Origin of the sequence: Pseudoalteromonas sp. NEC-BIFX-2020_002, from assembly GCF_013002825.1 — a bacterium.
GTDB lineage: Bacteria > Pseudomonadota > Gammaproteobacteria > Enterobacterales > Alteromonadaceae > Pseudoalteromonas > Pseudoalteromonas neustonica.
Genome location: NZ_JABEPJ010000011.1, coordinates 57672 through 173014 on the forward strand (window position 1 = coordinate 57672; position 115343 = coordinate 173014).

The 115343-nt window shown below is 39.2% G+C and carries 88 protein-coding genes and 1 pseudogene (1 of these 89 only partly in view); 41 read left to right on the forward strand and 48 right to left on the reverse strand.

Features of this window, described 5'->3' with window-relative positions; genetic code table 11:
* Positions 1–338: 338 nt before the first annotated feature.
* Positions 339–1010, reverse strand: coding sequence for a hypothetical protein (locus tag HJP15_RS13370; RefSeq protein WP_054205126.1), 672 nt, complete (start codon positions 1008–1010; stop codon positions 339–341).
* Between the two features lie 504 nt (positions 1011–1514).
* Positions 1515–2699: a succinyl-diaminopimelate desuccinylase gene (dapE, locus tag HJP15_RS13375; RefSeq protein ID WP_170173972.1), complete on the reverse strand. Its 1185-nt coding sequence runs from the start codon at positions 2697–2699 to the stop codon at positions 1515–1517.
* 278 nt (positions 2700–2977) lie between these two features.
* On the opposite strand from dapE, the gene HJP15_RS13380 reads away from it, so the two are divergent.
* Positions 2978–3631 carry an OmpW/AlkL family protein gene (locus HJP15_RS13380; RefSeq protein ID WP_054205124.1) on the forward strand — a complete coding sequence of 218 codons (654 nt, stop codon included), beginning with the start codon at positions 2978–2980 and terminating at the stop codon, positions 3629–3631.
* A gap of 66 nt (positions 3632–3697) precedes the next feature.
* On the opposite strand, the gene HJP15_RS13385 is transcribed toward HJP15_RS13380, so the two are convergent.
* On the reverse strand, positions 3698–4234 hold the full coding sequence (locus tag HJP15_RS13385) for a thioesterase family protein (protein WP_054453304.1): 537 nt from the start codon (positions 4232–4234) through the stop codon (positions 3698–3700).
* 112 nt (positions 4235–4346) lie between these two features.
* On the opposite strand from HJP15_RS13385, the gene HJP15_RS13390 reads away from it, so the two are divergent.
* Complete coding sequence (locus HJP15_RS13390) at positions 4347–4835, forward strand: hypothetical protein (RefSeq protein WP_054205122.1); 489 nt, start codon at positions 4347–4349, stop codon at positions 4833–4835.
* 21 nt (positions 4836–4856) lie between these two features.
* On the opposite strand, the gene tyrR is transcribed toward HJP15_RS13390, so the two are convergent.
* Entirely contained in the window at positions 4857–6413 is a 1557-nt protein-coding gene (gene tyrR, locus HJP15_RS13395; protein WP_054205121.1) for a transcriptional regulator TyrR, read from the reverse strand.
* Positions 6414–6671: 258 nt separating this feature from the next.
* Here tyrR and HJP15_RS13400 point away from each other — a divergent pair, with 258 nt between their 5' ends.
* The 13 genes from HJP15_RS13400 (at position 6672) to HJP15_RS13460 (ending at position 33471) form a co-directional block, all read left to right on the forward strand.
* The gene (locus tag HJP15_RS13400; RefSeq protein ID WP_249365865.1) at positions 6672–8897 is read left to right on the forward strand and encodes a CapA family protein; all 2226 of its coding nucleotides are present in this window, start codon (positions 6672–6674) and stop codon (positions 8895–8897) included.
* 22 nt (positions 8898–8919) lie between these two features.
* On the forward strand, positions 8920–10905 hold the full coding sequence (locus HJP15_RS13405; protein ID WP_170173973.1) for a hypothetical protein: 1986 nt from the start codon (positions 8920–8922) through the stop codon (positions 10903–10905).
* Positions 10905–14021, forward strand: coding sequence for a poly-gamma-glutamate biosynthesis protein PgsC/CapC (locus HJP15_RS13410; protein ID WP_170173974.1), 3117 nt, complete (start codon positions 10905–10907; stop codon positions 14019–14021). The genes HJP15_RS13405 and HJP15_RS13410 overlap by 1 nt, the downstream gene beginning before the upstream one ends.
* Positions 14008–16281 carry a hypothetical protein gene (locus HJP15_RS13415; RefSeq protein WP_170173975.1) on the forward strand — a complete coding sequence of 758 codons (2274 nt, stop codon included), beginning with the start codon at positions 14008–14010 and terminating at the stop codon, positions 16279–16281. Before HJP15_RS13410 ends, HJP15_RS13415 begins: the two co-directional genes overlap by 14 nt.
* The gene (locus HJP15_RS13420) at positions 16265–17029 is read left to right on the forward strand and encodes a hypothetical protein (RefSeq protein ID WP_157601494.1); all 765 of its coding nucleotides are present in this window, start codon (positions 16265–16267) and stop codon (positions 17027–17029) included. The genes HJP15_RS13415 and HJP15_RS13420 overlap by 17 nt, the downstream gene beginning before the upstream one ends.
* Entirely contained in the window at positions 17014–21318 is a 4305-nt protein-coding gene (locus HJP15_RS13425; protein WP_170173976.1) for a hypothetical protein, read from the forward strand. The genes HJP15_RS13420 and HJP15_RS13425 overlap by 16 nt, the downstream gene beginning before the upstream one ends.
* A 1-nt stretch (position 21319) precedes the next feature.
* On the forward strand, positions 21320–25432 hold the full coding sequence (locus HJP15_RS13430; RefSeq protein ID WP_249365866.1) for a poly-gamma-glutamate synthase PgsB: 4113 nt from the start codon (positions 21320–21322) through the stop codon (positions 25430–25432).
* A gap of 318 nt (positions 25433–25750) precedes the next feature.
* Positions 25751–26965: a carbohydrate binding domain-containing protein gene (locus HJP15_RS13435; protein ID WP_152960586.1), complete on the forward strand. Its 1215-nt coding sequence runs from the start codon at positions 25751–25753 to the stop codon at positions 26963–26965.
* Positions 26966–27296: 331 nt separating this feature from the next.
* Positions 27297–28727: a peptide MFS transporter gene (locus tag HJP15_RS13440; protein ID WP_054453295.1), complete on the forward strand. Its 1431-nt coding sequence runs from the start codon at positions 27297–27299 to the stop codon at positions 28725–28727.
* 439 nt (positions 28728–29166) lie between these two features.
* Entirely contained in the window at positions 29167–30213 is a 1047-nt protein-coding gene (gene hppD / locus HJP15_RS13445; RefSeq protein ID WP_054205112.1) for a 4-hydroxyphenylpyruvate dioxygenase, read from the forward strand.
* 152 nt (positions 30214–30365) lie between these two features.
* Entirely contained in the window at positions 30366–31679 is a 1314-nt protein-coding gene (gene fahA / locus HJP15_RS13450; protein ID WP_170173977.1) for a fumarylacetoacetase, read from the forward strand.
* 153 nt (positions 31680–31832) lie between these two features.
* A complete protein-coding gene (locus HJP15_RS13455; protein ID WP_170173978.1) occupies positions 31833–32990 on the forward strand; it encodes a M23 family metallopeptidase in 1158 nt (385 codons plus the stop codon).
* Entirely contained in the window at positions 32980–33471 is a 492-nt protein-coding gene (locus tag HJP15_RS13460) for a bactofilin family protein (RefSeq protein WP_054205109.1), read from the forward strand. The genes HJP15_RS13455 and HJP15_RS13460 overlap by 11 nt, the downstream gene beginning before the upstream one ends.
* A gap of 17 nt (positions 33472–33488) precedes the next feature.
* Here HJP15_RS13460 and HJP15_RS13465 read toward each other — a convergent pair whose 3' ends face one another.
* Entirely contained in the window at positions 33489–33959 is a 471-nt protein-coding gene (locus tag HJP15_RS13465; protein ID WP_054205108.1) for a hotdog fold domain-containing protein, read from the reverse strand.
* 183 nt (positions 33960–34142) lie between these two features.
* Between HJP15_RS13465 and HJP15_RS13470 the strand changes: the two genes are divergently transcribed.
* From HJP15_RS13470 to HJP15_RS13480, 3 genes are read left to right on the forward strand one after another with little or no spacing between them, the layout of a single operon-like run.
* Positions 34143–35345, forward strand: a complete 1203-nt coding sequence (locus HJP15_RS13470) for a multidrug effflux MFS transporter (RefSeq protein WP_054205107.1) — start codon at positions 34143–34145, stop codon at positions 35343–35345.
* Positions 35346–35347: 2 nt separating this feature from the next.
* Complete coding sequence (locus HJP15_RS13475) at positions 35348–35980, forward strand: LysE family translocator (protein WP_054205201.1); 633 nt, start codon at positions 35348–35350, stop codon at positions 35978–35980.
* Between the two features lie 17 nt (positions 35981–35997).
* Positions 35998–36462 carry a methylglyoxal synthase gene (locus HJP15_RS13480; RefSeq protein ID WP_054205106.1) on the forward strand — a complete coding sequence of 155 codons (465 nt, stop codon included), beginning with the start codon at positions 35998–36000 and terminating at the stop codon, positions 36460–36462.
* Positions 36463–36485: 23 nt separating this feature from the next.
* Here the strand turns inward: HJP15_RS13480 and yegD are convergent, their stop codons facing one another.
* From yegD to HJP15_RS13515, 7 genes are all read right to left on the reverse strand, one after another.
* The gene (gene yegD / locus HJP15_RS13485) at positions 36486–37853 is read right to left on the reverse strand and encodes a molecular chaperone (RefSeq protein ID WP_054205105.1); all 1368 of its coding nucleotides are present in this window, start codon (positions 37851–37853) and stop codon (positions 36486–36488) included.
* Between the two features lie 64 nt (positions 37854–37917).
* The gene (locus HJP15_RS13490; protein WP_082355607.1) at positions 37918–38805 is read right to left on the reverse strand and encodes a DNA ligase; all 888 of its coding nucleotides are present in this window, start codon (positions 38803–38805) and stop codon (positions 37918–37920) included.
* A 30-nt stretch (positions 38806–38835) separates the two neighbouring features.
* Positions 38836–39492 (reverse strand): HAD family hydrolase, encoded by a 657-nt coding sequence (locus HJP15_RS13495; RefSeq protein ID WP_054205104.1) that lies wholly within the window; start codon positions 39490–39492, stop codon positions 38836–38838.
* A gap of 60 nt (positions 39493–39552) precedes the next feature.
* Positions 39553–39852: a hypothetical protein gene (locus HJP15_RS13500; protein ID WP_054205103.1), complete on the reverse strand. Its 300-nt coding sequence runs from the start codon at positions 39850–39852 to the stop codon at positions 39553–39555.
* Positions 39853–39964: 112 nt separating this feature from the next.
* Positions 39965–42256, reverse strand: a complete 2292-nt coding sequence (locus HJP15_RS13505; RefSeq protein WP_054205102.1) for a TonB-dependent receptor — start codon at positions 42254–42256, stop codon at positions 39965–39967.
* An 814-nt stretch (positions 42257–43070) separates the two neighbouring features.
* Positions 43071–44705, reverse strand: a complete 1635-nt coding sequence (locus HJP15_RS13510) for a methyl-accepting chemotaxis protein (RefSeq protein WP_170173979.1) — start codon at positions 44703–44705, stop codon at positions 43071–43073.
* A gap of 232 nt (positions 44706–44937) precedes the next feature.
* Positions 44938–45807, reverse strand: coding sequence for a mechanosensitive ion channel family protein (locus HJP15_RS13515; protein WP_054205100.1), 870 nt, complete (start codon positions 45805–45807; stop codon positions 44938–44940).
* A 176-nt stretch (positions 45808–45983) separates the two neighbouring features.
* Here HJP15_RS13515 and HJP15_RS13520 point away from each other — a divergent pair, with 176 nt between their 5' ends.
* From HJP15_RS13520 to HJP15_RS13540, 5 genes are all read left to right on the forward strand, one after another.
* Entirely contained in the window at positions 45984–46193 is a 210-nt protein-coding gene (locus HJP15_RS13520; RefSeq protein ID WP_169328004.1) for a hypothetical protein, read from the forward strand.
* A gap of 269 nt (positions 46194–46462) precedes the next feature.
* Positions 46463–48595, forward strand: coding sequence for a M3 family metallopeptidase (locus tag HJP15_RS13525; RefSeq protein WP_054453287.1), 2133 nt, complete (start codon positions 46463–46465; stop codon positions 48593–48595).
* An 85-nt stretch (positions 48596–48680) separates the two neighbouring features.
* Positions 48681–49544: a carboxylate/amino acid/amine transporter gene (locus HJP15_RS13530; RefSeq protein ID WP_170173980.1), complete on the forward strand. Its 864-nt coding sequence runs from the start codon at positions 48681–48683 to the stop codon at positions 49542–49544.
* A gap of 80 nt (positions 49545–49624) precedes the next feature.
* The gene (locus HJP15_RS13535) at positions 49625–50968 is read left to right on the forward strand and encodes a glycerophosphodiester phosphodiesterase family protein (protein ID WP_054205096.1); all 1344 of its coding nucleotides are present in this window, start codon (positions 49625–49627) and stop codon (positions 50966–50968) included.
* Between the two features lie 161 nt (positions 50969–51129).
* The gene (locus HJP15_RS13540) at positions 51130–51864 is read left to right on the forward strand and encodes a dienelactone hydrolase family protein (protein WP_170173981.1); all 735 of its coding nucleotides are present in this window, start codon (positions 51130–51132) and stop codon (positions 51862–51864) included.
* Positions 51865–51877: 13 nt separating this feature from the next.
* Here HJP15_RS13540 and HJP15_RS13545 read toward each other — a convergent pair whose 3' ends face one another.
* Positions 51878–52795: a LysR family transcriptional regulator gene (locus HJP15_RS13545; RefSeq protein ID WP_054205095.1), complete on the reverse strand. Its 918-nt coding sequence runs from the start codon at positions 52793–52795 to the stop codon at positions 51878–51880.
* A 144-nt stretch (positions 52796–52939) separates the two neighbouring features.
* On the opposite strand from HJP15_RS13545, the gene HJP15_RS13550 reads away from it, so the two are divergent.
* Together HJP15_RS13550 and HJP15_RS13555 are read left to right on the forward strand one after the other, a co-directional pair.
* Entirely contained in the window at positions 52940–53623 is a 684-nt protein-coding gene (locus tag HJP15_RS13550) for a type 1 glutamine amidotransferase domain-containing protein (RefSeq protein ID WP_054205094.1), read from the forward strand.
* A gap of 105 nt (positions 53624–53728) precedes the next feature.
* Positions 53729–54325 (forward strand): rhomboid family intramembrane serine protease, encoded by a 597-nt coding sequence (locus tag HJP15_RS13555; protein WP_054205093.1) that lies wholly within the window; start codon positions 53729–53731, stop codon positions 54323–54325.
* A 19-nt stretch (positions 54326–54344) separates the two neighbouring features.
* Here the strand turns inward: HJP15_RS13555 and HJP15_RS13560 are convergent, their stop codons facing one another.
* Complete coding sequence (locus tag HJP15_RS13560; protein WP_249365872.1) at positions 54345–55382, reverse strand: endonuclease/exonuclease/phosphatase family protein; 1038 nt, start codon at positions 55380–55382, stop codon at positions 54345–54347.
* Between the two features lie 410 nt (positions 55383–55792).
* Between HJP15_RS13560 and HJP15_RS13565 the strand changes: the two genes are divergently transcribed.
* Positions 55793–55933 carry a hypothetical protein gene (locus tag HJP15_RS13565; RefSeq protein ID WP_157601493.1) on the forward strand — a complete coding sequence of 47 codons (141 nt, stop codon included), beginning with the start codon at positions 55793–55795 and terminating at the stop codon, positions 55931–55933.
* A gap of 129 nt (positions 55934–56062) precedes the next feature.
* Here HJP15_RS13565 and HJP15_RS13570 read toward each other — a convergent pair whose 3' ends face one another.
* From HJP15_RS13570 to HJP15_RS13590, 5 genes are all read right to left on the reverse strand, one after another.
* Entirely contained in the window at positions 56063–56593 is a 531-nt protein-coding gene (locus HJP15_RS13570; protein WP_170173983.1) for a metal-dependent hydrolase, read from the reverse strand.
* 87 nt (positions 56594–56680) lie between these two features.
* A complete protein-coding gene (locus tag HJP15_RS13575; protein WP_170173984.1) occupies positions 56681–57061 on the reverse strand; it encodes a hypothetical protein in 381 nt (126 codons plus the stop codon).
* A gap of 10 nt (positions 57062–57071) precedes the next feature.
* Positions 57072–57539, reverse strand: a complete 468-nt coding sequence (locus HJP15_RS13580) for a hypothetical protein (RefSeq protein WP_170173985.1) — start codon at positions 57537–57539, stop codon at positions 57072–57074.
* Between the two features lie 169 nt (positions 57540–57708).
* The gene (locus tag HJP15_RS13585; RefSeq protein WP_170173986.1) at positions 57709–59364 is read right to left on the reverse strand and encodes a sensor histidine kinase; all 1656 of its coding nucleotides are present in this window, start codon (positions 59362–59364) and stop codon (positions 57709–57711) included.
* Between the two features lie 109 nt (positions 59365–59473).
* A complete protein-coding gene (locus tag HJP15_RS13590) occupies positions 59474–60175 on the reverse strand; it encodes a response regulator transcription factor (RefSeq protein WP_170173987.1) in 702 nt (233 codons plus the stop codon).
* A gap of 172 nt (positions 60176–60347) precedes the next feature.
* On the opposite strand from HJP15_RS13590, the gene HJP15_RS13595 reads away from it, so the two are divergent.
* Positions 60348–62492: a TonB-dependent receptor plug domain-containing protein gene (locus tag HJP15_RS13595; RefSeq protein ID WP_170173988.1), complete on the forward strand. Its 2145-nt coding sequence runs from the start codon at positions 60348–60350 to the stop codon at positions 62490–62492.
* A gap of 515 nt (positions 62493–63007) precedes the next feature.
* Here HJP15_RS13595 and HJP15_RS13600 read toward each other — a convergent pair.
* On the reverse strand, positions 63008–63535 hold the full coding sequence (locus HJP15_RS13600) for a GNAT family N-acetyltransferase (protein WP_170173989.1): 528 nt from the start codon (positions 63533–63535) through the stop codon (positions 63008–63010).
* Between the two features lie 700 nt (positions 63536–64235).
* Between HJP15_RS13600 and yghU the strand changes: the two genes are divergently transcribed.
* Complete coding sequence (yghU, locus tag HJP15_RS13605; RefSeq protein ID WP_054205084.1) at positions 64236–65075, forward strand: glutathione-dependent disulfide-bond oxidoreductase; 840 nt, start codon at positions 64236–64238, stop codon at positions 65073–65075.
* A 619-nt stretch (positions 65076–65694) separates the two neighbouring features.
* Entirely contained in the window at positions 65695–67077 is a 1383-nt protein-coding gene (locus tag HJP15_RS13610; RefSeq protein ID WP_170173990.1) for an FG-GAP repeat domain-containing protein, read from the forward strand.
* Positions 67078–67421: 344 nt separating this feature from the next.
* On the opposite strand, the gene HJP15_RS13615 is transcribed toward HJP15_RS13610, so the two are convergent.
* From HJP15_RS13615 to HJP15_RS13645, 7 genes and pseudogenes are all read right to left on the reverse strand, one after another.
* Positions 67422–70055 (reverse strand): TonB-dependent receptor plug domain-containing protein, encoded by a 2634-nt coding sequence (locus HJP15_RS13615; RefSeq protein WP_170173991.1) that lies wholly within the window; start codon positions 70053–70055, stop codon positions 67422–67424.
* Positions 70056–70198: 143 nt separating this feature from the next.
* The gene (locus HJP15_RS13620; protein ID WP_054453265.1) at positions 70199–70654 is read right to left on the reverse strand and encodes a hypothetical protein; all 456 of its coding nucleotides are present in this window, start codon (positions 70652–70654) and stop codon (positions 70199–70201) included.
* A gap of 2 nt (positions 70655–70656) precedes the next feature.
* Complete coding sequence (locus tag HJP15_RS13625; RefSeq protein WP_054453263.1) at positions 70657–70947, reverse strand: EF-hand domain-containing protein; 291 nt, start codon at positions 70945–70947, stop codon at positions 70657–70659.
* A gap of 110 nt (positions 70948–71057) precedes the next feature.
* A complete protein-coding gene (locus HJP15_RS13630; protein WP_170173992.1) occupies positions 71058–71729 on the reverse strand; it encodes a response regulator in 672 nt (223 codons plus the stop codon).
* A gap of 16 nt (positions 71730–71745) precedes the next feature.
* On the reverse strand, positions 71746–73221 hold the full coding sequence (locus tag HJP15_RS13635) for an ATP-binding protein (protein ID WP_054453259.1): 1476 nt from the start codon (positions 73219–73221) through the stop codon (positions 71746–71748).
* A gap of 243 nt (positions 73222–73464) precedes the next feature.
* A pseudogene (locus HJP15_RS13640) lies at positions 73465–73690 on the reverse strand (YHYH protein); the annotation flags it as partial.
* 353 nt (positions 73691–74043) lie between these two features.
* Positions 74044–74655 carry a flavin reductase family protein gene (locus HJP15_RS13645; protein WP_054205197.1) on the reverse strand — a complete coding sequence of 204 codons (612 nt, stop codon included), beginning with the start codon at positions 74653–74655 and terminating at the stop codon, positions 74044–74046.
* A gap of 106 nt (positions 74656–74761) precedes the next feature.
* On the opposite strand from HJP15_RS13645, the gene HJP15_RS13650 reads away from it, so the two are divergent.
* The 3 genes from HJP15_RS13650 to HJP15_RS13660 are packed head-to-tail and all read left to right on the forward strand — an operon-like array spanning position 74762 to position 77743.
* Complete coding sequence (locus tag HJP15_RS13650; protein WP_170173993.1) at positions 74762–76081, forward strand: DASH family cryptochrome; 1320 nt, start codon at positions 74762–74764, stop codon at positions 76079–76081.
* 2 nt (positions 76082–76083) lie between these two features.
* On the forward strand, positions 76084–77610 hold the full coding sequence (locus HJP15_RS13655; protein ID WP_170173994.1) for a cryptochrome/deoxyribodipyrimidine photo-lyase family protein: 1527 nt from the start codon (positions 76084–76086) through the stop codon (positions 77608–77610).
* Positions 77600–77743, forward strand: coding sequence for a DUF2256 domain-containing protein (locus HJP15_RS13660; protein WP_082355605.1), 144 nt, complete (start codon positions 77600–77602; stop codon positions 77741–77743). Before HJP15_RS13655 ends, HJP15_RS13660 begins: the two co-directional genes overlap by 11 nt.
* Before the next feature lie 10 nt (positions 77744–77753).
* On the opposite strand, the gene HJP15_RS13665 is transcribed toward HJP15_RS13660, so the two are convergent.
* Positions 77754–78326: a TetR/AcrR family transcriptional regulator gene (locus tag HJP15_RS13665; protein ID WP_349304632.1), complete on the reverse strand. Its 573-nt coding sequence runs from the start codon at positions 78324–78326 to the stop codon at positions 77754–77756.
* A gap of 89 nt (positions 78327–78415) precedes the next feature.
* On the opposite strand from HJP15_RS13665, the gene HJP15_RS13670 reads away from it, so the two are divergent.
* From HJP15_RS13670 to HJP15_RS13680, 3 genes are all read left to right on the forward strand, one after another.
* On the forward strand, positions 78416–79483 hold the full coding sequence (locus HJP15_RS13670) for a DUF418 domain-containing protein (RefSeq protein WP_249365873.1): 1068 nt from the start codon (positions 78416–78418) through the stop codon (positions 79481–79483).
* 107 nt (positions 79484–79590) lie between these two features.
* A complete protein-coding gene (locus tag HJP15_RS13675; protein ID WP_054205074.1) occupies positions 79591–80586 on the forward strand; it encodes a YHYH protein in 996 nt (331 codons plus the stop codon).
* Between the two features lie 9 nt (positions 80587–80595).
* Positions 80596–80898: a hypothetical protein gene (locus HJP15_RS13680; RefSeq protein WP_212760690.1), complete on the forward strand. Its 303-nt coding sequence runs from the start codon at positions 80596–80598 to the stop codon at positions 80896–80898.
* Positions 80899–80918: 20 nt separating this feature from the next.
* On the opposite strand, the gene HJP15_RS13685 is transcribed toward HJP15_RS13680, so the two are convergent.
* Positions 80919–81482: a helix-turn-helix domain-containing protein gene (locus tag HJP15_RS13685; RefSeq protein WP_170173996.1), complete on the reverse strand. Its 564-nt coding sequence runs from the start codon at positions 81480–81482 to the stop codon at positions 80919–80921.
* 345 nt (positions 81483–81827) lie between these two features.
* Between HJP15_RS13685 and HJP15_RS13690 the strand changes: the two genes are divergently transcribed.
* Complete coding sequence (locus HJP15_RS13690; RefSeq protein ID WP_054206760.1) at positions 81828–82382, forward strand: TFIIB-type zinc ribbon-containing protein; 555 nt, start codon at positions 81828–81830, stop codon at positions 82380–82382.
* Between the two features lie 228 nt (positions 82383–82610).
* Positions 82611–84890 carry a TonB-dependent siderophore receptor gene (locus HJP15_RS13695; protein ID WP_349304633.1) on the forward strand — a complete coding sequence of 760 codons (2280 nt, stop codon included), beginning with the start codon at positions 82611–82613 and terminating at the stop codon, positions 84888–84890.
* Positions 84891–84951: 61 nt separating this feature from the next.
* Here the strand turns inward: HJP15_RS13695 and HJP15_RS13700 are convergent, their stop codons facing one another.
* The 7 genes from HJP15_RS13700 to HJP15_RS13730 form a co-directional block, all read right to left on the reverse strand.
* The gene (locus tag HJP15_RS13700; protein WP_169327979.1) at positions 84952–85251 is read right to left on the reverse strand and encodes a type II toxin-antitoxin system RelE/ParE family toxin; all 300 of its coding nucleotides are present in this window, start codon (positions 85249–85251) and stop codon (positions 84952–84954) included.
* Positions 85239–85496: a type II toxin-antitoxin system Phd/YefM family antitoxin gene (locus tag HJP15_RS13705; RefSeq protein WP_054206756.1), complete on the reverse strand. Its 258-nt coding sequence runs from the start codon at positions 85494–85496 to the stop codon at positions 85239–85241. The genes HJP15_RS13700 and HJP15_RS13705 overlap by 13 nt, the downstream gene beginning before the upstream one ends.
* 1247 nt (positions 85497–86743) lie before the next feature.
* Positions 86744–87220: a protein-tyrosine phosphatase family protein gene (locus tag HJP15_RS13710; RefSeq protein ID WP_170173997.1), complete on the reverse strand. Its 477-nt coding sequence runs from the start codon at positions 87218–87220 to the stop codon at positions 86744–86746.
* Positions 87221–87408: 188 nt separating this feature from the next.
* A complete protein-coding gene (locus HJP15_RS13715; RefSeq protein WP_170173998.1) occupies positions 87409–87765 on the reverse strand; it encodes a biotin/lipoyl-containing protein in 357 nt (118 codons plus the stop codon).
* 71 nt (positions 87766–87836) lie between these two features.
* The gene (locus HJP15_RS13720; RefSeq protein WP_249365867.1) at positions 87837–94175 is read right to left on the reverse strand and encodes a DNA repair ATPase; all 6339 of its coding nucleotides are present in this window, start codon (positions 94173–94175) and stop codon (positions 87837–87839) included.
* Positions 94176–94257: 82 nt separating this feature from the next.
* Positions 94258–96360 (reverse strand): SPFH domain-containing protein, encoded by a 2103-nt coding sequence (locus HJP15_RS13725; RefSeq protein ID WP_054206751.1) that lies wholly within the window; start codon positions 96358–96360, stop codon positions 94258–94260.
* 60 nt (positions 96361–96420) lie between these two features.
* Complete coding sequence (locus HJP15_RS13730; protein WP_170173999.1) at positions 96421–97041, reverse strand: OB-fold-containig protein; 621 nt, start codon at positions 97039–97041, stop codon at positions 96421–96423.
* A gap of 241 nt (positions 97042–97282) precedes the next feature.
* On the opposite strand from HJP15_RS13730, the gene HJP15_RS13735 reads away from it, so the two are divergent.
* A complete protein-coding gene (locus tag HJP15_RS13735) occupies positions 97283–98068 on the forward strand; it encodes a putative porin (protein WP_170174000.1) in 786 nt (261 codons plus the stop codon).
* A 61-nt stretch (positions 98069–98129) separates the two neighbouring features.
* Here the strand turns inward: HJP15_RS13735 and HJP15_RS13740 are convergent, their stop codons facing one another.
* Positions 98130–99620, reverse strand: a complete 1491-nt coding sequence (locus tag HJP15_RS13740; protein ID WP_170174001.1) for a dipeptidase — start codon at positions 99618–99620, stop codon at positions 98130–98132.
* 231 nt (positions 99621–99851) lie between these two features.
* Between HJP15_RS13740 and HJP15_RS13745 the strand changes: the two genes are divergently transcribed.
* Positions 99852–100019 (forward strand): DUF2986 domain-containing protein, encoded by a 168-nt coding sequence (locus HJP15_RS13745; protein ID WP_170174002.1) that lies wholly within the window; start codon positions 99852–99854, stop codon positions 100017–100019.
* 210 nt (positions 100020–100229) lie between these two features.
* Here HJP15_RS13745 and HJP15_RS13750 read toward each other — a convergent pair whose 3' ends face one another.
* The gene (locus tag HJP15_RS13750) at positions 100230–100889 is read right to left on the reverse strand and encodes a hypothetical protein (protein ID WP_054206747.1); all 660 of its coding nucleotides are present in this window, start codon (positions 100887–100889) and stop codon (positions 100230–100232) included.
* 304 nt (positions 100890–101193) lie between these two features.
* A complete protein-coding gene (locus HJP15_RS13755; RefSeq protein ID WP_170174003.1) occupies positions 101194–103356 on the reverse strand; it encodes a TonB-dependent receptor in 2163 nt (720 codons plus the stop codon).
* A 430-nt stretch (positions 103357–103786) separates the two neighbouring features.
* On the opposite strand from HJP15_RS13755, the gene HJP15_RS13760 reads away from it, so the two are divergent.
* Positions 103787–105325 (forward strand): FAD-binding oxidoreductase, encoded by a 1539-nt coding sequence (locus tag HJP15_RS13760; protein WP_170174004.1) that lies wholly within the window; start codon positions 103787–103789, stop codon positions 105323–105325.
* A gap of 374 nt (positions 105326–105699) precedes the next feature.
* Here HJP15_RS13760 and HJP15_RS13765 read toward each other — a convergent pair whose 3' ends face one another.
* Positions 105700–106416, reverse strand: a complete 717-nt coding sequence (locus tag HJP15_RS13765; protein ID WP_054206744.1) for a DUF1499 domain-containing protein — start codon at positions 106414–106416, stop codon at positions 105700–105702.
* A 118-nt stretch (positions 106417–106534) separates the two neighbouring features.
* Positions 106535–107401, reverse strand: coding sequence for an MBL fold metallo-hydrolase (locus HJP15_RS13770; protein WP_170174005.1), 867 nt, complete (start codon positions 107399–107401; stop codon positions 106535–106537).
* Between the two features lie 102 nt (positions 107402–107503).
* Here HJP15_RS13770 and HJP15_RS13775 point away from each other — a divergent pair, with 102 nt between their 5' ends.
* The gene (locus tag HJP15_RS13775) at positions 107504–108391 is read left to right on the forward strand and encodes a LysR family transcriptional regulator (RefSeq protein ID WP_169328424.1); all 888 of its coding nucleotides are present in this window, start codon (positions 107504–107506) and stop codon (positions 108389–108391) included.
* Positions 108392–108397: 6 nt separating this feature from the next.
* On the opposite strand, the gene HJP15_RS13780 is transcribed toward HJP15_RS13775, so the two are convergent.
* The 7 genes from HJP15_RS13780 to HJP15_RS13810 all read right to left on the reverse strand — a co-directional run.
* The gene (locus HJP15_RS13780) at positions 108398–108595 is read right to left on the reverse strand and encodes a helix-turn-helix transcriptional regulator (protein ID WP_054206741.1); all 198 of its coding nucleotides are present in this window, start codon (positions 108593–108595) and stop codon (positions 108398–108400) included.
* Complete coding sequence (locus tag HJP15_RS13785) at positions 108592–109026, reverse strand: hypothetical protein (RefSeq protein ID WP_054206740.1); 435 nt, start codon at positions 109024–109026, stop codon at positions 108592–108594. The genes HJP15_RS13780 and HJP15_RS13785 overlap by 4 nt, the downstream gene beginning before the upstream one ends.
* Before the next feature lie 191 nt (positions 109027–109217).
* Positions 109218–110105 carry a tetratricopeptide repeat protein gene (locus HJP15_RS13790; protein ID WP_054206739.1) on the reverse strand — a complete coding sequence of 296 codons (888 nt, stop codon included), beginning with the start codon at positions 110103–110105 and terminating at the stop codon, positions 109218–109220.
* Between the two features lie 324 nt (positions 110106–110429).
* Positions 110430–110567, reverse strand: a complete 138-nt coding sequence (locus tag HJP15_RS13795; RefSeq protein ID WP_167349699.1) for a hypothetical protein — start codon at positions 110565–110567, stop codon at positions 110430–110432.
* Positions 110568–110740: 173 nt separating this feature from the next.
* Positions 110741–112093 (reverse strand): magnesium transporter, encoded by a 1353-nt coding sequence (locus tag HJP15_RS13800; RefSeq protein WP_054206738.1) that lies wholly within the window; start codon positions 112091–112093, stop codon positions 110741–110743.
* Between the two features lie 118 nt (positions 112094–112211).
* The gene (locus HJP15_RS13805; protein ID WP_054206737.1) at positions 112212–115295 is read right to left on the reverse strand and encodes an efflux RND transporter permease subunit; all 3084 of its coding nucleotides are present in this window, start codon (positions 115293–115295) and stop codon (positions 112212–112214) included.
* Positions 115292–115343: the final stretch of an efflux RND transporter periplasmic adaptor subunit gene (locus tag HJP15_RS13810; RefSeq protein WP_170174006.1), read on the reverse strand. 1250 nt of this gene lie beyond the right edge of the window; only the last 52 of its 1302 coding nucleotides appear in the window; its start codon lies beyond the right edge, outside the window; its stop codon occupies positions 115292–115294. The genes HJP15_RS13805 and HJP15_RS13810 overlap by 4 nt, the downstream gene beginning before the upstream one ends.

A 115343-nucleotide genomic window follows, 5' to 3' on the forward strand; every position in this document is an offset into this window, starting at 1 on the left:
GAGAGACTTTAACTTTGGATAATATACCCAAACCACCTCAAGATGCGAGTTTCAGTTGGAATTTAAAGCGATTTAGGCAAGGCATTGATTGCAAGTAATAGTGGTTCTATTGTTAAAATCAATAACGCAGTATAAATCGCTTTAAAACCAACCCGTTGGGCGTTTCACAGGCACTTACTATCATCGTTGTTACTTCTTAAAAGGGACTGCCATTGTTGCAAAGTAACGCCTTGATATTAAGCCCCTGTGAAACGCTGAATTCTGCATCTTGAGGTGGCTTGGGTATACATCTTTCTCAGCAACTACTTCACGCTAACCAGATAAGTTTTAATCTAAGGTTATTCTTGAGCCATTACACGTTTACCATTGCTATCGACAACGAGTAAATATGATGCACCAAAATTACCCCCACATAAATCGATAGCCTGATTGGCAACTTTTAGGCCATTAGCGCAGTTACTAACCGCTAAAAACTCTGTGACACGGCCCTTTTTTGTAATTAATACTTTTTTATCATCAATTGAAACATCATACTCACCGTAGGCAAATAAACGTACATTAAATACATCGGCAGTATTGCTTTGTTTTTTATCAATCACAGACAAAGCCCGTTCACCTGAAGATTGCCAAGCAATAACCCATAAATCATCATTATTACTCAAGGTTGTATTTATGCGTTCCTCTTTATTCGCATTGATACTGTCTTTAACCCCCAAGTTAATCATATTATTAATTACTTTATAACTGTAGTTATAGCGACTACCCACAGCATTGGCCTCCACATCGCCCGAAGCGATATTATCACTATCAAATAAACCGCTATAGCCGGTGCTAATACTCCTTTTTTTGACATGAAAGTCAGCCATATAATCCAATGAATTTATAAAAGACATATTTACTTGATGGGTTAATTTATCATCTAATTCATCCGTGCTTTCACCACATCCACTTAAAGCAGCTGTCACACCAAACAACAGTGCAATACTAAATCCTTTATTACTGGTGCTCATAATAATCTCCATAATGTTTAATTTATCAACGCTAAAAATCGCACTAAACGCTTTTATTACTTTAATAATTTTTTATTAATCAATTACTAAGCATTACATTTCGAATAGCGAAATTGACTGAAAAAATGTTAGCATATTCTTTATGAGACATCTCTCAGCGCTTGTCGGACATTGTCAGGAATTGTCTGTTCATAATGAGCTTTTAGCTTAATGATGACCTTGCGTTATATACCCAAGCCACCTCAAGATGCCGTTTCAGTTGAAGTTAAAAGCAATTTAGGCAAGGCATTGATTGCAAATAATGGTTGTTCCCTTGTTAAAATCATTCCCTTATAAAAGTAACGCAGTATAAATTGCTTTTAAACCAATCCGTTGGGCGTTTCACAGGCGCTTACTCTCATCGTTGTTACTTCTTAAAAGGGACTGCCATTGTTGCAAAGTAACGCCTTGATATTAAGCCCTGTGAAACGCTGAAGTCTGCATCTTGAGGTGGCTTGGGTATAGTCAGCTGACATGGCTAATAAATACCCGTTCTAAAAGCTGTGTGTATATTTGCTCAATTTTTAGTAAGTCATTAATAGGCACATGCTCGTTCACTTGGTGGATGGTATTATTTCTTACCCCGCATTCAATCACTTGGGTATAATCATTAGCAAAAAACCGCCCATCAGAAGTTCCGCCACTGGTACTTAATAAAGGATAACTGCCTGTCACATTAAAAATAGCTTGTTCAACTTGAGTCAATAAGCAGCGACGCGTTTGATGGCTAGTATAAAAAGGCTCACACGGACGCTCCCATTCCACACTCAGCAAAGCTTGTAGATCGCCTAACGCGAATTGAATTTCATTTTTTATATCACTGCTTTTATAACCATGGCTATAACGAATATTAAATGTCATTTCACACCGTGCTGGCACCATGTTATCAACAACATTAGCAATATTAATCCCTGTTACTTGCAAGCTCGTATGTGAACTTGGCTCGTCACGCTGCCACGTTATACCAGCCAAACGCTTGATTACTTCTGCACTTAAATGGGCTGCATTTATGGTGTTTTCTGGATAAGCAACATGCCCTGCTTTGCCGTTGATCACTAACCGCGCAGACAGTGCACCTCGACGGCCATTTTTGATTGTATCACCAACATACAAATGACTGGTTGGCTCACCGACAATGCAGCCGTCAAGTTTGATACCTTGTTGCGCTAAACGCTCTGCAATCAGTAGTGAACCATATTCCGCCTCTCCTTCTTCATCAGAGGTGATCAGCCAGTAAAAAGTACCTTCTTTTGCAGCTGCGTTAGCCAGTAACGTACGACTAGCACATAACATGGCGGCAACGCCTCCTTTCATATCAGCAGCGCCGCGGCCATAAATAGCGCCATCAATAATAGCACCTGAAAATGGTTCTGCTCGCCACTGCTCACTTGTCGCGGGTACAACATCAATGTGCCCAGAGAATGCAACTAAAGGCCCATCTCCAAACTCTATTTTTGCTATAAGATTTGTTACGCCTTTATAGGTAAATTGATCGCACGTAAATCCTAAATTCGAAAGTTGATCATTTAGCCAGTCTATGGCGCCAGCTTGATTTGGGGTCACCGATTTAAATTTAATAAGCGTGCGTAGCCAGTCAACAACTTTAGGCTGCGCGTGTATTTGTAATGATGGGGTTCGTGCTAAAAACATATCAACACACAAAATGCAGTAAAGGTAGCTTTATTACAACCGTGTTTTATGACTGGGATATGTCAGTTTATAGAAATAAACATGACTGATTTATAAAACGAATAGAACACGCCTCAAGTCAATCATTATTATGATAAAGGCATCTAAACATTAATCTAAATCAAACAATCTTTTTAGATCCAATAATCTGCTTATAAACATTGATCTAGAACAGTTTCTTATTTCGAATTTACTTGATAATAGACTCAATTCAAAAAAAGTAGTTCTCGGAGAACAGCATGAAAAAACAACTTAGCGCAGCGTTATTCACCTCTCTTTTAATCGCGTCTCCTTTTGCCAGTGCAGATTTTAGCGTAAACGTAGGTGCTATAAACGTAAATCCTGATAATAGCAGCTCAGCAATCAATGAAGACTCAACTCTTGGTCTAAAAGGTGATTCTGATACACAGCTTGGTATTACTATTGATTATGCATTTAATGATAACTGGGTTTTAGAGTTAGTTGCTGCAACACCTTTCTCTCATGATGTTGACGGTACAGGTGGTTTAGCTGGCAATAAAATTGCTAATATTAAGCATTTACCACCATCACTTATTGCTCAATATCACTTTTTAGACAGTGCATCTGCATTTCGCCCATTCGTAGGTGTTGGTGTTAACTATACGGTATTTTTCGACGAACAACCTTCAGCGGCACTTAAATCAGTACTTGGCACTGACGATGTTCAAGTGAAGTTAGATGATTCATTCGGCTTTGTAGCACAAGCAGGTGTTAACTACATGTTTAATCAAAGCTGGGGATTGCATGCAATGGTATCTGTAATGGATATTGAGACTGATGCAACTGTCTACGCAAAAGGCGCACAGGCACTTACTTCAACCGTTAAAATTGACCCGGTTGTTGCAATGTTAGGTGTTAAGTATAAGTTTTAAATTTGTAGATACTAAAAATATACTTTAAAAAGGCCTTTCGGCCTTTTTTGTTTTTTCGTATTAAAATCAGCGAGACAAGTTAGTTACTTTTTTCTGTTCAAGCATTTCCTTCCAATGCATTATTTCTGGGGGCAAAATAGGTGCTACGCCATCAAACCCTGCAACCTCTAACATCTCTTCAACGCTAACAACGCCTTTTTTACGCTTAAACACCCCTCTAACATATGCAATAGCATGAAGGCCACGATCAGAGTGAAACTTCTGTTCTATATAGAAATATTTATGGTCCCAACCAACTAGTCGCGTACTCACTGTATAACGCTGCATCGGCTTGATATCACGAATATAAGTAATCGCAGTTGCATTGACGATGGGAAACCAGCGTTTTTTTAATATCGGCCCCAATAACCCCACTCTTTCAGTCATCCATGTTCGCGCCAAATCCATCATGGCTAAGTAACGAGAGTTTGTCAGGTGCAAATTAATATCACAATCAGTCGGTAACGCTTTGTAATCAATATCAACTGTATCTAATAGCGGCTGATAAACACGATTACGTTTGATTTTAAAAAAAAGTAATAAAAGACGAAAATAGAGGTTCACAATTAAAGGTCTAACCAGTTAATAATACAACCGAGTGTAGCACAGCATCTTGCAATGGAGAATATTCTGCTCTAATCTCAAAGTCCACTATTTTTAAAAAGTACGCATCATTATGATTAAACCTGTCTTTTACTTAGGTGTTTTATTCACACTTTGTAGCAGCTATGCATGGGCTGATTTTGATTATCCAGGAGAAGGAAAGGTTAGCTACCCTACTGGTGTAGAAAAACCGTTTAAATTCGGCTTTGGTTGGCAAAAAAACAATGAGCAATTTACCATTGGAACTAAAAGTTACAATATGCAATTACCAGAATCATATTCCATTGCTATAACGCTTTCTAAAGATGAGCAGCAAATCTGGGTGCAAGAATTTAACAATGGTTTTATTGAAGGGTTTAACTGGAAAATAGGCGAGCACACTTTAGCTCTTGAAAAACGTCAGTTTAAAGATCCTGTCAAAGGAAATTATGTGATTAGTTTAGATAATAAAAATTACTTTTTTGCTCGTAACAATATCAGCATAATGATTAAATTTAGCGAAGAAGGGATTGAGACAATCGCTATTGATGGCGTCACTAAAGATATGGGCACTAAACAATAGTGCCCATAAATAATTGCAAACTTACACTTTTACTGTTTTACGGTTAATACCATAATCACGTAATTTATTCGCAACAGCTGTGTGGCTTAAACCTAACCGTTTAGCTAGTTGACGTGAACTTGGGTAAGCTGGGTAAAGTTTACGTAATAACGTTGCTTCAAAGCGCTTTACCGCTTGATCTAAAGAGCCTTCAAAATCAGACTCTAAATAGCCCAAGTCATGTGTAAATGTGGGTAACTGAAGATGCTCTACACGTAGTTCATTGTCATCTAATAATGATACCGCGCGGTAAATCGCATTTTCGAGCTGACGCACATTACCCGGCCATGGGTAATCTTGTAAGAACGCTAAGCACTCAGCCGATAGTTCAGGTATAGCGTGGCCATTTTGCTGTGCATATTTTTGAATAAAGTGCTCAGCCAATGGGCCTACATCAGCCCTACGGTCTCTCAGTGGCGCTATTTCAAGTGTCAGGACGTTAATGCGATAATATAAATCTTCTCTGAACGTTCCCTCTTGCACCATTGCTGGTAAATCTTTCTGCGTCGCGGCAATAATGCGAACATTCACTTTCACTTCGTTCTCATCGCCTACTTTTCGAAATGTACCATCTTGTAAAAAGCGTAATAGTTTGGTTTGTAATTGCGTAGACATTTCGCCCACTTCATCCAAAAATACCGTACCACCATCCGCTTGTTCAAGCACACCACGTTTTGGTGCAGCATTTTCTTCGTAACCTGCATAGCCAAATAATTCAGATTCTGCTACATCATCAGGTAATGAAGCACATGACAATGCAATGAACGGCTTGACTGAACGATTTGACGCATAATGACATGCACGCGCAAGCAGCTCTTTACCAGTACCTGTTTCACCGGTAATTAAAATAGGCGCTTCCAATTGTGCCATTTTACGTGCTTCACGCACAACTCGTCGCATTGCGGTACTAAAATTATGAATGGTTGCAAAACTCTCTTGCCCATAACGACGAAATGCGCTGACTTGCTGTCCCAACCGACTCTGTGATTTGATGTTGATTACAGCGCCCGCCAATACATCGCCTTCAGCACCTTGCGGCACTGCTATTGGTAAAATGTCAGCAATAAAATCTTCACCTGCAACTTCAACACGTGTTGTTTGGCCTAAAACTTCTTTCCCTTCCAGCCAGCGTGTAAAATTAAAGCCTTTTAATAGATTATTAATATTCGAGCCGAGAATCTCTTTTTCACTCAGCTGTAAGTCTTTACATGCGGCATCATTGCATAACCTAACCCAGCCTTTAGCATCAATAGATATAACGCCATCAGGTAACGCACGCAATAAAGTATTAAGTTCGTTATGCTCACGTTCAGAAGGTAAAAAAGCAGTAGTTCGAACATCTTTAACACCATCAATCAATCGTATTGATGGCATAATTTTTTGGAACTGTTCAAACTCAATCGGGGGGAAACTGACGTACATACGACAGTTCACTGAATCAACTTCAATACCTTTCAAATCAACTTGATAATTGACCAAAATATTAAGTATTTCTTGAGCAATACCGATGCGGTCTGCACAATGAATATCTAAACGCATTATATCCTCAAAAAAAGAGACATTTATATATCACGGATAATACGCGAACTCCTCTAGAGAGGATAGTCAATTGTAAAGATATTTGGACAAGGCTGAAATAAATAATCTAAACATGGCCGTTATTGAATAATAAATACTATAATTTAGGATTGAACAAATTAAAAAATATCAAATGTTTGGCTGGTTGCTAATACAACTATACATTCCGTATAATGAAAACGTGCTAGACAATGTAACTAGAGTGATAATGAGGTCAGTTTGAAATTAAATATATCCAAATATCTTGTGCTACTGTTAACGATCAATATCGCTGGCTGTAAAGTCGAAGATCCTTACGACGCAGGAGAAACACAAGCTCAACAAACTGAAAGTCAAAAAAGAGCCGAGCATTTAAAGCAAACATTTACAGGCTCAATGACTGTTAAGAATGAGCAAGGGCAAATTTTAAGTGATATTACAGTGAGCTTTGCTAGCCAGAATTATCAAACTGACGCTAATGGACAATTCACTTACAACGAAATTGCTTTTGGTAACCACCGACTAGTAGTAAGCGACTCAGGGTATTTCCCACTCGCTGCAACAATCACAGTTACAAAAAACGGTAACAACCAAGACATTACCTTAAGTAGCAAGAGTAGTAATACTGTTAGCTTACTGTTTGCTGGTGACACTATGTTTGGGCGTCGTTTCCTCGATCCATCACTTGCAACTATGACAGCTAACATTCCCGATATTGAGGGTGCCCTTATCCGTCCAGCGACAGCTGCTGAAAATGCACAGTCTCTAACACAGTTTGTGGGCTCTTTTTTCCAAGCTGCCGACTTTACATCTGTTAATTTAGAGTCACCAGTGACAGCATCACCTGAAACACCTCATCCAACAAAAGAATTTAGCTTCTTTTCTCTTCCTGAGACCCTTGCAGGAATAAAATCAATCGGCGTAGATTATGTCGCATTAGGGAATAACCATGTCTATGACTTTTTAGATGATGGCCTTAACGATACGCTAACTGAAGTCGCTAATGCAGGGATTGCCAACAGTGGCGCGGGTAACGATATACAAAGTGCCTATCAACCTGAGTATATGGATGTAGGCACCGTTAAACTGGGGCTTTTTTCAGCGACATCGATTACAGGTAAAGAACATGCTATTACCTACGTTACTGACGAAACCAAAGGCGGTGCAGCCGATTTAACAGAATCAGAATTGGTTGAAATGTACCTTGATGAAGCTGCTAATAATAGCGATTATGTAATAGCCCAAATGCACGGGGGCGATGAATATAGCTATGAACCAAGCAACTATATAAAAAGTCGATTTAACTTATTGTCAAAGCAAAAAACTAATTTGATTATTGCTCATCACCCGCATATCGCCCAAGGATTTTCTGTGTTCAATGGTGTCCCCGCCATTCTTGGTCTTGGTAACTTTGTCTTTGACCAAGATAGGTTAGATACCTTATTAGGTGTGGCTGTATTAGTACATGTTAACAAAGATTCATCGCCAATGACTGAGCGTGCATATGCATACCCTATTTATGTGGAGGGGTATCAACCTAAATTCATTAATGGCTTTTTAAGCGATTATTTATTACGCCGCTTAGCCGAATTTTCAGACGATAACATCACACTTATCCCAAGAGATGGCTATGCAGACGTATACTTCGCAAAAAACCAGGCCAGCAGCTCTTCACATACTCAAACAGTCACAATAGCAGCAAATCAATCAATTATTGACCTACGTGATTATGCCCCATCCAGCAAATCATTCTTAACTAAGATTGAACTTATATCTGGTGCAGCCCCTTCAAATATTAGATTTGGTCGCGATGTTATGGTTTTCGGTGATTTTGAAGATTGGGACAATGACGATGAGCAATTGGAAGTTGCACGCTGGGATCATACTGGTGATAGTGTGACACCTTGTATTAGCCAAGCAAGAAATGGCCAGCAAGGCTTGTGTTCATCACGCACTCAGTTTGACAATACACCTTCTATTATTCCTTTTCGCCAAACAATCCGTGCAATGGAGTTACCAAATCTAGAAAATGAAATGAGCGTGTTTAAGGATTTTAGTTTATTTGGTTATAGCAAAGCAGATAATGCAGGCAAGCTCGATGCTAAGTTAGTAATTACAACAGCTGAAGATGGTCTAGAGTTTTCAACACAATATATAAGCATTCAGCCAGCGGGTAGCCACACTTGGCAAGCGTTTAATTATGATTTTACACTCCCATCGGATGATTTAACATTAGGACCAGAAAAGTTACCTGCAAGAGGAATAAAAGTCACTTTTAACCACTACCCTCCTGAAAAAGATGAAGCTAATCTAGCGCTTGATGATGTTACCATGATTTCTTGGCAAACCAAGCTTGAGTTAACAGAGGGGGTTTGGCAAACTGATAGGATGCATGGTTTTGATTTTATAAACTTAAATTCAAATGCCCCACTCACTTTTAAGCTCACTTTCAGTACGCTTGACTAATTTTACTACCCTAGGATTTATAGTGGCTTTTAAACAACAATTTTTTCTATTAAAGAACCAACGAACATTCTGGCTAATTTTAAGTTTATTTATTATTGTAATAGTAGCAAATACATTATCATTGTTTCATTCAGCCAATGCTTTTTTTTACAGTAACTTAGCACAGCTAACGCACAGCCAAAAAAGTAATGTCGTTATTATAGAAAGTGAGCATTTGAGCCGTGATCATAATGTTTTAGTTGAGCAACTATTAACATATAATCCAAAAGCTGTTGTTGTACTCGCAAATGAGCAGTTAAGCTACTTTAAGTCTGAAGGACAAGGACCTGAACAAAAGGTATTTTATCCTCACCCTAATAACGCATATTGTCTGCCAGCTATTTCTGATTGGTCAGGCTATAACGTTGAATTAGTAGCTATGTCTAAAAGTTTATGCAAACCTGTGTGGCCAGCATTATTTAGTGATATTGATTTAGACAATAATTTACTAATAAATTTTTCGTTATCTCCTTCGGCTTTACCTAAGTTTACAGCAACACGCTTGATGACTATGGATATAATGGCAAGCCAGTTAGAAGAGAAGGTTGTGATTATTGGCCAAAAAAATGTGGGATTAGGGGTAACGCTTAATGCGCCAAAACTACAACACTCATCTAATTATTTATTACTAACAGCTTATATTGCAGATACGCTAAATAAGAACAATGCTGTGGTCATGCTTTCGAAACTACAAAGTACATTTTTGTTACTAGCTATTGCGTTTTTACTTTTATTTGCATTTCAAAAGCTCTCAATAAATTACAGCATATTTTTAGTTTTAACCCTTATAGCTAGTTGGTTTACTCTTGGCTATTTCACATTGATTCTACAACAACTATTTTTACCTGTTGGTCAAATGAGCATCCTTACTCTGTTTTCTCTACTGTGGGTGATTTTGGTCAGGAAACTAAACGAAGATAGTCAATTAATCAGCCTGATAGGTAATATTCAGCAAAAGATGGCTGGCCGTTATCTGCCAAAATCATTTACCTTACAAAGTAGCCCATGGGATGCCATTATCCGCTTGGTCAATCAACAACTCGCATTAAACAAATCTATATTTCTGGCCCGCAAAGAAGGTGACCATAGACTAAGCGAAATTAGAGCGGTGAACTGTCAGTTGAGCGATATTAAAGAAATGCGCCGAGACTATAAGCGAGAGCCCTACTCTGAAGCCTTAAAAGCATTTGGCGTAATCCCTATCGACAGACCTTTTTTTGAAAACATTGAAGACGGTGAAGTCCAATATATTGTGCCATTAATTTATGCTGGTGATGTACGTGGTTTTTGGGCTATGACTGTAACCCCAGATGAAAATTTTAATCAGCAAGCATTTGAAAAAAATGTAAATGCGTTCGCAGCTCAAATTGGCGAGTTACTATTTCATTATCGTATTTTTGAATCGCAAACAGATGCAAATAATAGCGTGCTTTCTCAGTTATTAACTTTGCGCCTTAAAGAACCTTTAAGCCAACAAGTAAAAGTATCAATTGCCGAGATGGAGCAAAAGCTAACGACTTTAGAACATGTTTTCAACAATATACGCTCAGCGACGGTATTGTTTAACTTGTTTGGCCAAGTAGTACAAATCAACCAATCATTAGAAAAACTAGCAACAAAACATCAGTTTTCAATATTTGAAATGACCGCTCTGGATTTATTATGTTTAGTGACAGATCTTGACCTTGAAGCTGCTAAAGGAAAACTGCGTTTTATTACATTACAAAAAGGTGACATCTATCTCGAGGCACACCTTGATAATAAAACGTATATTTTAAATGTTAGAGCAATGGATTCAGCCAATGTGCAAAGTGCATCTGGGGAACCTTTTCAAGTGTCTGGCATTTTGTTTGAATTTATCGATCTTGCCTTTTTCATAGAAAAAATGCCCAACAGTAAACAATTATGTGACTCGATAAATGAACAACAAAAGTGTTATATGCAAAGTTTAGCGGAGCAAACTAACTAGTGGGCGATTTTATTTTACAGCTCTTTCCTGCTGGTGGCGGACTTGGTCAGTCAGTAATTACCACTGTTTGGATTGGTATTACTGTTGTTTGTTTTCTAAATTTACGATTTGGCTTTCCCTTAACGGGCTTAGTAGTACCAGGTTATTTAGTTCCATTACTGATCGTCAGCCCCACCTCTGCAGCCGTAATTTTAATTGAAGCCATCGTTGTATATGGCATTATGCTATTTTTTGCTAAATACATCATGGAACGCTTTGGCTATGCTGAAATGTTCGGTCGAGATCGATTTTTTGCCATCATACTCATAAGTATTCTTGTACGTGTTGTCATGGATACGTTATTTTGGCCACTTATCGCAGGTGTATTGAGCGGCTGGGATATCACCTTTGATTACTCTTCACAGCTCTATTCCCTTGGTTTAGTTATCATTGCGCTAACAGCGAATGTAATGTGGAATGGCGGCTTTAAATATGGCATGAAGGTCACTATTGTCCAACTTGTAATTACCTTCTTATTGGTGCGTTTTGCATTAATGCCAATGACTAACTTTAGTATTGCCAACTTGGCGATTATGTATGAGGCCGTAGCGGCGTCAATTATAGCAGCGCCTAAGGCCTATATCATATTGGTCATTACAGCCTTTATCGCCTCTCGCGCCAATATTAAATATGGCTGGGAATTCAATGGTATAATGCTTCCTGCATTACTTGCATTGCAATTAATGCAGCCAACAAAATTACTCACCTCATTTGCTGAAACCGCCATTATTTTGATTATTGGCGCATCTCTATTGAATTTTACTCGCTTGCGTAATGCCAATATAGAAGGTGCTCGTTTACTGTTGTTTTTCTTCAATATTGGATTTATTTATAAACTACTTCTAAATTATTTCTTAGTTCATTATTACCCCGAAGTAAAAGTAACAGATGCGTTTGCCTTTGGTTATATGCTCTCAACCTTATTAGCGCTTAAAATATATCAAAAGAGCGCCTTAGGATTAGTGATCCGCGCAACTTTTCAAACCTCTATAATAGGGGGAGCACTTGCGATTGTGATTGGGTTCATCATCATGTTTGTCCCTTCATTATTTGTAGATACAGGTATTAAAGAACTTTCTGCAAATCAAAAGATAAGCACTTTAAACCAACAAATTAGTGAATATAAGAGCTACTTATACACAGAAAATAAGGGGCCAATCGAAATAAGTAGCTATCAAGCAAGTCAAAATAAAACCAAGTTTAAACAAGCTATTTATGAAATAAATAAAGCACCAGACTCATCTGAAAACTTAGCTAAAGTAGAGCAAATGCTCGCTAAGCTAGATTTTCAACTGCAGTTTGATGAAAAGTATATATATATCCGCGATGCCCGAAAAACATCACAAAGAGGTTTATTCGTCATCTCCCGACAGCCAAAATCTGGCTTTATTGTGACGGTCCCCTTCCCCACATCTGAAAGCTTAGCAAGTGATTCTGCTGGTCTTATTTTTTCTCATTTCAGCAGTAGCGCATTAGTCTTTGGTACAAGTTCAACACCTAGTGCTGAACTTTCACATAACAATGAGCAAAGCCCCTACTATCTTGCCTTTATTGAGGCTATGGATATAGAACAACTGTTTCAAGTGCGAGAAGTAAATGCAAGAACAAGCCGCCTGTTAGCAAAAACAACCATAGGTGCAACAAGCCAATATTGGATTTACAACCAACTGCCAAGTTCTTTAAGTCAGCGCTTAATTCAACAACTACTAGGGTACGAGGAAACATTCTTTGGACAAGCAACAAGCACTTCGTTGCCTCAAAATGGCTTTGACGGTCAATTGTTTGAAGCCTTTCTTAACAGTGATAATTACACAACATTATTGTCTAACATCTCTCGCGATAATGAGCTCGATGCAGAAAATGCAATTAACTACTCGGAGCAATCTCTCACTGACGTTGTTGATTTTAATTCACACTATATTACAGCTAAAGGTAGTGGCGACTATCTCCCTCTGTCGGTTAACCAAGCTGCACTTTGGGAGTTTGAAATTCTTCGTCCTTTGTACCGTATTAAAGTAGATTTAGCGGGTCAAAATATTGATGAGGACACCATTAACCAACTAAACCAAATTAATGCCACGACTAGGTTGCTAGGTTATGAGCTTACACTTCTTACCAATCAGCAAGGGCGTTTTTTAGTCATCGCGCCGCAGCCGAACAGCCCCGCGACTAAGCATGGTCAAGGGTTTTACATATTAAACCTAAACAATAGCGAGCAATTAAATATTGCAGTCCCGCGACCTATTTTTGAAAGTAATACACTGAAATTTGCGGCGCAATTATTTGCCAACAGTAAAGCCGAACATCTACTAATAGCCGGTGCGCACCCTTACGCTCATCCAAAAGCAAATGTTTTAGCGCCAAATAATGTTGATTCATTATTTAATGTAGTGCATCAGAGTTATTTACGATTTGCTGCTAATGACGTTATATTGAATTTACAGTTAAGAAGTCACAGCGCACCATCTTGGATAAGACCAACTGCGTTGGCCTTTCAATTTACACATTCAAATGGGACTCATCAAAATCTACTTAATACGCTTGATACTAATTTAAAAAATCTTGCTGTAAGCTATCAAGTAGTACATGGTCAAACTGTTACTCGAGGTTTAGAGCTCGGCACTTCGCCACAATCAGGGTATCAGCTATTTGCTCCAAATAGTGAGCTTGCAACCCTATGGTTAGCTTCTGACTTTAAGCAACAATTTTCTGTGAATCAACAAAGTTTAGTCCAGCGTTTATTAGCTATTTCTAACGAGCCAACAGTAAAAGTGATGAACATAACAACACTATCACCCGCTGATTGGAAAACGTTAACACCTCAGTTAAAAAATGATTTCACTCATACTATCCAGCGTTATTCCAGCTCACAAAACTTAACGGTGTTAGCACAAATGTGTGCTCAATTAACAAGCTGCCAACTTCAAACGATTGAGTTTGAAGGGCGTAAAGAATACGCATTAGCAATTAAACAACAAGGTAAGTTATTGGCCATCTTCAACCCAGTTACAAATAGATTAACTGACCAAAAACGTTTTAACACTATGATGAGTGAGGGTGCGTATGCAATATATTAAGCAACTCTTAAAATTACTTATCTTGCTTCCTCTTTTAGTTGGTATTGGGTTTTCTGGATTTAGTTTATATATTTGGTTAGGCTCAGCAGAGCCAACAAGTATTCGCTCTGAAGATGAAACTCGTTCGAATGTGCAATGGTTAAGTAGCGATAAATCGCTTGTTTTTTCTTTTTCACCATCAAGAACACATTCGATTAGAGTCTTATCAAATGCTATTTTTGCACAACAGTTAAGTCTTGATAAACCAGTAAATTACGCAATTGAATATGCGTTTATTGATCAACAAAAGCAGGTTATCAGTTCACATATTTATCATCATGCATCAAAGCTCACTCCGTTAGAAAATGAGTTTCAAGTAAAACAAATAATTGAAGATCGCCAAGCCCTTACCGTTGCATCAGGACAGTCATTTTACATTAGCCCTGAGCAGCTTAAAAATGTTGCAGCCATTTCCCTAAAGCTTATCCCTGAAGATACTCAGGTGATGGGAGTGGTTGTTCGAGTACATGCTAAAACACTTAATGACAATCAAGATAAGAACAGTACGTGGCTTAAATTACCTTTAGAACGAAGAGAGCGCGCCACAGAATATCACAGCATTGGTGCCAATGCGTTATCCATGAAAGAGATATCAAATGCCGTTACTTACTCATGGCTTAAGCTTGCCCCACAAGGGATACCTAGCATTGATTTCAAATCAGATATTTTATACGAAACATTACCGTACAATGTTGTAACTTATGATTTCTCGAGCCAGCAATTAAATTTAGGTGACTATTATACCGACGCATCTTTGTGTGCGAGTATTACCTTAGGTGAACCTGATACCCTGCATTTCACAAAAAGTGCAGCCATTACTCCTATCCTAACGTGGTACGACTTAAATCAGTATTTACCACCAAAACGAGTGGTTGTTGAACAAGGTGCTAATAAACCACTCTCTTTTACAACTGAACCACTGGCTGCTGGTCTAGTTACTATTTGTAGCCAAGAACCGCTATTAACTACTTGGTCACTTGTCTCTCAACAAGAGTTGACGACAGCACAAGATAGCTATTATTTGATAAGCGAACCAATGAGCGCACGCTACGATGTTGAACCTAACAGCGATCTAGCAATTGAATTAAGATCAGCAACACGCAACGCAGTTACAGTTTCTGTGCTTGATCAGTCGAACCAAGTTATTGATGACTTCGAAGTGTACTATGATGGTGGAATATCTGCATTCGATCGAGTAATTTTAGACAGCACACAACGCCAGCAAGTAGCACAAGCTAAAACCTTTTACTTACGTGTTGGGAAAAATGCTGCAGCTATCAAAATAAACTCAAAGCATGACGCATTAGTGAGAATAAAATCTCGTAATAGCCTGTTTAACTATCAACGTACGGTATGTCATTTGAATTGTTTTGAAGATGAGACGTTTCATAACATAGCGGCTTGGTATGAACAACAAGCAAGTAATCACTATATATTTAGTGAAAAAGAGATGCTGGTAAATATTCGTGTGTTTGCAGCTCCACCTGAAATAGAACAAAAAGACACCTTTTATCAATCTAGTGATCTTTCAAAACAACTTAGTTTATCAAATGTTGCTCTTGTATATAGTCCTGATAAATACTTTTTGGAGCCAACAGAGCCATCTCAATTTCACTTTGCAAAAATGAATAACAAACAACTAATTCAAAAATCAACCAATATAAAAAGTACAACACCGGCAAGTATTATTTATCAACTAAACAAAAATACAGCGAAAGAAATTGATTTAAAAGACACAGATTTTGAGCAATTAGCACGCGTTGAAGACAACTCAAAAACCATTTATCAAAACTGGCAAGGCGAGCGTCCTTGGATAAAACAAAGGCTATATAAATTAACTGCCAATAAAGCGGTTACTTTAAACTACCCCACATTACGCCCGAAAAGTGTTGTGGTTAAAATTTATAGTAACAAAGAAAATGACGATGTCGTTTTGAATTTATCACAGCACGCAAAATATTTTAGTGGTCTAAAAGAAGAATATAGCATTGCTAAAAAGCGCTACAGATTACTACCAAGTAGCTTAAGTGAGGCCTTTTTAATACACCCAAAAGATAGCCGTCTATATTCATACCCAGCCATTACAAATCAAATTACGGCGGATATACAAGCAATACACAGCATTCGAGTCACTACAGATAAAGATGTTTGGGTTGCTGTCTTAGAAGAATACTCTAAGGAAGAAGTAAAAGTCAGGTGGTGGAATGATGACTCTTTATAATACCCTATTCCCATTCGTCACACTTCTGGCTATGAGCTTTTCAACATACGCCAAAGAACCTGATAATTATGCTAGTTTAAAAAAACAACTTAGTACTTGGTTAGCAAGTTCGAATGTAGTTTATGCTGATTTTACTATCACTCAGCCCGTTACTATCACTACTAATGATAAACTGGCGGCAGGAGGGGAAGTAAAATTCAAAGCATCTGGCAAGCAATGTGTTGCCTATGCTCCGCACCGTTTTTATGATATCCATACTTATCGTATTGCACTGGCACTTTTTGAACACTGCCAAGTTTTTTTAGCAAATACAGTTCACAGGAACACACTTAATTTGAAAGGTCAGAAAACAGATTTGGGGAAGTATCGCTACAGTACAACAAATGCATTTATTGATGTTTATAGCCAAACAGTAGACACATTTACTATTTACCAAATTCATGGTTTTGATGCCGCCAAACGACGCACTAAAGAAGCTCTCAATGCTGATGTGATAATCAGTAGAGGAAATAAGTACCCTAACGATAAAATTAAACAAATGAGCCAATGCTTAGTACAAAAGCTGCACTTGAATAGCGTTATTTATCCTATTGAAGTGAAAGAGTTAGGGGGCACTAAAAACATATTAAATACTGTAGCGCCACGCAACAGTCATTTTTTTCATATTGAGCTAAGCAATACATTGCGCGCTCGCCTTATAAAACAGCCAACTTTAATGAGTCAATTTAACACATGCATTACGCTATAGTTGCTTTAATCTCTAGTTTGTTATTGATGGTTAGCTCATTAAGCTTAGCCAGCAATGATAATATTTTAAAATCCCCATATTGGTTGAACGTTCAGCCTAAGTTATTGCTCGCTCAACAACAGCAGAATATGTATTTCGAGGCAAAACAGAGTCATTATTTATGGCTTGAAAAAGGTCAATGGCTCGAACTTGAAAATGATACATTTAGCTCATTTATTTATAGTTCTGGCACAAGTCAAATAGCACAGCAAAGACTTAACCAACGACGCGATTTTATTTGTGAACAAGATAAATGTCAGTTACCAAGCACCTCGTATAATCGCGTAATAAAAATATCAAATCATCTTGATGACGCTGAATACCTGTCAGTCATGGTCGGTGAAAAAAATAGACATAAAGATAGCTTTCGTCGTGCAATAAAACTGCCAAGGCAAGCAACTCGTTTGCGTTACGGCCAAAATGTCGAACACTATTACCATTTTAAAGCCGGGGATACCGTAAAGCTGTTTTTTCAAAACGCAAAAAAACTAAAAATAACTGTTCGAAAAGACCTATTAAATAAAGATATTAACGGTAAAGTATATGCTTATATTAATGACCAGCCAGCTGCTATCGTCGGCGTTTTAGCTAGTCGTGCAAGTGAGTTTCACAAGCCACACATTGGGTTAGCTAACACTGAATACCTCGCAGTGGGTAAAGGTGAATATTTAACACTAAAAAGCGAAACTGACGCATATATTAAACTTGAGCAGAACCATCGCGCTATATACGACGACCTTGCTATGGATAAACAACAAGAGGCGTTATTTCAACCATACTGGGTTAATAATCTAAACAATACGCTAACACAAATTTATCAGCAGCGTGATCTATCACTTCTCGACCCGCAAGTTTATCGCCATAGTGACTTATTGGCTCAACGTCGTTATCTAGATCTACTCAAAACAATCAGTACATCTGACTACCTACTCCCACTATCAAATGAAAGTGATAGTTTCACAAGTTACTTTAAACACTTTGATAGTCTAAGCGGCGTACGCTTAGTTGACGATATTGGCTACCCAATTTTAACCGAAGAGTATGCACAAGTTCATCAACTGGCACATCAAAAACACTTTTTCTCTCTCGATGCAAAACAACGAGTGAAGCAAACTATTACTTTCCATGCAAGAAGTGAAGTTGATACTCAACTGTTAGTGAAAAGTGGTAACCAACAATGGCAGTTAAATTTATTAAAAAGTGAGAACTTTGCAACTTTTGAATTAAATATACCACTGACAGCATCTGGCATCAGTATTCAAAATTTGCAGCAGCAAAGACACCCTATTGAGTATGTGTTACAAAGTGATAGATTGTTAGATTTACCAAATAACGAACTACTGTATGCACAGCCTGGTCTGCTAACAACAAAAAGTAAGATTATAGACTCTTTAATAAAGCAGCAGCTAACACAAGCAGGAGACGAGTTTTTATCAACACTAGTCCCTTATAACCCTGTACTTGAACCTAATAGCTTTACATCATTTGATTCGATGCATTGGCAGCACCAGCTTGGAGAAGCGCAGTATTTAGCCAAAACAGATCCACTGCAAGCACTGCTAGTTACTAAAAAATTAGTCTCAGTCCCTAGCGTTGAAATTGCAATTAAAGCATGGCAATTACGCATTGCTATATTGATCAAGCAAGGCAGAACCATTTTAGCTAAAAGTTACCTTGAGGGCCTATTTAAAAGCAGTGATAAACCAGCATTAAAACACTATGCCGGTGGCGAACTCCTTAAACAATACCAAGCGTTAGGGCAAGATTATAAACTACAAGGTTTATGCGCTAATGCACTCACTGAACTACCTGCATGTCGTAACATAACCATTGATTTAGCTATCAAGCAGCAAAAGAACTTATTTGCATTATGGCTCAGCCATGACTTAACGGCCGATGATGAATTAAACAGTAGCTTTAAACGTCTTAACTGGCGTGATTACAATAACACGCAAACACAGCAACAACTTATTTATGGCGTTGAGCATAGTGGACAGCAAACATTAACGAGTTCTGCTGCTATATTCCAAGCTTTTACGGTTACCCGCACGCAAGGAATAACATTTAAAGCTGTAAATCAGCCAATGACAATTGCATTGCGAGCTCGAAGTGAAAGTGTTCAAAATGGGCAATATAAAATGAGCTGGTTATACACCAGTCAGGGTAAGCAGCAGTCTTTATTGCCTATATTTTCTGACGTTAGTTCTACCACCGCTTTAAAAAACAGCGGTGAATTATTGTCTATCGCCTCAGAAAGTTTACTCACTCTAAAGGTTGGTGAATCGATCAGGTTAACCAGTGATCACCCTACGTTTGTCACTTACAAAGTAATTCCTGCGCCGTTAGTAACTAGCTTTAACTATCAAAACATGGCAACCCCTCACTATTGGCAGACACCATTTATGTCATTGCTGTATGACTCTAGTGTGGATTTAAAGAGCCTTTTAAATAATACGTTATTCAAATTAGCTGAAAAAACATTAAGCATAAACGAGTTCACACAAGTGCTCGCCAAAGTACATGCTTTGAGTTTGCCTATCGAACTGGAGTCTTTATATTCACGTGTACAAAGCTACGGTGAGTGGGAAGCCGTACCTGAATATGAGGATTTTGCAGGTACGCAACTAATCGCTGTAGACTCATTAAGTCAAGCAAGTTATAGCGACCAGCTCGCTCGTGCAAGTAGTCAAGAAGGATTTAATAACGGCTTAGTGCTGCGTCCTTTACATAGTATGTATATAGATCTAAGCCAGACACGCTCGCAACAACTTAGACTAAACTTTAACTTTTCGTCGGCAGAGTTATCTCAAGGTAATATTGCTAACGTGGCGCTAAACTTAGGTGATTCAGAAAAAACATGGTCTGTGCAACCCGATAAAATCACTTCTTTTGGCTTTAATAAATCAGAGTTAAATGACAGTGTGATCTCATTACGCTGGCTCAACCCTTACCTTTCACAAATTATGACAGTAAATGCACAAGAGTACCGTGATAATACATGGCAGGATCTCCCGCTTGCAAACAACCTGTTGTTTTATACCGTATTGCCTGATGCACATTTGATAGCGAAATTACCTGCAGATAGGCTAGTTAAGCTTGAGCAAATGCAGTTAAACATTGGTGAGGAACAAGTTGCTCAGCGTACCGAGCGTACATTTTTCCATCCTGCTGGGAAAGTTGAAGTGAGTACTGATAAGCTCAAATACGTCCGTCTTTATACATGGCAGCTGAGTAAAAGCAATCATAAAATATCGAATTATAAAGCGCCGACAAAAGTTGAAAAACAGTCGATTGTTTATCAACTGCCTGAGTCTGAAAAATCGCTACAAACTGAAGTCGCACGTTTTTCTCCAGATGATCTTAGTTGGCAGGCTTTTATAAATTATGATCGCCGCGGTATATTTGAATCCAGTGAAGATATAGCAACGCAAAATAACATTGATGTTGGCGCGCGTTTTCGTTTAATCAGCGATGAGAATTGGTATCGTCTCGATCTAAGTTACTCAATAAGCGAAAGCGATAAAGATACAATAGCAGTTGATATGTATCACTCTTGGCAAGATCATGACAGCCCTTGGTACGTCGATAGCGCATTAAAAACGCGGTGGCAGCCATCAACACAAGGGGCTGATAGCCAATATAGTGTCAGTACCTCTGTACAGGTTGGTCAAATTTGGCGCATAGATGAAAGTCATCGTCATCAATGGCAAGTAAGCCCCTTCTATAACTATAGCAGTGCAAATATAGATGATTTATTACTTGATCCAACTCTAAGCTCTGATATTTATAGTTTCTATCGCGAAGATCACCCATACGGTTGGCGTGGCGAATATCAATACCGTTATCAGCCATGGGTTGATAGCTATTTTAACTTCTTAGCGGGTAGCACATCTAATTCTGATTGGACCAGCCTAGACAGCTTGCGCTTTGGGACATCGTGGACTCAATACTATCAAGGCCATATTTTTCAAGCAGGACTTACCAGTTATTATAAATTTGCTGATAAACACAGACCAAATAATACCTGGCAATACATCACGAGTCTTGGCTGGCGTAAACAGGTTCCACTTGGAAGCCTATCACAAGGTTGGGTTAAATTACGTTGGGATCAAGACTGGTTTAGAAATGACCATAATATCAGTTTAGAATTTTCTACGGGTAACCTTGATAGCACTGGTTTTGAGGTTTTCTCTCATGACGAAATTATTTTTGAGTCGCTGCAACTCAATCACTTTTTAGAGCAAAATTAATATGGCCACAGTTGAGAAACAGATGACCCACAGCGAACTTAAAAAGCACTTAGAACATTTATTATTTGCCGATATTGCTAACTTTTGGCTCGATCTGTATCGCCAAAAATACTTACAGTTAGTCGATGATTTAGCTGATTGGGAGTTGATCCAAAACATCCCAGAAAATGAAGATTTAGATGCATGGCTGCTGCGTCAAGCTATTGCCTTCTTGCGCCACCAAATTGAGAAAAAACAACAGAGCTTACAAAAGTTAGATGCCGGATACTCTCTCTTTATAGAACGATTAAGCCACGCTGAAATGAGTGCCGAACGCGAGTTTCATATCCTTGATTATGCAAAGCAACTCGGTGGAACACCAAAGCAATTAAGCTTAGATAAACTTGCTTTCTCACGTTGGTTTGATGAGGGAGCGGTTATTAATCGCTATCAAGATAAAGTTGCCGAAATTGAACAGACTTTAAAGTTTTTAATCGGCAAACTGGGGGATTTAAGTAATCGTTATTTAAGATCATTTTCTAACAATATTGAAAAAGCATGGCAAACATTAGATTTAGAAAGCTTCTTTTTATTGTTATTGTCAAAAACTGACAATGAACATGTAAAGAATGCACTTTATCGCGCTCTGGCTAATCAAGTTCAGCTTATCCACACCTATAACGGCGCACCAGAACTTAGCGCAAGCCTCATTGAAACTTTAGTATTGGCACTAGAGAATAGCCACACACCTCATCTAGCACGATTAGATATTTTAGAAATTTTAATCCATCAACGCCCCACTTACCTACGCGTCTATATGGAACAGTTCATTAATGATGAAACTGAGGAATCGTTAACTTACGAGATCAAGTTATTCACCTTAGCTGCATTTGCTAAAATATTAACAAGCCAAATCAAATTAACACCAACATGTGAAAGTTTGCTTTTACAACTAGCTGAACATGAGTACCCTCGTGTACGGCAAAGTGTTATTGAGCAGTCATCTAGCTACGAATTATCATTCCAAGAAGAATTATTAACTGCTCGATTAAAAGCTGAAAGCCTTGATTCAGTTCGCTTTACATTAGTAAAACAGCTTAGCCACCCTCGCTTATGCAATGATAATTTTGCATTTAATTTATGGAAGCAGTTATTAAATGCCAAAGAAAGTATAGCGATAAAACGTCTAACGCTTGAATTAACTGCACGTATTATGCTTAACCAACAACTTGAAACGGCTGAACCTGATGCGGTATTCACTGTATTCATCGAATGTTTAAACGCGCAATTAACCACAGAACCTAATATTGCAATTCGCCGTTATATAACGCGGACCAGAGAGCAACTTGTTGCCTTTCAACATCAAAATATTATGGCTGAATTAGATCAAACGTTACCGCTATCTGCAGTCTCAACACTCAAACATGAAGATATTGATGAAGAATTATTAGGGCGTTTATTAAGTCGTAAAGCCCAACAGAATGAAGCCTTTAACGTTAGTAGCCGTGGTCACTCATGGCACATTAATAATGGTTATAAATATGCGTTTCGTTTGTGGCGTTTTATGCACGAGTGGCGCAACCCAAGCTCAGATAAGCGCCAAAGCTTTAACCACAGTAAAGCACGTAAGCCATCTGCATTTATGCACATTCCAAGCTGTACCGTTGCTGAGATCAGTGCGACCGATGTACCAGGAGAACCATTATTTGATGCTGTAGAACACTCAGCTCGCCCTCACCTGCCACTTCCTGATTTTTTACTTTCGGTATTAAGCCAAGATAATTTAAAACAAGCAGCCAAAACATATACTCCAGATGGAATTTTGTGTGTCCAGCCGCCAAAGTCTTTATTTAAACGCATTAAAACTTATTTATGGTTATCTACACACTTTGATAGCTTAGATGCTCAGCGTAAAGGTAATGACATAGAGCAAGATAATTACTTAAGAGCTTTAGAAAAGCATGGCTTTGTTTTTGAATTTAAAGCATATGGTCAGCAGTTAGGCTGTCAATTTCAGGTTGAAGAAAACATAAGTAAACTCTATAAAAAGCTCAGTATATCGCCACTGCTTGTAAACATATGGCTAAACTTTAAAGAATACCTTTACTCAATTTATCAAAACAGTATTGGCCAACTCATATTCTTTGTTATCGGTTTTATGGTTTACTTTTGGGGCCGTCATATTCATGTAAGTCAGCGTATTCGATCTGATCGTAAAGCAATCCCGGTTAGTATTGGTGGCTGGGGAACCCGTGGTAAATCAGGAACTGAGCGCTTAAAAGCAGCACTTTTTAGTAGTTTAGCACTTAAAGTAATTACCAAAACAACCGGTTGTGAGGCTACATTAATTTACGCTCGTTCAAATGGAGAGCAATTTGAGGTGCCTTTATTTCGTCCATTTGATAAAGCGAGCATTTGGGAGCAAAGTGACGTCTTACATTTCGCAAAAAATGTCAAAGCTGACGTTTTTTTATGGGAATGCATGGGCTTAACACCACGCTATGTAAAAATTTTACGTCAATGGATGCAAGATAACTTTTCAACAATAACGAATGCATACCCTGATCACGAAGACATATTAGGGCCAACAGGCATTGATGTTGCAAAAGAGATGGCCAACTTTATAGCACCAAAAAGTCAGGTTTTCACAAGTGAACAAACAATGATGCCTGTATTAGAAAAAGACGCGATAAGTAAGCAAGCCAGTCTGATCCAAGTACATTGGGGTGATGGCTACCAGATAACCCCGGATATACGTGCTTTATATCCGTATGAAGAACACCCTGATAATATTGCTTTAGTATGTAAGATGGCCGAGCACATAGGTTTAGATAAAAACTTTGTGTTTAAAGAAACTGCGCAACGTATCATTCCTGATATTGGAGTTTTACAACATTTTTGCCCAGCTCCGTTTGAAAATTTTACAATGTCTTTTATCAATAGCATGTCTGCAAATGAACGCTTGGCAACATTAGAAAACTGGCGTCGCTTAGATTTATTTAGCTTAAGCCATGATCCAAGCAAACAAACCATAGCGCTAATAAATAATCGCAATGACCGTGTAGCTCGTTCAAAAGTTTTTGCACATATTCTCGCTGAAGATCTACCATTTGATAAAATGGTCGTTATAGGCACAAATGTTGATGGTTTTTATAGTTATTACCTACAAGCATTTGAAGAACGGATAATTAGAATCATCAACAATGATGATTTACAAGAATTTGAATCGTTATGTTCACAACTTCATTGTATTAAAGATGCAGAATCATTGGCGTTAGTTTTAAGCCACGCACTTAATTTTGATTGTTCTGCTTCAATGTTCATAAATATGAAACAGTTGCAGCAATTTGATGACTGGTTAACAGTTCAAGCACTAACGCTCAGCCCACAGCAGCGGTTGAATATACACGATGTATTCAATCACTATTTAAGCTATCAAAATATTTCGCCTTTATTAACCGACTTAAAAGCGAATCAAGCTGAATTACAAAAAATACTGATTACCCTTGTCAAAACTAAGTGTGTACTTGTAGATAACCCGCAAGTTACGCCTGATGAGCTAACATTTAAACTTTCATCTTTAGCTAGGCCATATTGTCACCAAGTTGTTATTGGCATGCAAAATATCAAAGGAGCTGGTTTAGGCTACGTATATAGCTGGCAACAGTGGCAACGCATTCACGATAGTATAACGACCTTGCTAAACCCTGATAGCACAGCAGAGCAATTTAAAAAGACGCTGACTCGTTTATCTTTAATCACAAAGTTTAGCCAGTTAGAGCATGCTTATCTACACGATTCATTGAGCCGTATAAAGCAAATGCATCATGCACAAAATGAATACAGCCAAGCTGAGCTACTTCATATTAGTGAACGTTTAGAAAACTACTCGCATCGAGAATATGAAAATACGGAGTCTGTACAAAAAAACCGGATTACTCGCTTTGCAACTCAAGTCGCAGAGTCATTCCTTGATGCTGGAGCCGCCGTGAAGCGTAAAAAAGTTGCCAATCAGGTTTATAAAGATATTGCATCAAAACGTATTACGCTTGAAAAAGCGATTGAGGTACTTGGTAAGCTCAACCGCAATCAAAAGCCTGGATGGCTGTCATTTTCTAATAGCAGTAAAAAATAACCGCTATTTCATCACCTCTACTCATGTACAAACCTTTTAGTACTAGGGTTTGTATATGCTATTAAACTTACTTACTAGCAATGTAACTTGCTAAAAATAAAGAATAAAAAAATATTATTTTTTTATTCTTTATTTTATTTTTCTAACTCACTGTTTCAAAATGATTGTTGTACTGTTGCCTGTTTTTAATCTCCATTAACGCAATAATATTCATGCTCAGCATTTGACCAATGCCATAAAATATAGCACAATAGTATCATATTAAGTTAAACATCCTGTTAACATAATCAGATGTAATGATCTGGTAGGAGAAGAATTATGAAAAACTCAGTCTTTAAGCTTGCAGCTTTACCTTTATTACTTGCATCTAGTTTCACAATGGCTAGCACTAACTTAGTTGCTAATGGTTCATTTGAAGACACTGCTGCATTTTCTGGTTCATGGAGCCTATTAAATGAATTACCAGGATGGCAACGTTCGGCTAATGCAAATTTTGAAATTCAAACGTCTGCACTAAATATCGTAACAGCTCAAGACGGCTCTAAATACATCGAGCTTGATTCAACAGCTAACTACAGTGCATTTCAAACTCTTGCTACCGAAGAAGATCATAACTATGAAGTGAGCTTTTATTACTCAGCCCGTGTAAATGGTAATGAAACAACAAATAAAGCCGAAGTATATTGGGACGGTGAGTTACTAGATACGCTTAATGCTACAACCAAAGGCTGGACAAAATTTACTTACACTGTAAAAGCGAGTTCTACAGCAACTGAGTTAAAATTTGTTGGCGCAGGTGCATCCGATTCTGTTGGTGGATTTATTGATGATGTACAAGTAACAACATCATGTGCTTCTGGTTTATATGGCATCAATAACTTTGGCTCTAACGAAGATGGGTTTGTTTATCACTTTGATACACAAAATAATACCTACTCTACTGTTGCCGGTTTATCAAATACAGCATCAAACATTGCATCTCACAATGGCGTGTTGTACTTCATGGAACAGTTAGATAAGTCGACTAAAGAGTCTCAGGTTTTATCACTCAATCTTGCTGATAATACTCAAGCTTTAGTTACTGCAACTAATTCATACCCAATCTATCGTTCTGCAATGAATGCTGATGGCTTATCATTGCGTGCAACAAGTAAGACATACATGTACGATTTCGATATAGCGACGGGTGATAAAACAGTACTAGGCAAATTATCTTTCCCTGGTGACTCGTTTGCTGATGGTGATATTGCTTACTCTGCTGATAACAACATTCTATACGTACTAACAGGTAAAGCACTTTATACTGTTGACCAAGGTTCGTTAGCGTTATCTTTAATCGGTGAACATGGTGTTGACCAAGCGTCAGGTATCGCAATCGCCGCTGATGGTAGTATTTATGTATCTGGTCGTGTTAAAGGTGAAAATGCTAAAATCTTTATGCTGAACCAAAATACAGCTGTAGCGACATTTGTAATGGATGGCCCTTCACACGTTAATGATTTAACATTTGTTGATAGCAACTACTGCAACTAATCGCTGAATCTACTTTAAAAGCCAGTCAATGACTGGCTTTTTTGTTTCTATAAAAATACAAGTAAATACTTGTCTATACAATTTAACTTTATACGCATGTTCTTCAACGTGTAACACTTCCCCTAGTAAACCATGGTATGTATACTGATCCGCGATTGCAGCTAGGATAAGGGTGTGACTCTTACCTCTGAGTAATAACTCAGTTAGCAAACCATTACCTTAGCTGCATTACAATAATATTCACGGCCACCCGTTCAAACAGTGCCTTAAGCACGGAACGATCAAAGCAAAAATAAGGCCGTTATAACAAACATTAAGTTAGGAATTAAATATGAGTTCATTACCTAAGGCAGGTGATTTTTTAGGGCATCCTAAGGGGTTATTCCTGTTGTTCGGCACAGAAATGTGGGAACGTTTTGGTTATTATGGCATGCGTGCCATTTTGGTTCTGTATCTAGTAGCAATTGTACAAGATGGTGGCTTTGGTTGGAGTAATGCAGACGCCTTAAGCCTATACGGTACATTTACAATGGCTGTTTATATTACGCCACTGTTTGGTGGTTGGTTAGCCGATAACGTGCTTGGACAACGTAAAGCTATCGTAATTGGTGGTTTATTGATGGCTGCAGGTCATTTTACCATGGGTATTCCTCATGATATGTTGGCAGGACAAGAAGAGAATATTTTCTATCTTGGCCTTGCCTTATTATGTTTGGGTAATGGTTTATTCAAACCAAATATCTCAACTATGGTTGGTGATTTATATCAAGAAGGCGATCAACGTCGTGATGGCGCGTTCACTATCTTCTATATGGGTATTAATATTGGTGGTGCACTTGGTCCATTAGTTGCGGGTTATGCGGCAGCGTCAATGGGTTGGCAATATGGCTTCATCGTAGCTGGTATTGGTATGCTTATCTCTGTAGCAATGCAAGTTATGCTAAGCAATAAATACTTAGGCAATATCGGTGTCGAGCCGGCAGTAAAAATTGCGCAAGCACAGTCAAACTCAAACACCAAAGAGCCTCTAACTAAAGTTGAAACTGACCGTATTAAAGTTATTTTCACTATGAGTGTATTTAGTATCATTTTCTGGATGGGTTTTGAGCAAGCCGGCGGCTTAATGAACTTATTTGCAAATGATTATACTGATCGTATGCTTTTTGATTTTGAAATTCCTGCATCATGGTTCCAATCATTAAACTCTATTTTCATTATCGTTTTTGCACCTATGGTTGCCATTATTTGGTTGAAACTTGATAAGCGTGAACCTGACTCGCCAATCAAATTCGCCATTGCTTTAATTTTCTTAGCACTTGGTTTTGTGACTATGATTTTAGCTTTATTAAGCCAAGGTGAAGGTGAACCATTACAAATCAGTATGATGTGGTTAGTGTTATTCTACTTATTCCATACGTTGGGTGAGTTATGTTTATCGCCAATTGGCTTATCAATGGTAAGTAAACTGGCACCACTGCGTTTAGCATCAATGCTAATGGGTATTTGGTTCTTATGTACCGCTGTTGCCAATAAGATTGCAGGCTTTGTTGGTTCATTCTTAGGTGAAGGCGAAGAAGCTCTCGATAATGCACTAGGTATTTTCATTGGTCTTGGCGCTACAGCGGTTATTTCAGCTGTGATCATGTACTTACTAAGCGATAAGTTAGTTAAGTGGATGCACGGTGCTGAAGGTCAACATGAACCGCATACACAAGAGCATATCTTAGCTGAAGAACTTGAAGTTGTAGCTGATAAGCAGTAATCGATACGTTATAAATTTAAAAACGGCACTTACATAAGTGCCGTTTTTACTTAAGGGCAATAAAATATGAATGATGTAAATAAATAAGTACACAACCGCATCGTTATTACCATCCCAAATAGTGTTATATCTTAAATCCACCCTGCGCGTTCATTCTCTGTGAATCATTAATAAAACCATGTAAAATAACAACTTTAATAAATAACATGGCTTTTCTATAAGCTCAACAACAAGGATTTATTACTTTTATAGATTATTGTGCTCTATACAGAATGCGTTTTAACCTACATTAACCTCCCCCGAAAAGGAACTGTATCTTTTATTTTACAATTGCTCGCAAAGCTAAATAAATAGCGGCTCTTCCCCTAATCGCATTTATGGTTAATCATCTGCTGTATTAAATACAACAAGACGCAGTGCTTATTGCGGGAGAATTAAAATGAGTGAAGTAAATAACCCTTTAGGTTTAGTTGGTATCGAGTTTACTGAATACGCAACACCTGATGCAGATTACATGGATAAAGTATTTACCGATTTTGGTTTTTCAAAATTAAAGACCTTTAAAGGTAAAGATATTGTTTATTACAACCAAAACGATATTAACTTTTTACTAAATAATGAGCGCGATGGCTTCTCAGCTGAGTTCGCTAAAAGCCATGGTCCAGCAATTTGCTCAATGGGTTGGCGTGTAGAAAATGCACAAAAAGCATTTGAAACAGCAGTAGAGCGCGGTGCAAAACCAGCGACTGATTCAACGCATAAAGATTTACCATACCCTGCTATTTACGGCATTGGCGACAGCTTAATTTACTTCATTGAACAATTTGGCGATAAAGGCTCTATTTATGAGCAAGACTTTGAAGATCTAAGTGAACAAAACATTGTTGATGACAAAGGCTTTATCCGCATCGACCATTTAACTAATAATGTTTACAAAGGCACTATGGAAACATGGGCTAACTTCTACAAAAACGTATTTGGTTTTACAGAAGTTCGCTACTTTGACATTAAAGGTCAAAAAACAGCCTTGATCTCGTATGCACTTAAATCACCATGTGGCACCTTCTCTATCCCTATTAATGAAGGTAAAGGCAGTGATAACAACCAAATTGATGAATACCTTGGTGAATACAACGGCCCAGGCGTTCAGCATTTAGCGTTTCTAACTGATGACTTAGTAAGCTCGCTTGATAAACTTGATAAATCAACAATCGCGACTTTAGATATTATCCCTGAGTACTACGACACTATTTTTGACCGTGTACCGTGGGTTGCTGAAGATAAAGAAAAAATTCGCCAGCACCAAATCCTTGTTGATAGCCAAAGTGAAAATTGTTATTTACTACAAATTTTCTCTAAGAACTTATTTGGCCCAATCTTCATTGAAATGATCCAACGTGTTGATGACGGTGGCTTTGGTGAAGGTAACTTCCAAGCGTTGTTTGAATCAATCGAGCGTGACCAAGAGCGTCGCGGCGTTTTATAAACACCGTTTTTAAAATTTAAAAAGCAGCGTATTTCGCTGCTTTTTGTCGTTTCATCTGTTTTATAAATGACAATCTGATTTTCACTGTTTAAATCGCGCTATTTGTCACCATATCCCTGTAAAGCGTGACTGACTAAACCAAAGGAAATGTAATGAGTTTAATTAACGAAACCCATGATATAAATTTAACTAGCTGGGTAGCCTCAGCAAATGTTACAAACTGTGACTTCCCTATTCAAAACTTACCGTTTGCAGAAGTACGCCGTAAAAATTCAAGCGAAGCATTTCGTGGTGCGGTTGCCATTGGCGACCAAGTTATCGACCTTGCAAAAGTAAACCAGCTAGCAATATTCAGCGGTGACGCGCAAATAGCGGTTGCAGCAGCAAGTAATGCAACGTTAAATGAATTTATGGGTTTAGGTCAGCAATACTGGTCAGCACTTCGTTTAGCACTGTCTAAAGCGCTACGTGAAGGCTCAGCAGAACAAGCTACATTAAGTGAAGCACTGATCGCACAAGCTGATATAGAATTCGCATTACCATGTCGCATTGGTGATTACACAGATTTTTATACTTCAATTTACCACGCAACTGCGGTTGGTAGCTTGTTCCGCCCTGATAACCCATTATTACCGAACTACAAATGGGTACCAATTGGTTACCATGGTCGTTCATCGTCAATCGATGTTTCAGGTCAAACTTTTCATCGCCCTAACGGCCAAACTAAAGCGCCTGATGCTGAAGTACCGTCGTTTGGCCCATGTAAACGTCTTGATTACGAGCTAGAGCTAGGTATTTACCTAGGTAAGGGCAATGACTTAGGTGATGCTATCGCGATTGAAAATGCAGAAAACCACGTATTTGGCTTCTGCGTATTTAATGATTGGTCAGCACGTGATTTACAAGCATGGGAATACCAGCCTCTTGGGCCGTTTCTTGCTAAAAACTTCGCATCAACGGTATCTCCATGGATTGTGACAACGGAAGCACTGGCGCCTTACAGAACATCATGGACACGCGATGAGAACGATCCACAGCCACTTGATTACTTAGAATCAACCCATAACCGTGAGCTTGGTGCTTTTGATATTAAAATGGATGTATTGATTGAAACGCAAAAAATGCGTGATGAAGGCCATACTCCTGCTCAAGTATCAAAATCAAGCTTTAAACACTCATACTGGACTGTGGCGCAAATGGTCACTCATCACACAGTAAATGGTTGTAACTTTATGCCTGGCGATATGCTTGGATCAGGTACACAGTCTGGTCCTACCCATGAAGAAGCTGGTTCACTGCTTGAGTTATCTCGTGGCGGCAAAGAAAAAATAACACTCAGTAATGGCGAGCAACGCAGCTTTTTAGAAGATGGCGACAATGTTGTTATGCGTGGTTGGTGTGAAGCTGATGGCTTTGCACGCATTGGTTTTGGCTCAGTAGAAGGGACTATCCTTCCTGCTAAGTAATTAAATAGCCAATATTTTTAATATCAGGTTAATATAAAAAACGCTCATTTGAGCGTTTTTTTACATTTTAATTATTATAAATTACAATTTTTTTCTGGCTTTTTCAGCTCAAATTGCTATCTTAAATCGGTTAATAGCCAGTATTTATAAGCCATGTCAGTATTTATTAAGTCTTTTTATCATCGAGTTTTCCCAGCGCGACAGCTGTTGATCCGCCAAAATGGTGAGGTCAAACATGTCATATTGGCTCCTTGGTTACAAATTTGTGTCGCCCTGTCTATTTTAATTGCTTTAACTTGGCTTGCTGCATCTACACTTCAAGTTTACTCACAAACAAATAAAATTTCTGATATCGAGCAAAATCAATTATCAAAGCAACAACAATGGCAGCAGCAGCAAAGCGCCCAACAAATACAACACACCAAACAATTAGAGCAGCTGCGTATTCTTGAGCAAAAACATGCTTTGCTGCAAAGCATGATTGAGTCACTCCCAGAATCCATCAGTAAGCAAAATGATAATGTCAGTGACTCACCAATAAAAAATAGTGAACAACAAAGTGATTTCCATGTACCTCTTATTGACGAAAGTGACGAAAAAAACACGTCAGTAAATAATTTAAACTCGTTGACTGTAGATCAACGTTTTGTAGCATTGACGAACAGCTATGAACGCAGTTTTTTGCAATTAGAGGTGCAAATAGAGCAACGGCAACAGCATATTCTTACAATGCTCAAAGGTGCAGGCTTAGATACAGCATTAGCCAAGCGCTTAAGTTATGCAACGCCTAAAGCAGCTCAAGGGGGGCCGTTGGATTTATTTGATGAGTCGAAAATTCCTATGCAGTTTTTAGCCATCGCAGATAAGTTACTTTCTCTCAATGCACTTGAGAATTTTTTAAACGAATTACCCCACGCCCTTCCCGCAGCCGACTATTATATCTCTAGTAGTTATGGGTTGCGTAAAGATCCTATGAATGGCCGACGTGCTTTTCACAAGGGTGTTGATTTAGCGGGTTGGCATAAAACTGAAATTTTCGCCCCTGCTGATGGTATTGTTTTACGTGCCGGGCGAAATGGTGGCTATGGCAATTTTATTGAGTTACAGCATAAAAATGGCTTTGTTACTCGTTTTGGTCACTTGCATAAAATTAAAGTAAAAAAAGGCCAAAGCATTACTAAAAATGATGTTATTGGTTTAATGGGTAGCACCGGTAGAAGTACGAGCACTCATTTACACTATGAAGTATTACTTAATGGCAAACATGTCAATCCTGTAAAAATCACAAAGGCGCTCTCTCGTGTTCGGTAAAAAAAAATCTCCTGTGGGTAATTCATCAAGCTCACATTTAAAAAGAACTAATAATACGCCGTCGATTATCTCTGAAGATGTACGGTTAACTGGTAGCTTAGTGAGCCAAGGTGAGGTCCAACTTGATGGTCGCATTGATGGTGATGTTCGTGTTAATCATCTTGTGATCGGTACTACGGGTACGGTTGAAGGAACTGTCACCGCTGAAAGCGTTATAGTCAAAGGTAAAATCTTTGGCTCACTTAACGCAAGTAAAGTCGTTATTGAAAGCTCTGCACAAGTTCATGGTGATGTCTACCAAGATACATTGAGCATTGATGCTGGTGCTATTATTGAAGGTAATTTAAAACAACGTCATGAAGCTGAAACGGTCGCATTAATTAATAATGATACTGAGTCAAAATCAGAACTGACCTCAGTTCTTAGCGAAGGCGATAACGACTTGTCGTTTTTTAATAAACAAGCCGCAGAAAAAGAATAAAACACGCTGTCTTTAAGTTATTTTTTCTCAGTTATGTACATTGTTATATCTGCGGTGAACACCAGTTCATTGCGGGTATTATAAAGCTTTACAGGTACTACTAAATCTTCTTTATCGTGCCATTGTCTTGGCATCGGTATTTCAGCAATCGCAGTCACATCGGTATCTACTTTCGCCAAGTATTTTACCGTCATGCCCTTTGGGATCCAACGATGTGTTTTGCTTGGGACTGTAGCATCAACCATAACACCAGCACACAATTCAGCCAAGTTACACTGCGCAATAGCGTGAATAGTCCCTATATGATTAAACACCTTACGACGTTTTTTAACAACCGCACTGCAATGCCCATCGCGTAATTCAAGTATGTAAGGTTTTATAGAACCAAAATACGGCGCTTTAAAACATACCGCTTTACTAAAAAGCCAGTTTCCGTATGGTAACTTTGTTACTCTTCGCCAGATTTTTAACACAGAACCACCACTCATAGCTCAATCTCTACCACTGTAAATAAAATCAAAACTAACACATCAGACCAGTTATTCAAGGTTTAATAAACTGTCATTCATTCGTTAGCAAAAAAATTATCTTTCACTGACTACGTATGTACCTATATCTCCGCTTTCTTTTTTTCAATTAAGTTCTTAGAATAGCAGCCATAAGGAGCATTCATGCCAACAACAGATCCGCGTCGCCATCTTCGTGTTATTTTAATACTCGCTTTACTGGTTGTATTTTGCCCATTAGCGATTGATATATACCTACCAGCCTTTCCAGACATTGCGCATGCACTGAGCATTGATGAGCAAAAAGTACAGTTAACTGTCGCGATTTTTATGTTAACGGTTGGTTTAGGCCAACTTATTGCAGGCCCACTTGCAGATAAATTTGGGCGTAAACCTATCGCACTCGCTGGCATTATTTTGTATGGTTTGTCATCTTTATTGGCGTATATGTCACCGAACTTTACTGTATTAATGTGTGCTCGTGCATTGCAAGGGTTTGGCGCATGTGCCACTTTTGTTGTAGCATTTGCGATTGTGCGTGACACGTATGGCAGTGCTAAAAGCGGTCAAATGATCACTTACCTCAACGGAATTGTGTGCTTTATCCCTGCCCTTGCTCCTATTTTAGGTGCTTGGTTAACCGTGCAGTTTGGTTGGCGGATGAACTTTTTATTTTTAGCCGGCTTTGCGTGCGTAGGTCTTCTATTGACGTTGCTATTTTTCAAAGAGACTCGCCCAAGTGACAGTCATTACCAGGGGCACATATTAGACATACGCCGATTTGTGCCAATTATTACCACACCTGTATTTTTCTTTAATAGCTTACTGTGCATGGTAGCAATGTCAGCTATTTTAGCATTTGTAACACTAGCGCCTGGCTGGATCATGACCGAACTTGGTGGCACAGTCGGTGATTTCACTTTTTGGTTTACGCTCAATGCGATTGTCAGTATTGTCGCCAGCTTTATTGCGCCGCTCTATATCAAGCGTCACAGCCAAAAAGCATTAAAGTTAGGGGTTAGCTTGCTAATTCTATCAGGCGTGCTGGTATTAGTGATGAGTGAGCTCAGAACGGCCTTTACTTTTATGTTACCAATTTTAATAGCTGCATTAGGCTTTGCGCTAAGTTTAGGGTCAGCTGCGGGTATGGCATTGTCACATTTTCCTAAGCAAGCAGGCACTGCATCAGCATTAATTGGTCTAATGCAAATGAGTGGCGCTGGGTTACTAGTGATGCTTACGCAAGTACTGCCATTTAATGCCCCTGAGTTTATTGCTTTTCATCTTCTGTTGTTACTGCCATTGTGGGTAGTATTGCTCAGTAAAAAAGCACATATTTACCACCCTACTCAAACGGCGCAACCATAATGCTGGTTAACTATGAATTTTTGTTATCTTTCTTGGCAGCCAGTTTTTTAATTGCAGTAGCGCCAGGGCCATCAAATGCATTTTTAATGGCACAAACATTCGCAAATGGCCGCGCTGCAGGCTTGCAAAGTGCATTTGGGTTTGCCTTAGGTGGTGTTGCTCATACTCTATTTGCTGTTGCAGGGTTAACTGCCATTTTAAAAGCCTCTGAAACCGCATATGCAACGGTACAATATGCTGGTGCCGCCTACCTTTGCTACCTTGGTATTATGATGCTTAAAAGCACCTTCAGTAATGCAACTGAAAACAGTGATGATAAGCCCAAAGTCAGTAATAAGGCGCAAAACGTTATGTTTCAAGCTATGATGACCGAAGTGCTAAACCCTAAAGTGGCGCTCTTTTTTATTGCGTTTATACCTCAGTTTGTTGATACGAGTTTATCAACGTCGACTACTTTTCAATTAGCATTTTTTGGTTTGCTTTACCCTCTTTTTGCTTTTCCAATCGACTGCACATATATTTATTTTGGCGATAAGATAGCAAACTACTTTCGCGATCATCCGCAAAGTCAAATTTGGATTGACCGCATAACAGGCGTCGTATTTATTGCACTGGCAATTAATCTATTAATGTAATAAAAATAAGAGTCAACATGGAACAAAAACAACAAACACTCCCAGCTCGTAAAAATATTGCGCTCGTTGCCCACGATGGAAAAAAAGCAGCGCTGCAAGCATGGTGCAGCAAACACAAGGATGACTTAAGTAGGCATACTTTGTATGGTACTGGCACCACTGGTCACTTAATTGAGCGTAATACAGGGCTTGAGGTTATCAAGCTATTAAGTGGCCCGATGGGGGGCGATCAACAGCTTGGCGCTAAAATCGCTGAACATGAAATTCATATGTTAATTTTCTTTTGGGATCCATTGGCCTCTCAGCCTCATGACCCTGATGTTAAAGCCTTGCTACGTCTAGCTGCGGTATGGAATATTCCGGTGGCGTGTAATGAAGTTAGTGCTGATATGATATTAAGCTCGTCGTTAATGCACAGCGAGCTTGAACGTACCTTGCCAGATTACGAAAAATACCTCGCAACCCGACAAGTTAATTTATAAGTTAAACTATAAATTAAGTCTGCCTACTTATAAATTATATTAGCCCACTTGGTTAAACCAGCGGTGACACTACCAAAGTGATCACCGTTCACCATTTTTATATCGCCTAAGTGTTGTTGCAAGGCCGCTTTAATTAAGGGTGATTGTGCGCTACCACCAGTCAAATAAATAACATCTGGTGGTACACCCGCATCGCTAATTGCTTGCTTTGCTAAGGTCACTATTTGGCTGATTGAATCATCAACCGCCAGCGCTAGCTCATTGGTGCTTATTAATTTAATTAACTGCGGCGATAAAAAGCCCAAATCACACTCAAATGTAGCTTGCGAAGACAATGCAATTTTAGCAGCCTCCCCTTGCTGAACAAGTTGGTGACCTTGCTTGTTCTGCTGTAGCGTAATTAAACGTTTGAATAAGTCAGGTTCACTTACATCACGCAGCTGCGTTAATAACTCGCGGGTATGTGATTGCGCATAAAACTGACTTTGCAAGTTCACATCATTAATTTTACACGCTTGCCAAAACGCCTGATTCGGTAAAGGTAAGCCTGACTTAAACGTAGTACCTAAACCTAGTAATGGCATAAGTGCGTGGTAGCTCAGTGCAATGTCTAAATCATTACCACCAACACGTTTACCTGTATGCGCTAAAAAGTCACTATCACGATCATTATTATTACGAAAGCTTGGGCCCATTTGCACAAACGAGCAATCACTGGTCCCCCCGCCAATATCAATAACCAAAACTTTTTGGTCTTCGGTTAGGTCACTTTCATAATCAATCCCAGCTGCCAGTGGTTCGTATAAAAAAGCCACGTCTTGAAAGCCTGCTCGTTTAGCTGCGCGCTCTAAAATACCAATGGCTTGCTTATTTGACTCTTCCCCGCCCACTGCTTGAAAGTTCACAGGGCGACCTATAACGGTGTGTGTTAGTTGTTTTTGTAACGACGCTTCAGCACGCTGTTTTATTTTTAAAATCATCGCAGTCGCAATGTCTTCAAAAAAGTTAATTTGCCCTTGCTTTAAACCTGTAGCCCCAAAAAATGATTTAGGAGATTTAACAAAATAACCTTCTTCTGGAAATTGTACATATTCACTAATGGCTTCACGACCGATAAATAAACTTTCATCGCCAGGGACAAGATCTAAATCTGATTTAATGCGAGGCATCGTGTTAAGCAGCGCTTGGCGCTGAATTCTAAAGTCGCTTTCGTAAGCGGTGCCAGTTAAATGTTGTGCAACAAAATCAACGACTAATGCACTATGGTGCGTATATAAGGTTGAGGGTAGGTAAAACTTACCTTGCTCTAAGGGTACTAACTCAACTGTATTTTGAGCATTCATTACACCCATTGCGCAATTAGAACTACCATAATCAAAACCAACTACCATTATTTCACCGTTACTCACATCAAAAGGCCGCGCAATTTAGCACATTTAGTGATTTTTTGAAACGTTATTCAGGTGTGCGTACTCTTAAAAAACTCGCAAAACGAGGGAGCCCGTGCTTGGTAAAACCGTGATAACGGTAAGTAATTGTTACGCCTAATGCTGGTGGTATTCGTCTTTGTGCATCGCTAAATCCAGTGCCTATTGTAAACTCTAATCCATCACTATTTTTAACCCGCAAAGCGCCTAACATGCCCTGATACTTACCCTTACCTGGTAAGTGAGCAATAACCATGGCCTCATTATCAAAATACGGTTTGAGTTTTAATAACGAAGACGATCGACCATCACGGTGTTTTGCACTGGCTAAATGAAGCATAACGCCTTCAGCACCTTGCTGTACGGTGCGCTCAAAATACGCAGTAAGGGTTTCATTTGATGTAAACTGATGTTGTTTTACTGCGACAATGTGGGGCTGATTTATATTACTGACTAGTCGCTGATAATTTTGATAACGGACATTGAAAGGATTTACTTTATCTGGCATATCAAAGACACGGTAACTGACCTTTCGCCAGTCATCATCATTTGGTTTTATAGTGCGTACAATGCCACTGAGTGAGGCAAAGTCTTGGTGTTTAGTCCAAAGTTCGCCATCTAACCACACGTTTGGTAATACATCCACAAACCAATGTGGCGCATTAATAGTGTTACCATTACGCGTTACAAATTGATTACCAGTCCAAATGGCTCTAACACCATCAAACTTTTCACTTACTAAATAGCGCGATACAGCAATATCATTATTTGCATCATATACATTAGCAAGCTGCACGTGAGGAGTGGTCGTTGATAACAACGTTTTAATCGCGTTTTTATCGTCATTTGCAGCTACGTTAACTTGGCTGAAAACAAGTACACATAACAATAACGCGTTATAAATCCTTTTATTCATCACGGTATCCTTACAGGGTTGATACCTACACTATAGCTTAATCTGTACCCATTGCCATAGTTGCTGAAGATTTTCAAACCGTGCAGTTGCTTTGCTCAAGTCATGGTTAAGCGTATGCTTATTGGGTATAGCCATAACACGAACTTGCGCATTATATGCAGCAGTAACCCCCGTGTGAGTATCTTCAATTGCAATGGCATTTTGCGCCGTAATATTAAGTGTGTTTAAAGCAAGTAAATAAGGATCAGCAGCAGGCTTAGGGTTAACAACATCATCTTTAGTTACCACACAATCAAATAATGTATAAAAGCCGTACCCTTTAAGAATAGGTAATGCCTCAGCGCGGGCACTGCCTGTTACGAGTGCCATTTTTAAACCACTTTGCTTTACAGCCAGTAAAACTTCTTTTGCATAGGGCATTAAAGGCGGTAAATGGTTTGATACAAATTCACTAAAGTAATCATATTTAGCTTTCGCCAGCGCTTTAGGAGTTATATCCAACTGATAATGCGCCACCACTTCTTTTGCGGCTTCTAATGTTGCCTTACCAGAAAAACGCTGACAAAATTCGTCTTCTTCGTAGCAAATACCATACTTGGCTAATACATCATTCCAACAATTAAAATGCACGCTTTCTGAATCAACTAGCGTGCCATCCATGTCAAATAAAACAGCCTTTAAAGTCATCCTCATTCCTTTATTTTTAATTATAAAAAAAGGCGCACATAGCACCTTTTATAATATATATTATTGCGTTAAACCCGCTGGTGGCTCTGCAAACGCTTCTGCGCCAGTCTCAACATCAACCAGCTCATAACCTCGCTCTTTTCTAATAACTTTTAATACCGGCTTTTCAAACGCTGTTTTAAGACGCGTTGCATCATCTTGCAATGCCTCTAACGTGTTACCAAATGGCGCTGCACCCGTTTCAGACCAGTTTGTTACTTTACCGTTTAGGTTGTATTCCACTTCGTGTATTTGATATTGCGCAGCATCGTCTTTTGTTGCTTCACAAAAAATAACTCGGTAATTCCAAAATCCAGCCATCACTATTCTCTTTAATTAAAAAATCTATACACATTACTTTAGCAGCAAAGCTTTTCAATATAAACGAAAAAACCCGCTAAGAAGCGGGCTTTATAATCAGATTACTAAAAGCTTAGAAAAACTTAACTTTAAATTCAGCGCCAATGTAACGCTCTTCATTAACCATACCTGTGTTGTTATTGAAGTCGACAGCACCGATTGCTTGTTGCTCATTAAACATATTACGCACGAATCCTGAAACTTCGTATTCATAATCGCCTTCTGACCAGTTATAACCAGCGCGTAGGCCCGTTTCTAACAATGCTTTACCTTCAAACTCAACTGACTCATATAAGAAAAAGTCAATTTTGCTACGGTACGAAACGTCGGCATATGCAAAGAAGTCACCATCAGCAAGTTCTTTCGTATAGCGTAACGTTATGTTAGAAATCCACTCTGGTGCATGCGGTAAGTTATTGCCATCTAAAATTGCACGATCCTCAGGACCAAATGGGCCTGGTACTTGGAAAGTAGGATCTGTAACAGTGCATTGCCCACACACAGCAACAGCTAAATCGTTATCATCAAGTTCAGTTTTATTGTAACTTAAATTGAATGTAGCATTTAACTCATCTGTTAATACCCACTCTGTATCCAGCTCAAAACCGTAACCAGTCGTTTTATCAGCATTAATCAAGCGATTAAAGTTTGCACCACCACCAACAGCAGTTAATTGTTGATCATCCATTTGGAAATAGAAGATAGTTGCGTTAACACGACCACGGCCATCTAGCACATCAGACTTAATACCTGTTTCATAAGATGTCACAGTTTCTGATTTAGCAACAGTCACTTCATTACCAAATAAGATACGACCTTGTACGCTTGGTGCACGAAAACTGTTAGCAATACGCGTATACCAGTTAACATCATCATTCACTTTATAGCTTGTTGAAATATCCCAGCTGATATGATCATCATTTAAATCTTCAGTTAAAGATAACGCACCGCCACCAATTGGGCTTACAGTACGATTTGCAGAGAATTGTTTATCGTCATCTGAATAACGAAGGCCAGCAGTAACTTTTAAGTCATCTGAGATAGTGTAGTCAACAGAACCAAACACAGCCCATGCTTTAGTGTCTTGTTGTTGTAATACATAGCCATTTAACTTGCCATTTGCAGACGTGTCAAAGCTGTAGTTTTCAATAGTCAGTGCTTCATCAAAGTAGAACACACCTACTTGGTAATTTACATCACCTGAAAAGTTACTCGATAAGCGAAGTTCTTGAGTATATTGATCATGATCAGGAATACCATCAGCACTTTCTGAGCTAAAAGGTATAAAACCAGGGCCCATTGGCGCGTCTTGACCATCAACTTTATAGCCACCGTAACCGCCATCGATGTCTGCACGAGAGAAAATCTCTGCACTTTCCCATGCTGAGATAGACGTAATAGTATGATTAGCAAGATCCCACTCAAGCTTTAAGCTTGCACCTTGAGATTCTACATGCTGAACAGCACGTGATACTGCATCTTGATAAATCACATCATGTTCGTAATTATCAACAAGCTCATTTGAGCCTTTTTCAATAACATTGGCGCGAAAAGCAATTGGTGAACCAATCATGTCGCGTACATGGTAGTTAAATAAACCAGTAAAGTCGTCGCCTTCATATAAAAACTGAATACGCGCTGCTTTATCAGTGTAACCGCCAAGGACATCTTTTTGTTCAAAACCAGGTGCACGATTATCGATATAATCGTCTTTATTTTGCCAAAGTACTGAAACTCGTGTTGATAAGCGATCTGTTAATGACCCACCTACTGCACCTTCAAAATCAACAGCACCTAGACTACCGTAAGAAACTGAGCCATAGCCATCAAATTCTTGACCTGGTTTTACTGTGTCGAACTTAACAAGGCCTGCCGGTGTATTACGACCAAACAAAGTACCTTGAGGACCACGTAAAACTTCTACGCGCGCCACATCAAAAACAGGAAAGCCTTTTAAAATAGCATTTTCTTGCACAACTTCATCAACAACTAACGAAACAGGTTGTGAAGCATTTAAATCAAAATCGGTATTACCTAAGCCACGAACATAAAAGCGTGGGAATGAACGACCAAATGAAGACTCAATTGATAAGCTTGGAATTTTCGCATTCATAAAACGAATATCCATACCTGCAGAGCTGTAGGCATCTAAGCTGTCACCTTGTAACGCAGAAACAGCAACAGGGACTTCCTGTGCATTTTCTACACGCTTACGCGCGGTGATTTGAATAACTTCTAATTGGTTGTTTTTCTCAGCAGCTGGCGTTTGCTCAGCAGCAAGAGTTGAAAATGAAGTACCTGCTACAGCAGAGAACAACGTTGCATTAATTAGGGTTGCTAACGTAGATCTTTTCATTGCTTTCATGTCGGGGTTTAACCTTTTGTATGCACTCTTGTTCAACGGTTGGGGTGTTGCGCCAAATTCACTCGGCGGGCTCGGCCAATTTTTCGCGCCTTGCAGTAAGCTGCGCGGACCTCTTTGTCGAGAGTGCAAAACGAAGTAAAGAGGCTGAACGAACGCTGAAGATTATAACACTGTATGACAGTTTTGCTGCATAAATATGTACAATAAGATAAAGTTTTTACAACAAATACCGACAAGTTAAGCGAACTTAGGACACTTTATGCAATTATTTTTATTTTATGCGGACATATGTCCTATCAACTATCGGGTTAAAATTGTAGGGAATCCCGCAGATCTATTTAATAACTATTTGCATTGTAAATTTAGGTACGCATTATTTACGCTGAATACGATTTGATTTATCCTTACTTCCTCTATACCAATAATTGAAGTGTGCATATTTTAAGTTATAGATTAATGAGGACTTTAGTTTCGATATACCCAAGCCTCCTCAAGATACGAGCGTCGTTGGAATTAAAAGGATTTAGGCAAGGAATTGATTGCAAATAATGGCTGTTCCCTTTTAAAATCAATCCCTTATAAAAGTAACGCAGTATAAATCCCTTTTAAACCAACCCGCTAGGCGTTTCACAGGCACTTACTCTCATCGTTGTTACTTCTTAAAAGGGGCTGCCATTGTTGCAAAGTAACGCCTTGATATTAAGCCCCTGTGAAACGCTGAATTATGCATCTTGAGGTGGCTTGGGTATAAAATGCGATAAAAACACTTTTCAGGTTGGCTGAATTAATGCCAACCTGAAAAGGGATATATTATTTATAATTTAAACTCGCCAACTAACCCGTTGAGTTTTTGCGACATCTCACTTAACTGCTCACTTGATTGATGTGTATGCTTTGCACCTAACTCAGTTTGCTCTGCAATCGCTGATATCTCTGTAATATTGCTACCTATGCTGGTCATTGCTTTTTGTTGATCATTCGTTGCTAATGCAATGTCTTCGCTTATTGTAAATAAAACATGCACAGCTTCGTCTATTTGCTGTAATGTTTGTGTACACTCGTGACTCACAGATAACCCATATTGAGTTGCAGAATGGGCTTGTTGCATTTGCTCAACGGTTAACCCCACTCTTGCTTGAAGTTGCTCAATCATTAGTTGAATACTCCCTGTCGACTCTTGAGTACGTTTAGCGAGCGTTCTTACTTCATCAGCAACAACCGCAAAACCACGACCTTGATCACCCGCTCTCGCGGCTTCAATTGCTGCATTTAATGCTAATAAGTTAGTTTGTTCTGCCACCTGTCTAATGACATTTAAAATATCACCAATTTGCTCTGATGCTGTTTGCAACTCTAATACAGCCAATTGTGCTTGCTCAACATTGCCTGCAACTTGTGTAATGGAGTTAAAATTATCCTCAACATGTTTCAAGCCCTGTTTGCTGAGCAACTCAACATCTTTTGTCGTTTGTAAACTCAACGCTGTTTGTTGGGTGATTGAATGAGCTTGTGTGCTTAGTGATGCTATATTATTTGCAACCTGAACGGTTTGTTCTTTTTGTTCTGCAATACCCACTTGTATTTGACTCGTCACACATGCTAATTCTTCAGCCTGTGAGGCAAGTGTACTGGTGTTGCCATTAATCACACTTAACACATCTTTGAAGTCATTATTCATATTGTTAAAGGCGCACGCCATGATTGAGAGCTCATCTTTACCATCGCTTTTTAAACTAATTGTGAGATCTTTATTTGCAGCAATTTCACTCATTGAATAAGTTAGCTTAGCAAGCGGTTTAGTAATATTTCGGGCTATGTATAAACCTAATAAAACCAGAACCACTATAGAGCCAAATGTACTTATTAAACTTATTTTGAGCTGTTCATTAAACTCCTCTTCAATATCATCTAAGTAAATACCTGTAGCAATAGCCCATTGCCCACTACCTAAACGTTTTACAAATGAAGTTTTTTGTTCAAGTTCTACAGATCCTGGTTTTGGCCATTGATAATAGACAAAGCCCTGGTTATACAGGCGAGCCATTTTTACAAATTGCGTAAATGCAGACGCGATAAAAGGCTTTTCATGTGTAGTCATCGATAAATCATTTAATTGTGGTTTTATGGGATGCATAACCATCTTACCGCTAAGATCAAACAAGAAAAAATAACCACTTTGCCCGTAACTTGCTTGTTTAACTAAACGCTTAATTTCATCATTACGTGCTTGTTCAGTAAGCTCAAAATTACTCTCAAGAGCTTTAAATTGACTTTCTATACTATCAACTAATAATTGAGCACTATTCTTACGCTCAATGAGCATACGGTCTTTTAAATCATAGGCATTGTGTATTTGTAAAATCAAAATAATTAAGCTGGCAAAAATAATTATGAGACGAAGTTTAGAGGATACTTTTAAGTTATTTAAACAGTTGGTTAGCAGTTTCATGGGTATTCCGGATTAATGACGACACAGAGTAAAAACTCTCATTAAGCACGCAATTGTACCCTTTTATAGAACATTTAATATAGACGCATAGCCTTTTAGCAACCTTAAAATATAAACAGCGGCTTAACGTATTGATAATAATTATCTTTTACAGTGGCGTTAATTGTAAAGAAATGTAACTGAAAGAGGAACATTTGCGAATTCCTCTTTTTGTTAATAAGATGAATTAGGTTTATAAAGAGCGCTTACGCATTAGTGCGATTTCCCCATCAATATGAATATCACGTTGTGGAAATGAAATGGTTACTTCATGCTCTGCAAATATTTTATAAATACTAAAACGAATATCACTTCGTACTTGACGCAGCATACTCTCAGATTCAGCACAAACCCAAAAAATAGCATTAAAAACAAGTGAACTATCAGCAAAGTCATCAAGTAAAACTGATGAACTTGGGGCAGGTAATATCGCTGAATGTTCTTTTAAAACTTGTTTTATTAGCCGTTCAACGAGTAATACATCCGAACCGTACGCAACACCAACACTGACTGAAGAGCGCGCGTTGCGATCAATTAACGTCCAATTGGTTACCGTATTTTCCAAAAGCTGGCTGTTAGGGATCAGCATATGCACACCATCGTTACGGCGAATTCGCGTAGAGCGGGTATTTATGGTTTCAACAACGCCTTTTGCATCTCCGACTTCTAAAAAATCACCTATACGAATTGGGCGTTCCCACATTAATATCCAGCCGCTAATAAAGTTATTAATAATGTTTTGTGCACCAAAACCCACACCAATGGCAATGGCACCAGAGACAAAAGCAAATGCGGTAAGCGGGATATTGAGAACCTCGAGCGAGGTAAAAATTAAAATCGCGATACTTAGCACTAAATAAATACGCGTAAATAAAAGCACCGCATCGGGGCTCATTTTTCGCGCTAACAAGGTTTTTTTAATAAGTCGTCCGATGCGTGTTACCAAAAACCACATTGCAAAAATAATCAGTGGCACTTGAATAACTTTCGCCACTGTAATATTGACCTCTCCGTAGCTAAAAAGCACAAAAGATAAGTAATGATAAATTTGTTCTAAGGTCATACGGCTTCCGCAAAAAATAATAAATGTGTTCAGTGTTCGCTAAGTTTAGCACGTCATAATGAGTTTTAAGGAGAAGTTAAATGCGCACAACGCACTTTATGAACAAATTATTAACATTCACTCACAGTCAGTGCTATATAAATAATAATAGCTTTAATGAGTATCAGGAGAGATTAATGTCACAATTAACCTTAAATCAAAAATTAGCCACTTTGCAGCCACTCGTTGATATGAACTTGTTTGAATCGAGCCTTGAGTACCGCAATAAAATTTTATGTTTATTGGCCGAACAAGAAAATACGCTAAATTTAATTAATAAAGAATTTGGCCACGAACAACCACCCAGCTTTAGTAGCGAAAAAAAGTTTGTATTAGGTTACAACTAATTTTGCCACACACAGTGTCTTTTCCATCCAGTCCAGCCTAATTGCCGCTTTATTGTTACATCGATAATAAAGTGGTTCTTTTATTTTGACTTTTTTATCTACAAAACGTGCTTTTTGCGCTCAATCCCCCCGTTAAATCGATAAACTTGATTGTATATACATGAAAATTTGTTAACTTATGGAAGTTAAATACCCAAGTCACCTTAAAATTCAGAATTTAGGTGATTTTGGTATACCCACGCTATCTATTTTCATTTAACGGAGTTCTCATGCGTAAGACCTTAATAGCAACAACGATTGCTAGTGCAGTACTATTATCTGCTTGTGGTTCACAAGAAACAAAACAAACCACAGAACAAGCGAGCGAAGTGCAAACCGTCGCCGTTGATAACGTATTGATGAAGCCAAGCCCATTACAATATATGGCGCCAGAATTTGATAAATTTGGCACTAAAGATTACGAACCCGTTTTTGACGCGGGTATTGCGCAACAAACAGCACAAATTGCGACAATTGCAAATAATCCAGAACCTGCAACCTTTGCTAATACACTTGTTGAGTTAGAGCTATCAGGTGAACTACTTGATCGTGTATCAACTGCTTTTTATAACTTATCAGGTTTGATCTCTGATGATGAGTACCAACGCATTGCAGCAAAAATGGCACCTGTGCTATCTGCACATTCTGATGATATTTATTTAAATAAAGCATTATTTGCACGTGTTGAAAAAATCAATAACAACAAAGCTAGTTTAAACGCAGAAGATCAACGTCTTGTTGAATTTTACTACACTAAATTTGTTAATGCTGGTGCAAAATTAGATGAAGCGCAAAAAACTAAAATGCGTGAGATCAATGCTGAGCTTGCAAAACTATCAACTGCTTTTTCACAAAACGTATTAAAATCGTTTAAAGAAGACGTTGTACTTGTTACTGATAAAAGTGAATTAGCGGGCCTTTCTGATGGTCACATCGAAAGCTTAGCGGCTGCGGCTAAAAAAGCAGGTAAAGAGGGTTACATGATCACCCTTGTAAATACCACGCAACAACCTATTTTGAGCAGCCTAGAAAACCGTAAACTACGTGAACGCGTATTTAAAGCGTCATCTACACGTGCACAAGATACAAATGGCCCTATCATCATCAAAGAAACCAACTTACGCGCACAAAAAGCGGCGCTGCTTGGTTACAAAGATTGGGCATCTTATGTAATGACTACGCGTATGGCTAAAACCACTGAGAACGTGTACGGCATTTTAGATGACTTAGCACCAAAAGCTGTAGACAAAGCAAAGGCTGAAGCAGCTGAAATTCAAAAAGTGATCAAAGCATCAGGCGAAAAATTTGAGCTACAACCGTGGGATTGGGCTTACTACTCTGAAAAAGTTCGCCAAGCGAAATACGACCTAGATCCAGCGCTTGTTAAACCTTACTTTGAAATGCAATCAGTGATCCATAACGGTATGTTCTTCGCAATGGAAAAACTATACGGTATCACTTTCAAAGAGCGTAATGATTTACCGGTATATCATGAAGATGTAATGGTATTTGAAGTATTTAACGAAGATGGCAGTGCAATTGGTTTATTCTACATGGACCCATATGCACGTGAAGGTAAACGTGGCGGTGCTTGGATGAGCGCATACGTTGGTCAAAGTGGCTTAAAAGGCACTAAACCTGTTATTTATAATGCGCAAAACATACCAAAACCTGCAGAAGGTCAACCAACATTAATGACGTTCTCTGAAGTAACCACTATGTTTCATGAGTTTGGTCATGCGGCGCACGGTTTATTCTCAGACGTTAAGTACCCAAGCCTAGCGGGTACTGCAACAGCACGTGACTTTGTTGAGTTTCCTTCACAAGCACATGAAGATTGGAATATTGAACCAACAGTACTTGCTAACTACGCTAAGCATTACAAAACGGGTGAGCCAATTCCAAAAGAATTATTGGATAAAGTACTTGAGTCACAAAACTTCAACCAAGGTTTTGGTACAACTGAGTATTTAGCGGCGGCATTACTTGATATGGAATGGCATTCATTCGGTGCTGATAAAGTTGTAACTGACGTACAAAAGTTTGAGCATGATGCACTTGAAAAGCATGGTATTGCTTACTACCCGGTACCGCCACGCTATAAGTCTTGCTACTTTAGCCACACATTTGCTGGTGGTTACTCTGCAGGTTACTACGCTTACCTTTGGACTGAAGTATTTGCAGCTGATGCATTTGCACACATGACAGAGCAAGGTGGTCTAACCCGTAAAAACGGCGATAACTTCCGTAAAGAGATCCTTTCAAAAGGTAACAGCCGCGATTTAATGCAAAGTTACATTGAATTCCGTGGTCAAAAACCAACAACTGACGCGTTATTAAAGCGCCGTGGTTTAGTTGAGTAATAAAGCACACGTAAACCAAAAGCCCGCATACTGATGCGGGCTTTTTTGTTATAGTGGCTTTTTTCCACAATACCTAAAAATCATAATGAGCTACCTTTTTGCAGTCACCCTACTTTGGGCCTTTTCGTTTAGTTTAATTGGTGTGTACCTTGCCGGCCAAGTTGATGCCTGGTTTAGCGTATTAATGCGTGTAGCCTTAGCAACAATTGTATTTTTACCCTTTTTGAAGTTTAAACAAATTCCCAGCCAGTTGATCGTAAAGCTAATGCTCATTGGCGCTGTGCAGCTTGGAATTATGTACAGCTTTTATTATCATTCATTTTTATACTTAAGCGTGCCAGAAGTATTACTATTTACAGTAATGACCCCGCTTTACATCACCTTGTTAAATGACGCGATTGAGCGGCATTTTAATCCACAATTTTTTGCTGTCGCACTGCTTGCAATTGCAGGTGCTATTGCCATTCGTTATCAAGGTATCAATGAAGACTTTATACTTGGCCTATTGTTAGTCCAAGGCGCAAATCTATGCTTTGCCACCGGGCAAGTGACCTATAAACGCTTAATGCGCGATAGTAACATTGCACACCAAACCGTATTTGGCTGGTTCTTTATAGGCGCGCTTATTGTCGCTAGTATCTGCTTTGCCTTATTTGGTAACACTGAAAAACTTCCCACCACTACAACTCAATGGGGTGTATTAATTTATCTGGGTATTGTTGCTTCTGGGGTAGGTTATTTTGCATGGAATAAAGGCGCAACACTTGTCAATGTTGGGGCGCTTGCCGTAATGAATAACGTACTTATTCCCGCTGGTATTTTAGTTAATGTTGTAATTTGGAATCGCGACGCCGATATTATAAAACTCAGCCTAGGTGGTGCGATCATTTTATTGGCACTCGTGCTTAATCAGTATCTAGATAAAAAATCGGCAACACCTAAGTACTGACCTAAAACTGTCACTAAAAGTAATTACTCTAGGTAGATATCGACACCCCAATCGTTTTTAATTAATTAGTGGAATAAAAAATGAAGCATGCAGCCCCTTTTATTGGCTTGGCATTATTTAGCGCGGTATTAATTGCATTGTCAGGTTGTGATGATGATATTAAAATCGTCGACAAAGAAATCGTTGTCGAAAACACCCAGCTTAAGATTGTTGAAGTCCCTACGCCTATTATTGTCAAAGTACCTGAAGGTGCAGCGCCAGATATTCAACTGGGCACACGCCCTTATTTTCTTATTAATGATATGCAACAAAGTCCGCTAAAAGAACAACTGGCCAGTTGCAGCGAAGGGCCATTTTACCGCACTGATTTTTCAATAGGTCACCGCGGTGCACCAATGCAATACCCTGAGCACACTAAAGAATCTTATATTGCAGCTGCTCGTATGGGAGCTGGTATTGTGGAGTGTGATGTTACATTCACCAACGATAAAGAACTGGTTTGTCGTCATTCTCAATGTGATTTACACACCACCACAAACATTTTAGCTATTCCTGAACTTGCCGCTAAGTGCAATGTGCCTTTCACACCTGCCGATCCTGTAAACGATATCGCAGCCTCTGCAAAGTGTTGTACCAGTGATATTTCATTAGCTGAGTTTTTAACCCTTGAAGGTAAAATGGATGGCGCGAATAGCAAGGCCACAACAGTTGCACAATATCTGCAAGGCACACCGAGTTGGCGCACGGATTTATACAGCGCACACGGTACATTATTAACGCATAAACAAAGTATTGAACTGTTTAAAGAGTTAGGCGTTAAAATGACACCAGAACTTAAAGCCCCTCAGGTAAGTATGCCATTTAATGGTTTTACCCAAATGCAATACGCGCAAAAAATGCTGGATGAATACACGCAACTTAATGTTGAACCTAGCCGTGTTTACCCGCAGTCATTCAACCTTGAAGATGTTAAATATTGGATTAATACAAACCCTGAATTTGCAGACAGAAGTGTTTACCTCGATGGACGAGATAGCAATGCGGGCTTTGACCCTAATAATGCAGATACTTGGCAACCTAGCATGGCTGAGCTTGTGAATCAGGGCGTTAAAATTATTGCACCGCCAATATGGATGCTACTGAGCATTAATAGTGACCAAAAAATCGTTCCCTCCAAATATGCAGTTAATGCCAAAGCAGCGGGGTTAAATATAATTACTTGGAGTTTGGAGCGCTCGGGGCCACTTGAAAATGGCGGTGGTTATTATTATCAATCCATTACGGATGTGATCAATAACGATGGCGATATGATGAATGTTGTTGACGTGCTTGCACAAGATGTAGGTGTTATTGGTATATTTTCAGATTGGCCAGCAACAGTCAGCTACTACGCAAGCTGTAAAAAAATGCCTGCGAGTATTTAACTTTAGCCCAAGTTAAGGTTATTCAAATTATCACCGAGTCCAACATTATGTTGGGCTCGCATATTTTTCAAGGCCACACACTCGTCCACTGACTCACTGTGCGTTATTATAAGCAAAATTTAAGTTTACCAATTGTATTAAATTGGCATAAAAGGCACATTATGATCATTCAACATCACAGCCATGATATCGCAACAGACACAGGTATTATGCGCACCAGCGTGTACCGTCCACAGGACGGTGGCCAGTTTCCCGCCATTATTTTTTACTCTGAAATATTTCAACAAACCGCACCAATTGCACGCAGTGCCGCACTTTTAGCAGGTCATGGTTTTGTTGTGTTAGTGCCTGAGGTATTCCATGAGTTGAATCCGCTTGGTACTGTCCTTGCTTATGACGATGCAGGTAAAGATAAAGGGAACGCCGATAAATGGGCTAAGCCATTAGAGTCACACGACAGCGATACTCACGCGATGATAAACTTTGTACAAACTCAAAATTACTGCACCGGTGCTGTCGGCGCGATGGGTGTATGCATTGGTGGCCATTTAGCCTACAGAGCTGCGCTTAATCCTGCCATTAAAGCCGCTTTTTGCTTATACGCTACTGACATTCATAGCGACACATTACCTGCAAAAGCAGGCAATAACTCGTTTGAACGCATGAAGGATATCCAAGGTGAGATTCACTTTATTTGGGGCAAGCAAGACCCACATGTGCCAAAAGAAGGACGTGCTAAAATTTATCAACACGCTGTAACTAGCGGTATTAATTACCAGTGGCAAGAAGTAAACGCCCAGCATGCCTTTATGCGTGATGAAGGCGAGCGTTATGACCCAGCCCTTGCTATTGCCATGTATCAGCAAGCTGTTGCGTTATTTAGCCGCACTTTGTAAGGTTAAAACACTTTTAAAATTGCATACCCAATGCGGTATGCTTTTTTACAAAGTAATCTTTTAAATAATCGATAAACAATCGTAGCTTTTTAGAACCCGCGCCGCCTGGCGGAAACACACCATAAAGCTCAATGTCTTTACTTTTATATTCATCCAGTACAATTTCTAATAGCCCAGCTTGTACTTTAGGCCATGCATCATAAAGTGGGATCCGCCCAATGCCGTGGCCGGCTTCAACAAAGGCAGTACGCGCAGCGGCATTATTTGTACTTAAACCGCCTTGCATTGTGAGACTGTGTTTTTTACCGTCTTTTTTAAGGGTTAAGGTTTTACTGCCAAGCTGATACACCACCCATTGATGCTCGCTTAATTGCTCTGGCGTTTTAGGCTTACCAAAGTGGGCAAAATAATCTGGCGAACCACAAATACATGTACTCATTGTCGTGAGCTTAGTTGCCTGTAAATTTGAGTCGCTCAGCGACACACCTCTTACAGCAAAATCAAAACCATTTTTAATAATATCAATCACATCATCTGTTAGCTGTAGATCTATATTGATTTTAGGGTATTGACGTTTAAAGGCATTAATTGCTGGCACAATAAGTTGCATGCCAACATTTACTGGACAGCTTATTTTTAATAACCCTTGAGGTTCATTTTTAATGTTTTCAATTTGTAGATTTGCCGCATTGGCTTGCTCGGTGATGATTCGACAACGTTCATAATAAGCAATGCCAGCCTCGGTTAATGCCATCGTGCGTGTTGAGCGATTTAATAAGGTTACTTCAAGCTGAGTTTCTAATTTTTTTAAGTGATAACTAGCCACAGTACGGGTTAACCCTAATTGCTTTGCAGCTGCGGTTAAGCTGCCCTGCTCCACTATTTGTGCAAATACCACCATACTTTTTAACTGCTCAAACGATACCTTCATAACATCTCCTAAATTCAACTTTACAATTGTATCAATTATTAAATCAATAAAGTTAAATTTACCATCGTTGTTTAAATATATCTCAGGGCATATAGTTATCTACAAGCTAAGTTAATAATTCAATTCATCAGAAGGAATATCGTTATGGCTAAAAAAATACTTATGGTACTTACCTCACACGCAGAGCTAGGTAATACAGGCGAAAAAACAGGGTTTTGGGTAGAAGAATTTGCAGCCCCTTATTACGCATTTATTGATGCTGGCGCAAAAGTGACCTTAGCATCACCACAAGGCGGCCAACCACCGATTGACCCTACAAGTACGTTATCTGACTTTCAAACTGATGCAACTAAACGTTACGACAACGACAGTGCAGCACAAACGTTAATGGCAAACACACATGTCCTTAGCGAAGTAAATGCCAGCGATTATGACGCCGTATTTTACCCGGGTGGCCACGGCCCATTATGGGATTTAGTGGATAACACTGATTCGATTACGTTAATTGAAGATTTTATTAAAGCACAAAAGCCTGTTGCTGCAGTATGCCACGCCAGCGCTGCATTTCTAAATATTAAAGGTGCTGATGGTAATGCATTGGTTGCGGGTAAAAAAGTAACAGGCTTTAGTAATACCGAAGAAGCAGCAGTCCAACTGACTGATATAGTGCCTTTTTTAGTCGAGGATGAGTTAATCAAAAAAGGCGGCGATTATCAAAAAACAGATGATTGGGGCGTATTAGCATTAGAAGACGGCCTTGTTATCACGGGTCAAAATCCTGCCAGCTCTGAACTTGCAGCTAAAAAGTTATTAACTAAGTTAGGTTAAACTCAATTTAGCTTACATCAAAGCCTTGCCCACTGGGTAGGGCTTTTCATTTAGGCATCAAGATGGGTATACTCTGGCAAATCCATTTTCAATTTAAGCTTATGTATGCCAACTAAAAAAAGCTCTTTGAGCATTCCTCCTTTAGCCAGTAAACGTTTTGCCATTGTAGGCATTATTTTATTATGCACGTTGCTGCAAATCGCCAATAGCGTACCCGGTATTAACTTAAATGGTTTAGGGATCTATCCTCGTAATTTAACTGGGCTAACAGGCATATTTTTTGCCCCCTTTCTACATGGTGGTTGGGTGCATCTATTAAGTAATATGGTCCCTTTTGCGGTGTTAGGTTGGCTAGTATGCCAGTACAGTGTAAAGCGCTTTTGGGCTGTATTTGTTTTTACTGCACTTACTGGTGGTTTACTGGTTTGGCTATTTGGTCGAGCAAATATACACGTAGGTTTAAGCGGGGTACTTTACGGTTTATGGGGCTTTTTAATTAGCTACGGCATTATGCACCGTTCATTTAAAGCCATTTTGATTAGTGTATGCGTTGTGTTTTTATATAGTGGTTTTATTTGGGGTGTATTGCCACAAAGACCGCATATATCGTTTGAAAGCCACCTATTTGGCGCCATTGCCGGAATATTTATTGGCTATTATTTTGCAAAACAAGATAAAAAAAGTAACAGCCGTAAGCTGTGAATAGGCAGGCTATGCTAAATCAAGCACGCAACGTTAGTGTAGCCATCACTACAGCGTGATCGGTGCTTTGGTCATCACGCTCAAAGTCAGGGTTTATCAAGTGACGGTCATAGGTGTGGTAATTACTTACTTCATAAAAACTGTCATGGAAACTCGCATAAAACTCACAAGACAGTAAAATATAATCAAGTACTGAGCTGCTGGCCCCATAGTAATGTGTTGGCACACGATGTGGCTTTTTTGGGGGGTGAGGTTCAGGTTCTATGTTGTCACTCACCTCTTTTGCAACCCCCGTATTTACAAGTGACCTTACATACAAATCCCATGCATCACTTAAACAATATTTTGCAAGGTAGGCACGACAATCAAACGCAGGGGCAAATCGTAATGAGTCAGTAAGCAAATGACTTAATACACCATCGGCTAGGTTATTGTTAAAGTCGCCCATTAATAGCATCGGGTTTTGCGTGGCCTCACGCCGCGCTATCATTTCAACCATCAGTAATGTAGCTTCTGTTCCGCGTTGTATTGTTGAGCCCCAGCCACCAGCAAGTGTTGCTTTTAAATGCTCTATAATATTTTGCTCAGGCGCTAATTGGTTTGGTTCTTCAACCTCAATCATCGAACGTTTAGATTTAAAGTGCACCACATAACAATCAGTGTTACCAATGTGCGGTAAATCAACCGTGGCTCTGAGTACTTTGCGACTAAACGAAAAGTCAGCTGCTAAACCAAGCGTTTGCGCAAGTTCATTGTCATGTCGAACAACACCGACCTCTGTAATTGGAAAGCGCGAGGCTATAGCGACCACTGGCCGTTTATAAATAAAATCATCAATTACTTCTGGCTCATCTATCACTGCAAAATATGCATAACCTTGCTTATGCATAAGCGCTTTTAACGGATCAATACTAAACACTTCTTGAAAGCCTATAACATCAGGTTGCTGCTGATTTAAATAATCACTAATCCAGCGCTGTTTTTTAGCCCACTGCTGTGCGGTATAAATGCGTTCAAATTCATAAAACGCATTAGGCGGCTCAAGGTAATTAAACAGGTTAAACGTCGCAACTTTCAACTCTGTATTATTTAGCACCACCGTATCTTTGCTAGCTAAAAGTACTGAGTTATTACTTGTTTGTAATTCACTGTTGTTGATAACGTTCACCCGCCTAAAAGTTAGAAAACAATTATATACCCAAACCACCTCAAGATGCATACTTCAGCGTTTCACAGGGGCTTAATATCGAGGCGTTACTTTGCAATAATGGCAATCCCTTTTAAGAAGTAACAACGATGAAAGTAAGCGCCTGTGAAACGCCCAACGGGTTGGTTTAAAAGCGATTTATACTGCGTTATTAATTTTAACAAGGGAGCAACCATTATTTGCAATCAATGCCTTGCCTGAATCACTTTTAATTCCAACTGAAACTGTATCTTGAGATGGCTTGGGTATAACATAAACACATGCTTGAGCTGGAAATACAAGATAATGATGAAGGTATTACCCAAGAGCAAGAAAGCAAAATTTTTGAGTTATCCTATCGTGGCGGTAACAAATTAACCCGCACCACGCAAGGCACTGGCATTGCGTTGGATTCGCGCTAGTAAGCGAGCTCATTGTTGCACAACATGGTCAAATTAAAGCAACCAGAAGAAAACCCAGTCTTGCCATGCGGCTTTCATTTCAGTCTAAATGTTGAATGATTGGAGTTTACTCAGAAAAGCTTTCTACTGTTATTTAAATCTGTCAAAAATACGAAAAAATGCATCATCAGCTTTTTTAGACATAATCTCAAATGGTGATCTTTTTTTGTATTTTATACACCTAAACATCACCAAGTATAAGACCAAAGCTATGGCAATGTTCGGCCATGCGTTAAGTTCCCACTGATACTTCCAAGATAAAGTTACAACCTCTGAAAAAGGTGATAAGTAAGAAAGTGGCCATTGATATCCATCAGGACCTTTAGATCCGATTAAGTCGCAAACTAGATGTAAATGAAATAACAAAAATGCCATACAAGCTACTTTAAGCTTATTGATGCTAGCAGTTATATACGCAATGCACGTAACGAATAAGCAAAATCCTAAATTATGTAGCGAATGATGCCATTCACCCCACAAATTTGAGCTGTGCCCAGCCATCCTCAAAATTGGATCAATCAACAACCCAACACCGTCTATATCTGGAGCTATACCAGAAATCGTAATTATACGTCGCTCTCTCACCCTTCCCTTTATCAGGTTTGATGAAAGCCAACTCATTATAAAGTGACTGCTAGGGCTGATATCTATACTCCATTAATTTAGCGTACTAATAAAAAATCATTCGAATTTAATTACTTACCTAGCTCATTTATTAATATACATGGTGTAAGTAAATGTCACTTTATTATCCTTTGTATTATATGCAGATTCAGACACTTCAGCCTTAAGCAACGCTTTTTTTATACATCGAGCATGCATGCTTTTTTCTTCAAAATTCAGGAATTTAAGGCCATCTATCACTCCGTCTTTTGTAACATTAAACTCTAGTTCAGCGAATGTGTTAGTAACGCTGCATGCAGCAGGCATAGGGCAACGTAAATGTAAGAAATCGTGATTAAAAATAGCCGTTTTACTATTAACATAAATCACTTCAACTAAAGGAGCATTAAGCTTTACAATTGTGTCATCACTACATGATTTAATAACACAGTAATGAATAGGCAAAGCTAAAAAAAGACTCAACATGAAAACACCTTTATTCACCAAGCCAATTATATTTGACATCTTTCACTATTTTATTAAATTCGGACAGGGTTATTTTCCCACTGGCTAAATCGTCCTCAGCAGGCCATACAATTTTTATGTATTTAGTTTCTATATCAGCAAGAATATAGCCTAATTTCCTTTCTGTTATTTTGTCATTATGAAAGTGCTGCATTGCTAATTTTTTATTCCACCGTTGACCTTCAGGCGGATCTGGTAATGTAAAATCGAGGGTGAGCAATCTTTTATCCGAGATTATATATCCTTTTGCAACAGCATCTTCTGCACATTCATACAAAACATAATCAATCGAATCGTGTAGGCCATAAAAATGCCAATCAAAACCTGCTGTACATCCGCCGACTATATTGCCTTTATCGTCACTTATATCGATAGTTCTTTGCGCACATCCCGAAATAAACAATAAACTAACGATGATCGTGAACAAGCTTTTGTACATATAAGCCTCTTACAAGAAAATATAACAGTCAATAATTTCAATAGATTAACAGCCAATAATTTGCATCTCAACTGCATTTCATATTTAGTGTTTTAAACTCAAAAAAAACCAAAGGGGTAAGGCGCTGTTTCACTCAGGTATTTATTTTTGCTTTTATACACTTAAAAAATCACTGCCTCTTACTTTTAAACCGTATTTTTATTGATAGGCCTGGCGACATGCGTTGTGCCTCAATGGTGCCTTGCTGCGCTAGAACGAGTTCATTAACCAGTGCGAGCCCGATCCCAGTTCCTTGTGTTGAGCGTGTTAGTTCTGAACCTCCTCGATAAAATAATTCAAAAATTTTACGTTCTTGTTCAGCACTAACCCCATCACCATAATCACGAAATTCTATCACGATGAAATCTTTATTTTTAGGATCCGGTTTAAAATGAATATCTATTTTCTTACGTGTGTAATCTTGTATTTTATCGCTATCAAAGAACTTAATGGCATTATCGGTTATGTTAATAACCACTTGCGAAAATGCATCTAGATCAACTAAGAGTAATGCTCTTTCAGGTTGTTCAAACTCACTCGAAATGTTTATTTTAAAGTCGCTTTTAATTAATAAAGACGACACTTTTGATTCAATCATGTCGATTAAAATACTGAGTTTGGTGTAGTGCGCTTCAACACTATGTTGTGGTTGATTAAGCTTTGAAAGTTGCAATATATTATCGATTAAACGAGAGAGCCGTTCACTCTCGCTGTGTATAAAGTCGTAATAATCTAACTTATACTGTTCTGATGGCACCATGCCTGACTTTAGCATTTCTGAATACATGCGGATTGATGTTAAAGGTGTCTTAAGCTCATGACTCACTGAGGAAACAAAGTTTAGCTGCTGCTCTGCAAGCTTTAGTTGTTTGACCCCTAAACGGTAAAAGCCATAACAGCCAATGACAATGCCAAGCATCAGCAGCATCATTAAACCCAGATTATAAGTGGCAGCTGTGGGTAAAATAAATTTTGAGGTTGAATAAGTAAGCTGATGGTCTTTAAAAGGCCACCTTAATTCATGGCTGTTTATGGCCCGTTGACTATACACAGATGATAATTGCATTGGCTGGGTTATAGTTGCCTGAGTGATAGTTGCTTGGCTTTGCGCGTTCCCCTGATAAATAAAGTAGGCTTCACCTGAGCCCGTTAACGTAGACTTTAATGTAATGGCTATCGTGTTGTTAAACTGCACTGTCGTTAGCATTCTTTTAACTTGATTGTTTAAGTATGCGCTTACATCGATGACATAACCTTGTAACTTTTGAATGTTATTTACATGAACAACGCGATAAAAAACAAGGTGTCCGGGTACATCCGATAATAAAAGAAACTTCTCATTATTTACAGATAGTCTATTGTTAATGAGTGCTTTTAGTTCATTAGACTTGGCGGTTATTGTATATAATTTTGACACGAGGCTTTTACGTTTTATCGTCTCATCATCATCTTGAGCGGTTATTAAACTTTGGGTATCGCGTATAAAATCAGGCCAGACAGGGCTGTTAAAATTGCCATCTTGGTCAACTTGAAAATAACCTAAAAGTCCGTCATATCGAGTATTGTATTCTAGGCTTGAAAGAGGCGATTTTTCTTTGGTTACGTGTTTATTGTTCGGGTTATAAATATGTTGGTAGTAATCAAACGCGAGTGTGCTTAACGCGTTATCAAAAACCACTCGCTTAAATAACCGCAAGTTTAGCTGCGAGGTTATTTCTTCGGTTTTATCTTGATACTCGGTTAAAAGGTCTTTTTCAAATTGATAGTAACCTTTAATGAACACCATGCTAATTGGCGCTAATAAGAGAAACAAACAAACGAAGGTAAAACAACGCAGACGGTTAACACGCTGTTTGTAGCTTAATAATCGCTTATTTAAGAGCTGTGGCTTCATATTACGATTGTCGACTAAAAAGCTGATACCCTTCGCCTCTTAGGGTGACTAGATATTCAGGTGTTTTTGGGTCGCGTTCAATTTTTTTTCTTATTTTAGCGATGTGAATATCCACAGTACGGGTGTCTAGGCAGTCGGTTGATTTATATCCCCACACTTCTCTTAATAGTTCATCGCGTGATACGGGGGCTTTTTGCTGGTTTAAGTACGTTAAAATATTCACTTCTCGACGTGTATAGCGCACGGCTTGTTTATGAGATGTTCCCGTTAATTTTTGCATGCAAATACTCACATGCTTGCCAATATTGAGTTTGTTGTTATTGTTAGATAAGCCTGAGCGCCTGATTAAAGCCGTGACTCTTAATACTAATTCAGACGTTGAAAACGGTTTTGCCAAATAATCGTCAGCGCCTAAGGTAAGGCCATTAATAATATCTGCCTCTGTATTTTTTGCAGTCAGCATTAAAATAGGCTGAATTTGGGATTGTACTCTAATGGCATTGCATATCTCAAAGCCATTCATTGATGGCAGCATCACATCTAAAAGAATACAACTGTGTTGCTTTTCTAACGCGCGGCTTAATCCTTTTTTTCCATCCATTTCACTTTCAACATCAAAGCCATGAAATACAAATAGATCAGTTAAGCCACGTAATATACTCGGTTCATCTTCGATGATGAGCAGTGTTGGTTTAATATTCATATTATTGTTTTTTAAATCCTTCACTTATGCAATCTGGACTATATCACCCTTTTTAAACGTTATAATGCAAAGTTTTGTAAAACTTTTACTGCGTTAATTTTACCTTTTGTGCCTATTTGAAGGTGCTGAGACTGATTAAGATAACCCTGAATTAAATAACAGGGATCTAACAATGACAAACCGCGATACTCACCCAAATTTATTGTATAAGCGCTGTGCGTTATATCAGGCTATTTTATCCACCGTTTTGATTGGTGGCTCAAGTATGTTACTTGGGTTTTCAACCAGCAGTGCTGCAAGTGAACCCGTCGCCAATACGCAGCGGTATGAAGCGAGTTCCTTTATGGCGTTAGATCCTCAAACGTTATACGACATTTTAGAAAATACCCCCGGTGCAAATACCCTATTAAGTAAAATGAACAGCGCATCAGAAAGTCGCGGTTTTGGTTCGTCCGGCGATCAAATTTTGATAAACGGTAAACGTATGTCGGGTAAAGAAAATAATATTACGAAAGAGCTCAATAATATTCAGGCAAAGGATGTTGAGTACATTGAATTGATCCGCGGGACTCGCTCTGATTTAGATGTTCAAAGTAATGGATTAGTGATTAATGTGGTACTTAAACAAGATATAGATACATCTATTCTTTGGACACTGGGCACGGTTAAAACAGCTGATATAAAGCCATATATCACAGGTTCTTTGACTTACAGTGCAAGCAAAGGCAATTTAAAATATAGAGTTGGCTTAAATCACTACGTCAATACAACTGAAATAAGCTCAGAAGAAGTGTTTACTTCCCCAAAGCTAGTTGACACACAAACGAACGCCCGTGTCCGCGAGAATATATACAAAGCTAGCCAGCTATCAGCAAAATTAGAATATGTATATTCAGATAAAACCGCTATGCAACTCACAGCTATTTACGAAAAAATTAAAGTCGATGCACTCACTGCCAATGACAGTGAATTTTTAACCTCAGACACATTTGAAAGCAAAGTATTACAGTACGATTGGGGTAGAGATAAGTGGGAGGTAAGTGGCGATATTACCCATGATTATAATGATGCCCATCAGCTAAAACTGTTATTTATTAGTAATCAGGCGGATTCTGATGATAAAATTTGGCACCGTATTTTGCAAGATGGTGATGTATTTAAACCAAATTATAAGTTACCACGTATTTATACCTCAAAAGAAAATGTTCTACGTACCAATTGGCGTTTTAACCTTAATAAAAGCCATACTTTTGACTCTGGCTTTGAGGTGGCGATAAATCAGCTTAATGAAAATTTACAATTTATTCGTCAAACAGGCGCGGCTTATCATTCGACTGAATTGAATGATATTAAAGAAACACGTTATGAAGCGTTTAGTAATTATAACTTTGCCATTTCTCCTCAGTTAAACCTACAGTCGTCTTTGGTTTATGAACGCTCGACTATTAATGTAGCGACAGATTTATCCGTGATAGAGGAGACATTACAAAACGCAAAAAGTAACACAGCTCGCACATTTAACTACCTTAAACCACGCTTAAACCTGCGCTATGATTTTAATGATATTTACCAGATGCGTTTTAATTACCAACGAACAGTCAGTCAACTTGATCTTAAAGATTTTGTGCCAAGGTTTGATAGTTACGAGTCTCGCCTTGAAGAAACCAACCCTGATTTAAAACCCCAAGTGCGTGACGAGCTATCAATCGCGTTTGAAAAGCAGTGGCAATCGACCGATGGTAGTTTTATTGTGACGCCTTACTACCATAAAATAAGCGATTTAATAAATGAAGTGTTATTGGCTAAGCGCTCAGGTGACGGTAATATCGATAACGCTAAAGAGTATGGTATTGAGTTTGATACATACTTTGGATTAGACGCGTTTGAACTAAATAACACCTTGATCAGTGCTAATTATACCTGGCGAGATAGTGAGGTAATTCATCCTTTTACCGCTGAAAAAGCCCCTATCGAGCGAGTCAGTAAAAACACTTGGCAGGTAAAGCTAAACCAAAACGAAATTTTACCTGGGCTATCGATGAGTTTAACACTCGAAGATAAAAGCCGTTATATGTTTTACTATTATAACTATCAGGGCAATGTTGATACTAAAATCACTGCAAATGCCTTTATTGATTATCAAATATCGCAAAATTTAAAGTTGCGCTTCAAAGGTGATAACTTACTCAATGATAGGTACACCGTTAATAAAGCGCGCTATACAGGATTATTTACGCAAAGTCAGTATTTAAGGCAAGAGCAACGTGCAAATGAACGCGCACCTCGATTTTCATTAACCTTAACCGGCCAGTTCTAGGTTGGGTGTTTAGCACACTAATTATTTAGTCGTTAAAATGACAAAAATAGCATTGCTGCATTTGTCATTTTTTACTGTTTAACTAGCATACTCATTGAAGTTAGTTGAATGTAACCTACCAATTACGTGCGCCAGCACAGAACTTTTTTATAAAAATACCGGCTTCTGTGCAGCGAAGCGCTTCTGTGTTTTCGGTGGTGCAATTCACTTTAACCTTGGTGTAACACCATTCGCGGCTAAAGCCTATTCCTACGACTTGACTCCTACGAAAAAACTAATGGGGTCAAAATTGGAACTCAGTTATGATGAAGCTATCAATAAAGGTTGGTTACGCGAAACTGCAACTTAACCATACAGTTCAAAACCAAAGAGCCTGATCTTGATTTCAGACTTAATACTTACTGACCAATCGCTCATGATTAGTCAAGTATGCAGGCCATCAATGCAATTAAAAATCCCTATACAATCACATTATTGCAAGCAAAACCTAGCAATATAAGAATACTAATCGATTGTTATAAATCAGATTTACATAATCCGTAAATATAGTCATCAACATATTCCCCCTTGATTATAACGTTTTGTTTTAAACAACCTTCGCGAATAAAACCATTTTTTTCTAATAGCTTGTACGAATTAGAATTACCAACTGTACAGGTAGCCACTAATTTATTGAGGCCTAGCTCGAGTAAAGCAAAGTGTTTAATTAAGTTTAATGCCTCGCTAGCAAACCCCCTTCCCTGAGCACTTGGTTTGATCATAAAACCGACCTCTGCAATACGTGCTTCATGACTCGTAATTTTAAGGCCAATATTACCAAGCTTTTCACCCGTGGTAACTTCGGTGATACCAAGCGATAACCAGCCATCACTGTCCATAGTCCAAGGGCGTGATTTGGCAATAAATGCATCGTTAGCTTGTTCAAAAGTACATGGGTCATACACATGTTCCATCATCGCTGATGACATTGATATTTCAATAAATAAATCTAAATCAGACTCATCCAACGGTGATAGTTTTATTCTTGCCCCAGCTATGTGCATGCAGCGTCCTTCGGGTTTACTTTTATTGGTACCAAACCATAGCCGAGTTCCTATTATGGTTCAATTGTTTAGTGTAAGTCATGGGTACCTCTGATTTCATGTTTTTATAGGTGAATGTTTTATAGGGGGATGTTTTTATAAAAGCACATAGAGTGAGTTTTGCTATCTTTTTAAAAGTAAAATACTAGGGCGTGTTGACCTTTGTGGATTGAAATTTGTTCGATCTAGGGGCGATTTAATCGCGGCGCGAGGTTTGTAACCTAGCGGGCTAAGTAAAAACCGAGCAAAGCTTCCGCGTCCTGCTCACGCCCCTTACCTACATCCGTGTAGGTAACAAAGAGTTAATCGCCCCTAGGAAGAACCCTTTGGGCAGCGCATGTTTGGCATTTATACTGCGTTATCGCCTATTTATGGGGAACAACCACACACCATAGGCGCTGCCTTGCCTAAATACCAAACATACTGCTGCAAAATCAATCACGAAAGGTCAACACCCCCTAGCAACAAAATAACTTAAACTCGGAACTTTAATTGGCATCTATACCCACACTAAGCGCATAACCGTGCTTATTAAATATACTGTTATTTTTGAGTGTTGAAATTCAATCTTACTTCCTTTGTTGGTTATGATCATCTACAGTGGGTTGTTCGTAATGTTCTTTATACCCTAATTTGTACAACCCATGTTTAAGGAGTTTTTATGAGTAACAGCGAAGACTATACACCACCCACAGTATGGCAATGGGATGCTGACAATGGCGGCGAGTGGGCTAAAACCAATCGCCCTATTGCTGGAGCAACCCACCAACAAGAGTTACCCGTAGGTGAGCACCCTCTACAGCTGTATTCTCTAGCAACCCCTAATGGTCAAAAAGTTACCATTATGCTCGAAGAGTTATTAGAGCTTGGTTTAACTGATGCAGAGTACGATGCGTTTTTAATTAAAATTGGCGAAGGTGACCAGTTTGGTTCTGGGTTTGTAAGTGTGAACCCTAATTCAAAAATTCCTGCTCTTATGGATCACACCACAACTCCTAGCACACGCGTGTTTGAGTCTGGGGCTATTTTGCAGTATTTGGCTGAAAAGTTTGATGCACTCGTGCCGAGCGATCACACCAGTAAAGCTGAATGTCGTAATTGGCTATTTTGGCAAATGGGATCTGCGCCCTACTTAGGCGGTGGTTTTGGCCACTTTTACGCGTACGCACCGCATAAAATGCAATACCCTATTGACCGTTTTACTATGGAAGTTAAGCGCCAGTTAGATGTGTTAAATCGCCATTTAAGCGATCACGATTATATGGCTGGTAGCGAGTATTCTATTGCCGATATTGCGATTTGGCCTTGGTATGGCTCTTTGGTATTGGGCAATTTATATGACGCTGCTGAATTTTTAGATGTTGAGTCATACACACATGTAATGCGCTGGGCTAAACAAATTGAACGCCGCCCAGCAGTTAAACGTGGCCGCCGAGTTAACCGTGTATGGGGGCCCGATGAGGAGCAACTCGCACAGCGCCATAGTAAAGATGACTTTTAGTAGAGTGTAGCTAATACCCATACAATGCGCTTGAGCTCAATAAGCCACGCGCATTTACGCTATATACCCAAACCACCTCAAGATGCAGTTTCAGTTGGAGTTAAAAGCAATTTAGGCAAGGCATTGATTGCAAATAATGGTTGTTCCCTTGTTAAAATCATTCCCTTATAAAAGTAACGCAGTATAAATCGCTTTTAAACCAACCCGTTGGGCGTTTCACAGGCGCTTACTCTCATCGTTGTTACTTTTTAAAAGGGACGGCCATTGTTGCAAAGTAACGCCTTGATATTAAACACCTGTGAAACGCTGAAGTCTGCATATTGAGGTGGCTTGGGTATACTCTAAACAGTGTGCGCATCAATTGATGCGTTTTTTACTTGTATCATCAGTATTACCCGCCCTAAAAGCGCACTAATTGTAGCCATAAACGCCATGCTATTGGTGATCGGTACACCATGAGGTTAATGCGCTTTGAGTTACTAACATTTATAAGCAAAGATAAATTAACATCTTCAAACAATTACTTACAAAACATTTGTTGTACCAAACCGTGCTTTTGTTAGCATTTAAGGCCAAAGCTTAAACACAATAATTACAATACGTTTACAAGGAATTGAAAATGCTTAAAACAACGGCTGCTTTAACACTACTCGCCTTTAGCCCATTATTACTTGCAAGCCAGCAGCTTGTGATTAAAACCACAGAACAATTAATAACGACTGACTCTCCAGTGCTTTTTGCCTACAACTCGGAACAGAATCAATTAGCCAAAATTGATATTGAAAACACTGAAAACTATGCGCTAACAGTACCCGATAACGCGCTTGGTTTTGACGTTGCAAAACTTGCGAATACATCGCACCCGCAAGCACTTATTTTAACTGCCGATGGCGTATATATTAGCCAAAAAGAACACAGCACATTGTTATTCAAATATACCTCAGTTTTAAATCGATTAACCAGTGATAAGCTTAATAAGGTTAGCTTTGTTGTTGATGTAAATCTTGATGGCCTGAGTGATATTTTACTGCCCGATATTGAAACCAGTACGGTTTACATTCAAGATCAGCTTGGTAAATTTACCCCTCATACCTTTAAAAAAGAGTCCTTGTTTAATGGTCAGTTTAACGACAACCATTTAACTCTTGATATTGATATAAGCACCGCCCCTACAACGATTGATATAAACCGCGATGGCTATGTTGATTTAGTGTTTAAAAACGCACAAAGTGCCCGTGTTTTATTTGCCACAGAGCAAGGCTTTGCAAGTAAGGTTACGCCACTGACATTACCAGTAAGCATTGGTAAAATGGATGACGGCAGCAAAGTAACAATCAATCATTTTGCTGATATAAATCACGACAGCTATTTAGACTTTATTATTGCCAAAATGCCTAAAACGAAAGGCATGGATACGCTTGATGCGACAGTCACTCGTAGCCTTTATTTAGGCCAAGCGGATGGTAGCTTTAGCAACCCTATAAGCTTACCGAACACCAGCGCCATGGGTGAGTTAATATTTGAACATGATTTAGATAACGATGGTTTAATTGACTTACAGCGGTTAGATGTTGATTTTGGCTTTGGGACCATTGCCTCGATGGCTATGGGCGGCGGTGATACCGACGTAGATATTGAGTTTTCATTTTTTAAACAGTTAAATACAGGTAACTTTTCAGAGAAACCAAACGCAGACTTCGAAGTTGAAGCCCCGCTTTCTATGTCAAATTCAGGCCCTGTAGAGCCTCTTAAATTAGCCGATATAAACGGCGACGGGTACATTGATGCGGTTTATAGATACAATAAAAAAACCTTAGGCATTTATTACGGTGAGCAAAACAACTTGTTTGCTTCAAAACGTAAAAAAATCAAACACGCGTTACCAACACACCCAAGAGATATTTTATTGGTTGATTTAAATAACGACTCTAAACACGATTTTGTATTTAAATTTACTGAAGAAGATGGCACCAGTAAAATAACCACTCTGATAAGTAAGTAGCTTATATACCCAAATCACCTCAAGATACAGAATTCAGCGTTTCAAAGGGGCTTAATATCAAGACGTTACTTTGTAAGAATGGCCGTCCCTTTTAAAAAGTAACAACGCATAGAGTAAGTACCTGTGAAATGCCCTGCGGGTTGGTTTAAAAGCGATTTATACTGCGTTACTTTTATAAGAGATTGATTTATAACAAGGGAATAACCATTCTCTGCAATGCCTAAATCGCTTTTAACGCCAACTGAAACTGCATCTTGAGGTGGCTTGGGTATAGATATGCAGCAAAGTGCATAAACGCACTTTGCTGTAACGTGAACTTAAATTACACGCATCACTAAATTGCTTTAAAAGTTAATATTTAACTTAATGTAGCCTCTTCTACCAAGTAAATCATACGTCATCACATCTGTATTAGCGTCGTTCCATGAGGTTAAAAAGGGAGCTTTTTTATCAAAGATGTTGTCTATACCCATGCTGATAGATGTATCTTGAGTTATAAAATAACGCCCTTGAACATCACTGTAGGTAACACTTTCAACCGCGCGGCCAATTGGCCCACCGCCATTTACATCACGCGCACCACCAATGTAACGCATAGCATAATGTGCTGACCACGCATCCGCTTTTACAGTGATCCCTAAATTAGCGCGCCATTTTGTATAACTGCCTTGGTCCTCAGTAATGTAGCCTAACAGGCTTTGCGTTGCTTGCCCTGCAAAAGGCGTGTTTTCATGCTTGAGTAACCGCGTGGCATCTAACTCAAACTGGCTGCTTAAACCAAAAATATTGGCGGTGTAACGTGTATTAAAATCAACCCCACTAACCGTTTCAAACGCAGCATTGACTGGGCGCTGACTCAATGAATTTATTTGCCCCGTTACGGCGTGGCGTGTAAAAGTATTACAGTAAGCGCTGTAAAGCGCTGGGTTGGTGTAACACAACTTCAAGGTGTCAGAGCCATTAACCGAGGTAATAGCGTCTTTTACGTCTATATCAAAGTAATCGAGTGTAGTCGATAACCCGTCAATAAAGTGCGGCTGCCAAACTAGACCTAGTGTAAGTGTGTCTGCCGATTCAGGTTTTACATCTGGGTTTCCACCGACTGAAGTTCGTACCGTTGTGCCATCTTGTGCAAAATCAGTAGGGAGCCCGGCGGCTAAACAATTAACCGCAATTGCGCCAGTTGCGTTTTCACAGGGATCGATAGTGCGAAGGTTCTCCGCATTTGTGCCACCAAATAACTCGGTTATCACCGGCGTTCTAAATGCTGTTGATTTAACACCACGAAGCATTAAGTCATCCGCAACTTGCCATGTAAGCCCGAGCTTATAAGTCAATTTATTGCCAAAGGTACTGTAGTCTGAGTAGCGTGTTGCTAAGTTTGCTTCAAGGCTTTCAAACAATGGGATGGCAAGTTCAATAAAAGCTTCATTTACATCATAGTCACCATTAATGCTGTCTTCTCCACCATTGGCAAGAACCGTTGAATCAGGATTTCGCCAGCCGCTTTCTTCACGTCTTTCAAGCCCAGCGGCAAAGGCCAGTGTACCTGCGGGTAACTCAGTGATGTCACCCGATAAGTTAAATGCCAATGATTTTAATTGGTTGCCACCATTGCCTTCACGGCGATACTTTACGTAATCAATCACTTCATTACTTAATTCACCAACACCAAACCAGTCGCCACACGGAATGGCAGCACCAGGAGTATAACTGCATACTGTATCATCTAGCGTTTGTGCGACCTTGGCTTTATCTTGATCAAACGTCCAGCCGTCAGTGCCAGTGTTACGCCCATAGTTATAAGCAACTTCCCACTGCCAATCATTTGCTAATGTGCCATCAAACCCAATAACAATACGCGCTGTGTTTGTTTCTTGAAAAAAATACGGCGCACCAAGCTCTACATTACGCCTACGAGTTAGCTCTAAGTCTTGCCCTGTTGGGTTATAAGCAAACTCTTTAGAGACCTTAATACCGCTAATACTGCGTGGTGTCACTATTTGCTCTGATTGGCGATTACTGTATTGCGCTTCTGTAAAAAAGTTTATGTTACTTGTCAGTTGGTAATTGAGGTTAGTCGATAGGTTAATACGTTGGCTTGGGTTTACTGCATTTAAATAAGGGATCCACGTAAAACCGTGTTTTGCTATATCATACGCTTCAAAACTATTACCATCGCCTTGCGGGTCTTGATTAAATTGCACACTGCGACCATCAGCCAGTAGTGCTCGCCCACCAGCGGTTGTTGCACTGCCAAAACAATTTAATTGGCTACTGCCATCTGTATTTACTTTCTCATTTTTAGCGCAGTCTATACGGTCTGACTGCCTTACTGCCTCGGTATTTATATAGCTCGCACTAAAAACAAAATGGCCGCGATCAAACTCACCGCCTACATTAAAGCTAATTTCTTGGCTTTGCCCGTCACCTTCATCCCCAGCGCCTAACTTTGCAGTAAATTCAGCACCATCTAATTGCGTTTTAGTGATGATATTAACCACACCGGCAACAGCGTCAGCGCCATAAATGGCAGATGCGCCATCTTTTAGTACTTCTACGCGTTCAATAATTGAGGTTGGGATCATATTTAAATCAACCGCACTATTGGCTCCCGTGCCACCGTTTACAATTCGTCGCCCATTTAATAATACTAGCGTGCGTTTAATCCCCATACCGCGCAAGTTTATCTGTGCCGATCCATATCCTCCACTTGTCCAATAGGCATTGGTCGCATTACCCGCAACGCCCGCTGAAAACGACATGCGTTGCAATAAATCTTCAACATTTACAATGCCTGTTTGAGCAATTTGTGTTGCGTCAATCACGGTTACAGGACTGGCTGTTTCAAAATCAGTGCGTTTGATGTGTGAGCCGGTCACATTAATGCGCTCAATATTATCGGTCATTTCATTTGCTAAAGTATGCGATGTGGCTAATGCGGTAGCGATGGCACAAAAGGCCATAGGGTTATTCATGTGTACTGCCTATTAAAAATTTTATTATTAAAAATAGGAGCTTATGATATAGACTTTGCTGTTTTTGAAAATGCGACAAATTGTCGCACTATAGGAACAAGCAACCCGTTATTTGCCCGTAATTAACTGGTTACTAATTGGTATTATACTTTTACACTCAGCAATGAATCACTTTGGCTTAAACCGAACTTTTCTTGCACGGACGCTAAAATTGATTCTTTATCGTCATCATTAAGTTGATCTGAATAATTTGCGAGCAATTCATCTAAATAACTAACCACTTCGTCAGTGTTAACTTGTTCAAAGCCTCCTTGTGGCGCAGGCCCCGGTGGTCGCCCTCCTTCTGGGCGACCCATTTCACCAACTAGAGCCGCATCAAAACCGGCTTCGGCCATCAACGACTCCATTTCTTTGCCTGGCTGAATACCTGCATCCTTAAACGTCGCAACTATCGTCTGTGCATCTTCAGCGGTTAACTTTTCAGGATCAAATCCAGATAAAGTGTCATTCACCAATTGAGTTTGCTCACTCGAAAGTGATTGAGCCTTTGGACGTTGCATAGGCTCAAAATTAGTACTTGAAGAAATATTACTGATCATAATTAATCTCCTTTACGCTGACGCTGAGGGGGTTTATGATTTTTAAATTCTTGTTTTGAAATTTCACCATTTTTATCAGCGTCAATTTCATCAAAAATCATTTGAATATCATCCGCACCCGGAGGGCGTTTTTGAGCACTAAACTCATTAAAGTCAACACCACCACTGCCATCACTATCAATGGTTGAGAAATCAGGACGAGGTGGTGGCTTGCCCTCTTTTTTAGCGGCAACTTGCGCTGTAAAAGTGACACATAAAACAGTGAGTAATGCGATTGCACTTAACGATTTCATAATTCAACCTCTTGCATAGTAGGGTCAGTGAGTCTCTTTATAAGAACTCAAGTTAACTACATACAAGCGTATTATTAAAAAACGCAAACAATGTGCAACAAATAAGGAAGTTAGGGTTTTACAAAACGATAACCCACGCCGTAAACAGATTGAATAACACTATCATGCTTGCATACTTCATCGAGTTTTTTTCGTAACTTTTTAATATGGCTGTCAATGGTACGAAAACTCACAATACGCTGATCGGCATACATATTATTCATTAAACTTTCACGATTAAAAATACGGTTAGGTTTATCAAATAACGGTTTAAATAACTGAAACTCAACACTGGTCAGCGTTACTGTTCGCCCTTTGTATTGCACACTAAAAGTGTTTTCATCTAAAAGCATGTCGGTGATTTGCTGTGGCTTTACAAGCTCACTGCGCCTCAATAACGCTTTAACCCGCGCAACGACTTCCGCATAACTAAAGGGTTTGCATACATAATCATCCGCTCCCAGCTCTAAACCCAATAGACGGTCTATTTCTTCCACTTTGGCTGACACCATCATTATGGGCACTGACGAGCACTGTCTAATTGCTTTACATAATTCAATACCACTGATGCCTGGTAGCATCACATCAAGCAAAATAACACTGGGGTGGTTGTCTTTAAGCCAAGGAAGAACATCATTACCATGATGAATTTGATGAGTCTCAAAATGTTGACTAAGTAAAAAATCACTCATTAAATTAGCGAGCTTCACTTCGTCTTCTACAATTAATATTTTGGGGGGCATTGGGACGGTCACTAATTTATGTCTCCACGGGTAAGCTAATAATAATACCTAAACCGCCTAACGGCGAATTGATAGCTGTGATCTCACCTTGATGAGACTGCACAATGTGCTGACATAGCGATAAACCTAAACCAGAACCTCCTTGTTGACGGTTGCGAGCATCATCTACGCGGTATAAGTATTCAAATAAATGGCTAAGATGCTGATCGTCAACACCAACCCCATTGTCTGTTATTTTTATCTCAACGTAATCTTGATTTAAGCGCTGCGTCATTTGCACTGTTAGCTGAATAGCTGAGCACTGTGCGTAGTGTACTGCATTCATTAAAATATTATCAAAAAGCTGCATTAAGCGTGTTTTGTCTGCCAATAATGTTATTTTATGGCTATGAATTTTTATTACAAATTCGATATTATGTTGATTAAAAATAACAACGTACTTTTGCTCAACTGAACGAAATAGTTCATCCATTAATAATGGCTGCATATTAAAATGCATACCACCGAGCTCTGCACTATTGAGCATATGCAAATCATCTATTAATCTTTTTAGGTGCAATGCTTCATCGTTGGCTGAACTAATATTCTTTACGGTTAGCGGCCTCACTCCTAATAGCATTGCTTCAAGTTCACCCATTAAAATGGTGATTGGCGTACGTAATTCATGTGAAGTGTTTGCCAGCCAACGTTTACGGGCTTCTTCGTTGCGTGCCAAAGTAAGTGCTAACGTATTGTAATCTTCACTTAACTGGCCTAATTCATCATGGCGATCCAGCTCTAATTTATACTGATAGTCCCCCTGACTAAGGTGATGCATTCCTTGTGCAATTTGCTTTACTGGGCCTACTAAATGACGTGCTAATAAAAAGGTAATTAATAGCGTAAATAATAGTGCTGCCAATGCGATTAGCCATAGGTAAGTAGTTTGCTGCTCTAAAAAGTCGAGTTCGTAGCCATCTATCAGTCCTTTTCGCTTAGAAACAGCAATGAAACCAACCACTGTATCAGCGTCGTAGATTGAAATATTTCGATACGTTAAATCTGCTTTATATAACCCTGCAATGACCTGTTTATTATTATCCAGTAACGCATAGTGCGCTTCATGACCGGGTGGTAATCGTAGTTCACCGGCAAAAGAAGGATCCATAGGTGGGCGATGCTCCCCACGAGGTTTTGGCATAAACCCAGGCCGCTGAGAGGCTTTATTGATCTGATCTGGTGTTCTTGAAGGCAAAAACTGACTTTCTTTTAATTGCTTTCTGATCAAGTGAAAAAAGCGGTGATTTTCCCCTTCAAAGTTTTTCCATGATGATGTTTTTTGGTATTCACGCGCTAGTTGACTAGCCAATGGCTGCAATGCTTTAACTTCTTTAGCGTTGACATAATCAACCATGCCTTGGCCAATACTCCACTGCATAACTAAAACTAATCCGGTAATTAAAATAAAGCTAAAACTAAATAAAATTAAAAATAACTTATTATGTATTTTCATCAATATCGCTTATTAAAAAGGAAGGTGTCCGTACCTTTTAGGAAATAAAATGCTTACTGACTTGGCGTTAATACGCTATGAATAGGAAAACTTTCAAATTTGTAAGTCACTAACTCTTTAGTTTGGTCATTAATATACAAGGTGGCCAGAATTTTTTTATCTTGCACAGCCCAATATACCCATGATTATTTAGTGTCACTGAAATAGCATTGACCCCGGCATACACCACGTAACTGGGCACTTTGAATGTACTGAGCCATCATGATTTAACATATCGGCTAAACAACTGGTATAAAAGTGATGATGGTATTCGCCATTTGCTGCACGCCCGCCACATATATCAACATCGTATTGCTCTGCGATAGGTGTAGCGTATACCATACATTTTGGCCATAACTCATGCATCGCCACAGTTAAAAATACTGGTGCCATTGACCATTAAACCAACTGCGCCTAAACCTGTTTCGCACACGCTTTCATTTCTACATCTGTAACTTGAGGTCATTGTTTTTCAGCTTCAAACTTTTTTTAAATTCAATACTTACGAATTCACGAAGCACCCTTTCATCAGCGTCCTCTTCAAATAAATCAGAAATAACCCCCTTGAATTTCATCTGGCGTATCAAAACCGCCCCAAACATGAGTCTTAATAATATCTAATATATATTGATTCACTTCATTCATGTTATTTCCCTTTAACAAAATAAATACAGGCGTAGTTATTGATAGTTTGTTAGAACGCTAATCTTTATACTTGAATTCAAGAACTAATAACGTCTTCTCAAAGCTCACTTTCAACTTTTTAAGATGATAGATTACACTTTATATACTCGGCCGATTTAATTCAAATATACTCTGCGTTGTGGCAAAATAATCTCCGCCTAATTTACCAACGGCATTCAAAGCTATAGGGTTGATATAACCGTCAGTTAATACACGCTCATCAATGTAAATTCCCACAATGTCTAATAGCATCATTTGTCCGCCGCTGGGCTCTTTTGAAATAGAGATTACTTCACGTAGCGTACACTCATAACGTACTTTGGCAGCTTTTACACTTAATGGCTGCACATATTTACTAGTCTCTGAGGTAATACCAGCCGCTTCAAACTCACTCACATTTGTTGGGTAATTTGCGCAACTTTGATTCATTTTTTCAACAAGTTTATGGCTAACAATATTCACCACACATTGCTTAGTGGCTAATAGATTACTTAGGGTGTCTTTATTACTTTTATCACTGGGGTTTACTTGTGTCACACTTAACACTGGCGGGTTAACACTGGCGACAGTAAAAAATGAATATGGAGCAATATTGTCAACTCCAGTTTCACTTACCGTACTTATCCACGCAATCGGCCGTGGCGTGATCCCGCCAACCAGCTTACTGTAAACACTTTTTTGCTCTAATGGATCAGTTAAATCAAAATACACCATCACCTCTTTAAAAATTAAATTTAACGTACTAATAAACGTGTTTTTACTTTGTTACGTATTGAACTCAAAGTAAATAAAAATGACTGTATTGGCACATTATTTTATGACACATTCTTTATATTGGTTTACCCATGATTTGCGGCTCAACGACAATCAGCTATTAAAATTAGCCTGCGAGCAAAAGACACCATTGAGTTTTGTGTACTGCGTTGACCCTAAATGGTTCAAAACCACCCGCTTTTCCAGCCAAACTATGGGCAAATACAGGTGGCAATTTTTAGTGAGCGCTTTGCGTGATTTAGACGCCCAACTTAAAAGCTATGGGCAGCATTTAGTGGTTTATCATCAACCGGCTTATGAGGTTATTAGTCATTACTACCATCATCACAATGTGCGAACGCTTTATTGTAGTGAGCAAATTGGTTTTAATGAACGACAGTCACTATCTGCTATTGGTAACATATTTGATGACCTAAAAATAAACCAAGCAAATACTTTTACTTTATATGATGAACATCAACTGCCATTTTCAGGTAATGACCTCCCCGCAACATTTAGCAAATTTCGTAAAATAATAGAACATCACGAACCACAAATTCTTGCGCCAATTAATACCCCAACGTATTTGCCGCCGCCACTCATTGCCCCAATGCCATGGCCTAAGACATTACCAGAGATAAAAAAGTGGGCTGTATCTTCACAATTTATTGGCGGTGAGCAAGCTGCTATGGAGCACTTAAACCACTATTTTACTGGGGATGCTGCATCGAATTACAAGCAAACCCGTAATGCACTTGATGGGGTAGAAAATTCGACTAAATTTTCGCTATGGTTAGCTAATGGCAATCTATCTGTACGCCTAATTATTGCTGCGTTACACGATTACGAACAAAAACATGGCGCCAACGACTCCACCTATTGGATTTTCTTTGAGCTACTTTGGCGTGAATATTTTCAGCTTTACAGCGTGTGCTACGGTAAAAAACTATTTTCATTTAAAGGCATTGGCAGCAAAAAACCGTTAACTAGCTTTTATTCACAACGGTTTAAACAATGGTGTCTAGGCACCACGCCCTACCCTATTGTCAATGCGTGCATGAAACAGCTTAACCAAACGGGTTATATGTCTAACCGAGGTCGCCAGTTGGTAGCAAGTTGCCTTGTGCATGAGCTTAATCTAGATTGGCGTTTTGGAGCCGCTTACTTTGAACAACAACTAATTGATTATGATGTAGCGGCAAATTGGGGCAACTGGCAGTACTTAGCTGGGGTTGGCGCAGACCCACGTGCTGGGCGTCATTTTAATTTAGCTAAACAAACGCAAATGTACGACCCTCACAATACCTTTATTAATCATTGGCGAGGAAATAATGTACAAAGCTTAGATTCTTCAGATGCCGCCGACTGGCCACTAAGTAGTTAACAATGCAAAATAAAATTAATATTGTGTGGTTTAAGCGTGACTTGCGTTTATCTGATCATCAGCCATTAAAAAGTGCCTTTGAAAGCTCGCTGCCTACATTATTGATCTATAACTTTGAACCATTATTACTTAATGACAGTCATTATAACGAGCGTCATTGGCGGTTTGTATATCAGTCAATTGCTGATATGAACCAGCAGCTAAAACGCTTCAATACCACTATTTACACCTTTAGCTGCGCAATGGAAAACTTACTTAACTCTTTAAATCAAGAGTTTGAAATTGTTAACCTATTTAGTCATCAAGAGATTGGCTTAAATAATACTTTTGAGCGCGATAAAGCAATAAAAGCATGGTGCAAGGATCACACTGTTCAATGGCTTGAAACCCCAACAGGCGCAGTAATTAGAGGGGCAACAAACCGCAACCAATGGAACGAGCAATGGCAGCAAACAATGCAAAGCACTATTGCAATCCCAAATTGGAAACGCGTTAACAGTGTAACCTTAAGTGGTTATGCCCCACCTTGTTTACCTAAAAACTACACTCACTCTGATGATAACTTTCAACTTGGCGGGGCGATGCAAGCACGCCAGGTTATGCAGAGCTTTTTTGAAGTCCGTGGTAAAGGCTATCAAAAAGGCATTTCAAGCCCGAGTTTAAGCCAAACTCATTGCTCGCGGCTCTCTCCTTACTTGGCATGGGGCAATATAAGCCTTAGGCAAGTATATCAAACGGCAATCGACACTTATCATTCTAAGCACCCAGACAAAAAAGGCTGGAAGCGTCCATTAGCTGCGTTTGTTTCGCGCTTACATTGGCACTGCCATTTCATGCAAAAGTTTGAAAGTGAATGCAGTATGGAGTTTGTAGCCCTTAACCCCGGTTATCATGTATTCCCTTATCGCGATGACAAACACGTAACAACCGACTTAGCGCGCTGGGCACAAGGGCAAACAGGTATTCCCATTATTGATGCTTGCATGCGCTGTTTAAAACACACAGGCTATATTAACTTTAGAATGCGAGCGATGCTGGTCAGTTTTGTTACACACCACTTAAACATTAGCTGGCAACAGGCAAGCTTGCCTTTAGCGAATTACTTTTTAGACTTTGAGCCCGGTATTCACTACCCGCAAATTCAAATGCAAGCCTCTGTGACAGGTATAAATACCATTCGCCATTACAATCCAATCAAGCAATCTGAAGATCAAGATCCAACCGGTGCGTTTATTAAAAAGTGGTGTCCAGAGCTTGAAAAACTCCCCATTGAGTACTTGCATGAACCTTGGATGCAAACGCCTATGGAAGCCTTATTTAACGATTTTAAAGTAGGTAAAGATTACCCAGAGCCCATGATAGATTTAACTAAGGCGTCTAAAGAAGCCCGTCTAAGGCTCTGGCAATACCGCGAACGAATTGACGTAAAACGCGCCATTCCCGGTATTTTAAAAAAGCACGTTAGTATCGCCCCAAAGATAAAAAGCACAACCAAAAACAAAGATAAAAAAAATAGCAATGGCGCATAAAAAACTACATTTACCACAAAAAACTTGCCCTATTTGCAAACGTGATTTTACTTGGCGTAAAAAATGGCTGCGCGATTGGGATAACGTAACTTACTGCTCACAGCGATGTAAGCGCCATTTAGCTAAGTCTTAAATCTAAGCAATTAGCTACTTGCCCCTACTCCATTTAAGAACGTAGCATAAGCTAGGTTTGAAGCCGATTCAGGGCTGTACTCACCGCTATGTATTGCTTGATAACCCACCCAAAGTAAGCCTTCAAATAAATGAAAAACCCATGACACTGAAAAATTATCACTAATTTTTTTGTGTTTAATCACTAAACTAATTAATTCACGCATTTCATCATTTTGCTGCTTAGAGCGGGCTTGAAAATCAGCATCATCTATCAACACTTGTTCCATTTTTGAAAGAAACGAAAACTCAGCGAATAAAGGCATTGTATTTTTTAGTATTAACCTAAGCGCATCAAGATGATCTTTCGCTTGGCGGTCAACATCTTTATTAACACTATCGAATCGCTCTAAACAATAAAATGCGATTGCCTTTTGGAGTATTTCTTTACTCTCAAAATGACGGTATACAGTTGCTCTACCAACGTTAGCGTGTTTAGCGATATCAACCAATGTGGCGTCAGCGTTTTGTAAAAACAACTTAAGCCCAGCTTGAATAATGAGCTGCTTTGAACGAGAAATACGCACATCCATTTTTTGAGACACCCTTGTATCATATATATTGTTACTGCTATGATACACAAGTGTATTAAAACTCAGCCTCAACTTCAATCAGGAGAACACTATTGAACCGCATGATCGCTATCGATATTGCTCGCGCACTTGCTATATTTGGCATGGTTATTGTGAATTTTAAAATTGCTATGAATGTACAGCCAGGCAATTCTCCCTTGTACCTTTTTGCTAGTTTATTTGAAGGTCGAGCATCTGCATTGTTTGTTATTTTAGCAGGCATAGGCATCACCTTTATGACACTCAAGGCGCGTCAATCTGGTTTATCTTCAGAAGTAACCAAATCAAAGTGGTCACTGATCAAGCGTGCTGTGTTACTCATGTTGATTGGCTTAGCCTATGTGCCCATTTGGGAAGCCGATATTCTCCATTTTTACGGTGTCTATTTTATTATTGCTGCCTGTATATTCACTCTAAGTAATAGAGTGCTATTATTGATAAGTGGCTTTTTTGTGTTAGCCTTTCCGCTGTTATTAATATGTTTTGATTACAGTTATGGCTGGGATTGGAATACGTTAACCTATCATGGTTTTTGGACTGTAGATGGTATGTTAAGGCATGTATTTTTTAATGGCTTTCATCCTGTTTTTCCATGGTGCGGTTTTTTGGTTTTTGGCATGTGGTTAGGTAGACAAGATTTACTTGATTCTCAATTTAGAAAGCAATTATTAATAGGCTCAATCGCTGTACTACTTATCACTGAGTTGCTTTTTTACGGCCTAAGGTTATTAACTAAAACACACGCTGAATTAGGAATAGATTTAGAACTGAGCAGCTTTTTATTAAGTACGTCTATCATACCGCCTTTACCTCAATATATGCTCAGCGCGACAAGCTCATCGGTTATCGTGTTAGTAGGTTGTTTTTATTTTGCTGATACATTTCAAACAAACAAATTAAGCCATTGGTTAAAACAAACCGGGCAAATATCGTTAACACTCTATGTGGCGCACGTACTTGTTGGCATGGGGGTTTTAGAATCATTGGGACTATTAAATAATCAAACAATTGGTATGGCGTTATTCTCAGCCCTATTGTTTTGCCTGTTTAGCATCATTTTTAGTGTTTGCTGGTTAAATAAATTTAAAGCCGGACCGCTTGAGTGGGTATTTAAAAAACTCATCAGGTAAGCGTAATTCTCAACTATAAAAAAACTAATTAATTTACACACTCTTTACACACTCTTTGCACATTCTCTTTATATGCTAATTTAAACCCTTAGCTTAGAGATACTACAATGAGTAAAAAATTATTTAAAACAAAGTCTGCAATTACAATACTTTTAACTTTACTCGTCACTGGTTGCGGTAGTTCAGAAGATAGTACAACCGCAACGACAGACTCCGGCTCAGACACAACAACGAATACTAATTCAGACATTGTTGTAGAAGTTAATCCACTAAACTTTACAAGCGGGGCACTAGATTCAGAAGTAGCAACCCAAACATGTACCCTGACCAATAACGAAGAAGCACAGTGCTATGAAATTCAAATAGCTGGCGCGCCTGCTAGCCATGAAATTGGTATTTTTTGCCCTAGATATACGACTTCAAATGCAGATGAAGCTGGTATTTGGTTTGACGGCGATGGGCAAGTTTATGATTTAACTGGTGAGTTTATTACCAATCTAGATACTCATTACAACGACAGTAACTGGAAGTTGTATAACGAAAGCACCGGTAAAGTTAACGTCACCACGACAGAAGCCTCGTGCGCAGGAGCCGCAAGGCCTGATGTTGAAGAGCAATATCAAAATCACTGTGTGGAGTGTGCTATTGACTATGTTGATGGTGGAATTAGTCAAACCGTACTCATCCCGATTACACCTGTAAAGGCAAGCAGTCCTATTTCAATTGGCCGTGATAATATAGGTATTTCATTAAATGGAGTTGCACTTGCACCACCTGCACCTGTAGATGCCATTTTAGGCGCTTACACAATCGCTGCGTTTGATGACTGTGCAGGCCATATCAACTTAGTCGAAGGCTATCATTATCATGGTGCTGCTGGTTGCAGTGAAACACTAGAACAATCAAACGGTCATGCTGGCATGTTAGGTTATGCGTTAGACGGATATGGTATTTTTGGTATGGTTGATAGCCAAGGAAATGAAGACAATGACCTTGATTCATGTCGTGGCCACTACGATGAAACTAGGGGCTATCATTATCATTCAGCAAGCATTGCTGAAAACATGTTTATTGGTTGTTACAGCGGCGAAATAGCAAGGTAATAGGAGTTTATGATGAAAACACATTTAAAATTAGTCACGGTATTATTTTCCTCAACCATTGCTCTTTTTTATACTGCAAGCAGCCTTGCTCATGCTGCTCACGGTACGAATCAGCCATGGCATGCCTGTGAGGAAAAAAAACTTAATCAAAGTTGCCAATATGAGTTAGTAAATAAACTCTATATTGGCAGCTGCCAAGCAGCAAATAAAGTATTAATGTGTGTGCGAAACCAACCCATTATTGATATAAAAAACCAGCACAAAACTCAACAAAGCGCAGGCACTAATGAGCATGCTAAAAAGAAAGAGTAAAAGTAAAACTGAGTTAGACTCTATTTACGCCATAGATTTTTAGACCTGTAGGCTGTAGGCGTTACGCTCATGTGCGCCTTAAACACTTTATTAAAATAACAAGCACTTTTAAAGCCTGATAAACTAGATACACAATCAATACTTAATCGTGTAGTCGCTAATAAGTGCCGTGACTTCTCTAACCTTAGTAAATTAACCTGAGCACTAAAACTGCTACCCAAATATGTTTTAAATAAGCGCTTTAAAGTTGCATTACTGACGTTTGCCTGTTTTGCTGTTTTTGTTAAGTTCGGTACGTTTTTAATATTTTCAGATATATAACTCAGCGCATGTGTCAGCCTAGGATCTAACTGATGTCCATTTTTGTAACCACTTTCTGTACTAGGTAAGTTTTGCAAACCTTTCAGTAGGGTTATTAATTTTGCTAACTTATCGAGTGGATGTTTCGCAGCTGCTAGCAAAAACAAAGCGTTGATCATTGGATGGTTTTTTTCAACAAAAAATGTATGGCTTTCATTGATAATAAAGAGAGTATATTCAGTTAGAATAACATACCCTGTTAGCGAGTTTGAAAAATCTCGCACTTAGCTTAAGTAGCAAGTAACTCTTATATTGAGCCTCGCCACAGGGGCTTTATAGTAAACTTTGCAAGTCAAATCAATACCCACTTTTTACATCTGTTATTTTACTAATGTAATTGATTCACTCAGCGCTCTTTATTTTAGTGATAACAAATAAGGTTAATAACATGCTCGCTGTGAAAATCAGCCCTTAAAATCAGTAAATCTTTGTTATCAATTCTAAAAATACGTTAATATTAGAAAAACTCACTCTGGCTGTTGCCAAAATTAAACCTGTTGTTTACTCATTAATGAGATCAAAACAAAACTAACTCTAAATAATCAGGTTGCAAATTTTTAAGGGATACTATGAATTGTACTAGCTGTAATAAGGGCTTACTAAAGCCAAGTTTTATTGAAGGTCAGTTTCGCTCGCACACATGCACGCATTGTAATGGCCACTGGATCTTAATCGAAGATTTTGCGGCTTGGAAAGAGCGTAACCCAACCTTTGAATTTGCTGATAACATCTCATTTGAAGCAGAAACATCAGACACAAAAAAAGCCCTAATTTGCCCTGTGTCGGGTGTGATCATGCGTAAATTTCGTATTTCATCATCAAGCGACCACCGGATAGATTACAGCGCACCTGTTGGCGGTATCTGGTTAGATGCCGGTGAGTGGGAGTTACTAAAAGAAGAAGGCCTAGCCGGCACATTAAATGCCGTAGTCACGCAGCAATGGCAAAACCAAATTCGCGAGCAAAGTACCAAGCAAAATTTTAGTGATATATACGCTGATAAATTTGGCACTGACACTTACGCAAAAGTAAAAGACCTAAGAGAGTGGCTTAATGCACAACCACAAAAAGCAGATTTAAGAGCCTACCTAATGGCCGAAGATCCATATTCTGCTGAAAAATAACCTCCTACATTAAAAAATTTTCTACGGCTAAATTTGATTTATTAGAAAAACTAAATTTAGCCGTTAGTATCAATATCATTTGTTATCAACTATTACGACTAGGAAAAAGTACAACCTCGTATTGCCCCACATCTGCAGATTTAGGAAACCTCAATTGGGTACTTGAAAAGCCCCACAACTTTAGTGATAATGATTTTCATTAATAACAATCACAATTAAGGACGAATTGTGCACGCTCATAAAACATACCATTTAACTCGTAAATTTAAACTTTCTACTTGTGCGCTAATGATTTGCGCATCATTCCATTCGATTTCAAAACAAAATACTGATACTAATCAATATATTAATGACTCAGCTAAAGCTGTTGACACTAAACGTGTTCAAGAACTTGAACATATATATGTTACTGGCACTAGTATTAACGATTACTCAGAATCAGCTAATAAAGCCGCCTTAAAAATGATTCTTTCACAGCGAGAAACGCCACAAGCCGTTACAGTTATCACTAATCAGATGATGCAAGATTGGCAAACCATCAATATAGACGAAATTTTAGAGCATGCGACGGGGTTTTATGCGCGACGCTCATCTAGTTTAGATAGACCTCGCTTTTCTGTGCGTGGTGGTAACGTTAACTTGATCCAAGTTGACGGTGTTCAGCAGTTCCCTGGTGGCCGCAGACCCAACGTAAATGGCGATTCTGCTGCATATGAACGCGTTGAAATTGTACGTGGTGCAAATGGCTTGTTAACCGGAGCGGGTGATCCTACTGCGACTGTTAACCTTGTTCGTAAGCGAGCCACTAATACAGACTTTCAAGCAAGTGTTGGTCTTTCAGCTGGCAGCTGGGATAATTACCGTGGTGAGATTGATATTTCAGGTTCATTAGTCGAGGACGGTACTATTCGTGCTCGGTTTGTGGCTGCACATTATGATAAAAACTCTTACATTGAACGCTATGGGCAACAAAAAACCTCAATTTACACTACTTTAGAAGCCGATCTAACAGATTACACCCTACTTCGCTTAGGCGTAGAATATACTGATACCGCATCAAAAGGAGCTATAAACTCACACTCCCAACCCTACCTTTTCGCTGATGGCAGCCGCTATAATGGTAAACGTTCAGATACAGGCATGACCGCAAAATGGAGTGGCTGGCCGCTTGAAGAGCACACCTATTTTATTGGCCTTGATCACGCTTTTGAGAATGATTGGCAATTAAATGCTATTGCGACTTACAACACCATAGAGATGCAAGGCGGCAAACTATTTTTCGTTTACCCTGAAGGTTATATAAATCCAGATGGTAGTAGTGACTTAGGCTTTGGTTACAGCGCAGTGATAAGTAGCTCTGAAGATAAACAAACAACATTTGATGTTTCATTACAAGGCCCCGTAGAGTTATTTAATCGCACACACGAAATGATTTTTAGCTATAACCAATTTAGCCGCGACCGGACCTCTTTTGGCAAGCAGGCTGATCAAACCTCAATTTCCCTTGAAGGGCTCAATTTTCATGATTGGACTGGCGATGTACCGCATTACCCTTTTAAAGATTTAGCCAAACAAAGTGTTAATATCACCAAATCCAACGGTGGTTTTGCTGCCATACGTATAAATCCTCATGACCGTGTGAAAGTGATTTTGGGTGCGCGAATAAGTAACTGGGATTATCGCAATGATCGTTTTAACCCCTCAACTGGCGAGTTCCAAGGTATACGCTATCAAGAGAATGTAACGGATGAACTAACGCCCTATGCAGGGTTAATTATTGATATAAGCCAGCAGTACAGCATATACACTAGTTACACCGAAGCGTTTAGACCACAGGCCTACTTTGACGCTAATGACAAAATGCTTGACCCTAGCACTGGAGAAAGTTATGAAATTGGTATTAAAGGAGAGTTACTCAAAGATACCCTTAACGTTAGCGCAGCCATTTATGAAAATATCGAGAATGGTCTGGCAGAGCTTGATCCTAATTATTCAGAGAAATATCTTACTCCAAATGGAAATCGCCCTTATATACAAAGGGGAGAAGGTGATACGACCAAAGGGTTTGAAGTAGAATTTAGCGGCTCACTAAGCCAAGATTGGAATTTAAGTGCAGGTTACTCCCAACATAAAACTAAATCCAAAGAAGGTAAACAGCTTAAAACAGATGAGCCAAATAAATTACTAAATATTTATACCACATATGACTTTGATCGTTACCTAACTGGATTTACTGCTGGTTTTGGGGTTAATTGGCAAAATAGTTTTTATGCCACCCCACAAAGGCCATTAGCTAATGGCCAAAGTGAAGCATATAAAATTGAACAATCACCAGTGACACTTCTCAACTTTATGGCACGTTATGAGATTAATGATAAAACCAGTGTTTCCCTAAATATTAATAATTTATTAGATGAACACTATTTTAATAGTATTTCATCTTGGGATGGTTATGTTTTACACGGTGAGCCCGTGAGTTGGCAACTGAGCTTACGTCACGCTTGGTAACATAATTCTAAAACGCCAATGCCCTATTCAATATAACTTGATGCGCCTAAAGGAGGCGCATTTAGCTCTGTAGAAGAAATCTACGAAGATCTCGCTCTTGACGCATGACATGTAAAATATAAACTTTGTCGCTATCCACTTTATAGAAAATACGGCAAGGATTAACATGAACTTCACGGTAATTTAAGTTACTTAATTCATGTGGCCTTTTACCTGATTCAGGCTGTTCTTCTAGCCTAGATATTTTATCAAATACTTTTTGAGTCAATTTCTTAGCCGCATCAATATTACTTAAAGAAATATACTCAGCAATATCGTTTAAATCATTAAGAGCTGGAGAGGTCCAAATTATTTCAGCCATTTGCTCATTTTTTCTTTTGCTTCTTGATTCGAGAATGTATTACCGTTTTTGATTGCTTGCTCACCACGTGCAACCCCCTCAAGAATTGCCATTCGTTGTTGCATAAATTCATAATCTTCAACATCAACTAAATAAGCGGATGGTTGACCATGCTCAGTAATTAACACTGGTTCTTTAGATATATGAAGATCAGCTAAAATTTTGGTAGCTTGGCGCTTAAGTGTCGTAACAAGTTCAACTTTCATAATAAATTCTATTTAGAACTCAAATAATGTATCACTATAGTATCACAAGGGTTCGGATTTACAATTATACGGCTAACATTTTAGTATTTAGCGACAGGCGGTTTGTGTTGTATAATTGCTTGCTGAACGAAGCCGCTGCGCGGCAGAATTAATACGCACCTTTCGTGATAATATTAAATACTTGCTAGATGCCATCTATTTTGGCGGTCTATCTAGGAGCTTAAAAAAGGACAGCGTAAAAAAGGACAGGCATATATTTTGCCGGATAATAATGTGCTACTGGCGGCAGTGGCGCTCTTTATCAGATATAGCACGCACAAAAGTACGCAGTTTAATGAAATTAGGGGTTAGCGAACGACTCGCCATAGCCTGTGGGAAAACGAGCTCCTATAATTAACTCTAAGCGCTTTTAAAGCACTAAGCAATGCATTTAGGGCCCACAAAACTGGCTTTTTTTCTTAAAAAAGAGTAATTCTACAGCCACAACGCTCTAATAATGGGCAAAAAATTGTTGGCTAAAATGCTGAGGAGCGAAAACAGCCAACTGTTATTTGTCCTAATTTGTTTGCCTTGTTATGTTTCAAATGCACAACACTAAAAAGTTAATTTGTCATGTGATGATGTACAAAGAGAACAGCCCATAACAATATTGCACTACCGATAAAGATCAATAAACCTTTTAGACTAAAGCTACTAATTCTATGTTTGCAAACGGGGCAAACAAAGTATGATTTGTTCATTGCCACCTTAACCTCTAGGGGAACAATATCCGCCTTGCATTTTTTACACTGAGCCATTTAAATTTGCACACTCTGATTGAAACATAACGAGCCTGTAGAATAACTCGTTTTTAATTTATTTTTATTGATGTATTAACCATAGCCGAGTTCCTATTTTGATTCAATCGACAACTGACTTTCACGTAAATATAAAAAGAGGATTTGGTGTTGTTTTAATGGGCGTTTTGGAAGGTATGACAGGTGTTTAAGTGGCTTATTTAAGGTAATAAGGGGTTACCCTTATTAATGTATCGTGTTTCTCAGCTTTTCTAGATTATGAACAAGGCAATACAGAGTTGTCGCACAATGAAGTGAGGCATTCACTTCATTGTGCCTGCAAGGTTAATTTGTTTATTCCTTTATTGACTGTACCTTTATTGACTGTAACATTGCGACTTTTCAGATCTATGTCTTCTTAATAATATCATCTGCTTTAATTGCGTTTAAACACCTTACTGCATACCAATTTCACAATCCTTTGAGCCAATTTTCTTGCTCCTCGGTATCTGGAACTTTAACACCTCGAGCATCTGAAATTAAAGATAAAGCTTCATTTGCATTTACGCCAAACTTAACAAGAACAGCACCCGCAATAATACCAGTGCGACCGATACCTGCTCGGCAATGGATTACAACATGCTTGCCATTTATAATATCTGAATACAACTCCTCAGCTAAGGTAATTGCTTCAGATGTATTTGGCAAACCACGGTCAGGAATAGGGAAAGAAATAAACTCAATGCCGTATTTATGGCAAAGTGACATCTCCAAAGTTAAACCAACCTCATACTCTTCATTCTTCTCAAGCAATGAAACAACTGTGTCTACACCTAAACTTTTTAAGCCGCTAAATTCATCATCAATCCATTCATTAGAAACAGGTTTAGCCATAACTGATAATTTACCATCAGAGAATTCTTTCACAATATATATAGTTGGAAGCATACTTTCCTTAGGTATATAACGAGGCCAGTAGAAAATAACCCGTTTTTAATTTATTTTTATTGATGGTTTAACCATAGCTAAATTACCCTTAAATAATATTTAACTCTAAGAAAGGTGAAATCCCCTCATAGAATTACTTGGCAATAAACAGGTTTATATTAATATTGACTCCAGTGTTTGTTTAACAGTTAATCGGTGGCGATTAAGTGCTGTTGCTCTTTTAGCTGTTGTTTAAGTCGTGCGTTTTCAGCTTTTAAAAAAGCGACCTCTTCTTCAAGGGGTAATTTTTTATCCGCTGTTTGCTCACCGGGTAATTTTTCTCGTAAAAGCATAATGACCTGCTCAGAGTGAATAACATCGCCAACTTTGGCTTTAAAGTCATACACAATCCCTGCACTGGGTGCGATAACTTCAAGTACCGCTTTTTCAAGTTCAACGTCAAATAATGCTTGGTTAGCTGTAACAGCCTGTCCATCGTTGACATAAACTGCGGCAATTTTTGCCTCGCCCATTGAATCAAATAACTCTGGTGCTTGAATATCCATATTTATCATTTCCTTATAGTTAATATACGCACTCTCACTATTGAAGGTGCGTTTAATTAGATTGTCACCTGTTACAAAAGAGTTTGCCTAGGCATTGCGTCATCTTTTGTGTCAGTTTCAACGACTTTAGTTATTACCTGTGCAGGCTGATTTTTCATTGCTGTTAACAGCGTATCTAACGCCTGTTTGTGTTCATCGCTTTGTATGGCTTGTTGCTCAGCATTTTTAACATTTTGTTGGGCCATTAACTCCAATACATCACGATTATTATTGTGTTCTAGTTCATCTAATAGCTGATTAACTAAATCTGGCGCTAACTGCGCTATATTATTATCTGCCAACGCAGTGAGTATTTGAGCCAGTTGCTCACTGTGATCAAGCGATTTAAGCGCCACTAATAATTGCTCGCTCAACAACTGCATTTGCGCTTGGCTACCCGCTAATAATGCGTGTTTTAAATCATTAAGCGCGGCATCTGGCGTACTATTGGCAATTGCACTGGCTAGCGTGTTTAACTCAGTTTTAGTATTTAATTGCTCTGTTTGCATATTAAGTGCTGTTATTAATTGCTCAAAGCTTTGTTGGTTATTATTGTCACTTGTAACCTGCTTAAGCTGATCTAATGTTTCACCAAGTTGCGTTAGCTGCTGATGATTGTTATTGCTATTAATTGCTTGCGTTAACTTTTCGCCTAGGTTGTCAATTTGAGCATGGCTACTGTTGCTAGCAACCGCTTTTATCAGCTCATTTAACTGGGCTTTATTATCAAGTGGCGCTATATATTCACTTAATTGTTGACCCAGCATGCTCAAGGTTTGGTTACTATTATTGGCCGCAACCACTTTAGCTAACTCGCTCAATTGTGCGTGATTGTTATTACTTGCAACGGCATTACTCATCTGCTCTAGTTGCTGGCTAAGCATGTTCAATGTTTGATTATTATTATTCGCTGCAACGAGTGTAGCTAATTCATTCAATTGCGCATGATTATTATTACCTGCTACCGCATTGGTCAGCTCACTGAGAGCGTCTTGATTGCGAAGTTGCGCTAAATGTTCACCTAGTTGTTGCCCCAATACATTAATGGATTGATTGCTATTGTTTGCAGTGAGCACTTTGCTCAATTCATTGAGCTGTGAATGATTGTTGTTATTTGATACCGCAGCAACCAGCTCAGTAATAGCCGCTTTATTATCAAGTGGTGCTAAATGCTTGCCTAAAGCTTGTTCTAAGTTATTAAACGCTTGGTTGGTATTGTTTTCACTGGTCGCTTTGGTGAGGGCGTTAAGTTGGCTGTGGTTGTTATTACTTGCAATTGCAGCACTTAATTGCTCAAGTCCACTCTCATAAGGCGTTTGCTTAAAGCCGTTATCAAGCGATTGCGCAAGTGCGGCCAATGCGTGCTTATTATCTAGCCCTTGAATATTAACGCCTACACTTTGCAGTAAATCACTGTAATCGTGGCTTAGGTTGTTTTTACTGAGCTTACTGGCAATCCCCTCAAGTGATTCATGTAAATACCCCATTTGCTCAACGGCCATCATGACTGGGCTGCCTGCTCCATCGAGTTTATTTAAGCGCACAAAGTCTTCTTTAATTTGGCTGTAACGAGCATGATCATCTTGCGTTAATGTACCGCGCAGTTCACCCAGCTTGAGTAAGTTCTCTTCAGAGCCTTTACTGAGTGTTTGCGCTTCGCCGCGATAATGATCGCGAATAAGGTTTTCAAGCTCTTCGTCATTCATGGCAGCTACGACCTTCTCCGCCATTTTGTTCATGTTACGGTAACTACCTTGGAGCTTAAATGGGGGCTCGGTACGGTAGTTATTATCTTGCGCGGCGGAGGCTATATACTGAGCGTTAACTTTAAGCACGGTATTACGAATGGTCATTAGTCGCGTGAGTACGGCTTTAATTTCGTTAGCTTCGGCCTGTGAATATCCATGTTCCATTTCATTTAATGAAATGTCTTCGCCTTGGCAAATACGCACTAATTTATATAAATCGTCCATATTGCGATTAGCCAGTGGCGCTAATACTGAATTGGAGGTCAGTGCATTTTCAATAAAGCTCATGGCAAATTCTTGCTCACAGCCTGCCAAAGTATCACCTAAGTTATAAATATCGGCGCGGTTAGCTAGCATGTCAGGAATTTTAAAGCTCTCGCCAGATTCCGTATAGGGGTTACCGGCCATCACTACAGCAAACTTTTTGCCCCGTAAATCATAGGTTTTACTTTTGCCATTCCACACGCCATCAATTCGGCGTGAGCCATCACACAATGAAATAAATTTTTGTAAAAACTCTGGGTTGGTATGCTGAATATCATCCAAGTAGAGCATTACGTTATTGCCCATTTCAAAGCTTTGGTTAATTTTTGCAATTTCTTTTTCAGCGGTGGCATTAATTGCCTGTGCTGGGTCTAAAGAAACCTGATCATGCCCTATCGATGGGCAATTTACTTTAACAAAGGTTAGCCCTAAACGGTTTGCAACGTATTCAACCAAGGTTGTTTTACCGTAACCTGGCGGCGAAATAAGTAATAACATGCCCATTAAATCGGTGCGTTTATTTTTACCCGCGGAGCCAATTTGTTTTGCTAAGTTATCGCCAATAATTGGAAAGTACACTTTGTTGATCAGCTGATTACGTACAAACGAGCTAAGCGGGCGTGCTTTAAATTCGTCAAGCTGCAGACGCTCTTTTTGCTCAGCCAAAATATCGCTGCGTAATGTGTGATATTGCTCAAATGCAGGTACTTGCTCGGTGATGTATTTACGCGTGCGAGCATAAAACTCAGCATAATCTACATTCAGTATTTGCTCTTGCACTCGCTTATGTTGGCCCATAAGGCGTTCAACCTGCGTTATAGGGGTAACATCGAGTACATGATAATGCAGTTTTGTTGTTGCACTTAAATGCGCATAGTTTGCAGCTTCAGCCTGCACGACGGCATTTACTTTATCACTTTGCATGCAATAGGCGTTTACCCAACTTAAAAATAATAATGCACGTTCATCAGTTTGCGTTACATTTTCGCATGCATGATTAAGCTCGTTAATATAGCCTTTTGCTTTGGCGTCACTACTAAACTGCTCAGCTAAGTTTTTGGCCTGCTGAGAAATAATAAACTGTTGTTGTTCTGCTGTTTTTTGTTGCGCTAACTGCTGCACTAAGTAAGCGGCGGCTAAGTCACTTGATAAATCAGTAAAGCGCGCGCGCAGTTTACTTATTTGCGGTAAATACTCTGCAATTTGCTGACTTAATTGCTCATTCAAGGAGCTGATAAAACTGGTTGCACCAAAATGTTTATCCATCAAAATGGCATTGATCGCTTGATGGTAAAATGTATTCAGTTGTGCGGTTGATAATTGTGCGCTAAATAACTGCGCCACAATCCGACAACTTGCAGGGTAAATAAGCAAATCTAAGCTATTTTTTTGAGTCAATAAGGTGTCAATAATTGCGCATGCATCGTGATCGTGAATACCTTTTTCGTAACCCTCTTGGTAGCGCGGCTCAGCAAACTTTTGCACTAACGAAAGTAAGGTATCTTCTTTTTGTGCCTGTTGTAATTGTACAAATGTAAGCGAGTGCTCACTGTTTTCACACGCAAGCAATATTTGCGCAGCTAAATACTCACCACGATAAACCTCGTCATTCTCAGAGACCAAGGTTTGTTGCCACAAATGGCGACTTTGCTGTAGCGTATTAAGGCTTTGCTCATCTGTTATTGGTTCAAAATAATCAGTTCCCGTTAAGTGCAGCATTAGTTGCTCATCGCGCGGCAATAACGTTAAATCAAGCAGCTGCTTATTTACGCTAAATGCGTGTTTACCAATACTGACTGAATTACCGCCATCAGTAAAAATGTCTTGTTTGTCACGCAGTGAGCGAATGCCCTGATCTTTACTCGCTTTGAGTTTTGATTGAATATCATCGGCACGTATTTCATCGCCTAACTCTTTGAGCTCAGTAGTCAATGCGCGTAATTTGCTGATCATAGGATCGGCAGCAAAATAGGTATTGAGCGCATCAAGCTCAGTAAAGCTTTGCGCGCGGCGGTTTACGCCCTGTAAAATACGCTCTGCAGCGTTAGCTAGGTTAAGTGCACGGCGCTGGCGAGTATCAATTAAGCTTTGTTTGTGCGCTTCAAAGCTTTCGTATACGTCATCGCGCTTTGCAATAATCTCACTGAGGTATTCGTCAAAGTCACTAAATTGCGATTCAAGCTCTTCGAGCTGAATCAGTAATCGAGATAATTGATCGTCACACGCTTCTGGTGTTTTGGCGTTATTTAGCGCGTTAGTAATACTTTGCGAAAACAGCTTAAAGCGTGCGGCAAATTCGGCTTTTGCTTCAACACTACCCAGGCTTTTTTGACGAATTTCAATACTGGCTTTAGCGCGATTAACCAGCGCATAAACAGCACTGATGTCTTCTAATATTTGCGTGCGTACGCGGCTGTCATCAATGTCTAAATCAAGCATGGTGTGGTTGAGTAAATCAAGCTCCACGCTTTGCGTATCAAGTTGCGCTATATACGTTTTTAGCTCGCTGACACTTTCGCTTTTACTGCTGAGTTCTTCCAGCTCTTTTAGTTTTTCGTGGTACGGTGCTAATGCGCTATCTTGTTGTAAAAATGCAGCTGTTGCTTGGCTTACTTCGCCAAGCCTTTCATCAATTTGGTTTTGTAGTGCGTTAAGTGCATCTGTATCTATATACTTAATGTCTTCAAGGCTGATCACTTGCCCTTTTAAGATTTTTAACGCATCAATACCCTGCACAAACTGTGGCGCAGCTTTAAAGCTATCTGGGCGTATGTCACGAGTTACATCAGTATATTGTTTATTAATATCCACCAAGGCTTGCTTGGCTTTGTTTTGAATTTCAGTAACTTTTTCAAATTCATCCAGCACTTGCTCAGCAGTTTCATTAATGCTGTGCAGGTTTTGAGCAATTTCAGTAAACTCACCTTCATTAAGCCAATGATAACGGTCGAAAATATTACGACTTAACGCAATCATGTCTTCGTAATGAAATAGACTCGGGCTTTGTTCATTTATTGCTTTACAAACACTGTACAAGTCAGAAATACCGCGTACTAAATCAGGGTTACCTATTTTGCCAAAAAAGCTGGTCAGCGGCGGCGCATTCGCAGCAAATTCAGCTGATACAAATGGGCTTTGCCAAATTTGAATCGGGTGTACGCGTTCAGGTTCGTCTTTATCAGCTTTAAAGGTAAGCGTTAAACCATCGTTGTATATGCCGTAGCCGTGACAATAGATAGGGTTTTGCAGGTTTTTATCAATAATATTGTATGCAAACAGTGCATAACGACCTTCGCTTGGCTCATAAAATACGTATAAAACATCTTCGCCGTTAGGTGACTTTATCTGCCTGTGGAATTCAAGATCTTCTATTTGCTCTTCAAACGATCGCGCTTGCCCTGATTGTAAATAATAACCACCGGGGAAAATAACACCGTGATCTTCAGGTAAAGTAACGCAGGCACTGCCAATAGCATCTTGGCGAGCAACCTGCTGAGTACGCGTATTAAAAATAAAGTAACGCCATGTTTTTTCGCGATACGGGAGTATTTTTATTAGTACTAAATCGCCCACCAGCGCGTATTCCACATCACTATCAGCGAGAGATTGGTTTTTATCATCAACCGGCTCTTGGTAAATACCTTCACCGGTATCTGTGCTGTTTTCAATTTTAATCGTGAGTGAACCACCTATGGTCTCCACAAAAACTTGGTCAGCAATATTAATATGGGCATGGCGCCCTTCTACGTGATCACTGCGGTCAGTTTTGAGCCATTCAAAATCGTAGTCATGGGCGTGTTGAATATCACGTTCGCCGCGGTTATCTATATAATTGATGGTATTGTCTGGGTGAATTTCCCAGCGAAAAACCCGCACATCCGATAACTTGTCGCCAATTTGGAATAACGCAAACAGCTTGCCATTTTGTTGGTATAAGTGCTGTAAACTGGTTTGTTTGTAGTAAGTATAAAGCTCTTCAAAATCTCGAATAAAGCGCGTATCAGTTAAAAAGCGGGTTTGCTCTGGGTAAGCTTCCACTTCAAAGTGATCGTCTTGCTCTACTAATTTTTGTACGCTAAACACGTCGTTAATTGAGGTTTCTTTTTTTAACCCAAGTAATACGTTATAAGCAAAAATAACTTTATCGCCTACAATTACAATGTCACGCGGTGTACAATTTTGCTCCGTACGAACTCGCACTCGCCCTTTAACTTGTAATTCTGTACTGCCAAACTCCGTTATACGCTGCTGATTAACTTCATCAATTTGCGTTTTTAAAGTCCCGCCAAAATTACTTAAGCGGCGTTTAATTAAGTCGTATGAGCCTTGCTCTAGCGCTTGTTGTGTTGCGTCCGTCATGAAAAACTATCCTGAAATTTAATTAAAGTTAGCCGTAATAAGTAATCTATTACGGCTAAAGGGATGAAACTTAGAAACCAGACTAGTCTTTTGTATCTAGCTTAATTTTATCCTCTAAACCACCACCTAAATTGCCACCTAACATACTCAACAATTGGCTTTTTTCAGCCGCTGTTGTATTACTTAACTGCTTAAGTAACTTGCTCATATTAAAGTTTTTAAGTGTTTCAGCTGAGCCATTGGCCCCTGCTAGCACACCTTTTAGGTCTTCAATTAAATTACGATCACCGTTTAAGTGATCTTTAAACACTGTTTGCACAGTTTTACTTTCATCAACTAGGCCATCAATTGATTTACCTAAACTGATTGCACTCATAAATTGATTAAAGAACTGGCCATCACCACCCATAATATTGATATCGGCATCACCCAATGCTTTAGCCATTATGTGAGCTTGATGCTCTGCAATGTCTTTGCTTGCTGAAATTTTTGCCAGTACCAACTCTTTTTGTTGATTAAGCTGTAGCGTGAAACTCTCATAATCGCGGGCATCTTGATCCATAGAGTTAAGGGCTTGTAGTTTCTCTTCAAGGCCTTTTGCTTCTGCACGCATTTTACGTTCAAGGTTAATCGCTTCAACTTCACCTTGTTTCTCGTTTGCATCGGCCATCGCGGTTTGAACTTGCGCTTGAGATAAACCAATTTCACGATTACCTTGTGCTTCAGCCTCAAGTTTTTGACGCATTATTTTCGCATCTGTCTCGCCTTGAATTGCATTTGCTTCTGCCTTAGCTTTAATAACATCAGCTTCAGCAAGACCTTGTGCCGCGGTTTCAACTTGATGTGCCTGAGCAAGGATCTTTTTAGATTCAGCTTGCTGATTAGCAATTCTCAGCTCTGCATTGGCCATTGTTTCAAGTTCACGGCTTTTATACTCTGCCGCTTGCTCTTGCGCTTTTGCCGCTTCAATATCTTTAACTAATAACTCTTCTGCTTGTGCTTTAGCACGGATGATCATTGCGCCTTTTTCACGTTCAGCACCAGCAAGTACTTTTACGTCTTTAATACGCTCTTCTTCTTCAGCTACTGATTTTTCAACAATAACGCGATCACGTACTACGTCAGCGATTTCTTTACGCTCAACTTCCAGCGCTTTTTCTTTGTTAATACGTAGAATTTCAGTTTCTCTTTCGCGTTCTATTACCTCTATCTCACGCGAGCGCGCTACTTTCTCTTCCTCAATACCTAAAACGCGTAGTCTATTTTGTTCAGCAATATCAAGTTCACGCTGTTTATTTTGCTCGCTGATACCAATAGCTTCTTCAGACTGAATACGTGCTTGTTCTGATTTAAGGCGCTCTTCTTGACGTACTTTTTCAGCTTCGGCAAATTCGCGCGCTTTAACGGTTTCTATTTCTCGTACTTGGCGCGACATGGCATCTTGCTTTTGACGCTCAATTTCGAGTGATTTTTCGGTGGCTTCTTGATTTTGGATCTCAATTTTAGCGCGTTCGTCACACTTTAATTGGTTGGTCGATACGTTTTGTACAGCGGTCATTTCGGTGATGCGGCGAATACCTTCAGCATCAAGAATGTTTTGCGGATCAAGCTTATCAATCGACGTTTGTTCAAGGTAATCGATTGCTACATCTTCAAGCGTATAGCCTGATAAGTCTTGGCCAATCACTTCTTTTATATTGTCGCGAAATTCATTTCGATGAGTAAATAACTCAACAAAATCCATGCGCTTACCCACTGTTTTAAGCGCTTCTGAAAATTTGGCTTCAAACAGTTCTTGCAAAGTGTCGTGCTCAGAGGCGCGAGCACACCCTACATGCTTAGCAACACGTAAAATATCTTCTTTATTTTCGTTTACACGAATATAAAATGTAATAGCAATGTCGGCACGAATATTGTCCTTACAGATCAAACCACCTTTATCTTTACGCTCAAGTACCATACGTTTAGTGGAAATATCCATTACTTCCATTTTATGGATTACAGGATAAACAATACCGCCTGTAGTGGTGACATCGGGCTCATTTTTCATTTTATTAATGATCAGCGCTTGGCCTTGCTCTACTTTACGATAAAACTTGCCAATAATAAGCAAAATAGCAAAAATGACCGCTATTGCTATACCTACAAAGGTTAATATAGGTATGAGGTTATCTAAAAATTCCATGTTATGTCCTAACGTGATTATTGATTTGTTATATGTTACTTATTCCTAAAACGCAGGAAATTACCAAGGCTTTGCGGCAATAATGTAACAATGTTGCTCTTTGAGGTGATCAAGCAACACAGCAGTGTCGCCTGAAGTAAAGGGTTCGTTATTTTCTGCTCTGACTTCGATTAATTGCTCAGTGCCTTGAAATTGAACGCGTGCTTGACCGAATGTATTGGTTACTTTGCCTGTAACAACAATACACTCTAAACCAAGTAAATCAGAACTTTGGGAGGTTTCTGCGCTAGTAAAAAAGCGCTGAAGTGGGCGTGAAATAATAGCCGCAACGGGAATGGCAACCACCAAACAGGTTACTAGCATCACCACACCTAAAATATAAAATAAAATGCCATCACCAAGTAAATAAGCAAAAAACTTATGTGCGTAAATACTGATTAACCAACTAATCATCACAACAAGACTAACTGACACCGTGATAGGTATGCCACCAAAGCCCATATTCAGCCATGAACTGATGCCTGAGCTTTGCGATGCATCAGCGTCAATATCAAGATCAGATTCAAACATATCAATATCAGCAAAGCCGATTAAAGTTATTGCCCAAAACAACACGACAACCAATAACAGCGCTGAAAAAACAACAGTGGGAAAGGTAAGAGCTAAGTTTAAAAATTCCATATAACTGCAGTCCATTTTTTAATTACAATACTTGCATATAACTTTTATCATCTAGCGATGTATTTGTTAAGTTATTTATACCTATTATGGGTTTGAAATATAAACAATGTAAATAACTTTTGGCTACGAATACGCTAAATTAACTAACGCTGCCTAGTATTTCACCTATATAATTAGCGATAAATGCATTACTTAACTTAGAATGCTGAAATACAAACTTCGCTATTCTAAAAGGATATTTATGCGCTACTTAATCCCACTGTCACTTTTTGCTTTATCATGCTCCCTGCCTGTTATTGCATCGGAGCCTAAAACCCATCAATGGTTTAATACCGCAACATATAACACCTTAAAAAATATAACTAACGATAATGACTCTGTCGCGCTTTCTAGCCATTACTATTTTGCACCGCAACAACATTCTGGCGTATGGGATGATTTTGGTTACTTAGACACTGATACTAACATTAAGCTTGATTACCTTAATGCTGATGACGCAGACAACTTTGGGCTGTTTGCTGAGGGCTTTTATAATAATTGGTTTGCAAGTGTTGAGCTTGCAGACTTAGGTGAAACCGACGACTATTCATTAGGCTTAGGGTATGTATTTGCACAGTCGCTCAAAGTGTCAGTTCGTTTAGCTGAGTTTAAAGCCGCCGATACGATTTATTGGTTTAAAGCTCAATACAATCATCAACTAAATGACACAGATTACCTTGGTTTTACGATTGAAACTGACGATGATATTGATACTTGGAATGCCTCTACGCGTTATTTTCACCACCTTAGTCATGAGCGCTATTTAAGTGTTGATTTAACTTATGAAGACAATGGTGTTGATTCAGTATTCTCTGGTATGGCTAATTATTATTTTAATCGCAATGTGGCTATTGGCGCGGGTGTTGCTGATTCACATCTGCAACTTGAAGCTAAATATTTTATAAATAGCCAATATTATTTTGCGGCTCACTTTAGCGATGTTGAGGAAGGTGAACAATACGCAGCTAAATTTGTCGCACAGTTTTAATTAACGAACCTGAACGTGGTTAATTGCCGCTAATCAGCGGCAATTTATGGTATTTAAAGTATTACATATTTCCCAGTTCAATCATCATCGCGGTGTACATTTTTAAGTTTAACTTAAGCTGCTCTACAGTAATAAACTCATGCTCTGAATGGCCTGTGTAACGCTTTCCTGGCATTGATGGACCGAACGATACGGCATTATCAAATAGTTTTGCGTTTGTGCCACCACCAATCGATACAAAGCCCGCGTCTTTATCGCCAGTAAAGTGTTTAAATATATCAAGTAAAGCCTGAGCGTGTGGTGCGCTGTCGAGCAGCATTGGTTTACCAATCACGATATCAATATTACTCAACTTGGCTTTATTTACAGATTGCCAATTTGCCAAAGCGCTGTTTATTTGTGTGCGTAATACAGCTTCATCTTTACCAACTGGGCGACGCAAGTTCACTGCAAGTGTGAGTGCATTACCATCACGCTCAATCAGTGTTGGTGCCACCGTCATTGGTCCCATAAAGTTATGCTCATATGCTATATCACCAAAATCTTTACCGTGTATATCAAGGCCTATCAGCTGGTTAATAAAATGAATTGTTTGTGCATCGCTATTACTTTCAAGCTTAATGCCTTTAAAAAGTTCAGCTAAGTAGGCAATGGCATTCACACCCGACTCCGGCTCTGAAGAATGAGCTGACATACCTTTAACGCTAATTAATATTCCACTTTCTTGTTCGCTAAAGTTAAACTCTACAGCGTTTAGTGCACTCGCTGCATGTTTAAGCTTGCTAACTAATACTGTATCGGCATTATGTAATATAACACTGGCATCTTCCGGAATTTGGCTTTTAAATGCGCCACCTTTAAGTTCGCTTACATACGCGCTAGTTTGTGCCGATGTTGCATTAAAAGTAGGTTCAACCAAACTCCAGCCTTTTTCTGCCACAACTACAGGGTATGAGGCATCAATCGTCACCGCATACTTTGGTTGTGGGTAGGTCCTCATAAACTCTTCAAGGGGTCCCCAATCAGACTCTTCAGCTAAATAAATCATTAGCTCAATGCGATTATTAAGGTCAATGCCCTGATCTTTTATTGCTTTCATTGCATAAAGCGCTGTGGCAATAGCGCCTTTGTCATCCTCTGTACCGCGAGCAATCAATTTGCCTGGCTCTGAAGTACTGTCGATTTCAAACGGGCTTTTTTTCCATTTGCTGGCGTTAGCGGGTTGCACATCACCATGGGTGACTATCGTTACTTTTTCTGTTTGCTTGCCCATGCCAATTAAAACGGTGTAACCCAAATCTTGATAATCAAATCCCAGCGCTGCTGCTTTCATTTTTAATAGCGCTTTAAAACCAATAAAGTCTGGGTTGTCTGGTGTATTAATTCCGTTTTTATTGACTGTTGGAAAAGAAACCATATTTGCTAAAGTGTGAATTTGTGCATCTTGGTATGTGTTTACTGCGTACTGCGCAACCGCATCACTACGACTATCTATATTGGCGTGAGCAGTTGCAGCTAATAACGCCAAGCTTGCTAAAAAAAATTGTTTCAAAGCGAGATCCTATTAAATTGAAAGACCAAATTAGGTGACATCCAAGCCCAAGTGCAACTTTGAACTCTGCATCTTGAGGTGGTTTGGGTGATAAGTGTAACGCCGTTGATGATTTCGATGCTAGCTTTGTACCTATCGCTACAGATATTTTCTAATCGCATAATAATTCGATAGCTAATAGCGTTCATTGCGCTGTATAATATGCCACCATTTTTAAGGTGTGAGTGAGTTATGAATCGCAGAAAGAAGATAGTTACTAAATTTAATAGCAGGGACAAGCGCGCCAATGCAAAATTACATAAAAGTAATAAGCCCGCTTATGTCTCTAAAGCAGAACGTGAAAGATTAGCTTTACTTGCTGAAGAACAAGCAGACACTGCAGTAAGTGATGAAGCATAAAAATAAACACGCTTCATTCGTAAGTCTATAAAGGTCAATTCTCTGCCTGTTATCGTCTTTGAGTATAGAGATGTAGGGGCGATATTACATAAACAAGCGCAGGGAATTGACTGTAAGCAATTCCTGCACAATCATTACCGCCTCATTATCTTGTTTACTCGTGATTATTTAAATACGTCTCGTACACCAATAACAACCTCAGCGCATTAATCACTTTTTTTCTAACCATTTGTTCATTGCCTTATCGTAGGCGTCGGTTATTTTTGTTGTTGCGCAAGTGATACTCATAATGTAACTATCTGGTAGATCATTTTTTGGCATTACACCGGCTCCAATCGATACTTTTTTAAAGCACTTATCACCAAAGCGATAGGTGGTGAATTGCATGCTTTGCTTCTCAATTTTTAATGGGTCTATGTTGGCTATTTGATGCTCTTTTGGGACTGTGAGACGCTGTGGTTGTGCTGAGTTTTGTGACTGTTGAAATGTTGATGGAAACGTATTTTGCTGTTTTTTTAGAATACTTTTCAAACCTAGTTTGAGGTCTATTTTTTTGTAGCTATTAGTGTCCTCTAGTGCCTTTGGCGCTGCAGGTTTTAATGGCTTTACTTGTTTTTTAATTTTTATAATCGTGTTTTCAGCAGGAATAATAGGGTTTTCAATCTTTTTCGGTAGTGTGGCTTCTTCTCGCTGAATGCTGGGCGTTTCTATTACAGGCAATGGATTAGGTGGCGGCATACTAACTATGTATGCTTTGATGGGTGGCGTTTCTACAGCAACTAGCACTGGTGTTTTTACGGTCATTATAATTGAAAAAACAATGCCGTGGAGCAGTAATGAAATAATAAGAGGCCGGCGCCACGTTGTCACAATGTTTGTTCCCTAAACGATGATAATGCAATCTGACCATACAAGCTCTACAAAGTTCCTAATCATTTACACCTTGTTGTTATTTCCTAGATTCAATATTACGCTGATATTTTTGATTCAACTCAAGTTGCAGGACTTAAAGCCAAAATTGCTGTTAAGGTTACAATTATAAAACGAGAGTCGTACTTTTAGCTGTATTAAGTTTAGTGATGAGTTAAGTTTAGTGATGAGTTAAGTTTAGTGATGAGTTGATGTAAAAAGGCCAAATAGTTTGGCCTTTAAAGCTTAGTTACCTTTTTATTTACTAAAACGCATAACTCATCCCTAAATTAACTGAGCGCCCTTGCCCTGCTAGTTGATTAAAGCCCACGGTCATGTCTTTTTTGTATTGAGCAATACTCACCCCACCCAGTGGCAGCTGATAGTATTCATCAAGTAAATTAGTGACTGCCAACTTAACCGCCAGCTTGTCCCATGTTGCTTTGGTTTCTATGTTAAGTAAGCTATAGCTATCGGTTTTATTTTCAAAGCGGCGCGCGTCAACCCGCGTTTTACTATCAACCCATTCCCAACTTAAAGCACTTTGCCATTTACCTACTTGTTGCTCAATAGCTATTTTGCTATGCAATGGCATTATTTGATATAACGACTCATCGCTGTCATCACGTTCACCATGTGTTGCTGTAACTCCTGCTTTTAACAACCATAACCCTGCGTGTTTACTTTCAAAAATACGCAGCGCCGCATCAACCTTTACGCCGTACAATGTCGCGTCAATATTTGAAAACTTTAAAATATTACGCTTAGTTGAGGCCATATCTGTACGGTTAAAGCTATCAACCACTGTGCCGTCAATATAATCATCTACTTTGCTGCGCCAAGCATTCGTTGTTATTTGCCATGATTCATCGGCTGCTGATTTAGTATAACTTGCACTTAATGTGTAGGCAGTTTCGGCTTCTAAGTCAGGGTTGCCTATATAGCCATTGCCGTCACCAAACCAGCCGATCATACTGGTTGACATTGTACTAACCCCCCAACTGTAACGCTCATATAAATTAGGCGCACGGTTTTTACGTGCTAGGCCAAGTTGTAATTCATCGTTTGCACCAACTTGGTAACGCAGCAATAAGCTGGCATCAACTAATGTATCAGTACGTTTGCGAACAAGGGCATTAAATTCTGCCGCGGCTGTCTCATTACTTTTTCCCATTGCATGCATCCCCTCCATGGATGGCATATTCTCCATATTTTCATGCATACCACCGCCCATCTTTGTCTCGGTGTAACCTTGTACTTCTCCTGCGTTTGTTGTTACATGCTCAATACGCGCACCAGCTGATACCCACCACTTTTTATTTAGCTGTTTTTGTAACTCAGCAAAGCCAGTAATACGATCGCGCTTACCGTCGTTTATATTCACATAGTCATTTGGTCCCATCATCATTGAGCCTTGTACTGCTGGCCACCAATCATCAATGCGATACCCATAGTATTCTTGACCTAGCAACAACTGAGTATCTGCATCAAAGTCCAAACGCCAGTTAAGTTGATAGCTAATATCTTGCGCGTCCGTATTCATTGGCATCATGCCGGTTTTTTCTGGGGTAAAAAATCCCATTTTATGTTTCACATCATTAAAATTAACCTGAGCCTGAAACTCACCACGGTCAATTATGCGACTATATTGCGAGATAAAACCGTAACTGGTGTTATCGGTCATATCCATATATTGATTTGCAAAGCCCTGAAACGGTATTTTTTGATGCGTTAGTTTAATTACAAACTGCTGTTTTTCATCACGAATCGCGCCTGTTAATGCATGATTTTGAACGCGATATAGCGTATCAAGTACTAAGTCGCCACGACCATCGTCATAACTATCAGCATCCTCAAATGCGCCTTGATAACTTAATGTAAAGCTATCGCTGGCCAAGCGTGCGCCTACACCCACGGCTTTTGCATGATTAATACTACGATACTGGGCTGATACATACCCTGAGTGCCAATCAAGCTCTGCTACTTCGCTGTACTGTGGTGCTATTGAATTCACTTTAATCACACCCGCTATATTATCGCCACCAGCACTTACCGGTGAGATCCCTGCAATAACACTATACGACGATACTTGATTCGCTGATATGTAAGACAAAGGCGGATTCATTTGATTGCCGCAAGCTGCTGTAATATCAGCGCCATCTACAATGACTTTTACGCGATCACCCATCATGCCATTTAAAATTGGTAGGCTAGATACGCCTCCAGCCGCAGAAAAATTAACACCGAGTTCACTTAACAACTGCTCAGCTGAACCTAGCATTTCGTGCTTATTGGGGTTTTGCCCGTGCACTTCAATAACTTCGATTGATTCATCGGCGATGGCAAAAGGCGAAAGTAACATTACGATGCTCAATGCAACAGGTGAAAGTACACATTGCGAGTTAGAAAGTGAAAAGTGACTGCTCATTTTATTCTTTAATTACAACAGGTTTAAGATGCCTAAAGTATATACTCTGGTGAATACACTGAACACGCGACAAATTGTCGCACCTCTATACCCAAACCACCTCAAGATGTGAGTTTCAGTTGGAATTAAAAGCGATTTAGGCAATCAATTCCTTATAAAAGTAACGCAGTATAAATCGCTTTTAAACCAACCCTTTGGGCGTTTCACAGGCACTTACTCTCATCGTTGTTACTTCTTAAAAGGGATGGCCATTGTTGCAAAGTAACGCCTTGATATTAAGCCCCTGTGAAACGCTGAATTCTGCATTTTGAGGTGACTTGGGTATATTAACACTCGATATCTAACGTGAGTATTTTTCATCGTCCTGCAAGGTGATTTTTTTAACATTTGAGGTACAGTTAATACACTAAAAAATAATAATAGGTTTCACATGGATCGTCGTCAGTTTATGGGGTTTTCAGCCGCCTCTTTTTTCTTAACCGCCTGTGGTGGTTCGTCAAACTCAAAGCAAGCACCTGTTATTGGTATTCAACCCGTTACGCCTCCTGTTGAGAGCGTACTGACAAAAAGCCAATGGGAGGAGTTAAAAAGCAGCCTTGATGGACAGTTAATTTTGCCCACAGATAACAGTACATACCCAACCGCACGATTGGTGTTTAATACTCGCTACGATCATATTTACCCACAAGCTATTGCCCGCTGTGCTAATGAACAGGATGTGATCACCGCCTTGTCATTTACCAAGCAACACTCTATGCATGTTACCTCTCGCTGCGGGAGCCATAGCTACATAGGTAACTCAACAACCCAAGGGTTAGTGATTGATGTAACCCCTATGGACTCCATTTCTATAACTGCAAACACTGCAACAATTGGTGCTGGCGCTCGACTTGCAGATGTTTACGATAAACTCACCAAGAATAATGTTGCCGTTGCACTTGGCAGCTGTTTAAGTGTAGGTATCGCAGGCCTTACGCTTGGTGGTGGATTTGGCGTTGTTGGTCGTGCTTATGGGTTAACATGCGATAGTTTAGTTGCCGTTGATATTATTAGTGCGCAAGGTGAAAAGTTAACCTGTGATAAAAACCAGCATAGCGATTTATTTTGGGCACTGCGCGGAGGTGGCGGCGGGAATTTTGGTGTCGTGACTTCATTTACGTTTAAAACCCACGCAACCAGTGACATTACCGTTTTTGAAGCAAACTTTTCATTCGCTGATTTTGAGAAAGTGATGGCAAGTTGGCAGGCATTACCTGATCTTTGGCCTGATGAAATGTGGGGGCAATTTTTACCTGATTGGAGTAATGGCACCTCCAGAGTCAATGTTCGTGCATTTTGCGTAAATTCTGCCACAGACGCAACACCATATTGGCAAGACTTTATGCACAGCATTGATGCAACGCCAAGCTCTAACACTGTAACCACCGCACCCTATCGAGACGTCATGTTAGGTACTTGTAGCGCGTCAGCGACCGCTTGCCACTTAGCGACACAGTTTGAGGGCGGTAGAATGTCACGCAGTGCTTTTGCAGCCAGTTCTGATTTTTTTGATAAAGAAATACCACCCGCAGGCATTAATACGCTTAAAGAATATATTGAGAAAAGCATCCTTGAAGGTAACCGAGGGATGATTATCTTTAACCTTATGGGAGGTAAAATAAGCCAGTTTGAGCCAAATGAAACCGCATTTGTCCATCGTAATGCCCGCGTAAGTGCTGAGTATTATACCGCTCTGCCACTTTCAGCGTCAGACAATACAATTGATGCAGCTCAAAAATGGGAGAATAGTTTTCGCCAAATTATGTCGCCGTGGAGCTCTGGCGGCGCATACGTTAATTACTTAGACCCTCTCATAAATGATCCGCAGTCAGCCTATTTTGGTGAGAACTTACTTAAATTAAAGCAAGTAAAGCTGCAATATGATCCAAATTGGTTATTTAAATCATCGCAAGGCATAGCACCAGCTTAAGTAACCTAAACTCTGGTTAGGATGTGTTGACCTTTCGTGATTCATTTTGCAGCAGTCTATTTGGTATTTAGGCAAGGCAGCGCCTATGGTCTGTGGTTGATCCCCATAAATAGGCGATAACGCAGTATAAATTACAAACATGCGCTGCCCGAAGGGTTTTTCCTAGGGGTGATTAACTCTTTGTTACCTACACGGATCTAAATAAGGGGCATGAGCAGGACGCGGAAGTTTTGCTCAATTTTTATTGAATCACAACATACAAACCTCGCGCCACGATTAAATCGCCCCTAGATTGAACAAATTTCAATCCACAAAGGTCAACACGCCCTAATTAACAAAGCCCCTTTAAGGGCATTGTTAAATTCTAAAAGCGATTAAATAGCGCTTAAACTTTGATTAATTTGCTTTATAAAATCGTTTATTCGTTGCGCATTTTTACCTAAATCACTTTTACCTACTCGTGATTTACTACGAATATCAACAAGTGTTACTGTTTCTAATGACTTAATTCGAATAACCACATCATCTTTAAAACCAAACCAAGCAGTAGTGTCAGTCGCTTCAATAATACCTTGCGACGCATCCGCATTAACTAGCTCCCAACCTAACTGATTAACCACTTCTTTTGCGGCAATGAAAACATCATTTTTACTATTAGCGTACTTAAGCGTTACTAATTCAGGGTATGCTTTTAACTGTGCGGCGGCTGTTTCTGCCCCGCTGTATTCTATCGGATTTGGTGCATCAGCACGTAACTCAGCAATTTTAACAAATGGAGGCGGGGCTACTACATCTGTTGAAATGTCATGAATGGGTGGCACACTTTTCGCTTTGTTCATCAAGCTTAAAGGCAGCGCTATAGCTATCACAGCAAAAATAGCGCTAATACCAGCCATTGGCCAATGTGTATTTTTACGCATAAAAATGAGTTGAACAATCAATAAAATTAAGGCTGCAGCTCCTGCATATACCCCAAAGCGGATGCCTGTAAATGCAGTGCCAAGCTCAACAATCCCCCATTTATATAATGGCCCCGGTAAAACCACTAATAAAATGGCTAACAGGGATACTATTCCCACTAACTTTTTCATCTATTCAACTCCGTCTTATTGTTTTTGATAATGGTCTTTATACCATTATTCGATATTTTTGCACAAAGAGCACAATACCCTCTTTTGCACATAAAAGATCACTTTAACAAGACTCAAATTACCAAGGCATTTCGCCCATATGTACTTTCGCACCTAACTCTAAACTTGAAGTATCTTTAAAGTGTGGATAAAGCGCCGCCATTTTTGCGATCAACTCACTGCTATTTGTACTTTGTGTTTTGGCTTTGATGAACGCTTTAATGTAATCAATTGTAAAATTAATTGCACTGTCATCTAATGCTGTGCCGGCTTCCATATGACCAGGTATAACCATTAGTGGTTGCAGTGCCTTCATTTGATTAAGTTGCTCTAGCCATGCATTTACACTACCTGGTGTTTGCGTGTCTGCCATCCAAACATGGTGTCCCGCAGAAATCGCGACATTACCTAAAATTGTTTTAGTTTCGGGGATCCAAAGGTAAGGCCGATGCGCAAGTACCCCATCGTGTATTTTTATTTCAATGATATGCTGATCAACACTAATTTTAGTGCCTTTAAATGTTGCTGGTATAATTGGTTTTACTGGCGCATTCAAGCCCATTTTTGGCCCCCAAAACGCAACTTTTTTATCTCGTTTCTCCGCGATTACCTCTCCAACTGCCGATGTTGTAATAATTTGCGCATTTGGGAATAACTCATGCAATACTTCCGCCCCAAAATAATAATCTGGATCAGCTTGGCTTATAAAAATGGTCGTTAATTGCTTACCTGAATCATATACTTTTGCTGCAATTCTTAGTGCATCTGCTTTTGTAAACCCCGTATCTACAACAACCGCTTCTGTGTCTGAATAAAGCACAGTTGCGTTTACAGTAAAGCTATTACTATCAGCGTTATAAACATCCAGTTTTAATGACGATTCCTGTGCCGCATTCGTGTGGTAACTTGTAAATAACAACGATGCGATTAAAAGTATTTTTTTCATTTCAATTCCAATAATTATTTCGATGTGAGAATAATAAAGGATTGATTAACTCAGATATACGCACAATACTAAGCATCATTATTTCAAAAATAGAGCTAATTGATGGATAGGTTAATCGCTGCAAAAGTATTTATAGATGTTGCCCACTCAGGTAGTTTTTCAGCTACAGCTGATCGCTTGAATATGTCGCGCGCGATGGTAAGCCGTTATATAGAAACTATGGAAAATTGGCTCAAAACACGCTTATTACACCGTACAACTCGCAAGGTTTCATTAACGACTGCGGGCGAAGCCTATTTAATAAACATCCAACAGTGGCTTGAACAAGGTGAGCATCTTAGTACAATCGCACTGCCTAAAGCTGCATTGTCAGGCACTATTCGCGTTGCAACCAGCGTATCTTTTAGCCAATCACAGCTTATACCTGCAATAAAACCTTTTATACAACAAAACCCACTGATCAACATTGAACTTGACTTGAGTGACGTCGCTGCGAACCTCACTGAAAAACAAATTGATTTAGCAATTAGAATTGCCGCAAACCCCGATCCATCATTAATAGGTAAGCCCATTGGTGTTTGCAAGTCAGCGATTGTCGCCTCAGTTGATTACATTCATAATAACGCTGATATCAATCAACCTAACGACTTAGTCAATCATGATTATTTAGCGCACAAACACTTTGCAAACCATATCTTACATTTACGTAAAAAAGAAATGTTTGAGTCAATTAGTTTAAACAGTCGTCTTTGTGCTAATGAAGCAACCTCATTACTAAGTGCGGTATTAAATGGATTTGGAGTAACGGTTTTACCAACCTATTTAGTAAATAGTTATATTGCGCGTGGCGAATTAATACATATACTGCCAGATTGGCAACCTGATGAACTAAATATTTATGCCCTGTATAGCTCTCGAAAGCATTTATCACCGGCTATCAGGGCACTTATTGATCACTTAGATAATTACTTTAAAACAACTCCTTGGTGATCGTTTTTAGTATTCCTCATCTTCAAAAATATCCTCAATTTTTAAATTGAATAATCGAGCAGCCTTAAATGCTAAAGGTAAGCTAGGATCAAATTTGCCTTTTTCAATTGCATTAATAGTTTGCCTTGAAACATCGAGTAATTCAGCTAATTTGGCTTGTGTGTAGTTACGCTCGGCCCGCAGTACTTTCAGACGATTTTTCATTCACCTTCCTCGCCACAGCCTAACTGTTTATGCATAAAAAGTGTTGTGAAAAAATACGTAAGGCCCATAAAAATCACTAAATGAGATATATCAGCTGTGAAAGGAATTAAAGCGCTATTATCAAGTGATGAATACGCTAAGCCAACGATTAAAGTAGCGCCGAGTGTAATTGCCATCGCATTGAGTTGCAGTCGTTGCTGCATTTCATCTAACCCTTGTAAATGACGCTTATTAGCTAAAATCATCATCAAACCAACGGCTAAATTAATAACCACAGCAATAACACTTAAAATTATATTTCCTTCCCAGAGTAAGTTTGGCCCAAATGATACAAATGCTAATGAAAGCATCCAAAATAATGTCCATTTAGCTAAAGATGCCGTGTTCATTTTATTACGCTGGTTGAGCGTAAGGTGTGTTTGTTTAGACATATGAACCTCTATCAAGTTAAAGTAAAGTTTACTTTACTATACTTGTGTAAAAACAACGCAAAGTCAAGCTTACTTTACAAAAAGATTGGTTTTGATGACTTTAAAATTTTAATTTAGACACGACTTTGCTCTATACCATATTGGTAAATTCAAACGGAGGAAAATGGTATTTGAGAGGTAAGTATTTACTGCTATTTAATTTTAACGTTTGATAATGCGCTATCTAACTTAGTGTAAAGTGCCAAATGGCCTGCTTTTAGACCTTGTTTGTTTACTTGTTTTAAATTCTTAGCGGCTAGGGCTAAACTGCCCATTTGCATATGAGTCTCGGCTAACCGTAATAAATATATTGGATAATGAACATTACTTTCTTTACCGTCCATATAAGATAATGACGCGAGGTAATAATTTATTGCAAGTTCATATTTACCTGCAAGCTGATATGTCCGCGCGAGGTTTCCTTGCGCAATAATTATTTTAGTTTGATGGTCGCTATTACTTATCCAATCTAACGCTAGCTTTCTAAATTTGGCTGCTTTGTTAAAATCTCCCCATGCATGTAAAACATTTGCCTTATTTGAATTTAGCTCAAAATTAAAAATAGCATCACGACTTTTGCTGTAACGATTACCCACACTAAGTAATATTTGATAAGCGAGCTCTTTATTACCAAATACATAGTGCAAATTTGCCAGCTCAACTAACCGTAAGGGATTTTCGAATGCTTGATACATGTCTTCTAGTTTAGCTATCGCTTTATCTGCATAAACTTGCGCTAATTCATTATTATCAGAGCCATTGAGCGCTTTTGCATAGTAAAAGTAGAGTTGTGATTTAAATACCGATGGTAAGCTTTCGTCATCAATAAGCGGCTCGATTTGCTTAATTATTTGATTGTAATTTAACGTATCGTAGAAATAATCTAACTGATAAGATTTTAATTTATACCAATTTGTAGACTTTGGTTGTGCTTGTAATAAGTTGTTTGATATTAACTCTAAACAATTTTCAGCTGCTTGGTTTAGGCAGTATTGCTCGTGATCGCTAAAGTGCTCAGATGAATAGGCTGGCTTGGGCATAATACACATAAAAAAAGCAACAGTAATGCAAGTCTTTATCATTGGTTCTAAAAAAGTACTTAATACAGAAAAAGTGATACATCAATTAAAGCATATTTGCATAAAATTATTAACAAATATTACTGAATAATTAATCTACTAAAACTAATTATCAGCGGTAAAATTTTAACTTACACTGTTGTGGTGAGTTTTATATTGGAAGGTGACAAACGTAAAAGGCTGGCAATTACGGCGATTAAACCGCAACTGCCCAAGCATCTAAAGTATATTGATTTATATACCCTCACTAATGCTAGGTTAGCATCAGTATTGCTTGCATGGTAATTAAGCTACTTTTTTAAGTGCTTTTTTTAGCTTACCAATTTTAGATTTTTGCTTTGCTACTTTTTCTTTACGCGCATTGATTTCTTTTTTAATTGATTTAACTTCTTTATTTACTGCTTTAGCTTCTTTCTTAGACATGAATGTCTCCTTTTTAATTATATAACTCGTCATTGCGAGAGAGGCACTTTATGATAAAAAAGAACTAGATGATACACGCCAACCAGTTCTTCACGAAAGATTCACACAACAGAAATAAAAATGAAATCAATTAGCTGCAAGTAAATAACTAAAAAATTTCGCATTCAAAAGTACTAAAGTAACAATAAACTACCTAAGCCTAAGAAAGTCACAAAACCGACAATATCAGTCACTGTTGTTAAAATAACCGAACCAGATAAAGCGGGATCGATTTTCATCTTATCCAGAATCGACGGGATCACAACGCCAGACACAGAAGCTGCTATTAAGTTAAGCAAAATAGCCACGGTAATGGTAATGCTAAGCATCACGTCTGCAAACCATAAATAAGTAAGCAAGCCAATAACCACAGCCCAAACACAACCATTTACAGCACCAACTCTAAGCTCTTTTTTAAGCAGTGCTTTTCGGTTTGAATCTGTCACCTGCCCCAGCGCTAGGCCCCGCACGATTACGGTTAAAGTTTGGCTACCGGCAATTCCGCCCATGGAGGCGACAACTGGCATCAATACAGCTAACGCTACAACTTGCTCTATTGTCGCGCCAAATAAACCAATAAACCATGATGCTAAAAATGCAGTAGCTAAATTTATACCTAACCAAATGCCACGGTTTTTAGCACTTTTACGAACACTGGCAAACAGGTCTTCGTCTTCGCGTAAACCACCAGCTTTTGCAGCGGCTTCATCGGTTACTTCTTGGCGTAACCCATACGCTGAGGTAACTTTTAATCGCCCCAACAATTTATTATCGACATTTACAACCGGCATTGCCATTTTTTCGCTGTGGATCACCACTTCTGCCGCTTCATATAAGTCATCGTCTGCATGCAGCGAAGTGACATCATGATTGGCAAAGCTCAATAACGAATCGGAATCTTGTGCTTTGAGTAGCGCATTTACTGACACCTCGCCAATCAATGTACCTTTACGACTTACTAAATAAATAACCTCTGTATATTGAGGCAGGCCTTTTTGCAGAATTTTTTTCGCCCCGCCTACGGTTAATTTTTCCGATACTTTTAAGGAATCAAAATCAAGCCAATGGCCCAATTGTTCTGGTGAATATTGTTGCGCTAATTCATACTGTCTTGTTTGTACTTCATCTAATTGGCGACGTGCATATTCAACAAAACGCTCAGGGATCACTTCCTCAAGCTCAAGCAGCTCTTCAACACTTACTTCATCAAGTAACTTAAAACCGTCTGCTTCATCAAGGCTCTGTAACAACCAACGACAACTATCTGCACCTAAGTTTATAAATATTTCGTGCTGAGTGTCTTCATCAAGTAATTGCCAAATATCAAGACGCTGCTCTTTTGGTAACGCCTCAAATAATAATGATAAATGTTCGGTTGAGAGAATTTCTTTAGCATCAGCTAAGAGCTTGTTTTTACGCTCTGTGGTATCACACTGTAAAAGCTCATCAATAAGCTGGGGAAGTTGATCTACTGGATACTCAATCATTATGAGACCTTGAAATTAAATGCTTTGTATCCAGTTTACCTTAGCTGAAAAAAATAGTTGAAAAAAATGCCTGCAGATCTTAAAAATCTGCAAGCATTTAAAGTTATCAACTTAACAACTACTTAAACCAGCCTTGCACTCGTTCCATCAATAGGTAATTAACAGGCACTAATAACAAAGTGATAAAGGTTGCAAAAATTATCCCAAAGCCAAGGCTGACTGCCATTGGGATTAAAAACTGCGCTTGGGTGGCTTTTTCAAACAATAGCGGCATTAAACCGATAAAGGTCGTTAAACTCGTTAACATAACAGGACGAAAACGCGATGCACCCGCCATTTTTACAGCTTCCAGTAATTCGCCGCCTTCACTGCGCTTTTTATTAATAAAATCAACTAATACCAGCGAGTCATTGACCACAACTCCGATCAAAGCCAGCATCCCTAGCAAACTCATAATAGTTAGATCCATGCCCATGATCCAATGCCCTACAACAGCACCTATCATGCCAAATGGGATCACACTCATTACTATAAGAGGCTGTAAGTAAGATTTGAATGGAATCGCTAATAATCCATAAATAATAAAGAATACAAAAACCAGCGCCCATGCAAGCGAGCCAAAGGATTCTCGCTGCTCTTTTGCTTCTCCTTCGAGAGAGTGACTAACACCTGGGTATTGTTGTACTAATTCATCCAGAAACACTTTTAAGTCAGCTTGAAGCACCGTCATATTAGTGTTGTTTTTTTCGATATCAGCAGTCACGTTCAATGTACGGTAACGGTCGATACGGTTAATCGTCGATGGACTTTGCCCCGGAACTAACGTTGCCACATGTGATAACGGTACTGTGCCACCGGTTGGCGTATTAATAAGAATATCTTTTAAATCAGCCACTGAGCGACGCTCATCAATGGGTAAGCGCACCATAACTCGTACATCATCACGACCACGCTGAATACGCTGTGCCTGCGCACCAAAAAATGAATTACGCACTTGCTGTGATACATCAACACGATTTAAACCCAGCGCTAAGCCCTGCTCTGTTAGCTCAATTTGTAGCTCTTCTTTACCATCGGACATGCTATCAGCAATATCAAACACCGTTGGGTAAGTCGCTAAACGCGTTTTAACATGCTCGGCCACTTCTTGTAGCGTTGATAATGAAGTTGCTGTGAGCTGAACATCAATTGGATCAGAACTACGGCCGATTTCAGCCCTAAAGGTTAAGCTCTCAGCACCTGGGATCACACCAATTAGTTCACGCCATTCGCTGGCAAGCTCTCGCGAGCCAATATCTGAATCGCGCTTTTCAGCAGGGGTTATTTCAAAACGTACACTGCCTGAGTTAGAAGCTCCGCCACGTCCACCAGTCGTTGCTAAAATATTTAAAATAACGCTTTCGCCACTATCTTTATCACGATACTTGTCTTGTAATTGACGAGCCTTATCAGACATATCAATCACGTACTTATTAGTTACTTCAAATGGAGTGCCTGTAGGCAATGTTAAATTAACGCGTACCGTTTCACTTGGTATGCGTGGGAAAAAGATAAACTTAGTCCAACCACTGGTGATCATGGTTAAAATAATCAAAAAAATCCCAACAAATAAACTTACCGTGGCAAGTTTATGGCGTAGAGCCAGATTTAATAACGGTTGATAATACTTTAAAATTGCAAGCTCAAACCCGTCAGCAAAACGCTGTTGGAATTTATCAAATTTAGAGGGCTCGCCTTTTTCATGGCGCAGTTTTATATATTTTAAATGGGCGGGTAGTACAAATTTAGACTCAATCAGTGAGAATAATAATACCGGGATCACCACCACAGGAATTTGAGCAAACAGTGCGCCTCGGCCACCTTCAATAAACGCCAGCGGTAAAAATGCAGCAACGGTGGTTAATACACCGAACGTGACTGGGGTTGCTACTTCTTGAGTACCAAGAATAGCGGCCTGCTCTCCTGATTCTGCGGTTTTCAGGTGAGTATAGACATTCTCACCGGTAACAATGGCATCATCAACAACGATCCCTAACACCAAGATAAAGCCAAATAAGCTCATAATATTGAGCGTTACACCAAATAATGGCATGGCTAAAAATGCGCCCATAAATGACACGGGTATGCCAATGAATACCCAAAAAGCGATAGCAGGTCGTAAAAATAGCGTCAATAATGCCAGTACCAAAATACCGCCTTGCAACGCATTGGTGGTTAGTGTGGCAATACGGCTTTTAACCAGCTCGGAGTCATCATCCCAGTAACTTAAATCAAACCCTTGTGGTAATTTATTTTGCTGACCTTCGATATATTCTTTTACTTCATCGGCAACCGTAATAGCGCTTTGTGGGCCAATGCGATAGACATCGATAAAAGCCGCTTGCTTACCGTTAAAACGTGTACGTACAGGAGTTTCTTCAAAATCATCGCTGATAGTTGCAATGTCACCTAAGCGAATAATTGTGCCATCTTTTTGATTTTTAACAGCAATACGAGCAAACTCATCTTTACGATATGCCTGCCCTTTAGAGCGAATAAGCACATCGCCCCCTTCTGTTTTTAAATTTCCTGCAGAGATGTCAGTACTTGAATTTGATATCGCCCGTGAAATATCACTGAGACTCAAACTATACTGGCGCAGTGTATCTTGGCTTACTTCAATGGCCAGCTCATAATCGCGTACGCCACTGAGTTCAACTTGAGTCACACTGGGTAGACGCAGTAATTGATCGCGAACCTGCTCAGCGTATTCTCGCGTTTCTTTTTCACCGTAATCACTGGAAACAGTAACGGCAATAACTTCTCGCTTACGCTGAGCTAAAGCGACGACTGGTTTTTCAGCGTCAGCAGGAAAGGTATTAATTGCATCAACTCGGCTTTTTATATCAGCCAATAGCTCTCGAGGATCGTAGCCACTATCAACTTCAATGCTCACTGAAGCTGAACCTTCAGACGAACGACTTGAGATTTGTTTAATGCCCTCTAAGTCTTGTACTGATTCCTCAATACGGATTGTTACCCCTTGTTCAACGTCTTCTGGGGTTGAGCCTCGTAAAGAGACACTAACGCTAATACGGTCCGTTTCAAATGATGGAAAAACCTCTAATGGTATTTGTGTGGTAAGGCTAAATAAACCTGCAAAAACAATGCTAATGAGCAATAAGTTTGCTGCAACATGGTTTTTAGTAAACCAAGCTATCATGCCTTATCTCCTTGCAGACGTGCTGCTTTGCGCTTTTGTATAAGTTCT

What these genes read in the sequence shown, in the direction of transcription:
- HJP15_RS13370 (WP_054205126.1), bottom strand. Translation starts at nt 1,010, where the DNA reads ATGAGCACCAGTAATAAAGGATTTAGTATTGCACTGTTGTTTGGTGTG.
- dapE (WP_170173972.1), bottom strand. Translation starts at nt 2,699, where the DNA reads ATGTTTTTAGCACGAACCCCATCATTACAAATACACGCGCAGCCTAAA.
- HJP15_RS13380 (WP_054205124.1), top strand. Translation starts at nt 2,978, where the DNA reads ATGAAAAAACAACTTAGCGCAGCGTTATTCACCTCTCTTTTAATCGCG.
- HJP15_RS13390 (WP_054205122.1), top strand. Translation starts at nt 4,347, where the DNA reads ATGATTAAACCTGTCTTTTACTTAGGTGTTTTATTCACACTTTGTAGC.
- tyrR (WP_054205121.1), bottom strand. Translation starts at nt 6,413, where the DNA reads ATGCGTTTAGATATTCATTGTGCAGACCGCATCGGTATTGCTCAAGAA.
- HJP15_RS13415 (WP_170173975.1), top strand. Translation starts at nt 14,008, where the DNA reads ATGCAATATATTAAGCAACTCTTAAAATTACTTATCTTGCTTCCTCTT.
- HJP15_RS13420 (WP_157601494.1), top strand. Translation starts at nt 16,265, where the DNA reads ATGATGACTCTTTATAATACCCTATTCCCATTCGTCACACTTCTGGCT.
- HJP15_RS13425 (WP_170173976.1), top strand. Translation starts at nt 17,014, where the DNA reads ATGCATTACGCTATAGTTGCTTTAATCTCTAGTTTGTTATTGATGGTT.
- HJP15_RS13430 (WP_249365866.1), top strand. Translation starts at nt 21,320, where the DNA reads ATGGCCACAGTTGAGAAACAGATGACCCACAGCGAACTTAAAAAGCAC.
- HJP15_RS13435 (WP_152960586.1), top strand. Translation starts at nt 25,751, where the DNA reads ATGAAAAACTCAGTCTTTAAGCTTGCAGCTTTACCTTTATTACTTGCA.
- HJP15_RS13440 (WP_054453295.1), top strand. Translation starts at nt 27,297, where the DNA reads ATGAGTTCATTACCTAAGGCAGGTGATTTTTTAGGGCATCCTAAGGGG.
- hppD (WP_054205112.1), top strand. Translation starts at nt 29,167, where the DNA reads ATGAGTGAAGTAAATAACCCTTTAGGTTTAGTTGGTATCGAGTTTACT.
- fahA (WP_170173977.1), top strand. Translation starts at nt 30,366, where the DNA reads ATGAGTTTAATTAACGAAACCCATGATATAAATTTAACTAGCTGGGTA.
- HJP15_RS13455 (WP_170173978.1), top strand. Translation starts at nt 31,833, where the DNA reads ATGTCAGTATTTATTAAGTCTTTTTATCATCGAGTTTTCCCAGCGCGA.
- HJP15_RS13465 (WP_054205108.1), bottom strand. Translation starts at nt 33,959, where the DNA reads ATGAGTGGTGGTTCTGTGTTAAAAATCTGGCGAAGAGTAACAAAGTTA.
- HJP15_RS13470 (WP_054205107.1), top strand. Translation starts at nt 34,143, where the DNA reads ATGCCAACAACAGATCCGCGTCGCCATCTTCGTGTTATTTTAATACTC.
- HJP15_RS13480 (WP_054205106.1), top strand. Translation starts at nt 35,998, where the DNA reads ATGGAACAAAAACAACAAACACTCCCAGCTCGTAAAAATATTGCGCTC.
- yegD (WP_054205105.1), bottom strand. Translation starts at nt 37,853, where the DNA reads ATGGTAGTTGGTTTTGATTATGGTAGTTCTAATTGCGCAATGGGTGTA.
- HJP15_RS13490 (WP_082355607.1), bottom strand. Translation starts at nt 38,805, where the DNA reads ATGAATAAAAGGATTTATAACGCGTTATTGTTATGTGTACTTGTTTTC.
- HJP15_RS13495 (WP_054205104.1), bottom strand. Translation starts at nt 39,492, where the DNA reads ATGACTTTAAAGGCTGTTTTATTTGACATGGATGGCACGCTAGTTGAT.
- HJP15_RS13500 (WP_054205103.1), bottom strand. Translation starts at nt 39,852, where the DNA reads ATGGCTGGATTTTGGAATTACCGAGTTATTTTTTGTGAAGCAACAAAA.
- HJP15_RS13505 (WP_054205102.1), bottom strand. Translation starts at nt 42,256, where the DNA reads ATGAAAGCAATGAAAAGATCTACGTTAGCAACCCTAATTAATGCAACG.
- HJP15_RS13510 (WP_170173979.1), bottom strand. Translation starts at nt 44,705, where the DNA reads ATGAAACTGCTAACCAACTGTTTAAATAACTTAAAAGTATCCTCTAAA.
- HJP15_RS13515 (WP_054205100.1), bottom strand. Translation starts at nt 45,807, where the DNA reads ATGACCTTAGAACAAATTTATCATTACTTATCTTTTGTGCTTTTTAGC.
- HJP15_RS13520 (WP_169328004.1), top strand. Translation starts at nt 45,984, where the DNA reads ATGTCACAATTAACCTTAAATCAAAAATTAGCCACTTTGCAGCCACTC.
- HJP15_RS13525 (WP_054453287.1), top strand. Translation starts at nt 46,463, where the DNA reads ATGCGTAAGACCTTAATAGCAACAACGATTGCTAGTGCAGTACTATTA.
- HJP15_RS13530 (WP_170173980.1), top strand. Translation starts at nt 48,681, where the DNA reads ATGAGCTACCTTTTTGCAGTCACCCTACTTTGGGCCTTTTCGTTTAGT.
- HJP15_RS13535 (WP_054205096.1), top strand. Translation starts at nt 49,625, where the DNA reads ATGAAGCATGCAGCCCCTTTTATTGGCTTGGCATTATTTAGCGCGGTA.
- HJP15_RS13540 (WP_170173981.1), top strand. Translation starts at nt 51,130, where the DNA reads ATGATCATTCAACATCACAGCCATGATATCGCAACAGACACAGGTATT.
- HJP15_RS13545 (WP_054205095.1), bottom strand. Translation starts at nt 52,795, where the DNA reads ATGAAGGTATCGTTTGAGCAGTTAAAAAGTATGGTGGTATTTGCACAA.
- HJP15_RS13550 (WP_054205094.1), top strand. Translation starts at nt 52,940, where the DNA reads ATGGCTAAAAAAATACTTATGGTACTTACCTCACACGCAGAGCTAGGT.
- HJP15_RS13555 (WP_054205093.1), top strand. Translation starts at nt 53,729, where the DNA reads ATGCCAACTAAAAAAAGCTCTTTGAGCATTCCTCCTTTAGCCAGTAAA.
- HJP15_RS13565 (WP_157601493.1), top strand. Translation starts at nt 55,793, where the DNA reads ATGCTTGAGCTGGAAATACAAGATAATGATGAAGGTATTACCCAAGAG.
- HJP15_RS13570 (WP_170173983.1), bottom strand. Translation starts at nt 56,593, where the DNA reads ATGAGTTGGCTTTCATCAAACCTGATAAAGGGAAGGGTGAGAGAGCGA.
- HJP15_RS13575 (WP_170173984.1), bottom strand. Translation starts at nt 57,061, where the DNA reads ATGTTGAGTCTTTTTTTAGCTTTGCCTATTCATTACTGTGTTATTAAA.
- HJP15_RS13580 (WP_170173985.1), bottom strand. Translation starts at nt 57,539, where the DNA reads ATGTACAAAAGCTTGTTCACGATCATCGTTAGTTTATTGTTTATTTCG.
- HJP15_RS13585 (WP_170173986.1), bottom strand. Translation starts at nt 59,364, where the DNA reads ATGGTGTTCATTAAAGGTTACTATCAATTTGAAAAAGACCTTTTAACC.
- HJP15_RS13590 (WP_170173987.1), bottom strand. Translation starts at nt 60,175, where the DNA reads ATGAATATTAAACCAACACTGCTCATCATCGAAGATGAACCGAGTATA.
- HJP15_RS13595 (WP_170173988.1), top strand. Translation starts at nt 60,348, where the DNA reads ATGACAAACCGCGATACTCACCCAAATTTATTGTATAAGCGCTGTGCG.
- HJP15_RS13600 (WP_170173989.1), bottom strand. Translation starts at nt 63,535, where the DNA reads ATGCACATAGCTGGGGCAAGAATAAAACTATCACCGTTGGATGAGTCT.
- yghU (WP_054205084.1), top strand. Translation starts at nt 64,236, where the DNA reads ATGAGTAACAGCGAAGACTATACACCACCCACAGTATGGCAATGGGAT.
- HJP15_RS13610 (WP_170173990.1), top strand. Translation starts at nt 65,695, where the DNA reads ATGCTTAAAACAACGGCTGCTTTAACACTACTCGCCTTTAGCCCATTA.
- HJP15_RS13615 (WP_170173991.1), bottom strand. Translation starts at nt 70,055, where the DNA reads ATGAATAACCCTATGGCCTTTTGTGCCATCGCTACCGCATTAGCCACA.
- HJP15_RS13620 (WP_054453265.1), bottom strand. Translation starts at nt 70,654, where the DNA reads ATGATCAGTAATATTTCTTCAAGTACTAATTTTGAGCCTATGCAACGT.
- HJP15_RS13625 (WP_054453263.1), bottom strand. Translation starts at nt 70,947, where the DNA reads ATGAAATCGTTAAGTGCAATCGCATTACTCACTGTTTTATGTGTCACT.
- HJP15_RS13630 (WP_170173992.1), bottom strand. Translation starts at nt 71,729, where the DNA reads ATGCCCCCCAAAATATTAATTGTAGAAGACGAAGTGAAGCTCGCTAAT.
- HJP15_RS13635 (WP_054453259.1), bottom strand. Translation starts at nt 73,221, where the DNA reads ATGAAAATACATAATAAGTTATTTTTAATTTTATTTAGTTTTAGCTTT.
- HJP15_RS13650 (WP_170173993.1), top strand. Translation starts at nt 74,762, where the DNA reads ATGACACATTCTTTATATTGGTTTACCCATGATTTGCGGCTCAACGAC.
- HJP15_RS13655 (WP_170173994.1), top strand. Translation starts at nt 76,084, where the DNA reads ATGCAAAATAAAATTAATATTGTGTGGTTTAAGCGTGACTTGCGTTTA.
- HJP15_RS13660 (WP_082355605.1), top strand. Translation starts at nt 77,600, where the DNA reads ATGGCGCATAAAAAACTACATTTACCACAAAAAACTTGCCCTATTTGC.
- HJP15_RS13670 (WP_249365873.1), top strand. Translation starts at nt 78,416, where the DNA reads ATGATCGCTATCGATATTGCTCGCGCACTTGCTATATTTGGCATGGTT.
- HJP15_RS13675 (WP_054205074.1), top strand. Translation starts at nt 79,591, where the DNA reads ATGAGTAAAAAATTATTTAAAACAAAGTCTGCAATTACAATACTTTTA.
- HJP15_RS13680 (WP_212760690.1), top strand. Translation starts at nt 80,596, where the DNA reads ATGATGAAAACACATTTAAAATTAGTCACGGTATTATTTTCCTCAACC.
- HJP15_RS13690 (WP_054206760.1), top strand. Translation starts at nt 81,828, where the DNA reads ATGAATTGTACTAGCTGTAATAAGGGCTTACTAAAGCCAAGTTTTATT.
- HJP15_RS13700 (WP_169327979.1), bottom strand. Translation starts at nt 85,251, where the DNA reads ATGGCTGAAATAATTTGGACCTCTCCAGCTCTTAATGATTTAAACGAT.
- HJP15_RS13705 (WP_054206756.1), bottom strand. Translation starts at nt 85,496, where the DNA reads ATGAAAGTTGAACTTGTTACGACACTTAAGCGCCAAGCTACCAAAATT.
- HJP15_RS13710 (WP_170173997.1), bottom strand. Translation starts at nt 87,220, where the DNA reads ATGCTTCCAACTATATATATTGTGAAAGAATTCTCTGATGGTAAATTA.
- HJP15_RS13715 (WP_170173998.1), bottom strand. Translation starts at nt 87,765, where the DNA reads ATGGATATTCAAGCACCAGAGTTATTTGATTCAATGGGCGAGGCAAAA.
- HJP15_RS13720 (WP_249365867.1), bottom strand. Translation starts at nt 94,175, where the DNA reads ATGACGGACGCAACACAACAAGCGCTAGAGCAAGGCTCATACGACTTA.
- HJP15_RS13725 (WP_054206751.1), bottom strand. Translation starts at nt 96,360, where the DNA reads ATGGAATTTTTAGATAACCTCATACCTATATTAACCTTTGTAGGTATA.
- HJP15_RS13730 (WP_170173999.1), bottom strand. Translation starts at nt 97,041, where the DNA reads ATGGAATTTTTAAACTTAGCTCTTACCTTTCCCACTGTTGTTTTTTCA.
- HJP15_RS13735 (WP_170174000.1), top strand. Translation starts at nt 97,283, where the DNA reads ATGCGCTACTTAATCCCACTGTCACTTTTTGCTTTATCATGCTCCCTG.
- HJP15_RS13745 (WP_170174002.1), top strand. Translation starts at nt 99,852, where the DNA reads ATGAATCGCAGAAAGAAGATAGTTACTAAATTTAATAGCAGGGACAAG.
- HJP15_RS13755 (WP_170174003.1), bottom strand. Translation starts at nt 103,356, where the DNA reads ATGAGCAGTCACTTTTCACTTTCTAACTCGCAATGTGTACTTTCACCT.
- HJP15_RS13760 (WP_170174004.1), top strand. Translation starts at nt 103,787, where the DNA reads ATGGATCGTCGTCAGTTTATGGGGTTTTCAGCCGCCTCTTTTTTCTTA.
- HJP15_RS13765 (WP_054206744.1), bottom strand. Translation starts at nt 106,416, where the DNA reads ATGAAAAAGTTAGTGGGAATAGTATCCCTGTTAGCCATTTTATTAGTG.
- HJP15_RS13770 (WP_170174005.1), bottom strand. Translation starts at nt 107,401, where the DNA reads ATGAAAAAAATACTTTTAATCGCATCGTTGTTATTTACAAGTTACCAC.
- HJP15_RS13775 (WP_169328424.1), top strand. Translation starts at nt 107,504, where the DNA reads ATGGATAGGTTAATCGCTGCAAAAGTATTTATAGATGTTGCCCACTCA.
- HJP15_RS13780 (WP_054206741.1), bottom strand. Translation starts at nt 108,595, where the DNA reads ATGAAAAATCGTCTGAAAGTACTGCGGGCCGAGCGTAACTACACACAA.
- HJP15_RS13785 (WP_054206740.1), bottom strand. Translation starts at nt 109,026, where the DNA reads ATGTCTAAACAAACACACCTTACGCTCAACCAGCGTAATAAAATGAAC.
- HJP15_RS13790 (WP_054206739.1), bottom strand. Translation starts at nt 110,105, where the DNA reads ATGCCCAAGCCAGCCTATTCATCTGAGCACTTTAGCGATCACGAGCAA.
- HJP15_RS13795 (WP_167349699.1), bottom strand. Translation starts at nt 110,567, where the DNA reads ATGTCTAAGAAAGAAGCTAAAGCAGTAAATAAAGAAGTTAAATCAATT.
- HJP15_RS13800 (WP_054206738.1), bottom strand. Translation starts at nt 112,093, where the DNA reads ATGATTGAGTATCCAGTAGATCAACTTCCCCAGCTTATTGATGAGCTT.
- HJP15_RS13805 (WP_054206737.1), bottom strand. Translation starts at nt 115,295, where the DNA reads ATGATAGCTTGGTTTACTAAAAACCATGTTGCAGCAAACTTATTGCTC.